Source organism: Aeromonas schubertii (assembly GCF_000820105.1).
GTDB classification, from domain to species: domain Bacteria; phylum Pseudomonadota; class Gammaproteobacteria; order Enterobacterales; family Aeromonadaceae; genus Aeromonas; species Aeromonas schubertii.
In genome coordinates this window covers 1-86,818 of the sequence record NZ_CDDB01000033.1, presented here as the reverse complement: position 1 = coordinate 86,818, position 86,818 = coordinate 1, and the positions used below count along the sequence as shown (strand labels likewise).

Sequence of the window (86,818 nt, the reverse complement as noted above, 5' to 3'; positions counted from 1 at the left end):
AACTGACTGGCATTACGCCATTGGCGAGCCTTTTCATTCCTGTCGGAATTAGTTGAGCTTCTCTTTGATACGAGCAGCTTTACCGGACAGGTTGCGCAGGTAGTACAGCTTGGCGCGGCGAACGTCACCACGACGCTTCAGCTCTACGCTGTGGATCAGCGGAGAGTGAGTCTGGAATACACGCTCAACACCTTCGCCGTTGGAGATCTTGCGAACGGTGAAAGCAGAGTGCAGACCGCGGTTACGCTTGGCAATAACAACGCCTTCGAAAGCCTGCAGACGCTCTTTACCACCTTCTTTAACGCGAACTTGAACACGCACGGTATCGCCCTGGGCGAAAGCCGGGATATCGGTACGCATTTGCTCTTGTTCAAGCTGTTGAATAATCTTGCTCATTGTCTTTTCCTACCTAGGGTTAACTGATAACTCTACTTAACGATGTCCTGCTGTTCGCGAACATACTCGGCAAGAAGTGATTCTTGCTCGTCAGTCAGAGCTAGGTTGTTAATAAGTTCCGGCCTTCTCAGCCAGGTCCGTCCGAGAGACTGCTTCAGTCGCCAGCGCCGAATCAGCGCATGATTACCACTCAGCAGCGCCTCTGGCACCGTCAGCCCATCCAACACCTCGGGCCGGGTGTAGTGGGGATGATCCAGCAGGCCATCCGTGAAGGAGTCCTGCTCGGCGCTGGCCTGATCACCCAAGACCCCGGGGACCAGACGCGATACCGCGTCGATCAGGGTCATGGCAGGCAGCTCGCCGCCACTTAGCACGTAATCACCGATGGACCACTCTTCGTCGACCTCGGTCTGGATTACCCGCTCGTCGATACCCTCGTATCGACCGGCCACCAGAATCAGCTTCCGGTTGACCGCCAGCTCGGTGACGCCAGCCTGTGTCAGCTTGCGCCCCTGCGGTGAGAGATAGATGACTTTCGCCCCGTCACCTGCCGCCTTCTTGGCCGCGTGAATCGCATCACGCAGCGGCTGAACCATCATCAACATGCCGGGCCCACCACCATAGGGTCGATCATCGACCGTGCGGTGTTTGTCGTGGGTAAAGTCCCGGGGGTTCCAGCACTCAATCTGCAGCAGGCCATTCTTGACGGCCCGACCCGTTACCCCGTGTTCGGTAATGGCTCGGAACATTTCCGGGAAGAGGCTGATTACCCCAATCCACATATGAAACCTCCGACACCGAATGTCAGGGAACTAGAAACCAGGATCCCAATCAACTTCGATTGTTTTGGCAGCGAGATCCACATTGAGGATCACCTGCCCTTCCAGAAACGGCAACAGCCGCTCCTGTTTGCCAAAGGCATCTTTTACATTCGCCTTGACGACCAGCACATCGTTGGAGCCGGTCTCCATCAACTCAGTCACCTTGCCGAGATCATACCCCTTGGTGGTGACTACGGAGCAACCGATAAGGTCGCGCCAGTAGAACTCCCCTTCGGGCAGTTCCGGCAGCAGTTCCGGATTGACGCCAATCTCGAGATTGGTCAGGGCGAGGGCTTCTTCGCGCAGGTCGATACCGTCCAGCTTGCAAATCAGACCCTTGTTGTGACGTTTCCAGCCGGAAACCCGGATTTCGCGCCACTCCCCGTTTTGCTGAATCAGCCAGGGGTTGTAATCGAAAATCGCTTCGGCAACGTCGGTGAAGGAGTTCACTTTGAGCCAACCCTTGATACCGTAAACGGTACCGAGTGTGCCCATGACTACAGGTTTTTCCACCTCGGGACTCCTTACCTTACAGACTGATTAAGCAGCCTTGCGGGCGTCTTTGATCAGCTTGGCAACGCGATCGGACACGTTGGCGCCAGTGGCAACCCAGTGGTCGATGCGAGCCAGATCCAGGTTCAGCTTTTCAGCCTGACCGGCGGCGATCGGGTTGAAGAAGCCTACGCGCTCGATGAAGCGGCCGTCACGGGCGTTACGGCTGTCGGCAACTACTACCTGATAGAACGGACGCTTTTTCGCGCCACCACGCTGTAAACGAATGGTTACCATATCGTCCTCATAAACATCAAATGAACAAGGCCCGCAAACACGCGGACCCTAGCTTAAAATAAGCCGCATAATTCTACTTGGATTCGGAACAAATGCAACCGAACCTGCCATTTTTTGCCCAATAGAAACGCAGAGGGCTCGCCGTAGCGAGCCCTCCCGGTCGGGTCAGAATCCACGACCACCGCCGAAGCCCGGCGGCATCATACCGCGCATCTGGCTCATCATCTTGCGCATACCGCCCTTGCCGGACATCTTCTTCATCATCCGCTGCATCTCGGTGAACTGCTTGAGCAGGCGGTTCACATCCTGCACCTCAACCCCGGCACCGGCCGCGATACGGCGCTTGCGTGAGCCCTTGATGATGTCGGGATGGGCGCGCTCCTTGCGCGTCATGGAGCCGATGATGGCCTCCATACGCACGGTCAGCTTGTCATCCATCTGATCCTTGACGTTATCGGGCAGGCCGGACATGCCGGGCAGCTTGTCGAGCAGCCCCATCATGCCGCCCATGTTACGCATCTGGGCCAGTTGCTCGCGGAAGTCCTCGAGATCGAACCCCTGCCCCTTCTTGACCTTCTCGGCCAGCTTGGCGGCCTTCTCCTTGTCGACGCTACGCTCCACCTCCTCGATCAGGGAGAGTACGTCACCCATGCCGAGGATACGGGAGGCGAGTCGGTCCGGGTGGAACGGCTCGAGGGCGTCGGTCTTCTCACCGACACCGATAAACTTGACCGGCTTGCCGGTGATGTGGCGCACCGACAGGGCGGCACCACCGCGGGCGTCACCGTCCGCCTTGGTGAGGATGACACCGGTCAGGGGCAGCGCCTCGTTAAATGCCTTGGCGGTGTTGGCGGCGTCCTGACCGGTCATGGCGTCAACCACGAACAGGGTCTCGATGGGCTTGATGGCGGCGTGGAGATCCTTGATCTCCTCCATCATCTCGCCATCCACATGAAGACGACCCGCGGTATCGACGATCACCACGTCATAGAACTTCTTGCGGGCGTGGTCGATGGCGCCGTTGGCGATATCGATGGGTTTCTGGGTCGCCTCGCTCGGGAAGAAGTCGACACCGATGTCGCTCGCCAGGGTCTCGAGCTGCTTGATCGCCGCCGGACGGTAGACGTCGGCACTGACCACCAGCACCTTCTTCTTGTTACGCTCTTTGAGGAATTTGGCCAGCTTGCCCACCGACGTGGTCTTACCGGCACCCTGCAGACCGGCCATCAGTATGATGGCGGGGGGCTGGGCCGCCAGGTTGAGCTGCTCGTTGGCCTCCCCCATGACGCCGACCAGTTCGGCGTGGACGATCTTGATGAAGGCCTGACCCGGGCTCAGGGACTTGGCGACCTCCTGGCCGACGGCCCGCTCCTTGACGCGCGCCACGAAGTCACGCACCACGGGCAGCGCCACGTCGGCTTCCAGCAGGGCCATGCGCACTTCACGCAGGGTCTCCTTGATGTTCTCCTCGGTGAGGCGGCCACGGCCACTGATGTTGCGCAGGGTGCGCGAGAGTCGATCTGTCAAATTCTCAAACATGACGCGTTCCGAATGTCTTGGCGTTGCAAATTGGCGGCATTATAACCCAGCATCGGCTGCGGCACGATGGCAGGCTGGGTCCGATGAGCCGGATATGGGGGCAGGATCGGAATTGCACAACTGGCGAGCAGGGCGCCGCAGAGGGTATACTGCCTATCTTGACCACAGAAGAGCTTGCTCGGCAACGACTTACCTATGATCGTCCTCTCCGTTCTGGCGCTGGCCTTTTATCTGCTGGCCATCATCGCCTCCCTGCATCTGCTGCTCTCTCCGGGAGCGCAGGGACACAGGCAACTGTTTGCCTGTGCCGGACTGGCCCTGCTCTGCCATCTTTTCTCGCTGACACAGGAGGTGCTCACCCAGTCGGGGCAGAACCTGAGCCTGCTCAATGTCGCCTCTCTGGTCAGCTTCATCATCAGTGCCTTCATGACCGGTGTGACCAAGCGCTTCAATGGCTGGCTGCTGCTTCCTGTGGTCTACGGCTTTTCGGCCCTGCTTATCGTGGCAGACACCCTGATCCCGAACCACTTCATCACCCACCTGGAGTCACACCCCCAGCTGCTGCTTCATATCGGGCTGGCCCTCATCGCCTACTCCGTGCTCTCCATCGCCAGCCTGTTTGCCCTGCAGCTGGCCTATCTCGACTATCGCCTCAAGGCGCGCAAGCTGACTCACCTGCCAGCCATGCCCCCTCTGATGACGGTCGAGAAGCGACTGTTTCGCCTCATGACGGTGGGCCTGTTCCTGCTCACCCTCTCCATCGCCTCCGGCTTCTTCTTCCTCAGCGACATGTTTGCTCAGGGCAAGGCCCACAAGGCGATCCTCTCCATCATCGCCTGGTGCGTCTATGTGTTCCTGCTATGGGGGCATCACGTCCATGGCTGGCGGGGTCGCAAGGTCGTCTGGCTGAGCCTGTTGGGCAGCCTGATCCTTACTCTCGCCTATTTTGGCAGCCGCTTCGTCAAGGAGATCCTCCTGAGCTGACGATGGCCGCACTCTATCAACCAACCAAGGGAGTCCTTTTTGGATAGCATATCGACGGGCACACTACTCATCGTTCTGGTGCTGCTCATCCTCTGTTCCGCCTTCTTCTCCAGCTCCGAGACCGGCATGATGTCACTCAACCGCTACCGGTTGCGTCATCTGGCCCAGACCAAGCATCGTGCGGCCCGTCGGGTCGAGAAACTGCTCGAACGCCCCGATCGTCTGCTCGGCCTCATCCTCATCGGTAATAACCTGGTCAATATCCTCGCCTCGGCCATCGCCACCGTGGTCTGCATTCGTTTGTTCGGAGATCTCGGGGTCGCCGTGGCCACCTTCGGCCTGACCATAGTCGTGCTCATCTTTGGCGAGGTAACACCGAAGACCCTGGCGGCCATGTTCCCCGAGCGGATCGCCTATCCGGCCTCCATCGTACTCAATGCCCTGATGGTCCCTCTCTCCCCCTTCGTCTGGATGATCAACGGCGTGACCAACCTGCTGCTGCGGATGCTGCGCCTGCAACCGGGTTCGGATCACTCCCTCAGCCCCGAAGAGCTGCGCACCATAGTCAACGAAGCGGGTAGCCTGATCCCCCAGCGCCACCAGGACATGCTGCTCAGCATCCTGGATCTCGACAAGGTGCTGGTCGAAGACATCATGGTGCCGCGCAACGATATCTATGCCATCGACATCAACGACGACTGGAAGAGCATAGTGCGCCAACTGGTGCACAGCCCCCACACCAAGGCACTGCTCTATCGGGATAACATCGACGATGTGGTGGGCTTTCTGCATGCCCGCGATGCCCTGCGACTACTGGCCAAGGAGCAGTTCAACAAGTCGAGCCTGCTGCGGGCGGTCAAGGAGATCTACTTCATCCCCGAGGGCACGCCCCTCAATGTGCAGATGGCCAAGTTCCAGCGCAACAAGGAGCGCATCGGTCTCATCGTCGACGAGTACGGGGATATCCAGGGGCTCATCACCCTGGACGATATCCTCGAGGAGATCGTCGGTGACTTCACCACCTCCATGGCGCCGACACCGAGCGACGAAATTCACCCCCAGCCCGATGGCACCTATCTGGTGGAGGGGTCGGCCAACATTCGCGAACTCAACAAGGAGATGGGCTGGCATCTGCCCACCGACGGACCGCGAACCCTCAATGGTCTTATCCTCGAATACCTGGAAGATCTGCCCCAGCCCAACATCAGCCTGCGCCTGGCCGGCTATCCCATCGAGATCGTCGAGGTGGAGCAGAACATGGTGAAGCTGGTGCGTCTGATGCCCGCCCTCTATCGCCGCGAGCGAGAGAACGAACACTGATGAAAAGCAGGGGCGGCCAACTGGCCGCCCCCTTACTCTTCGGGCTCCTCTTCCACCGTCAGGGTGGGAATGAGCTGACCGAATACCTGTTGCAGTTCACTGCGATTGGCGAGGAGATCCTCCAGGGTATAGTTGTCCATCACCCCCAGGAAGGCGTTCATCGCCTCCTTGAGCGCCCCCTTGAGCAGACAGACAGAGACGATGTGGCAAACCGGAGAGCCACAATCGATCCCGTCGAGATTCCCTTCCAGCTCACGAATTACCGCCCCCACGTTCACCTCGGCAGGCTTCACCGCCAACCAGATCCCCCCGTTCTTGCCTCGCTGGGAGCCCAGATAACCCAGCTTCACCAGCTGGTTGATCACCTTGACCATGTGGTTGCGTGAGACGTCATAGAGGGCCGAGACCTTGCCCACACTCGACAGCTCCCCCTCCGGCAGGGTGGCCAGATAGAGCAGGGCTCTCAGTCCAAAATCGGTATAGCTGGTCAGTCTCATAATGGGTGCTTGCTCTCAATGGCGATGAAAGATTGATCTGAATCAAATAAACATTTAGGATGCCACTTATGTAAGTGACATTTTATATGTTTAATTAAAGCGGAGATCACCATGCTGGATCAACAGACGATTGCCACTATCAAGAGCACCATCCCCCTTCTGGAGTCAGCCGGACCCGCTCTGACCCGCCACTTCTACCAGCGCATGTTCACCCACAATCCCGAACTCAAGGATGTCTTCAACCTGGCCCACCAGCACTCGGGGGGTCAGCCGGTGGCACTGTTCAACGCCGTCGCGGCCTATGCACGCCATATCGACAACCTGTCGGCCCTGACCGGCGCCGTCGAGCGCATCGCCCACAAACACACCGGCTTCCTGATCAAGCCGGAACAATACCACATAGTAGGTAGCCATCTCTTGGCCACGCTCAAAGAATTGGGGGGCGAAGCGGTCACCGATGAGATTCTGGCCGCCTGGGAGAAGGCCTATGGTCTGCTCGCCTCCATCTTCATCGGCCGCGAGGAGCAGATCTATGCCGAGCGGGAAGAGGCCACAGGTGGCTGGCGCGGCACCCGTCCCTTCGTCATTCGTCAGAAGCGCATCGAGTCCGATCTCATCACCAGCTTCGTGCTCGAGCCCAAAGACGGGGAAAGCGTGGTGGACTTTATTCCTGGCCAGTACCTGAGCCTGCAGCTGAGCCACCCCGACCTTGCCCATACCGAGATCCGGCAGTACTCCCTCTCCGATGCCCCCAATGGCCGCAGCTATCGCATCTGCGTCAAACGGGAAGCCGGTGGTCAGGTCTCCAACCTGCTGCACGATCGCCTCGAGGAAGGAGACGAGCTGGACGTGATCCCGCCGGCGGGGGATTTCTTCCTCAATGCGACCACCAATACGCCGATCGTCCTGCTCTCCGGTGGCGTGGGGCTCACCCCCATGCTGGCCATGCTCAACCAGCTGATCGTCACCGGTCATCAAGGGGAAGTTCGCTGGCTGCACGCCTGTGAATACGGTGGCCTGCACGCCTTTGCAGATGACATCGCCGGCAAGGCTGCCCGTCTCCCCAACCTGGAGGCGAGAACCTGGTATCGTCAGCCACGTGCCGGGGATGAGGGGAAGTTCGACTTTGCCGGCCAGCTGGATCTCGAGCAGGTCAACGAGCTGCTGCCGGCGGGAGCCCACTACTACTTCTGCGGTCCGGAAGGGTTCATGAGAGAGGTGAAACGCCAGTTGAGTGAACGCGGAGTCGAAGAGGGGCGCCTGCACTACGAGTTTTTTGGCCCCCATCAGAGCCTGTAACCAGCAAGGGGCGTGCCTGGCACGCCCCTCGTTTTAGTGCATCGCCTTGGCGCGTGTCACCACATTGTCGGGCATCTTGCTGGCAAGACGCGAGAGCAGTGAGGCCGCCTTCTGGTGCAACTGCTTGTCGCCAATCACGGCATTATGGAGCCAGCGATAGGCGCTCTCGTAGTCGAGCGGACTACCGTGACCCGCTACCAGAAATTCCACCCATTCGATCTGGGCCTTGGTAAACCCGGCCCCGGCCGCCTCACGCAGCATCACCTCGGCACGTTGCAGATCCTTTTGTACCAGGATCCCCTTCCAGTAGTAGCGCCCCAGCTGTTCCAGCGCCGGAGCCAGCCCTTGATCGGCGGCCTCTCGCAGGTAGGAGACACCCAGTTCGGCATTGCTCCCGGTGCAGACGCCCCAGGCCAGCATGTCTCCCCACAGGAATTGATAGGCGGGGATCTTCATCACGCTGGCACGGGCCTCGATATCCTGGGTCAACTGGCACTTGTCATCTTTCACCCGCTTGAGATGGGTTCCCTGCTCGATCCAGGTGAGCAACTCATCCTGGCTATAGAGCTGTACCGCCTCCATGGGCGCCTCACTCCCCGCCGGGGCACGCACCACGGGGATCGCCTCGGCCCCCCAGGCGAAGGCCGCCATACCCCACAGGGACAAACAGAGCATCTTCTTCATACCACCTCCTGCTGTTCCTGTTTATCGGCCGCCGGGCGGCACACTGAAATGCAAAAGGGGAGCCTGGGCTCCCCTTCTTCTCGCGGCCGACTTACTTGACGAAGTCGATACCGAGCTGGATGTCACCCTTGAGGGTATCCAGCATGCTGTCCATGGCCTGCTGTTCGAAGGCACTCAGGGCACCGTACTCCAGCACGGCTTCGACACCGTTCTTGCCGAGCAGCACCGGCTGGGCGAAGAAGGTGGCGTGCTCGCCGTTACCTTCCACATAGGCACACTCGATGACGTTGGCGTCGCCCTGCAGGCCCTTGATAAGGGAGAGGCCGAAGCGGCAGGCTGCCTGACCCATGGAGAGGGTGGCAGAGCCGCCACCGGCCTTGGCTTCCACCACTTCGGTACCGGCGTTCTGGATTCGCTTGGTCATGGCAGCAACCTCTTCCTCGGTGAAGGTAGCCCCTTCAACCTGGGAGAGCAGCGGCAGGATAGTGGTGCCGCTGTGACCGCCGATCACCTTGACGCGTACATTGTCCACGTTCAGCCCCTTGGCCTCGGCGACGAAGGTCTCGGCACGGATCACGTCCAGGGTGGTGACACCGAACAGACGGCGCTTGTCATAGACACCGGCCTTCTTCAGTACCTCGGCAGCGATGGCGACCGTGGTGTTGACCGGGTTGGTGATGATACCGATCAGCGCCTTCGGGCAGGTGGCCGCGCACTTCTCGATGAGGTTGCGAACGATTCCGGCGTTGATGTTGAACAGATCGGAGCGATCCATGCCCGGCTTGCGAGCCACACCGGCTGAGATCAGCACCACATCGGCACCGACCAGAGCCGGCGTCGGATCCTCACCACTGAAGCCCTTGATCTTTACATCGGTCGGGATATGGCTGAGATCCACGGCGACACCCGGGGTCACCGGGGCGATGTCATAGAGGCTCAGCTCGGAGCCGGCCGGCAGACGGTTTTTCAGCAGCAGAGCGAGGGCTTGGCCGATGCCACCTGCGGCACCCAGTACGGCAACTTTCATGATCAACTCCCTGTTTAAGCGTAGGTTTAAGGCACTATGTTCTTGTGCGCCTCACCTTACTGGATCACCCCCGAAAAAACAATCTGATAACAGGCTCAGCGTCGGGTTCTGTGAGGCACCGGGCAAGGGGAGAAGATTGTCACGGGAAAATACCTATAAGTAGATACAAGACACGGTTTTTCCCCATTTTTATGCTCATTCGACCCCTCACAGCTGAAAGCGCAAGGCCCGCCGCTCCAGGATTCTGAACATGACCGTTAACAATCCATTCATACCCAGGTAGAGGCAACCGGCCACCCCGAACACCGCCAGGGTGTCATAGGTCTGGGCGTTGAGGCGCTGGGCCAGCCCCATGATATCCATGATGGTGATGGTGCTGGCCAGTGAGCTCCCCTTGAGCACCAGGATCACCTCGTTGGAGTAGGCCGGCACCAGACGCCGCGCCGCATGGCGTACCTTCATCCAGAGGGTCTGCCCCGGGCCCATGCCCAACGCCCGACACGCCTCCACCTCGCCGGCCGGGATGGCATCGAGGGCCCCCTTGAACAGTCGGGTCGAATAGGCGGCGGTGTTGAAGCCGAGCGCCAGCATGGCACAGAACCAGGGCTGTTTGAGCCAGATCCAGAGCCAGCTCTCCTTGAGCCAGGAGAACTGCCCCGGCCCGTAATAGATGAGGAAGATCTGTACCAAGAGTGGCGTACCGGTGAAAAGCAGGAGCCAGACCTGCACCAGCTGGCGCACCAGAGGCACCCGACGCTCCAGCACCCAGGTCATCAGCAGGGCCAGGGTGACCCCCAGCAGCAGGCTGGCCGCCGTCAGGCCGAGGGTGGTGCCGAGCCCCTCGAGCAAGGTGGTGAGATAGGCGAGCATGACTAGCCTCCGTAGCGGCGGGTATAGCGGGCGGCCCGTCCCAGCAGCCCCTCGCTGCACAGGGAGATGACCAGGTAGATGGCGGCCGCGCTGGCGTACCAGGTGAAGGGCTCATAGGTGCTGGCCGAGGCGAGCTGGGCCTGACGCATCAGGTCATTGACCCCGATGAGTGACACCAGGGCCGTGTCCTTGAGCAGCACCAGCCACTGGTTGCCAAGCCCGGGCAGGGCGTGACGCCAGGCCTGGGGCAACACGATGTGCACGAAGGTATGCACACGCCCGAGGCCGAGAGCCCAGGCCGCCTGCCGCTGTCCCATGGGAACCGCATTGAGGGCGCCACGCAGGGTCTGGCTGGCGTAGCTGGCAAACAGCAGAGAGAGGGCCAGTACGCCACAGGCAAAGGGGCTGAACTCCACATACTCCCCGCTGATGAGAAACAGCACCTGGGTCGAACCGAAATAGATGAAGAGCACGACCAGAATTTCGGGCAGGCCACGAATGAGCGAGGTGACCAGGGCCACCGGCCAGGCCAGGAGGCGTCTGCCCGAGAGCTCGGCGGCACTGAACAGGATAGCCAGCAGCAAGCCGCCGAGCAGGGAGGCCAGCCCCAGACCGAGGGTCATGAGGGTGGCCTGTAACAGCAGATTCAACATGGATCAGTGAGCGAAGTACTTGTCATAGATCTTCTGGTAGGTACCGTTGGCCTTGATGGCCTTCAGACCCGCGTTCAGCTGGGCGAGCAGCTCGCCATTGCCCTTGGCGACGGCCATCCCGAAGCCGGTACCGAAGTACTTGGCGTCGGTCACCTTGTCACCCAGCATGGCGTATTCCGGGTGCTGCTTGAGCCACTCGGCCGCCACGGCGGTGTCGGCAAACACGGCATCGATACGGCCGTTGAGCATATCGAGGAAGGCGTTCTGATAGCTGGCGTAAGGCACGCTCAGCACCCCCTTGCTGTTCCAGTTATCCAGCACATAGCTCTGATGGGAGGTACCGTTTTGCACGCCCACCGTCTTCTGGGCCAGCTCTTCGGGGCTCTTGAGGCCACCCTTCCTGGTCACGAACACGGCGGTGTTCTCGTAATAGATGTCGGAGAAGTCGACCTGGGCGGCACGCTCCGGAGTCACGTCCATGGCAGCGATGGCCACGTCGTAGCGACGGAACTTGAGACTCGGGATCAGGCTGTCAAACGCCTGGTTGTGGAAGCTGCACTCCAGCTTGGCCTCGCTGCAGATGGCACGGGCCAGATCGATGTCGAAACCCTGGAACTCGTTCTTGTCGTCGATAAACTCGAACGGCGCATAGGTCGCCTCGGTGGCAAACTTGATCTCCTTGGCGACCACGGCACCGCTCATCAGACCCAGGGCAGCAAACAGCATGACTGCTTTTTTCATGACATCTTTCCTTATCAATGCATCAGAAATTGAGCGAAACGCTCGGTACGGGGGGCAGTGAAACACTCGGGCCCTCCCATCTCAATAATCTGGCCACGCTCCAGGTAGATCACCTGGCTGGCGATGCGGCGGGCAAACTCCACCTCGTGGGTCACCACCACCTGGGTGATGCCGGTGCCGGCCAGGGTACGGATGATCTCGGCCACCTCCTTGGTGATCTCGGGATCCAGGGCTGCGGTCGGCTCGTCAAAGAGCAGGATCTCGGGATCCATCATCAGGGCGCGGGCGATGGCCACCCGCTGCTGCTGGCCACCGGAGAGGCGGGCCGGCCAGGCATCCTGCTTGTCCCCCAGCCGCAGCTGGGCGAGCAGATAGCGACCCTTGTCGATGGCCTCGGCCCGGCCCATTCCCAGCACCTTGACGGGCGCCTCGATCAGGTTCTCCATCACGGTGAGGTGGGGCCACAGATGATACTGCTGAAACACCATGCCGACCTTGCGACGCAGGGCCTGGCTCTGACGGGCAAACTCGGCAGCCCCGAGGGCATACGGGAAAGAAAATTCAGCGCCCCCTATCTGCAGGGTGCCGCTGTCCGGGGTATCGAGCAGGTTCATCAGGCGCAGCAGAGAACTCTTGCCGGCACCGCTTGGGCCCAGCAATACCAGGGTCTCACCCGGTTCGGTACGAAACGAGACATGCTGCAGAATGGGGTGTTCCTGCCAGCTCTTGACCACATGGGACAACTCAATAGCCATACAGAGATAATGAATAAGTTTGCAGAAGGAAGCTCCGATTCTAGCCTTAACGTTGGCCAAAGCAAGCCAAAATTGAATCAATATGCACTACAAATCGCTCTTTCTTGCAAAAAGCGGGGGCCGAATGCAGAATAAGCGGGCTAACACCCCTGCCGCCTGGGCACCACAGGCATCCTTACGCTGAGACCAAGATGAAACATAACGACAAGCAAGAGAAGCTGGCGAAGGCTTTCAAGGCCTTGCTCAAGGAGGAACGGTTTGGCTCCCAGGCGGAAATCGTCGCCGCCCTGCAGGAAATGGGTTTCGAGAATATCAACCAGTCCAAGGTATCCCGGATGCTGAGCCGCTTCGGCGCGGTGCGCACCCGCAACGCCAAGATGGAGATGGTCTACTGCCTGCCGGTCGAACTGGGCGTGCCCACCACCTCCAGTCCCCTCAAGAACCTGGTGCTGGATATCGACCACAACGGCGCCCTGGTGGTGATCCACACCAGCCCGGGTGCGGCCCAGCTGATTGCCCGCCTGCTCGACTCTCTCGGCAAGGCGGAAGGGATCCTCGGCACCATCGCCGGTGATGACACCATCTTCATCACCCCGACCAGCGATACCGAGATCGAGGAGCTCTACATGTCGGCCCTCGAGTTGTTCGAGCAGACCCCCTGAGTCTGACCGCCCAGAGACAACAAACCCGGCCTCGGCCGGGTTTGTGCATTGTGGGGCTCACGCTCCCTGACGCGCCAGGAAGTCGCTGCTCGGGGCGAAGAAGGCGGCGCCGGTCACGGCCCGGGTGAAGCGCAGCAGGTGGTCGAAGTGGCCACCCTCTCCCTTGTACATGCTGGCCAGCATGGCATTGAAGTGGAGCGGAGTGCGACAGCAGGAGATGAAGTAGAGCCCCTGCTCGCTCATGGAGCCCCAGGGCATGCTCTGGCGCAGTATCTCCATCGACTCCCCCTTGGGGGTCTTGAGATTGACCCGCTTGATGTGGGCGGTGAGCGGCTTGTCCACCGACTCGTACTCGATGTTGTCGACCTTGGTGCGGCCTATGATGTCTTCCTGACTCTTCAGGGCCAGCTTCTCCCAATCGCTCATGGCGTGGACGAAACGCTGCACATGCAGGTAGGAGCCACCGGCGAACTCGCCGCCCTCGACCAGCGCCACCTCGGGCCTGTGATCCCCCTGCGGGTTCTCGGTACCATCCACGAAGCCGGTCAGATCCCGGCAGTCGAGGTTGCGAAAACCGCGCTGCTCCTCGGCAATCGTCACCAGACCGGCGAGCAGGGCCAGCAGTCGATGACCGGCGTGGTGCAGCACATCGACCCGGTCGGCACGCAGTTGGACGAAGAGATCGAACGGGGTGTGGGGCGCCTCGTGACCGTTGGCAGACTGGGCCATGAAACCACGCAACTGCTCGGGGCGGGCGGCAGGGTAGAGGGAGTCCCACGCCTCGGAGCCGATGGCCACCAGGCCGCTGAAGGCGGCATCGGGAAAGTCGGCCTGCACCGACTGCCACAGGGCCGGAGTCCTGGCCAGGCGGGCCGCCAGCTCGCCGGCGTCACCGCAACGGTTGAGCATCAGGTAGAGTGCGTGCAGGTTCGGTTCGGCACAGACGCCTTGTTGGGCTTGCATATCCTATCTCCCTCATCGAGTTGAGCGGACCATTATAGGCTCGTCGGGAGCCCGATCCTTGCTCGGGAACAAATCAGGGTTCAAACAATACCAGTGGATGGGGGGCCACCTCCACCCTCACCGCCCCCATCGGCAGCGGCTCGGCGCAGCTCGCCTCCAGCGTCAGATCGCCGCAGGCGATGCTCACCTTGCAGTGATGGCCGAGAAACTGCTGCCCCACCAGGGGCCAGCCTGCCACATCCGGCTGCAGATGCAGCTGGCGCGGGCGCAGCATCAGGGAGAGGCGGCGGCCGGTGGCGTGACCATGGGGCTCGCTGCCGGTCACCTCACCGAGCGGCGTCATCACCCGACGCTCGTCCAGCACCTCGGCCGGCAGGTAGTTGACCGCCCCGAGGAACTCGGCCACGAAGCGGTTCTCGGGTCTGCGATAGAGCCGCTCCGGCTCCCCCACCTGCTCGATGTGACCGCTGCGAAACAGGGCCAGCCGATCGGCGAAGGCGAATGCCTCCTCCTTGCTGTGGCTGACAAACACGGCTCCGATGCCGCGACTCTTGAGCAGGGCACGGATCTCGGCGATGAGTTTCATCCGTACCTGGGTATCGATATTGGAGAAGGGCTCGTCGAGCAGCATCAGGCGCGGCTGGCAGACCAGGGCCCGGGCGATGGCGACCCGTTGCTGCTGCCCCCCGGAGAGCTGGTGTGGATAGCGGTCGGCCAACCCCTGCAGGTTGACCAGCTCGAGTACCCTGGCCACCTCGGCAGCCTGCTCTCCCTTGGGGCGTTGGCTGATGCCAAAGGCGATGTTGCCCGCCACCGTCAGGTGGGGGAAGAGGGCATAGTCCTGAAAGATCATGCCGATCTGGCGCGCCTCTGGCGCCACCATGACCCCCTGCCCCTCCAGGGTCTCCCCCCCCAGGCGGATGGTGCCCGCCGCGAGGGGCAGCAGGCCGGCGATGGCCTTGAGCAAGGTGGTCTTGCCACAGCCGCTCGCCCCGAGCAGGCAGACGATCTCGTTCTCTCCCACGGTCAGGGAGAGATCTTCCAGCACGTTGTGGCCATTGTAGCGGCAGCTCACCCGCTCGACCGAAAGCACCGACATGGGCGACTCCTTGGATTCAGTGGCCCTGGCCGTCGAGAGAGCGGTTGACCCAGATGAGGGGCAACAGACCGACCAGGACGATGACGATGGCCCCGAGCGCGCCGCGCTCGAGCATTTCGTCGGAAACGAATTGATAGACATGGGTGGCCAGGGTCTCGAAGTTGAAGGGGCGCAGCAGCAGGGCCGCCGGCAGCTCCTTCATCGACTCGATAAACACCAGCATGGCACCGGCCAGCAGACCGCGCCGCACCAGAGGCAGGTGCACCCGACGCAACATGCCGACACTGCGCTCACCCAGGGTGCGCGCCGCCATGTCGAGGCTGGGGGCTATCTTGCCCATGCTGCTCTCTACCGAGCCGATGGCGATGGCGCAAAAACGCACCAGATAGCCGAAGACGATGGCGGTGAGGGTGCCGGTGAAGAGCAGGCCGGGGCCGCTCATACCGAGCCACTCGGCCAGATCGTTGATGGCAAAGTCGAGGGAGGTCAGGGGCACCAGCACACCGATGGCGAGCACGGTCCCCGGCAGGGCGTAGCCGAGGGCCGCCAGTCGCAGGGGGATCAGGCTCTTCACCCCGCCGTCGAGGCGGCGGGTGAAGAGCAGCAGCAGGGAGAGCGCCACCGCCAGCAGGGCCACCAGCCCCGAGATCATCAGGCTGTTGCCGGAGAAGCGCACGAACTCCGGCGTCCAGGAGGGGCCGGCGTAGTCGATGGCATAGTCGAGCAGGATGGCAAACGGCAGGGCGAAGCCCGCCAGCACCAGCCCCCAGCACCAGATAGCCGCCAGGGCGCGCCACAGCGGTGAGAGGGGATAGCAGAGGGGGGGCTCGTGACCCATTCCCTTCTGGAACACCTGACGCCGACGGCGACTGAGCCGCTCCAGGGCGATGAGTGCCGCCACCCCCACCAGCATCAGGCAGGAGAGGGCCGAGGCCGCCGAGAGGCTGCCGTAGCCGAGCCAGGTGTCATAGACCGCCGTGGTGAGGGTGTTGACCGCGAAGAAGTGCACGGTGGCGAAGTCGGCCAGGGTCTCCATCGCCACCAGGGAGGCGGCCACCATGATGGCGGGCCGGGCCAGCGGCAGGCTGAGGCGACGGAAACTCTGCCAGGGGCTGCAGCCGAGCAGCCGACTCGACTGGATCAGGCTCACCGACTGCTCGAGGAAGGAGGCCCGGGTCAGCAGATAGACATAGGGAAAGAGCACCAGCGCCAGCATCCAGGCCGCTCCGCCGAGGGAGCGGATCTCGGGCAGCCGCAGCTCGGGCCCGAACCAGGTGCGCAGGGTCGCCTGCAGGGGGCCGGAAAAGTCGAGCAGATCCGTATAGACGTAGGCGACGATGTAGGAGGGCATCGCCATGGGCAGCATCAGCGCCCACTCCAGGGCACGCCGTCCCGGCACCTGGCACATGGCCACCAGCCAGGCGGTCGGCACCCCGAACAGCAGCGAGAGTGCCACCACCAGCACCATCAGCAGCAGGGTATTGGCCACGTAGGTGCCGAGCACCGTATCGACCAGATGCGAGATCACCGCCCCGTCGGCAGACGGGGCGGAAACGAAGAGGGCCACAATGGGCAAGGCCAGCAGCAGGCCCGTGAGCCAGCTGCCGGCCATCCAACCGGAATACTTCATCGGTTTCCTGACACGGGTGGGGAAAACCCCCACACCTTACAGATCGAACTTCACTTCATCCAGCAGCGTCAGGGCATCCTTGCGCAGTTTTGCGTAGTCGCTCACCGCCAGGCTGTCTGCCTTGAAGTCACCCCAAGACTTGACCAGTGCCGAGCGCTCCACCCCGACCTTGACCGGATACTCGGTGTTGAGCTCCGCATAGAGGTGCTGGGCCTCGTCACCGGAGAGGAACTCCATCAGCTTGACGGCGGCCTCCTTGTTCTTGGCGTACTTGGTCATGGCCATGCCGCTCACGTTGACATGGGCGCCGCGGTTCTGCTGGTTCGGGAAGTTGATGTAGACGGCGTCGGCCCAGGCCTTCTGGGCCGGATCGGCCAGCATCTTGCCGAGGTAGTAGCTGTTGCCGAGCGACAGGTCGCACACCCCGTCCTTGATCGCCTTCACCTGATCCCGGTCGTTGCCCTGGGGCTTGCGGGCCAGGTTGGCCTTGACCCCTTCCAGCCACTGCTTGGCCTCGGCCTTGCCGTGGTGGGCGATCATGGAGGCGATCAGAGCCACGTTGTAGTCGTTCTTGCCGCTGCGCACGCAGATCTTGCCCTTGTATTCGGGCTTGGCCAGATCCTCATAGCTGATGGCGTCCAGCTTGCCGAGACGCTCCTTGCTGGAGTAGATGGCCCGCACCCGGGTGGTCAGGGCGAACCAGCGATCGTCAGGATCGCGCAGGGAGGCGGGGATGTTCTCCTCCAGGGTCTTGCTCTGCACCGGTTGCACCAGGTCTTTGTCCACCAGCTCGGTCAGGCGGCTGATGTCGGTGGTCAGCATCAGATCGGCCGGGGTCAGCTTGCCTTCGCGCTGCAGGCGCTCGGTCAGACCATCCTTGGCGAACACCAGGTTCACCTTGATGCCGCTCTCCTTCTCGAACTGCTCGATGATGGGCTTGATCAGCTCATCCTGGCGGTTGGAGTAGACGTTCACCTCTTGGGCGGCGAAGGCCGCGGGGGTCGCCACGGCAGCAAAAAACAGTGCCAGAAGAGTCTTTTTCATGATTTTGTTCCTGGATCGTTGGCGCAAGTAGCAATTATTCTCGTTTGTATTTTGCATACTCCTCTTCCCGATACAAGCCCATCCCCTTGCTGGAACCCTCTTTTTCAATCGACGACTCAATAAAACGATGACGGAGATCAAGAAGTTCGACCCGCCTCCTCCCAGGCATTACAATCCCTTCCATTCGAACAGAGCCGCAAGAACCCATGCTGATCCTCTCCAGCCGTTGCCACATCCCCGATCAAGAGCTGCAATTCCAGACCATGCGTGCCCAGGGGGCCGGCGGCCAACACGTCAACAAGACCGACTCCGCCGTCTGGCTGCGCTTTGACTACCGCGCCTCACCCACCCTGCCGGACCACTACAAGGAGGGGCTGGATCGCCTGCGCGACAGCCGGGTACACGACGGCTTCATCCTGATCCGAAGCGAATGCCACCGCAGCCAGGAGATGAATCGCCAGGAGGCCAGAGAACGGCTGCTGCTGCTCCTGAAGAAGGCGGCCGAGCGCCCCAAGGCACGCCATGCCACCCGCCCGACCCGCGCCTCCCAGGTACGCCGGGTCGACGCCAAGAAGCGCAAGGGGGCCATCAAGGCAGGCCGCCGCGCCCCCATGGGTGATTAAATGACCAGCTTTCAGACCCTGCTCGCCCTCGCCCAGCTGCTGGCCCTCCCCCTGCTGGTGTTGAGCCGTCACCTCCCCCTGCCGGTCGCCCTCTTCTACGTCACCATGAGCCTGCTCACCTTCCTGGTCTATGGCTGGGACAAACGGGCCGCCCGCCTCAAGCGTCAGCGCATCCCCGAGCAGACCCTGCACACCTGGAGCTGGCTGGGCGGTTGGCCCGGCGCCCTGCTGGCACGCCAGTTCTTGCGCCACAAGTCGAGCAAGAAGGAGTACAGGCTGCCCCTGTGGCTGAGCGTGGCCGGCAACCTGCTCTTCTTCGCCGCCCTGCTGTGGTGGTGCAACCCCTGAAAACAGAAGAGCGTGGCCGGTGCCACGCTCTCTCGTCTCAGAAGATCCCCTTCTGCCTCACCTTCTGCATCTTCTCGGTCGGCGGGGCCATCTCGGCCAGGCTCAGCTCCTCGGTGGTGCTGCCCCGACTGCTCTCGACCGGGGTCGAGACGGCGCGCCCGCTCAGCCTCAGTTGTTGCAGTTGCAGCGCCTGCTGCTCGGCCAGGGCGCGCAGCCGCTCCAGCTCGCCGTGCAGCCGGGCAAATTCTGCCTGTTGCGCCTCCAGCAAACTCTCAAGCCGCGCCTCCTGCGCCTCGCCGGCCACCTCCCGCTCCGTCTCCCCGCTGGCGCGGGTATGGCTCAGCAGCAGCTGGATCTGCTCCAGCTGGCGGGGGGAGAAGCTCGCCTCCGGCTGTTCGGCCTCCATCCCGGGGACCCGCGGCAGCAGCTCGCAACGGAGCAACTCGGCGGTGAGCTCGGCCAGGGTCAGGGGCTCACGTCCGATAGACTCGGCCACGTGCTGACAGAGGCGCGGGCTCAACAGGTGGAGCTGCAAGCCGGCCAGGTAGACGCTGCGATGGAAGGTCCGCATGGTCATGCTGACGTCGTCCCGCTCGCTGCCACTCTGGCGCAGGCCCAGATACCACTGCTGCAGCGCGCCGGCGGCCCGCTGATCCGCCGCACTGTGCGCCGGATTGAGGTAGAGGGAGAGGTTGAGCTTCTTGCCCGGGTTCATCACTCGACCTCGAGCAGCATGGGCTCGGCCAGATCGATGGTCACCTCCTCCGCGTGGTAGAGGCAGATCTCCCGGGAGAGGGCGCTCTGGGGATTCTCTATCATCATCACCCGCTCACCCAGGGTCGGGTACGCCTCGCGGATTGCCGCCTCGATAAGGGGGGCGCCACCGCCGACCAGATAGACCCGGTTCGGATTCTTGGCGAACTTCTTCGCCTCGAAGGCGACCTGATCCCCCAACTCCTGGATCTTGGTCTCGATGCGGCGCAGGATATCCGGGATCCGCGACTCGTCGTTGACCACGCTCTGGACGAAGGCACTGTCGTGGCGGCGCTTGATCAGCTCGTTGGCCACCAGGTAGCTGGAGTCGCTGTCGGCCGCGGCGAGGGACTTGCGAGCGGCATCGGTCACCATGGAGACGCCGATCTCGTTGTTGCCGTAGATGGCCGAAACGTCGTCAAACTCCCCCACGATGATCCCCATGTCGAGGGTGGTGCCGCCACAGTCGATCACCAGAGACTTGGTGAACTCGTTGCAGTTGGAGTCGAGCAGATGGGAGAGCACGGCCGGCAGGCTCTCTGGCATCACCTCCACATCCACTATGCTGAACAACTCGCCCTTGTTGAGGCTGATCTCGCGCATCAGGTTGTGGCGCTTGGCCTCGATCTTCGCCTCGTTACGCTGGCAGTCATCCGGGTTGTAATACTCGGTGATGGGCAGGGTCACCACCACGCTCACCGGCCCCGGAACCAGCCCGGTCTGCAACAGGGCGTGGTGTACCGCCAGCAGGTTGAGATCGTCGTACTGATACTCGATATGGGTGGTGGAGAGGGCCTTGTCGGAGGTGGCGTCATAGGTGTACTTGGTGGTGCCTATGGTGTAGTTGAACACCTTCTGGCCCCGCAGCAGGGCCGCACTCTTCCAGTCCTTGCGAAAGGAGTTGGGAGAGACCACCGTCTTGAGCACGCCCCCTTCGATCCAGCTGACTTTGACATTGGTAGAGCCATCGTCGATGGCGAACTTGATACGGGCTTGGTTCATCGGAAGAGTCTCGGCAGGTGAAATGGCGCCAGGGCGGCTTTATCGGCTACAGCGACCAGAGCGTCACTTTTCTTGAATAAAAACAGGGGGCGCAGTCTCCCGCGCCCCCTCTCGTACTCTCTCGGTGTTATTCCGCCCGAAGACGGAAGCGGACCCGCCGGCGCCGAGCCGCTGGCGGGCCGGGATCCTTACTGCAGACTCAGGGCCAGGGTCGGGTGTTCCTTGTCCTGGGCCTTGAGGGTGAAGGTGAAGCGACCGGCCTGACCCAGCTCGACGGCCAGATTACCGCCGTTCTTGCACAGGGTGACCTGCTCACCGGCCTTCAGGGTCGGGGTGTCATCGCACTTGCCGTAGTTGAGGCTGCCCCAATTGGCATCAGCGACCTTGGCCTCGGTCGTGCCCACCTTGTCGGCCGCCACCTCGGTGGCAAACTGATAGGCGTAGTTGCCGCCGAAGGCGAACTCGTTGACCGCATCCCACTGGCCCAGCAGACCACGCAGATAGACCTTGGTGTTGCCAAAGGGCGGCACGGTGGCGAGATCCACCTTCTTGCCCACCGGCAGACCGCTGCGCTCGGCGCTCTGGGGCTTGACGAAGAGGGCGGCCGACCAGGGAGAGACCTTGACCACGCTCCCTTCGACCCGGGAGTCACCGGCGATGCCGGCCACGTTGTGCCTGTCGCTGAGCACCAGGGTCGAGAGGTCGATGGGCTGACCTTCGCTATCCACGAAGTTACCAACGCTCTGCTCGCTGTTGGTGGCGTTGATCACCACCAGCACCCCGTCGGCGGAGGCATCCAGATCTGCGCCGGCCTTGCTGCCGTCGTCGATGGTCATGGCAATCAGCCCAGGCACCTGACCCGGCCCCGTGTTGCGGAAGTCGACCCGCTTGATCACCTCGTCACCACTGCCCAGACGCAGCAGGGGAGTGGAGTAGCGCAGACGCACCAGCTCCTGATAGAAGCCGTTGACCCGCACCATGTCGGCACCGCTCGGCTTGGCGTGCTTGGCCAGCACCTGCTCGATCAGGTCGTAGTTCCCCTCGTCCTTGTCCTTGCGCGGCAACCCCTTGTCGAAGTTGTTGTCGGTCAGGGTGTAGTCCACCTTGTTGTACCAGTCACCCGAGTCGTAGCTGTCCCGCTCCATGGACTTGGAGCGCAGCAGCTCGCTGCCGGCGTGGGTGAAGGGAATGCCCTGTCCCAGCAGCACAGTGGCCAGCGAGACCCCCTGCATGCGCACCAGATCCGCCCCCTCCGGCGCCTTGTAGGCGAGGATGTCGAACAGAGTCTGGTTGTCGTGCTTGGAGACATAGTTCTGGATCTCGACAGGATCCTGGGCATAACCGGCCGCCTGACCGTTGTAGTCGATCTCGTCACCGCGCTTGGGCAGGCCATCCTTGTCAGTCAACACGAAGGCCTTGAGGTTACCGGCCATGCCGAGACGGGTCAGATCCGCCAGGTGCAGGGCCTGCTCCTTGCTCACCTTGCTCATCTCGTTGGGGTAGACGAAGGCGCCGTTGCCGAAGCCCTGGCTCTCGCGCAGGCCGTTGCCACCGTCGAAGGGGCTGCCGCCACGCACCGAGTCGCGCAGGCGATCGGAGAAGGAGCCGATGCCGGTGCCGGCCAGGTGTTTCTGGGTCGCCTGCTCGAAACGCTTGTCGTCCCCCACCTCACCGAAGTTCCACCCCTCGCCGTAGAAGTACATCTCGGGGTTGACCTTCTTCACCGCCGCCAGGGCCTCCACCATCTGTGACTTGGGATGGTGGCCCATGAGGTCGAAGCGGAAGGCATCGACCTTGTACTCCTTGGCCCAGGTGACCAGAGAGTCTTCGATCAGCTTGGCAAACATGGCGTGTTCCGGCGCCGTGTTGGAGCAGCAGGTGGAGTTCTCGACCGCACCGGTTTCCGGATTGAGGCGTTGGTAATACCAGGGGACTATCTTGTCGAGCACCGACTTGGAGCCGAGCCCGGCCTCATTGGTGTGGTTATAGACCACGTCCATCACCACGTTCATGCCGATGTTCTGCTTGATGGACTGCACCATCTCGCGGAACTCCTTGATGCGGGTCGTCCCCTCGGCATTGGTAGCATAAGAGCCTTCCGGCACCGTGTAGTGGTAAGGATCATAACCCCAGTTGAAGGAGTCCACCCCGCGCACGTAGCCGTAGAGGGCCTGCACCTTGGGCGAGGCCTTGCTGTCGCTCCCCTTGAGGCTCTCCAGCACCTGGCCGACGGTCTGGCCGCCCGCACAGTAGCCGGCAAACTCCGAGCTCGTCACGTCCGGATTGACCTGGCACAGCTTGCTGAAGGGATCGTCCAGATTGGCCACCTTGGCCGGATCCTCGTTGACGGTGGCGATGTCGAACACAGGCAGCAGATGAAGGTGGCTGACCCCGGCCTCGGCCAGGGACTTGAGGTGCTGCACCGGCACCGAGTTGGCCTGGGTCAGGCCGACAAACTTGCCGCGTTTGGCGGCATCGGTAGAGGCATCGTTACCGGTCAGATCCCGTACGTGGGCCTCATAGATGGTGATGTCGGCCGGCTTGCTCTGGCTGTGGGGCGCCTTGAGGTCGTCCCAACCGGCAGGCTTGAGGGCCGGATCCTCGAGATCCACCACCTGGCTGAACTCGGAGTTCATGGAGAGGCTCAGGGAGTAGGGGTCCGTCACCTCATAGCGTTCCAGCTTGCGGCTGATCGGGTGGTAGACCTCCATGGCGAAGCGGTAGAACTTGCCCACCAGCTCGCTGCCCCCCTGATAGCTCCAGCTGCCGCTGGCCGCGTCATAGGTCATGACCTGCTCGCCCAACGCCTGATGGTTGGCGTCGTAGAGGGCCAGCTTGACCGACCTGGCCGTCGGCGCCCAGAGGCGGAAAGCCACCTTGCCATCCTTGACCTGGGCACCGTACTCCAGCCCCTTGGCGTTGCCCGCATAGAGGGCATCGAGGGCGCCGGCGCTCTGCACCAGGGTCGCCCCCTGCAGTATGCCCTCGCCATCGGTCGCCAGGGCCACCAGTTCCCCCTTGAGCAGGGGCTTGAGATCCTTGCCGGCCGGCAGGCGGAAGGCCGCCTTCTCCTTGAGGTGGGGATACTTGGCCTTCTGGGCCTCGGTCAACTCGACTGGCGTCAGGCTGATATAGGGGAAGACGAACTCGCCCTTTTCGTTGGCCTGGATCGGGCCGCTATCGGAGTAGTAGAGGCGCACCAGCCCCTTATCCTTACCCCCTTCCCAGATCAGGGTCTCACCGTCGATGAGGTGGGCACTGGCCCCGGCCACCCCGAAGGCGGCGGTGAAGGCCTCGGCACGGGTGCCGTAGATCTGATCCTTGCCGGCCACGATGGCGACGGTGCGATCCGGATGCTCCGCAAACTGTACCTTAAGGTCGTTGCTCAGCTTGCCAAGGTTGCCGTCACGGGCGATGAAGTTGATGCACCCCTCGACCTTGGCCAGGGGGATCACCCAGGCCGGACCGAAGTTGTCAGACTGGATCGGGGTCTTGGACTTGTCGTTCCAGTCGCTGTTGAGGCCGGCTGGATCGGTGGCACTGCAGGCATCGTTGTTCCACAGGTGCATGCTCCAGTCGGTGTAAGGAGCATCGGCACTGCGGGCGGCGGCACGCTGGGTATCGACCAGGGCGATCACCGCCTCGTTCTTGCCGGCGGTCACCAACTCACCGGGAGGGGTCACATTGGGCAGACGGGCCACGGGACCATCTGAGGGGGGCACCACGGGAGTCGTGGTGGAGTCATTGCCGTTACATCCGGACAATAGGGCAAGCAGTGACACTGTCGCCAGTGCCACTTTGGTCTTCTTCATATCCATATTTTTATTATTCCCGCTGTAGTTTGTCTCTGGACCTGTGTGTCCATGGCCCGATGGCTCGGGCGACGACATAGTAATCAGGTGATGCGGGGGATGAACGTGATCTCTTTGGCAGAAAATCCTTTTCTATCAGCTGGATGGTGGCTTTTATCCGAAATTTGGAGATGGCTCACAGACGCGCATGAAGCGGGAGAGTTGAACTGAAAGGGTCCCTCATCCAAGGAGTGAATATGAACAGGAGCAAGGAGCAGGCGCTGCGACTGGATGAAGAGTACAGGAGTCTGTTGCGCCTCTTTACCGACTTCTGCCAGCAGGCTGGTGCCTTGGCAGAGCAGTTCGGCTTCTTCGGCTGGCCCGACTACGAGGATGCCCCGCCCCACACCCGGGACTTCACCCTGCTGGGTGAGGAGCGCACCCTGGAACTGCACTGCCATCCGGGCCCCAACGGTGAGCTGATCGGCCACATCAAGGTGCGCGATCCCAGGGGCCAGGTGCACGCCGCCCTCAGCTACCGCCCCCAGGGGGCTCTGCTGCTGGAGACGGGCCATCTGCTGGACGACCCGTCGGATCTGCTGCTCAGGCTACTGCTGGGCGCTGTCTATCACGAAGGACAGAAGGGGTGATCTCCACCGTCACATGGACCAGCTCCTCGTGGATGGCGAGCCGCTCGCGCATCTGATCGGCACTCAGGGCCTCCTCGGTCCAGAGGGAGAGCATGCAGGCATAGCTCCCCTGCCCCACCCGCCAGACGTGGAGATCCCGAATGGTGGCCCCCTCCGGGGCCTCGGCCACCAGCTCGCGGATCTCCTCCACCACGGGAGCGTCCATCTCCGCATCCAGCAGCACCCGCCCGGTCTGACGCAGTAGTCCGATCGCCCAGACCCCCACCAGGCCGGCACCGACGATCCCCATGACGGGATCGAGCCAGCTGGCCCCCCACCAGAGGCCGCCACACAGGGCCAGGATCGCCAGCACAGAGGTGGCGGCGTCGGCCAGCACGTGCAGATAGGCCGCCCTCAGGTTGAGATCCTGGTGATGATGGTGACCCTGGTCGTGATGATGCCCATGGTGGTGATCGTGGCCATGATGATGGCCGTGGTGGTCATCCTTGAGCAACCAGGCGCAGGCCAGGTTGACCATGAGCCCCAGCACGGCGATGGCGATCGCCTGCTGGTAGTGGATCTCGCTCGGGTTGAGCAGCCGCTCGGTGGACTCCACCAGCATCAGCAGGGCGACCCCGATCAGCATCAGGGCACTGGTGAAGCCCCCCAGCACCTCTATCTTCCAGGTGCCGAAACAGAAGCGGCGATCCCGCGCGAAGTGACGGGCTGCCCGATAGGCCAGCACCGCCAGCCCGAGCGCCAGAGCGTGGGAGCTCATGTGCCAACCGTCGGCCAGCAGGGCCATGGAGTTGAACCACCAGCCGCCACCGATTTCGGCCACCATCATCACCAGGGTAAGCAGCACGGCCCAGCGGGTCTTGCGTTCGGCGAGCGGATTCCCCTCGTTGACCAGAGGGGCGTGACAGGGGAAGGGGTGGGGCGACATGGTGGCTGCTCCTGCAAAGATGAAATATACTCCCCCCCAGTATATAGAGCATTGTTCGGAGCGCCTAGATGTCCCACACGATCCACGATAAGAAGAAGCTGCTGGCACGCGTGCGCCGCATCCGCGGCCAGAGTGCCGCTCTCGAGCAGGCGCTGGAGCAAGAAACCGACTGCGGCGCCGTACTGCAGCAGATTGCCGCCATCCGCGGGGCGGTCAACGGCCTGATGCTGGAGGTGCTGGAGGGGCATCTGCGGGAACACCTGGGTGCCGAAGAGAGCACGCCGCAGCAGCGCCTGCAGGATCTGGAGAGCGTGAGCCGGGTGCTGCGCTCCTACCTGAAGTAGGGGCGCAGCACCCGCTTAGTCAAACTCCCCGTAGGGGGTGAGAGGACGGGGAGGCATGTCGAGATCCCCCTGCCAGGGCTTGAAGCTGTAGCGCAGGAAGAGGGTCCCGTGACTCGGGGCATAGTCGTCGGCCTGCTGAATATCGATACGGGCACCGATGCGCCAGTGATCGGTCAGGCGGTACTCCACCAGCCCCCCCAGGGTGTAGCCAAATCCGCTGCTGCCACCGCCGCGCTCGATGGCGTCCCGATCCGGCAGGGCTGGTGGCACCAGGCCGGAGATCGGGTAGCGTTGCGTGTCGTCACTGCGGGAGCGGGACCAGGAGAGGGAGCCATTGACCTCCCACGACCAGTCGCTGCTGCGCTGGCGATAGCTCACCGGCAGGGAGAGGGAGAAATAACGCTGGGGGCTGTAGTAACCCCCCTGCCCCAGGGTATAGCCCCCCAGATCCCGCTGGTAGTGCCACAACATGGTATTGAGACCCACGCTGGCACGCCTGTGCTCCTGATGGATGAACTTGTAGTAGCCCCCCCCCATCAGGCGGGTCCGCCAGTTGTCGGGCACATTCTCCCCGGTCAGCAGGTGCTGCTGCAGGCTGCCCCAGTAACCCACGGCCCCCCCCAGATCGTGGCTCAGATCGAGGCGAGCCCCGTTGGCCCGCACACCCCCCCACACAGTGCCGGTGCCGGGATCCATGGTGCCGGCATAGGAGAGCAGGGAGCTGGTCACGGGGCGCCGGGACAGGGTGAAGGTCCACCCCAGATCCCCGAGATCGCCCTGCACCGAGGCCCCGCCGCTCCAGTCCACCACCTCGAAGCCAAGGGGGGTCGTCCCCAGATCGAAGGCCCAGCGCCCCTTGTGCCATCCGGCGGCGACCAGGGTCCCCTGAGCCTGCTGATCCCCGGGCGTGCAGAGACGCTCGACGCAGGTACCGAACTTCTCCTGCCCCGAGAAGTGACCCGCATCCATGTCAACCCGCTCTATCCGGCCAAACAGGGTGCCTCCCGCCCATGGGGTATCGAGCTGTAGCATCTGGGTGAGGGCCCGCAGATCGGACGTTCCCCCCGTGCCACTGGAGCCCCAGTAGTCGCTGTCAAACGAGACGGTGGTTTGGCTCTGGCGATAGTGGCGATCCAGATCGGCACGCAGGCTGGCGGCAAGCCACTCCTCCCCCTCACGGGCACGGGTCGCTCGCGTCAGATCCCCCTCATTCACCCCGGCATCCGGGATAAGGCCGGCGGCGGCCATGGCCTTGCGATCCAGCTCGATGGCCTGCCCGGTCTGCCCGGTGGCAAAACGCTGGCGAGCCCCGTCGCGCCAAAACAGCGCACTGTCGCGGGAAGAGGCCTGCGCCATCGACGGGGCATAGGCGGTGAAGATGGCCTCGGCCCGGGCGCTCTCTCCCAGGGCCTGATAGAGGTTGGCAACCTCGCGCCACCTCCCCGCCTCCCCAATCGGCGGCAGGGTGTCAGGCCAGGGGGGCAACCACTCTCTCGCCGCTGCCCTGTCACCACGGTCCAGCGCCAGCTCGGCGAGGCCGATACGCGCCTCGAGACTGCCGGGCTCGACCTCGAGCAGACGCCGGTAGAAGGCATCGGCCTCGGCCCCTTCCCCTCGCTGTGCGGTCCAGCCGGCCAGCAGCAGGAGCGCCTCGGGGTCGGGCAAGAGGGGGCGCAGATGCGCCTCGGCAGCGGCCAGCTGCCCCTCCTGATGCAAGCGTCTGGCCTCGGTCAGGGTCTGCTCTCGCTGCAACCGCCGATCCAGGGCCCCCATCTCCTCGCTCCACTGGGCTTTGGGCAGGCGCGCCAGCACCCGCCGCCCCTCCTCTGGCCTCTCCTGGCCCGAGAGATAGAGAGCCAGGGCCCGATACCAGGCCGCATCCCGGGGGTAGAGAGCAAGACCACCGCGCAACATCAGCTCGCCGCGACCGGCCTCCCCCTGCTCGGCCAGCGTGCTGGCCACCCGGTAGGTGAGCCAGGGGTCCTCCGGCGTCAGGGTCAGGGCCTGCTGGCGCAGGGCCTGTGCCCCGCTCTGCTCTCCCTGCTCTGCCAGGCTATCGGCCTGCTGCTGAAGGAGTTCGCTGCGCAGCCGCTTCCCTTGGGCAGCCAATGCCGGCGACCCCTCGATCAGGGCCAGGGCTCGCTCGGGATCCCGGGCACGATAGAGTGCAAACAACTTGAGCAGGGGACGGCTATCCCCCGGGACCAGACGGCGGGCCTGACCATAGGCCTGCTCGGCTGCCGCTTCGTCCCCCAGAGCCAGGTTGGCATCCCCGAGCCCGAGCCATCCCTCCGCCTCTTTGGCGTCGAGCCGCACCGCCTGTCGATAACGCTTGGCGGCGAGCGAGGCCTCTCCCCGTTCGAGGGCCCCGTCGGCCTGCTCCAGCAGCAACCAGTAGCGGTTGGTATCGAGCAGCCCCTGCCACTTGGCCCGGTCATCGAGACCCGGCTCGCGCAGCACCCTCTCGAACTGGGCGATGGCCAGGGCCCGCTGGTTGGCGCGGGAGTACGCCTGCCCAAGGGCACCGATCAATGCCACATCGTCGGGATTGGCGGCCAGCGCCCGCTTCAGTTCGGCCAGGCTCGCCTCCCCGGCCAGGGCTCGTTGCCGGGCCCGGAAGGCGGGTGAGGCCCACCGGCTCTGTTGCTCCTCCAGCATGGCCAGGGCCGAGGTGACCTCGTCGCCGCTGCCGAAGACGGTGATGAAGCGCTCCAGGGCGGCGATACTCGACTCCCCGACCGGCATATCCCGGATCGCCCCGAGCCAGAGGCTGGCCGCACTGCCACGGGAGAAGGGGCTCTGGGCCATCTTCTCGAGCAGGGTGAAGGCCTCCCGCTGCCGACCGTCGGCCAGCAGATGGCCGGCCAGCCCGGCCTGCAAGGCCGGCTGCCCCGGATAATCCCGGTTGAGCCGCACCAGCTCGGCCATCCCCTGGCGATGGAGCGAGGGGATGCTTGCCTGCAACAGGGCATATTCCACCGCCAGCTCCAGATTGGGGGCCTGCCCCTCTACCAGCAGGGAGCGATAGAGAGAGAGTGCCTCATCGAGACGCCCGGCCCGGCTCAGCAGGCGAGCCTGCTGCAGCTGCTGCCGTTTGGCCGGCTCGTTCAGGGCCAGGTTGGCCATCCCCTGGCGATAGAGGGGGGAGTCCGGTGCCAGCTTGCCCAGCTCGCCGAGCAGGCGGCGCGCCTCATCGACCTTGCCCAGTCGCAGGGCCTGGCGGGCCCGGGCCGCCAGCAATTCGCTTCTCGCCCCCTCGATCAGCGAGAGGGAGTAGAGGGAGTTGCTCACCAGATCTTCCCGTCCGGTCGCCTCCCCCAGCCGGATCTGTCCAAGCAGCCAGCTGACCGGCTCGACCTCGGCCCGCACAGATGTGCTGCCGAGCAGTGCCCCCAGCAAGCAGAGGGCACTCAGGGCTGACATGTGCCGCTCCACGCCGGTTGCAGGGTGCCGTCCGCCGCGAAGCGATAACGCCCCTGATCCCAACCCAGCCCAAACAGGGTGAGCACGCTGCCGTAGTAAGCATCGCTCCGGCTCGACTCACGGGTCGCCCGGGCACGCAGAGCCTCGGCACCCGGGGTGCCCCGGGCCAGGGGCAGCAGGGCGGCGGCGAATCCGCTCCCGCCCCGGCTCACGACCTTGCCGCTTTGCACCTCGACTCGCTCCGGCGTGCCGGTCGAATCAATGGCCTGCAGCATGGGGGAAAAATGCGCCACCAGGGCGGCGCGGGCGGGGTCGTCTGCGGCCAGCATGCCAAGCCATAGATAGACGCGGATGGCGTCATAGCTGCCCATGCCACCCTTGCCCTCGCTGGCCTGCCAGTGACCCGCTACCCAATCGACCCAGTCAGGGGCGAAGCCCTGCGGGGCACTGCCGGTGAGGAGGGCGGGCAGGGTCTCGCGCAGCCCCTGCCAGGGCCCCTGGAAGGAGGCGAAACGGGCCAGCAACTGGGGGGGCAGATAGCTGGGGTTGAGGGTCCAGCGCTCTCCCTGATTAAAGCCGGTGGGACCAGGCAACAGCACGGGACCCAGACCCGGCAGGGTAGCCACCTCCTCCCGGGCGATGCGCCTGAGTAGCATGGTACCGATGGAGGAGTAGCTGTGGTTATTCCAGAGGCGCCCCGCCTCGATCAGGCTGTAGGCGATCCAGAGATCCGAGTCGGAGGCGCTGTTGGCGTCGAGCACCCCCAGGCTGCCATCCTCCCGCTTGCCCCAGAGCCAGGCGGGCAGGAAACCGGTCAAATCCCCCCTGGCCAATTGCAGCTCTGTCCACTCCAGCAATCGGGCGAAGGTCTCCCTGTCGTCGTTGACCAGGGCGAAGAAGAGGGCGTAACTCTGCCCCTCCGAGGTGGTGATACGGCGCGGGTCGGAGGGATCGATCACCCGCCCCTCCTCCAGATAGCTGGCCTTGAAGTGCTCCCACTCTGGCCAGTCGCAGGCGCCCCAGGCGGGCATCATGGCAAGGCCCCACAGCAGCAGGGCACTACAGATTCGTCTCATCGCACTCATCCCTTACTCTTCCTTCAGGCGGCGGCGGCTGACACCGGCCAGCAGCAGTCTCAGGCCCCAACCCAGCAGCAGCATGCAGACCAGGCTCAGACCGGCCAGGCGCAGGGGGTGATTGGCAAAGAAGTGCCACAGGCGCTCCCACCAGGGGATATAACCCACCTCGTAGCGCTCGCCCACGGTCAGGCTGCTGACGCCCGACTCCCGGATGATGGCCACAGAGCCCCCTATCTTGTTGCGCTGGGTGGGATCCTGCAGGGCCTTGTTGAGCAGCTCGACCCCGGCCTCTCCTCCCGCCAGCAGGGCCACCAGACTGCGCTGCTCGTGGCGCGGCGACTGCAGCCCCAGTATGGCGGCGATGGCGCCGTTACCGCTCATGGCGATCCTGGCCTCCGGTTGACGATCCTCGAGAGAGGCCAGCAGATCCCCCTGTGAGGGGCGACGCGGCTGGTTGACCCAGCTCTTGCCCGCCGCCAGCAGGGCATTGGGCTCGGCATCGTCACCCAGCTCCCCGGGCAGGGCACCGATGAGCAGGGTATCGAGATCTGCCTCCCTGGCCTGCTCCCAGTCATCCACCAGGCGCACCGAGAGCGCCGGATACCCGGTCTCGGCGCCGATGGCCCCCAGGATATCGAGCAGAGTAGTGATCTGCCCCGGCAGGGGTCTGGCCGGCATCAGGATCTGGCTCTCGGAGAGATCGGCCAGACGGCTGAAGGGGAAGCCGGCCCCGGCAAACACCTTGAGGTTGGGCATCTCGATGAAGTGGCGATAGCCGGTGAGATCCAGGGTCGAGCCCTCGTCGATCCGCACCCGCTGGGGGGGCGGCACTATGGTGTCGCAGCGGCCGTCCGAGTTACCCCCGATGACACGATCGGCGTATTGAAACACGAAGTTGAGCCGGTTGGGCTGGGCCACCTTAAGACCCGGCATGCGCAGGGCTCGGGCATCATCGTCTCCGGCCAGCCAGAGGGGCAGGGTCAGCATCTGCTCCCCCTTGAGCGCCTCGGGCTCGAGGGCATAGGAGCGGATGAACTGATCGTTGACCGCCAGATCCAGCCGCGAGCCATCCCGACTGAGGGGGGCCGTGTTGTGGTAGCGCAGATCCATCTTGATGCCACGGCTCGCGAGCAGATAGAGGTCCGGTGGCAGGCGCAGGGTCAACGCGAGGGGCCAGGGCTGTGCCCCGCTCGCCTGCAACTGCCCCTCATATTCGACCAGCTCGCCGAAACGGACCGGACGATCCAGCCTGAGCCAGTTGGGCGCATCGTAGGGCTGACGCGGCGCCAGGGGAGTCAGGTCGTCGACCCGCACGCTCTGGCCGCGCAGCAGCACATTGCCCTGGGCGATGGCCCGGCTGGCGGTGAGCAGATCCTCTCCGTGGCGCCCGAGCACCAGCAACAGCTTCACATAGGGGTTATCCGGCGAGCTGATCATGTCGATGGTGGGCCCATCCACCTTGGGGTAGTCGGCCAGAAAGGGGGGGCGCTGCTCGTTGGTGGCGAAGATGACCCCGTTTCGCTCGGGCAATTGGTCGATCAGCACCGGAAAGTGCTGGCCACGCCAGTCGGCCCGGGTACCAAACCAGGAGGCCAGCACCCCGGCCGCCTGCTGCTCGATGAGGGGCACGGCACCGCTGAAGACCATGGGGAGCACCAACTTGCCCTGATCCCGGGTATCGAGGAAGGGCATGGGAAAGAAGGAGAGCTCGTTGCGCACCGGCAGGGTCTGCAGGGTGAGGCTCAACTTGCTGTCCCGGTTGACGTTGAGCCAGAGGGCGCTGCTCGCCGGGTTCTCGCACACCTTCTGGTAGTGACCGATAAAGTCAAAACGGAGACGGTTGAAATCCTTGGCATAACGGGGATCGAGCGGGATCCGCGCATGACTGCGCTGCCCCAGCTGCTCCTTCATCAGGGGGGTGACCCCCATCAGCTCGTCATTCAGGTAGACCTTGACCTGGGAGAGCAGGGGGAGCAGCGAGGGAGAGGGGGTGTAATCGAGATCCAGCGTGGCACCGGTCACCACCTGATCCCGGCGTACGGTGAAATCGGCCAGCCCGTCGGGCCGCGTACCCAACAGGGAGAGGGTTCCCGGGGTTGCGGCGATCTGCTTCAGGGTCAGCTCCCGTTGCTCTACCGGTGGCGGCACCTGGGCCTGTGGACCGATGGCGTCGGCCCGGGCCGGCCCGTGCATGAGCAGCAGTAGCGGGAGGAGATAGGCTTGTCGGTTCATCATCCTTTCACTGTTTCAAGGGTCGGAGCCTGAGACCGGAAATCCGGCGAGACGCGACGGGGCAAGAAGGAAAATAGCCAGCGAACCAGTTTTTCGCTGGCGATGCAGAAGGGGGCCAGGAAGCTGCTGCGCAGCAGGCGCCAGTAGGCACTCCACCCGAGCCGGGTAATGTCGATCAGGCTGTGCAGGGGGCGATCCCGGCCGAGTCGCTCCTGCCAGAGTGACCAGGTATCGGCACGGGCAAAGGTGCACTGGATAAAGGCTATATGCTGCTCCCGGGTCATGGGGGCCAGCTCCAGCCCCAACTTTTTCCCCATCACCCGGCGCACCCGGGCGGCAAAGAGCGACTCGCGCAGGCCGTTTCGCAGCAGCAGCCACACCGCTTCACGACCGTCCAGAACAAGCTCGTGCTCCAGCTCCAGACCGACCCCACCGTTGGAATAATCCTTCAGGACGCAGGGATAGAGGTGTCCGCTCGCCAGCCGGATCGCCGCCGGCATCGCCATCTCGACCCTGGGATTGGCCCGCACCTGACGCGACTCGAAGGCCACCGCCAACGCGCCGCCCAGTATGGTCATGTTGTAGAGCACCCAGAGCATGCCAAGGAGCAGGGTCGGTATCTCGCCGGGCAGACCGGTGGCGATACGCCAGACCCCAAAGCCGAGGCCGCAGAGGTTGAGCAGCACCAGCAGCAGGTAGGGACGAGAGACCTCCAGGTCCAGGTAGACCTCGTCGGTCATCCCCCCCTTGGCGGTCACGTTGAACTTCCCCTTGTGGGGGGCGAACAGGGCGACCGTGGTGGGACGGGCGATATACCAGGCCAGAACCGTCTCGTACACCTCTCCCCAGAAGGAGTGGCGTACCTTGCCCTGCAACCGGGAGTTGGTGAGGGCACTGTGGAAGATGTGCGGCAGCATGTAGAGGGCGATGGCCCCGGCCGGTGCATAGATGATGTAGGCGTGCAGGATGAGGAACGCCAGCGGTGCCGTCAGGAAGATGAGGCGCGGGATCCCCGACATGAAGTGGAGCATGGCGTTGAAATAACAGAGCCGTTGCCCCAGGTTAAGCCCCTTGCCAAACAAGGGGTTATCCAGACGCAGTATCTGTACCATGCCGCGCGCCCAGCGGATGCGCTGGCCGATGTGGGCCGACAGACTCTCGGTGGCGAGCCCCGCCGCCTGGGGGATGCGGATATAGGCCGAGGTATAGCCGAGACGGTGCAGCCGCAGGGAGGTGTGGGCATCCTCGGTCACCGTCTCCACCGCGATGCCGCCGATCTCGTCCAGCGCCGAGCGTTTGATAACGGCACAGGATCCGCAGAAGAAGCTGGCATCCCAGGTGTCGTTGCCATCCTGAATGAGGCCGTAGAAGAGCGCCCCCTCGTTGGGCATCTTGCGAAAACGGCTCAGATTGCGCTCGAACGGGTCGGCCGAGAAGAAGTGGTGGGGCGTCTGCACCAGGGCCAGGGAGGGGTCCTTGAAGAACCACCCCACCGTCATCTGCAGGAAGGAGCGGGTCGGCAGGTGGTCGCAGTCGAAGATGGCCACCAGATCCCCGCTCGCCTGCTTGAGGGCGTGGTTGATGTTGCCCGCCTTGGCGTGCTCATGGGTGGGGCGCGCCACATAACGGATCCCCGCCTCCTCGGCGAAGTCGCGAAACGCCGGGCGATCCCCGTCGTCGAGCAGCCAGATGGTGAGCTTATCCCTGGGCCAGTCCAGCGCCAACGCCCCGTAGACGGTCCCCTTCACGATGGCGAGGTCCTCGTTATAGGTGGGGATCATCAGATCCACCGAGGGCCACAGACTCTGATCCTGTGGCAAGGGCGCGGGCGGCCGGTGCAGGGGCCAGGCGGTCTGCCAGTAGCCAAGCAGCAGCACCACCCAGGCGTAGGTCTCGGCGAAGAGCAGCAGCAAGCCACACATCAGGCTGACCGGGTCGAGCCAGTCCAGGGTCGAGGTATAGCGCCACCAGATGTAGCGGCAGGAGATGATGATAGAGAGGATCATCAGCATCAGCATGGGGTAGCGACCGGGAATGGCCCGCAACACCAGGGCCATGGTCGCCAGCGACAGCACGAACACCAGCTGGGCCAGGGCATCGAAGGGTTGGGTGATGCAGAGCAGGCTGAGCAGCCCGGCCACGGTGCAGAAAAAGCCGGCCTTCCAGCGGGCGACCCTGGGCCCCTCCACGGCGGCCGAGACCCCCTTGCGCTCGAAGCGGGCCAGATAGCGACCCAATGCGCCGGTGAATGCCTGCCAGGCCCGCTGCCACGATGACGGCCAACGCAGTGGACGGGAAATGGGGCGGCGCACCAGCAGCCAGCAGAGCTGGATCAGGGCGCGCAGGGGATCCCCCGAGCGGGGGCGACCGAGTTGGGGAAAGAGAGCCGTTCGGTGCCGGCGCAGCCACTGCCAACCGGGGCGCTCAAGGGGAAACAGGCTCCAGGCGAGCAGCCCGAGCAGGGTGAGCAGCAGGCTCCAGCTGCGCGAGGCCCCCTGCACCCGCCCATGCCGGTAACGCTGCCGGCACCAGAGCAGGGCATGGGGCCGAAACAGCAGCCTCAGCACTGTGCCCCCTCGGGGCTCAGGCACCACTGTGCCAGCGCCGTCAGCTCCCGGTTCACCAGGCTATCCGGGGCATGCTCCCCCACCGGCAGCTTGAGCGCCATCGCCTCGGCCATCGCCTCATCCCGGTGTAGCCGCATGTTGAGCAGGGGCAGCTTCGCCTGTTGCCACAGCTCCATCAGCTCCTGCTGCAGGGCCCGGCTACTGTCGAACTGGGTGACCAGCAGGCGTTCCGTCGCCTCAAACTGATGCTGAAACAGGCGCACATGGCAGTTGGCATCCCCGTGGACCAGGGTCAGTCGGCGATCCGCCGCCGCCACGCCCCCCACCGGCAAGTCGAGCAGCAACAGGTCATAGCCCGAGATGGCCGAGAGCCAGGCCGGTGAGCCCTGCTCGCCCCCCTGACCGCGGGGCAGCAGGTCCAGTCCGGGTTGCCAGGTGTGCAACGCCTGTTGCCACTGGCTGGCCGGGTCGGCGAGCGAGCACCACCCGGCGGTGTCGATGGAGAGACCAAAATGCAGCGCCAGCTGATTATTCGGGCACAGGCCCAGGGCCAGCACACGGCGCCCGGCCTGCCAGGCCGCATGGGCGATCCCGGCCACGGTCGCGCTGGTTCCCACTCCGCCACGCAGGCCATTGAGGGCAATGGTGATCACCGTCTATTCCTCATATCCAGCTCTCCCAGCAGGGGGTAGCGACGCCGCAGGGCCTCGAGCCGCTCCTCCTGCGCCACGTCGTGATAATCCAGAGAGACGCCAAAGGCCTCCTGCACGATGGCGATGTCTGTGATGTGATCCCCCTCGACCGTGACGCCGAAGGGGGAGAGGGGTCGCCCCTGCATAGAGACCTCCGTCAACGGGGATAGGGGACCCACTCCCCCTTCCCGAGCTTGATGTAGTTCTTATCCTGATACTCGATCACGGTCGCCCCCTGGTTCTCTGCAACCCAGGGGGTCTCTGGCAGCCCCTTCAGCAGGGTGCTCCAGTCGATCTTCTCCTTGTCGAACCAGTTGTCCCCCACCAGACGGGAGACCAGTTCCGAGACGGCCAGGTAGCTGCTCGGGGCGTCGACGTAATGGACCTCCTGGGGGCGTTCACGGGTCCCGATCAGGGCGACACCCACGGGCACCCGAGTGATGGCGGGGCTGGGGATGTCCCGCAGGCCCGACATCTGCATCCGATCGCCGGTCAGGGCGGCACCGTGCTCCGGCACCAGTAACACGACCACCTTGCGTCCCGACTGCTCCAGCGCCGTCAGGAAACGATCCAGTTGATCGAGCATATTTTTGAGCCTGGCCTTGTAGGGAGCCGGCTGACGGTTGGCTGCATAACGATTGCCGTCGTGCAATGCGATCAGATTGAAGAAGGTGACATTGCGCTTGGCCTGGCTCCCGGCCCGTTGATCCAGCCAGCGCTGGAACAGGGCATCGTCCCGATAGATGGGCTCACCGTCGAACGAGGTCAGGTCATGGGGCAAGCCATCCCGTTTCATGGGGGTCACCTGCAACCCGGAATACTCACTCAGCTCCTTGAGGTAGTTGCCGAAGGCGCCCGAGTGATCCATGGCCACCTGCTGCTCGAATCCGAGAGCGGCCAGGTTCTCCATCAGCAGGCACTGGCGGGGAGCGGCGCCGTAGAGATCCGAGTGAGCAGGTTGGCCACAGCTGGCTCGCAACAAACGGATCGAGGCAGGTCCGCTGTAGGAGGTGGCGGAGTTAAAGTGCTTGAAGAAGATGTCGAAGTGGCGCCCGACCGGATGTGTGGTCAGATCGCTCGCCTCCACATCGCTCCAGGCGAGGGAGCAGATGTTGATGATGAGCACGTCGAAGGGGGTGGCATCGCTCGGCAGGCTGGTCGGAAAGGTCACCCGCCGCCCCTGCTCCTCCGCATAGAAGCTGTTGAGATAGGCGCCGAGGTTCTCGCTGGTAGGGGGCGCACTCTCGTCGACCTGCAGTTTGATCCCCTGCTGCTCGGTAGATTCAACCTTGTCGGCTGACTGAGCCACCACCTTGCCGGTCGCGGGCCGGGTAGGAAGTTGAGGCGCCAGCCAGAGCCAGCCCAGAGCCAGCACAATCCAGGGGGTAAAGCGCAACCATTGGGCCAGGAAGAGGTAGGCCACTCCCATGACGAACCCAATGCCCACCATATCCCAGTTGATGAAGCGCCCCAGCAGCTCCATCAGGTAGGCAAACGAGAACGAAAAGAGCTGCCCCCCCTGACTCATGATGCTGTCGATGCCCGGCAACCAGGTGTCGTGGTAGAGCAGGACAACGCCAAGAGGCAGCGCCAGCCAGTGGCGAACCCTCCGCCAGGCCGGTCTCGACAGGGGCAGCAGCAGAAAGGCCAGAAAGACCAGGTTTGGCAGGGGGTGGTAGTTGAGATAGCCGGCCCAGAGCAGCGCCAGCTTGCCCATGAAGTAGAGGTTCCATCCCCCCAGACCTTGCCACTCCTGCCAGGGAGACCGAGGGAAGTGCGTTTGTCGAGTCATAAGGGGAGGGTTACCTCTCGCTGGCCGGCCCGAAGTGGGCAGAGACAGGTTGTGTCGTGTCTATGGATACATGAGTCATCTCATTATGCCTGTTTTTATCAATATCATCAGATTGTTATGGAGTAAGAGTGTGAGCCGGGTCTGCGATATTGGCAGACTTGTGACCGGCCCGGGATTACGCCATGATGTCAGCCCCGGCCGGAGGCCGGCGAAGTGAACAGCCACAGCAAGGACCCCCCATGTTTGAACACGTCGATGCCTACCCGGGCGATCCCATCCTGACCCTGGTCGAAACCTTCCACAAAGACCCCCGTGAGCAGAAGGTCAACCTCGGTATTGGCCTCTACTATGACGAGCAGGGGCGTATTCCTCTGCTCCCCTCGGTGCAGCAGGCGGAGGCCCGGCGTGCCGCTGCTCCGACCCCGCGCCCCTACCTGCCGATGGAGGGGGCCGCCAACTACCGGACCGCCGTCCAGCAGCTGCTGTTCGGTGCTGACCATGAGGCGGTCCAGGCCGGCCGTATCGCAACCATCCAGACCATAGGTGGCTCCGGTGCCCTGAAGATCGGTGCCGACTTCCTCAAGCGCTACTTCCCGGGCTCCGAGGTGTGGGTGAGCGATCCCACCTGGGACAACCACAAGGCCATGTTCGAGGGTGCCGGCATCAGGGTGCACGACTACCCCTACTATGATGCCGACACCGGTGGCGTGCGCTTCGATGCCATGCTGGCCTGCCTGGAGAGCCTGCCGGTGCGCAGCATAGTGTTGTTGCACCCCTGTTGCCACAACCCGACCGGGGTGGATCTCACTCGCGAGCAATGGGACAGCGTCATCGCCCTCATCGTTGAGAAGAACCTGATCCCCTTTATGGACATCGCCTATCAGGGCTTCGGTGATGGTCTGGAGGAGGACGCCTACGCCATCCGCGCCATGGCCGACGCCGGAGTCAGCTTCTTCGTCAGCAACTCGTTTTCCAAAAACCTCTCCTTCTACGGCGAGCGCTGTGGCGGCCTGTCTGTGGTCTGCCAGGATGGCGACGAGGCCGCCCGGGTGCTGGGCCAGATGAAGGCGACCGTGCGCCGCAACTACTCCAGCCCCCCCACCCACGGTGGCCAGATCACCGCGGCCGTGATGACCCAGCCCGACCTGCACGCCCTCTGGGTGGACGAGGTGACCGAGATGCGCACCCGCATCAAGGGGATGCGCGAGAAGCTCTACAGCGTGCTCAGCGCCAGGGTACCGGGACGCGATTTTGGCTACTTCATTCGCCAGCGCGGCATGTTCAGCTACACAGGGCTCACCCCCGAGCAGGTGGATCGCCTGCGCGAGGAGCACGCCGTCTATCTGGTGCGCTCCGGACGCATGTGTGTGGCGGGGCTCAACAGCGCTAATGTGGAGTACGTGGCCGACGCCATCGCCGCCGTACTGAGCTAAGCCCCCTGACCCCGCCCCGGCGGGGTCTTGCTTTCGGAGCACCCATGGATCTCATCGCCCTCTCGCGCCTCGGAGTGCGCCACCTGGTGGCCCTGCACATGCTGCTCGACACCCGCAGTGTCACCCGGGCCGCCGAGCGTCTGTGCACCAGCCCGTCGGCGGTGAGCAAGACCCTGGGGCAGTTGCGCGAGACCCTGGGAGATCAGCTGCTCTATCGCCAGGGCAACCAGCTGATCCCCACCGCCTTCGCCGAGCGCCTCGGCCCCAGCCTGCACCGGCTGCTGGTCGATCTCAACGCCCTGCTCGGGGAAGGTGAGTTCAACCCCGCCAGCTGGCGGGGCCGTCTTCGTATCGCCCTGCGCGAGAGCTCCCTGGCCTGGTTGGGCAGCCCCCTGCTGGGGCGCCTGATGGAGGAGGTGCCCGGTCTCGAGCCCGAAGTCTGGAGCAAGGAGGCCCGCGGCCTCGATGCCCTGGCCCAGGGGCGACTCGATTTCGTCATCCTGCCCCACGATCAGAGCCAGCCCCGCCACCCGGGCCTCGAGTGGGAGACCCTGTGCGAGGACCGCCTCATCTGCCTGCTACGCCCCGGCCACCCGGCTCTGGCGCAGCCCTGGGGGCTGGACACCTACCTGAGCTGGCGCCATATCGCCATCCGTGACGAGGAGCTGGCCATCCCCTTCTTCGAGCAGCAACTGGCCCAGCTCCAGGTGCAGCGCCGCATCGGTGCTACCCTGCCCGACTTTGGCAGCGCCGCCGCCCTCTGCCGCCACAGCGACCTGGTGCTCACCTGCTCCCAGGGCTGGGCCGAGGCCTGCGCCGCTCACCTGGGGCTGGTCAGTCGCCCGGTCCCCTTCGAATACGGCGCCGTCACCCACTCTCTGGTATGGTTTGGCCCGGCCGGTCAGGATCCGGCCATGGGCTGGCTGCGCCGGCGTCTGCTGCAACTGGCGAGCGAGCTGACGACCCGATAAAGCGCGAGAGGGGCTCGGGGTGACCATAGAGGTAACCCTGCAGCAGCCCCACTCCACGCTCTCGCAGGAAACGCGCCTGCTCCTCCCGCTCTACCCCCTCGGCCACCAGGGCCAGACCGAGCCGCCGGGCCAGATCGATCACGCTCTCCACTATGTGGCCAGAGAGGGATTCACTCCCCATGTGGCGCACGAAGGAGCGATCGATCTTGAGATAGTCCACCCTGAAGCGCTGCAGGTAGGCGAGGCTGGAGTAGCCGGTGCCGAAGTCATCGATGGCCAGCCTGACCCCCATGGCGCGCAACTGTGCAAGCACGCTCAGGGTGTGGGCGTCATCGATCAGCTCCTCCCCCTCGGTCAGCTCCAGGATCAGGCTGATGCGGTCCGGCTCGAAGCGGTCGAGAAGACGCCGACAGAGCTCCGGCAAGGCACTCTCCTGGAAGTGGCGGGGAGTGATATTGACCCCGAGGTGAAAACCCCGGGGCAGCTGGTGCTGGCAGTGGGCGAGCGCCTCACCGACCCGCTCCATCAGCTGTGCCGTCATGGGGACGATGAGGCCACACGCCTCGGCCTGGGGAATGAATTGATCCGGTGGAATGATCCCCTCGGCCGGGTGACACCAGCGCATCAGCACCTCGGCGCCCACGACTTGCCCGGAATGGCTCTCCACCAGGGGCTGCAGATAGGGGACAAACTCCTGGGCCCGCATGGCCCGCGCCAGCTCCCCTTGGGGCGAGCGGGGGCGCCCCAGCAACCAGTAGGTCAGCCAGGCCATGGCGCACGAGAAGGCGAGTTGCAGGAGCAGATTGAATCGCCGCTGTTTCCAGAGCGCCGACCAGAGGGGCTGCGCCGGATAGCCGGCATACAGGGTGAAGGGATAGCGCCGTGACGGCGTCTGGCGCTTGCCCCATCCGGCGAAGGCGAGTGGCGGCACATGGAAGAGGTGCACCCCGTCAAACCAGAGATCGCCCACCCGCATCCACAGCTGCAGCTCATCCCGGGCGGCCTGCCCCAGCATCTGCCGCACATACTCCCCGTCGATGGTGCTGAAGACCGATCGCTCCCCTCGCCGCTCGCGCAGCACCAGCAGGGGTCTCGACTGAAAGACCCGCTCCGCCGGGAGCAGGGAGAGGCGCGCCCCCTCCCAGAGGGGGGGATGATCCCTCACCCCAACCATGGAGGTACACCCCAGCCCCCTCTGGTTGAACCCCAAGGTGCGCACAAAGGGTACAGCAGCCACCTGGGTATGTAGCCAGCCCTGCACCTTGCGGCTACAGGGAGTAGAGGGGGCGTCGAGGAGAGAACGGTTGGTGACGTTGGCGTAGGAGAGCATGCGATCCAGCAGCCCGATGGCCTGACGGGAGCGCGCCTCCAGGGTCTGCTCTGTCTCTGCCAGATAGAGACGCAGCTGCAAACCGCTGCCCGCCAGCAGGCACAGCAGCCACACCAGCAAGGTGATGCCACCCCTGGCCCGGGGCAGGGAGAGGTCTCTGGGCAACAGTGTCAGGGCGAGGCGGTGGCAACTCATGGGGCGGCACGGTAGCACAGCCCCGAACCGGCACAACCGGTAATGACAAACTAATCACTGAACGGTGGGTTAGAGGGCAGGCAAGGCGATGGGGGAGCGACAACCCCTGTCTCGCAACCCCTGCGCCAACTGCTCCAGTTGCTCCTGCCCGGCACGGGGCCACTGCCTCGCCTCCCCACGCACTCCGTGGTGGCGAAAGCCGTTGATGCGCACCGGCACAGGCCCCAGCTCGGCCAGCAGGGCGGCCAGCTCGGCGCAGTGCTCATGGAGATCGCTCCGCCCCGGAATATGCAGCAGCCGCACCTCGGCCAGCTTGCCGGCCCGGGCCAGCAGGCGCAGGGAGTCATGTACCCGTTCACGGGAGCGGCCGGTCAGGGAGAGGTGAACCGACTCCTTCCATCCCTTGAGATCGACCATGACACCATCGCAGACGGGCAACAGTCGCCGCCAGCCCGCCTCGGCCAGGAAGCCGTTGCTGTCGACCAGGCAGGTGAGGTGAGCCAGATCCGCCGCCCCCTTGATGGCGCCAAAGAGCGCCACCAGGAAGGGGAGCCTCAGGGTCGCCTCCCCACCCGAGACGGTGATCCCGGTGAGCAGGGGCGCATAGCGGCGCACCACAGCCACCACCTGCTCGACCGACATCTCGCTGACCTTGGGGCTGGCACTGCGTGGGCAGATATCGAGGCAGGCGTCACACCGGGTGCAGAGCGCCTCATCCCAGACCACCCTCTCCCCTTGCCGACTCAGGGCTCCGCCCGGACAGACCGCCAGGCAGTCACCGCAGTGATCGCACTCCCCTATGGTGTGGGGATTGTGACAGGCGGGGCAACGAAAGTTGCACCCTTGCAGGAAGAGGACCAGGCGATTGCCCGGCCCATCCACACAGGAGAAGGTGAGCAGGCGACTAACGCTGACCCGCAAGCTGCTCATGACTCACCACCCTGGGTTGGCGCCCCAGTATGCCGGTGTTCTCGGCCGCCTCGGCCCCCAGGGCCGTGGTGTTAGTGCGCGATCCCGACTCTGCATGGCTGCCGATGTCGGAGAGCTTCACCATATAGCCGGTGACCCGCATCAGATCGTTGCCCTGTACGTTGGCGGTGAACTCCCGTAGCCCCAGGGCAAAGCCCCCCTTGCAGAGCTGCACCAGGGCCCGGGGATTGCTGCGTATGGTGGGATCCAGGGTCAGGATCTCGCTGATCCCAGAGGGGTAGTAGCCGTGGTGCGGGGCCAGGGCCAGCAGGTGGCTGGCGGGATCCGGCTCCTCCCCGTAGGGGATCCGCACTCCGGGCGTGGTACCCGTGTCAACGCTGAGCCCCCCCTGTGCGTGGAGCAGAGCCCGCCCCTGCCAGGCATGGGTAAATTCGCGCCCCTGCACGAAGCTGGCCAGGGTGGCCGAGATGCGGTGCCCCAGCCGGTTGGCCCCCTCGTCCTGACCGTAACGGCCGGGCAAGCCGCTCTTCTCGAGCAGCAGGTTGACCGCCTCGGCCATGGCGTAGATGCCGAACATGGGCACGAAGCGATCCTCGCGGATCAGCCCCTCGCTCACCAGGAAGCTTTCGAAGAAGCCCGATTCTTGATGCAGGAAGTGACTGCGAGCCTCGATAAGCCGGGACATCAGCTCGCAGTAGCGGGGCAGCTGCTCACCGATGAAGTGCTCCAGATCCCGGCTGCGCTCGGCCACCGCCTTGAGATTGAGGCGCACCAGGGTGTTGGCACCACCGGCGATGGGCAGGGCGTTGTAGCAGCTGACGATACCCACGCCGAGCCGATCGAAGGCCCCCCGATGGAGGGGATAGTTGGCGATATGGGGCTTGCCGGTGGTGGTGATGTTACCGGCGGCCTGCAGCAACAGGGAGTCCGGCGTCAGCTCGGGATCCCAGAAGAGGGTGAGGTTGGGGGCCACCTGGGCCAGCTCGCCATCGATGCGCAGCAGCAAGCGGCAGACGGGGTTGTCGTCGGGGCCGATATTGACGTGCATGAAGGCGTCGGGGAGAACCCGATCCAGATAGATCCAGAAGGCCTTCAGCTTGCGATAGAGGGTCTCCTCATCGATCCCGCCGATGAAGGGGAGCAGCAGCCGATCGAGTCGCCCCAGCCAGACCGGCATGGCGGTGACCGAGGGGACGTGATGATAGAGGATCCGCAGGGCCTCGAGTGCCTCGTCAAAGTCCTTCGGGGGGGAGAGCTCCAGCCAGCGGGAGCCCTGGGCCAGGAAGCGCTCGTAATCGGGCAGCACATAACGGGGCTTGTAGGGGGCGTGCCCCTCGAACATGTCGCAGATGACCCCCTCATCCCGGGCGATCCTGACCTGCTCGGGCAGATCCGGATAAGGGAGGGCATTCTCCGCCTCCAGCGAGAGCAGACGGGCCTTCTGGGCCGCAGAGAGATGAGGATCGCGCACGATGCGCCGGCACTGCTCGATAAAGGACATGATACGACTCCCGCAGTTGGAACCGAGGTATCCTCTCTCTTTGTATGCCTACTATGAAGGGAAAAGGTGTCAATGGCGGATTTCACAGAAGGAAATCCGCCATCCTGGATCACATCAGGGGTAGATGACGATGGGAGTACCGGGCTGCACCGCGTTCCACACCTCATCCATGTCGTGGTTGAGCAGGGCGATACAGCCATTGGTCCAGTTGGAGCGCTGCACCGCCGGGCTACCCCAGCTGTTGCGTTGGCCGTGGATCATGATCATGCCACCCGGGCTGATCCCTTTCTCCTTGGCATTGGCCAGGTCGTCCAGGTTTGGATAACTGACGTGAATCGCCTTGTAGAAACCGGAGTTGGTCTTCTTGTAGTCGAGCAGATAGCGCCCCTCGGGAGTACGCTGATCCCCCTCGCGCTGCTTGTGCCCCACCGGCGCCGGGCCGAGGGCGATCCAGTAGCGTTTGACCTCCTTGCCATCCTTCATCAGGGTCAGGCTATAGCGGGACTTGTGGACCACCACCATGTCCGCCGACAGGGAAGCCATACTCAGGGCCGGCCACAGGGCCAGCAGACACATCAATACTGCTCTCATTCCATCCCTCGGACAGCCTCTTCACGGCTGCTCTCTCAATGATCATCCAAATCGCGACGCCAGTCAGAGCGCGGCGTGCGACATCATATTTGATCGCCGCCAATACTCAATACGGGCGCGTGAACAATTCCTCAAGCGGGGGGAGTTATGCTCACAATAGAGTTATAAAACAATAAGATAACTTCAACAAGTCGGGGTGGAAGCCGGCCTTGTGAGTGGGCCATAATGACCGGTGAATGTCCCTCAAGGAGCCAGCATGCTTTCGTTGCGAACCCTGCCACTCACCCTGCTGCTGTGCGCCGCTGCCGCGCAGGGTGCCGATCCGCTCTGGCTGCGCCAGCCGGCCCTCTCCCCGGATGGCAGCCACATCCTGTTTACCTGGCAGGGGCGCCTCTTCATCGCCCCCGGCAGCGGAGGGGCGGCCACCCCCCTGACCGGCAGCGACTACCTGAGCCACTCCCCGGTCTGGTCACCGGATGGAAAGCAGATCGCCTTCGCCGCCGATCTCTACGGCAATGACGATGTCTATGTGATGGCGGCCGCCGGCGGCCCCATGACCCGCCTCACCGTCGACTCCCGTGCGGACCGCCCCCTCACCTTCAGCGCCGACGGGCGCGAGGTGGTGCTCACCTCCCAACGCCCCGGCCTGCCGGAGCAGGATTTCTATGCCCTGGATGGCGGCTTCGGCGCCCTCTATCGGGCCCCCGTCGGCGGTGGCGCCCTCACGGCGGATCTTCCCCTCCCCGCCCTGCAGGCCCGCTATCGCGGCCAGGATCTGGTCTACCAGATGCCCGGCGCCGACCAGCCATGGCGCAAGCACCAGCACTCCTTCGCCGTCTCCCGCATCTGGCTGCAGCAAGGCGGTGAGCAACGCCAACTGAGCGAGGATCGCATCGCCGCCAGCGACCCCTGGTGGAGCCCGGACGGCAAGGGGATCGTCTATCTGAGCGAGCGCAGCGGCGACTTCAACGTCTGGCGCCACGATCTCGCCAGCGGCAAGGAGCAGCAGCTCACCCACTATCGCGGCCATCCGGTGCGCCAACTGACCCAGGCCGACAACGGGGATCTCGCCTGGTCCTGGCAGGGGGAACTCTATCGCCTGCCCGCCGGCGCCACCGAGCCACAACGCCTCGCCTTTACCATGCAGGCAGGACTGCCCCCCCTGCGTCGCACCCACCTCCTCACCCAGGCGGATGAGGCCGTGGTGAGCCCACAGGGAGAAGAGGCGGTACTGGTCGCCGGGGGGGATCTCTTCGCCGTCGATCTCGGCAAGGGGAGCAGCCGCCCCCTCACCCGCACCCCCAGCGAGGAGAGCGCCCCCCTCTATCTGCCGGATCGTTCCGCCATCCTCTTTCTGAGCGAACGAAACGGAGCCGCCGCCCTCTATCGCCTCGAGAGCGCCGAGCCCGATCGCCCCCTGAGCGCCCCCGGCGCCCTCCACGAAGAGGAGCTGCTGATCCTGCCGGGACAGGCCATCAGCCGGCCCACCCTGAGCCGCGATGGCAAGCGGGTGGCCTTCGTGGTCGACGGTCAGGCAATCTGGCTGCTCGAGCTCGAGAGCGGGAAAAAGAGGGAGCTGCTCGGTCCCGAGGCCAACCCGTTCAGGCACAGCATCAGCCTCGCCTTCTCCCCCTCGGGCCAGCAGTTGGCCGTGACCCTGCAGCCGGACTCGGCCCAGCAGGAGGTGGCGGTGCTGGACCTCGCCAAGCCCGGAACCAAACCGGTCAACGTCAGCCAGAACGGCTATCTGGACGAGGAGCCGGCCTGGAGCGAGGAGGGAGGCATCCTCTATTGGCAGTCGGCCCGCTATGGCCTGCTCGACGCCGACGGCGAACCGGTCGGCCGCACCCTGCTCGGTCTCTACAGCAGCCGCGAGGCCCGTGCCGATGCCCTGGCCGAACGAGAGCCGCCCAAGCAGGGTTACCCCTTCGACAGCCAGCGCCTCGACCATAGAGAGGCCTTGCTGCACCCCCTCTCCGGCACCCTGCTGGCCAGCCAGCTCAGGGGGGGAGAGCTGCGTTACATCACCGAAGAGTATCTGGATGGTCCGGATCCGGTGATCCGTGGCTACGCCCTGGATATCGCCTCCGGGGAGCGCCACCCCCTGTTCGAGGATCAGCCGGGCCCCGCCCTGGCCAGCCTGGACCGGGAAGGAACCCACGCCATCCTGATTGGAGATGGCACCCTCACCCGCATCCCCCTCGACTCCGGGCAAGCGGAACAGATCGGCTTCACTCTGCAGCAGGAGCAGGAGTGGCAAAGCCTGATGAGCGCCAGCTTCGATCAGATTGCCCGCCTCACCCGCAGCGAGTTTTACGACCCCGCCATGAACGGGGTGAAGTGGGACGACTATGTGCGCGACTATCGCCGCTTCCTTCCCTCCATCGGTAACCCGACCGACTTCGCCACCCTGCTCGGAGAGCTGGCGGGTGAGCTCAACGTCTCCCACACCTGGGGCATTCCCCCGGCCCCGGCCGGCGGCGACGAGAGCGCCAGCCTGGGGGCCGTGTGGCGTGAACAGAAGCAGGGGTTGGAGCTCGCCGCCCTGTTGCCGGGCGGCCCTCTCGACATGGAGAGCGAGGTCGCCGTCGGCGATCGTCTGGTGGCCATCGACGGTGTCGCCATCGAGAACCTGCCGGCCCTGGATCAGGCCCTCAACCACAGGGCCGGACAGCGGCTGCAACTGACCCTGCAGCGTGGCGAGGAGCCGCTGCAGGCCGAGGTGACGGCCATGGGTCTGGAGCAGGAGATGTCGCTTATCCTGGCCCAGTGGGGCGAGCGACGCCGGGCCTATGTGGAACGCCAGAGCCAGGGCCGCATCGGCTACGTCTATGTCCCCGAGATGAATGCCGCCGTCTATGCGGATGTGGTCGCCCAGGTGTTGGGACGCGAGCGCAGCCGCCAGGCCCTGATCGTCGACGTGCGCTTCAACAAGGGAGGCTATCTGGCCAATACCCTGGTGGAGTTCCTCTCCGGCAACGGGGAGCAGCAGGGGATGGCGAGCAGCTGGCCGCGTGCCGGCAAGGGAGCCCCGGACTCGGCCACCCGTCAGTGGACCAAGCCGAGCCTGGTGCTGGCCAATGCCGCCAGTTACTCGGAGGGCTCCGCCTTCCCCCGCTACTACCAGGCCCTCAAGCTGGGTCCCGTGGTGGGTGAGCCGATACCCGGCACCGGCACCATGGTCTACAACCACAGCTCGCGCCTCATTCCCGGGCTCGAATACGGCATTCCGAGCCTGGCCCTGCGCGCACCCGACGGCACCCTCTACGAGAATCGGGAGCAGCAGCCGGACCGGCTGGTGCGCTATACCCCGGCGGATCTGCTGGCCGGGCGCGATCCCCAGCTCGACGCCGCCATCGAGGAGGCTCTGGCCCTGCTCGAGGGAGAGCCCACCCCCTAAAACGAGAAAGGGGAGCCCAGGCTCCCCTTCTACTATCCGGCGTCCGATCAGGCGGTCGCCTTCTCCCCGGCCTTGGCCTGTGCCAGCTGGAAGCGGGTCTCGGCCAGATTCAGCGCGTTGCGTGCCTGCTCCAGTCGGGTTTCCAGCGCATCCATCTTCTGGCGCTCCTGGTTCCGGTTACGCGCCAGCTGGTTAAACTCCTCCACCTCCCCATTGAACTGTGCGACCAGGACATTAAAGCCGGTGCTCCGCTCCTGAGTCAGCCGCTGTGCCTCGTTCAGACGAGGCTGCAATGCCTCGTATTGCTTGATCAGCGCGGCGCGGGTGGCACGATCCCGGGCCCGGTTGATGCGCTCGACCAGGGCGTTGGACTCGTTGACCAGGGCATTAGAGGCACGAATGGCGTCGTTCAGCTGCTGGCGCGCCTGCTGCAGGCCTGCCTGCTTGCCATTGTAGCCATCCTTGAGCTGCTGATAGCGCTGCTCCTTGGCATCGAAGGCCTCACGGGCGGATTGATAAACCTTCTGCTCGTCGGCCAACGCCTGGCGCAGGCGGGTTACCTCCGCCTCCAGGGCAACCAGATCCGGCGCACTCTCGGCGATCATGGTGGGATAGAAGGCGGCCACCTGGGGTATGGTCACCCTCAGGGCGGCGACCGCATCGGCCTCGTTGGGCTGACCGATGGGCACACCACAGGGACGCCCCTTGCAGGTGAGCGCCGGGGAGGAGAAGGTGTATTCGCTGTTGCGAACCCCAAACTTGTGGGGATAGGCCATCACGGTGGAGAAGATCCCCTGCTCACCGTGTCCCAGTGCGTGGCTGAAGGTGCCGCCCCCCTCGCCATCCTGCAGCCAGGAGTGGTTGAGGCCCATGTTGTGGCCCAGCTCGTGCACCAGCGTGATGTCGGGACAACCTTGTACGACCACATGGCTATACATGCTCTCCTTGAAGCTGGCCATCTTCCCTTCGGTACGACCGCTGGTATAAGAGCCACCGACCCATCCCAGACCACAACTCCCCTTGTAGGCAGGATCCTCCGGCCTCAGCAGGGTGACCACATCGGCCCCGTAGCGGGTTCGCAGGGCCGAGACCTCCTTGAACCCTTTATGAGTGCGGTCGGTGAGGGCATCCAGCGCCACCTCATCACTCCCCAGATCCGGATAGGTCACCTGCTGGTTGTGAACCAGGCGCAGGGTCACATCCAGGCCGCTGTTGGCATAGACCTGATTGGCCACGTTAACCAGATGCTGGGCCCGGGTGCCGGCATCTCCGTTGTAGAGCTTGGCGACCCCCGGGGTGTGCAGCACCATCAGGTCGACGGTCACCGCCGCCGCACTCCCACTGCCGAGCAGGGCCCCCACCAGGAGGGCCGTCATTGTTTTCTGCATGTGATGTTTCCTTCTTGTTGTCGTCATGAACGGGGCGGCAGCGCATCCGTGTGGCTGTCGTCCAGAGGCGGGGTCATATATATCCATCCCTGGCCGCGCAGGGTCTCCAGGGTGAAGCTGCCCTGCGGCGTACCTATGAACCCGAATGCGGTCTCTTTGCCAAAGGTGAAGTTGACGGGATAGGGCTCGCCTTCCACCTCCACCTCGCCCTGCCAGTTGCGGCGCCCACCGGCCTGCAGCGCCGTGCCGGTCACCCTGGCCTGCAGGGTGCGCCCGTCCGGCAGGCTCAGGCTGACCACGTCTCCCGGCTGAGCCTGTCCCAGGGCGTCGTCGGTCAGGGCAATGGCACGAATGAACTCGATGTCGCTACGGGCAGGGCGAGTGAGAGGGAGATCGCTGCCCGGCTCGGCCTCTTCCCAGGGGGTGTCGATATAGTGGCCACCTCCCGGGGTCAGCGTGGTCGCAACCGGGGAAGGGGCCAGGGAAGACGCGGGGATAGCCTTGGGCTCGGGGAGGGAGAGGCGCTCCTCCGAGACAAGGGGAGCCGGCAGCACTATGGGGAGTTCATCCTCCTCCTGGGGAGGCGTCACCGGGGCGGGACGGGTGTGCCACCACCAGAGGGTAACCAGGGCAAGGGTGGTGCATGAGAAAACGGCTATCTTATTGATATTCATCGTACTATCCCAAGAGAGAGCTCAAGCGAGACTCGTATTTAGAGAGCGACCGACTCTCGAGGGAAGCACAGCCCCTACCCCCATCTGGGGGTAAGAGGTCCAATCTCTTTCAGATCAATATCTTGATGAATTTATAGAGTAAGCGAGGGGCGACAGGGGATGTCTTGAATGGAGAAAAGGGAGGCAGCGCCTCCCTTTATCGACAGTTATTGATTGGCCTCGGCGAATGCCTTCATCACCTCGGCATGCTTCACCATGCCGTCGGCACGGGTGGCCAGATTCTTGACAAACTCGGCCTTCTTGGCGGGATCCTCGATGCGATCGTAACGCTGTTGCAGATGGGCCTGGATCTGCTCGGGGGTCATGTTCTGCATCCGCATCATCTTGTCGTGGCGCTTGCCGTGGTGCTGGCCACCCATCATGCCGTCCATGGGGCAGGGGGCGGTGGCCACAGAGGTCGGCTGGGTTGCTACCGCCTCACTGGCGGCCCAGGCGCCGAGGGGCAGGCCGAGGATCAGGGTGGTGGCGAGCAGGGTCTTGGTCAGGCTTTTCATAAGGCTTCTCCTTCTTGGGTCAATGAGTGCAAGGTTCGTCCTTGCCTGACGCCATTACAGCCCCGCCACTTGTCTCAAGTGTGCCAGCCCACCCCCTTTTTTGTAGCAGAGTGTGGCACCCCCCATCACTTCAACGAGAAGAGGGCCCGCAGGCCCTCTCTCCCTATCAAGGTTATTGATGCTGTGATACGAACTGCTGGATCAGCCGGGCATGCCGCGTCATCAACTCGGCCCGGTCGGCAAGGTCCTGCAAGAAGCGCTGCTGCGCCGCGGGATCCTCCAGGCTCTGATAGCGCTGCTGCAGTGCCGTCTCCATCTGCTCCGGGCTCATCTGTTGCATCCGCATCATCCGCTTCCCTCCCTGCATCCCCATGCCACCCTGCATGCCCTGGCCTTGCATGCCAAGCGGACAGTCAGGATAGAGCAGAGGCTGGGGATCGGCCGCCCAGAGGGCGCTGGAAACAGAGAGAGCCGAGACGAGCAAGATCCGTTGCAGATTCTTCATGGTGCATCTCCTTTGGGCGCCACGACGGGGCTTCCCCCGCAGGACTCTCCCGCCCGGGCCACTTTTTTGTAGCAGAGTGTGCGCCGGCGCCCCTTTGCCACACTTTGACACAAACCGGGCCCCCCTTTTCCGTATACTCGCCCCAGAACCGCAAGAGAGGCAGTCATGAAACAGGATACCCCCCATATTCTGGTGGTCGATGACCACGGCGAGATCCGCGACCTGCTCAAACGCTTCCTGGAGCAGCACGGCTTTCGTGTCACCTGCGCCCGGGATGGACGCGAGATGAAACGACAGCTGGAGGAGCGGGAGATAGACCTCATCGTACTCGATCTGATGATGCCGGGGGAGGATGGATTGACCCTCTGCCGTGAATTGCGGGTCAGATCGAGCGTCCCCGTCATCATGCTCACCGCCATGGGGGAAGAGACAGACCGCATCATCGGCCTCGAGATGGGGGCCGACGACTACCTGGCCAAACCGTTCAACCCGCGCGAGCTGCTGGCTCGCATCAAGGCGGTGATGCGCCGTACCCATGCAGAACCGGCCAGGGGGGGCAGTGAACTGCCCGATGAGATCAGCTTCGACCGCTGGCGCCTCGATCTCAACCGGCGCGAGCTGGTCGACGAGGAGGGGGTCGCCCACAGCCTCTCCACCGCCGAGTTCGACCTGCTCAAGGTCTTTATCGAGCGCCCGCAGCGAGTGCTGAGCCGGGATCAGCTGCTCGATCTGGCCCGCGGTCGCGAGGCCCAGGCCTTCGATCGGGCCATCGATACCCTGGTCAGCCGCCTGCGTCGCAAGCTCGAGCGCGACCCCAAGAACCCCGAGCTGATCAAGACCATCTGGGGCGGTGGCTACCTCTTCTCCGCCGAGGTGAGGGATGCGTAAGCTGTGGCCGGGCAGCCTGGCGGGCCAGATCATCCTGGTCGCCCTGTGTGGCCTGCTGCTGATCCAGCTGCTCTCGGTACAGATCTACCGCTCGGATCGGGAGGAGGCGCTCGGCTTCGTCAACAGCCGCAACGCCATGCAGCGTCTCTCCTCCGTGGTGCGCCTGCTCACCCTCTCTCCCCCCGAACTCTCCGGTGAGATACTCAAGGCCAGCCGCAGCGAGACCCTGTTGCTACGGATCTCTCCCGACCCCCTGTTACCCGATACCCGCAGCCCCGCCTTCGAGCAGTTGCTGCGCAGCCGTCTCGACTACCCCTCCCAGCTGCGCATCGAGATCAGCGCCGAGCTCAAGGAGGAGTCCCAGCGCAGCCGGGCCTGGCGTCACCATGCCCGCATGATGGGAGAACGTCCCGGCCGCTTGCCGATGGACATGCGCCTCTACGGCTCCATCGAACTCGGTAACGGTCGCTGGCTCCATTTCAGCTCCCTTATCGACAGCGAAGGCACCGGCTGGTCCCTGCGCACCACCCTCAACCTGCTGCTGGTCGCCACCCTGGTGATCGGCCTCATGGTCTGGCTGCTGCGCCGCGCTACCCGCCCCCTCAAGCAGCTGGCGGCCAGTGCCGAGCGGCTCGGGCGCGGTGAGGACATAGACCCCCTGCCCGAAACGGGCCCGATCGAGGTACGTGGCAGCATAGTGGCGTTTAACCGGATGCAGACCCGGCTCAACCGCTTCGTGCAGGACAGAACCCGCATGCTGGCGGCCATCTCCCACGATCTGCGCACCCCCATCACCAGTCTGCGGCTGCGCAGCGAGTTTCTGCCCGAGGGGGAGGACAAGGCGCGCATTCAGCAGACCCTGCAGCAGATGGAACAGATGCTGGCCGCCACCTTGAGCTTCGCCCGCGAGGAGGGGCTGCAGGAGCCGACCCGGGAGCTGGATCTGGTGAGCCTGATCGAGAGCGTGTGCGACGACTATGGGGACATGGGGGAGCAGGTCTTGTGCCAGGCAGGGGGCAAGCTGGTCTATCCCTGCCGTCCCGGCCCCCTGCGTCGGGTGCTGCAAAACCTCATCGGTAACGCCATCAAGTATGCGGGCAGCGCCGAGGTGACCCTGGAGCGGGAGAAGGGGCAGATCCTCATCTGCGTCAGTGACGAGGGGCCGGGCATTGACGAGCAGCAGATCGAGGAGGTGTTCAAGCCGTTTGTCCGCCTCGACGAGGCGCGCAACACCGAGAGTGGCAGCGTGGGTCTGGGGCTGGCCATCGCCCGCACCCTGATCCACCAGCACGGGGGTGAGTTGACCCTGCACAACCGCCCCCAGGGGGGGTTGGAGGCCCGCATCACCCTGCCGCTGTGACGTCTCCGATTTGCTCCCTTGCCCAGGCGATCGCCGCCGCTTCATCCTCGAAGTAGCAGAGCGCCTCGAAGGGGAGCTGGCTGAAAATCTGCTCGGCCATGTAACGCTTGAAGCCCCCTTCCAGCACCACCGCCATATAGCGACACCCTTGCTCGGCACACCAGGCAAACTGGCGCCGGAAGCGGGCGATCACCTCGGGGCCGGCGGCTTCGAACTCGGTGGCGACCTCGACGATGGCCCACCGGGTGCCGACCAGGGGCGCGACCTGTTCGAAGAAAAGGGGCTCATAGGCCCTGGCCCCCTTGAGATTGAAAGGACCGCTGGGCCGACAGATGACCAGTGCTCCCTGCCGGAGCAGGGTGAAGTGACCGTGTGGCTGCATAGACATTCGAAGATTTGATTTATTTCGCCAAGATAATGAATGCCTTAGCCAGTGTCGAGCCCTTGTTGCCAAGATGCAGCCTTGGCGTTAACCACCCGTTGTCAGTATGATGCTGCCCCAACCTTACCCTTACTGACACCTTTGGAGCCTATCGTGCGCAATAGGGACATTGCCTTCTACCAGCGCGCCTGGCGCTGGCACTTCTTCGCCGGCCTGTTCGTCGCCCCCCTGCTGATCCTGCTCTCGGTGACCGGCATCATCTATCTGTTCAAGCCCCAGCTCGACGATCTCATGTATCCGGATCTGCTCATGGTGGCCCCGGTCGAGCACCCCATGGCCGCCGACCCCATGGCCATCATGGCCCAGGCCGAGATGCCCCACGCCGCCCTCACCAAGTACCTGCCGCCAGCGGCACCGGATCGCAGCGCCCAGTTTGTGCTGCGCGACGGGGAGCAGGAGTGGACCCTCTTCGTCAACCCGGCCAACGGCGCCGTGCTGGGGGCCCTCGACAACCACAACAACCTGCAGGGAATCGTCCGTGCCCTGCACGCCGAGCTGATGCTGGGCCAGGCCGGTGACGCGGTGATCGAGCTGGCTGCCGGCTGGACCCTGGTGCTGCTCTGCTCCGGCCTCTATCTGTGGTGGCCAAGGGAGAAGGTGGGCATGCAGGGGATCCTGGTGCCGCGTCGGGAACGCCGCGGCCGCCTCTGGTGGCGCGACCTGCACGCCGTACTCGGCTTCTGGGGCGCCGCCGGCCTGCTCTTCTTCGCCTTGAGCGGCATGACCTGGACCGGCATCTGGGGTGAACGCTTCGCCGATCTGTGGAACCGCTTCCCGGCCGCCATGTGGAACGAGGTGCCGAGCTCCAACCCCCTCACTCGCAGTCTCAACCAGGCACACGCCCAGAGCGTCGCCTGGGGTGCCGAAACGCTGCCGATGCCGAGCTCTCACCACGGCGGTGGCGACCACGACATGACCCCGTCAGCCGGGCGCCTCCCGCTGCAGCGGGTGGTCGAGATCGCCCGCGAGCGCGCCGTGGCGCCGGGCTATAGCATCAACCTGCCCAAGGGGGAGCGCGGCGTCTTCACCATAGGCCTGTTTGCCGACGACCCGCGTAGCGACGCCACCCTGCACATCGATCAATACAGCGGCCGGGTGCTGGCCGACGTGCGCTGGCAGAACTATGGCCCGGTCGCCAAGGCGGTGGAGGCCTCGGTCATGCTGCACATGGGCAAGATGTATGGCTGGCCTCATCAGCTGCTGATGCTGCTGCTCTGCCTCATGGTGCTCGGCTCCTGCCTCTCGGGTCTGTGGATCTGGTGGCGCCGTCGCCCGAGCGGAGCCCTCGGCATCCCGCCCCTGCCCGCACAGCTGCCCGGCTGGCGCGGGGCCGCCCTGCTGTTGCTGGCGCTGGGACTGGCCTTCCCCCTGCTGGGGGCGTCACTGCTCGCCATCTGGCTACTCGACACCCTCTGGCTTTGGCTAGGCCGCCGGGCACAGGCGCACGCCTGACACCCACAACGAGTGAGGCCCCGGAAGGGGCCTCACTGTTTCACGGCAGGAAAGGGCTATCGCGCCAGCAGGAAGCGACCGGTGAGGGGCGCCACCTCGATGGCCTGGCTGCCACCGCCGAGCAGGATCTTCTCGCCGCTCAGCAGATCTTCCAGGCTGCCGGCGCTGCCCAGCTTGCCGGCCGGCAGGGTATAGCTCAGGGGGGCAGTGGAGAGGTTAAGCAGGTAGAGGATCTGCTCCCCGTCCGCCGACTTGATGTCACCGTAGAGACTCCCCTCGGCCACCAGCTTGGTCCGCTCACCCCGATAGAGGGCCGGATGGGCGGCCCGCAGGGCCATCAGCTTGCCGAGATAGGCCTTGAGATCGCGCTGGTCGGCATCCGGGCTGAAGGTGGCCGGCACCTTGCCGTTGCTGCGCGCGACATGATCGTCACACAACCCCTGATCGGCGCACGCACCCGACACCTTGGCGGCGAAGCCAGGCACCTCATCCCCCCACTCCTCACCGTAGTAGAGGGTGATGGGGCCGGAGCGGGCGGCGAGGAAGCTGAACGCCGCCTTGTGACGCTGCCAGTAACTCTCGGGGGAGAAGCCGCCGCGCTGCAGCAGATCCCCGAAGCGCACCAGATCGTGATTGCCCAGCATCAGGTTGGGCATGGCGTGAGGCGGGTAGTTCTCCACCCGGTTCCATCTGGCATCGAGCACGGCGGCCCCCTGCCCCCCCTTGCCCGACTCCTCCACCGCCAGGGCCTGCATCAGGCCGTAGCGCAGGGGGAAGTCGAAGGCCGACGGCAGGGCCGGCGCATCGGCCGGGCCATAGGCGGTGCGGCTGATGGCATCGGCCCCGTCCCACACCTCGCCCACCAGATAACCCAGGGTGCCCCAACTCTCCCCTCTGGCCTTGCGGGCGGCGCTGGCAGCCTCGACCGTCTTGCGGATGGCGCGCCAGCTCTCGAGATCGAGTTGATAGGCTTGATCGAGGCGCCAGCCATCGATGCCATACTGCTCGACCCAGTGGCGAGCCACCTCCTGGAAATAGGCGAGGCTCTGGGGCTGGCTGAAGTCCACCAACTGCCCCGGATAGTCGGCACCACCGCTCTTGAGAGCCGGCAGGCGGCCCTCGGGGGAGGGCTGACTCACCCCGACCCGATTCACATGGCCGAACACCCCGTCGAGGATGACGTAGAGCCCCTTGGCGTGAGCCGCGTCGATGAGCGCCTTGAGCTCGGCGTTGCTGCCGAAGTTGGGGTCGACCCTGAAGTAGTCGCAGGCGAAATAGCCGGTGGCATTGAGCCGTTCGTCTCCCCCCTGGCCGGCGCAGGAGTCAAACACCGGGGTGAGCCAGAGGGCGTTGACCCCGAGGGAGGCGATATGATCAAGATTCTGGCGGATGCCGGCCAGATCCCCCATATGACCCGAGGGACCGTAGCCCACCCCGTAACCCCGGCGGGTGTCCCCGTCGACGAAGGCCTCGACCATCACCTGATACATGCGCAGGTTGCAGGCCGCCTGACTCTGGCCATAGCAGGCCCGGGTGGCCGGCTCGGGTTTGATCTCGGGATTGGTGGGGGGCGTGGGGGAAGCGGTTCCGCTGCTGCTGCCACCGCCGCCGCAGGCGGCGAGCCAGAGCGTAGCCGCGACCAGGGTCGCGGCGCGAGTCCATCCGTGTTTCATTGTTATATTCCCGCTGTGGAGTAAAAAAGCATCGAATCGGGCCCCATCATAGCGGGGATGAGGGGGCCCTTGCCGTGACTGAAACCGTTACCGCACTACAGTGCCCCGGCACTGCGGAAGCGGTAGTTGACCCCGAGCCAGAAGGTGCGACCCGGCTCCGGAATACGCCCGCTCTGCTCATAGCCGATGTCGGCCTGGCTGGCGTGTACCGACTTGGAGAGGTGCTCGTAGTAGAAGGTGTCGAACAGGTTGTCGATCCCGCCGGAGAGCTGCCACTCGGGGGTCAACTGCCAGGCGGCGCTCCAGCCCAGAGTGGCAAACCCCGGGGTTTCCCCCTGATCCTGGCCGGCCACATTACCGGCCCCCACGTCGACCCTCTCCTGACTCGCCACGGCGCGGCCCACCAGAGTCGTGCTCCAGCGCTCCTGCGGTTGCCAGGTCAGGGCCAGCTTGCCATCCAGGGGCGGCATCTGGGCCAGGGCCCGCTGTTCGCTCCGGTTGATGCCGAAGGTGTAGGCCACCCCGCCGTCGAGACGCCACTGCTCGGCCAACTGCCAGCGCAACTCCAGCTCACCGCCCCGGGTCTGGGCATCCACGTTGCGCATGGCCGGCTTGCTGCCAGGACGGGCGGTGTAGAGCAGGTAGTCAGCGATGTCGGCGGCGAACAGGGAGAGGGTCACGTCCAGATCCCGGGTACGCCAGGCGAGGCCGGCATCCCACTGGCGGCTCTGCTCGGGTTTGAGGCGAAAGGGAGTGGTGTCGCGGCTACGCTCCCAGAAGTCGGGAGCCCGCTCGGCCTGCCCCCAGGCCAGGTAGCCGGTGAGCGGCACGCCGAAGCGGTACTCGTAGCGGGCGAAGGCGCTGTCGAGGCGATCGACCACCGCCTCACTCACCCGCTCCTGCTCATAGGCCTCTGTCTTCACCCGATCCCGGCGATACCCCGTCTTGGCACTGTGGGCTCCCCACTCCCCCCCCAGCTCAACGAAACGCCCATCCTGCTCGAAGGAGAGGGTCTGCATACGCGGCTTGCTGGCGTAATCGACCCCGCCGCGTCCCCTGTGGTGATCCCGGTTGGTGTCGAGACCCGCCGTCAGGGTCAGGGAGCCTGGCAGGGCGACGTCGTTGGCCCAGCGTCCTCCCCGGTTCTCCCGATCCGGGTTGGAGAGGCGCTTCATCCCGTCGTTGGGGCGCAGGGAGAAGTTATCCATGATGTGATCGATATAGTTGTCCCACAGGGTCAACTCGCTGCGCTGCCACCAGCCATTGATCTCGAGCTGGCGCGCCTTGAGACCGAACGACTCCCGGTCAAACATGGGGCCGTCCATCATGCGATCCGCATAGGCAGCCCGGGCGTTGCTGCGCTCGGCGGTCAGCTCGACGAGGCTCTGCTGTGTGGGCGTCCAGCCAAGCTGGGCCGTGGCATTTTCACGGCGGTAGAAGGAGCGCACTCGCTCGCCGTGGCCATCCTGGTAGTCGCCTGCGTCGGAGTGGGTGAACTGGGTTCGCAGGTAACCCGTTTCGGAACCCAGGCTGCCATCAAGCATCTGGTCGTCCCGTCCGGCGCTGCCCACCAGGGCAGCGGCATCGAACATCAGACCGGGCTCGGTGAAGAGGGGCTGATCCCGCTCGAACAGGACGGTGCCGGCCAGGGCGGCGCCGTGCTCCAGAGACTGGGGCCCCTTGAGCACCCGGATACGATCGAACGACTGGGGGAAGAGGTAGGCGGTCGGCGGATCCATGCGCCCACCGCAGCCGCCCGCCAGCATGCCACCATCCACCTGCACATTGAGGCGGGACATGCCCATGCCGCGCAACACGGGATCGCCACCCAGCCCCCCCTTGCGCACCATGCTCATCCCCGTGATGTTTTTCAGATAGCCGGCGCCATCGGCCGCCGGCATGGGAGAGCCGGGCTTTTTCGGATCCAGGGTCACCATCAGGGTATCGGCGGGACGAGAGGCGACCACCACCATGGGCTCGAGTACCTGGACCTCGGCCGCGTGAAGAGGGAGGGCCATGGTGACGGCCAGGGCCAGGGGGCTGCGCGAATAACAAGCCATACACTTTCCTTATGCTTCTGTTTTTATGATGTCGTGCCATCTGCCACCAAGATTACCCCTGGGGAAAGGTTTGCGTTCGGAGCGCAAAAAAGGGCCTCATGAGAAGACGAGAGACCCTTTGGAAACTGGTTGGCAAAATGTTGCGCAGGTTTTACGCCCTGGCAGGGAAAAATGCAATCACCCTAACCTTTCCGTAACGGTAATCTTGTTCAGGATCACAAAACCGGATCGCCAAAACGAAGTCCGGTGGCGATGAGGTGATAGACATCGTGAGCCGAGATGACGCAGCCGCATGGCCAGCTCAGACGATGGTGATCATCCAGGCTGACCCGGGCAAAACTCCGTTCGTCATCGATCCCGGCCAGCAGCGGCTGAGTGCGCCAGGGGGCCAGATCCAGCTCTCCTGTGGTGCCGTCGGAGAGCACCACAAACAGGCGCCAGGGGGCGAGATACTCCACATCGATAAAAACCGGCATCCTTGACAGCTCCCATGATGGATTTGCGCCCATTATAGGGAGTCGCCGCGGGAGCGACATCACCGGGGATTTCCCCTCTCATACCCAAAGGAGCCACCCGGCTGTAAAGGAGAAGAGACAGGCGACCTAGGAGCGGGGGAAACAGGGGAGAGAGCGGCTGAATCTGTGCTCAAACACCAGGGAGGTCTCGAGGTGCACCACCTCTTCCCGAGAGGTGAAGTGATCGAAGACGAAGTTGCGCAGGTGGTCGGTGTCGGGTACGCACAGGTGCACCAGAAAATCATCCTTGCCCCCCATGTGGAACAGGCTGATCACCTCGGGCAGGCCGATGATGGCATCGCGCAGTTCGTCGATGATCTGGCGGCTGTGACGGGCCAGACGCAGGGAGACCATGGCCTGGATATGACCACCCAGAGCCTGGTGATCCACCTCGCAGTGGGCCCCCTTGAGCACCCCCTCACCCTGCAACTTGCGCACCCGCTCCAGGCAGGTCGAGGGGGCAACGCCGACCAGGGCGGCCAGATCCTTGTTGGTCATCCCGGCGTCGCGAAACAGATGAGAGAGGATATCGAGGTCGAGTTGATCCAGGTTCTTCATTCCTTGGCTTCCTGCTGCTTGGCTACGATCCCAGAGTGCCCGTTTGCGCCGCCAAACTCAATCGCCGGGCGAGAGGGCCAGCAACAGGCACTCATCCTGCCCCATCATGACGCGTCCCTGCAGGCGCAGGCCGAGCCGCTCCAGCAGGCGGATGGAGGCGTGATTCTCCGGGGTAACCACGCCCAGCACCTGCTCGATGCCGAGACGGCGACGGCCATCTTCCAGCACGGCCCGGGCCGCTTCGAGGGCGTAGCCACGTCCGCGAAAGGCCGGCAGGAAGGCGTAACCTATGTCCACATGCTCCAGATGATCCCGTTTGACGAAGCCACAGATCCCCATGGGCACACCATCGCTGCGCCCCTCCACCATGCCGAGCCCGAAGCCGTGGCGACCATAGCTGACCCTGGGCCCCTGCTCGATATAGTGGCGCGCCTGCTCCAGCGTACGCACGCCCCGATCGCCGATGTAACGGTGAAAATCCCCGTCGTTGAGCAGCTCGAGAATAAAGGGGGCATCGCCGGCGACCAGCTCGCGCAGGCGCAGGTGTTCGGTTTCGATCAGCATGGGGGACTCCTTGGCAAAGGAACAGGGTGCCGGAGAGGAGGGGGAAAAGGCAAGGGCGGTCTCCCGCCCCTGACTCAGGCCGCCAACAGGGAGGCGAAGGCGTTATCCTGCTCCCGCGACTCCAGCAACACCCGGGCGCAGCGCTCCCAGACCAGGCCGACGCGGGCCGAGATCTCCCCCGGCCACTCGGGGGGAGGTGCCTCACTCACCTCGCTCTGGGCTGACAGCACCAGGGCCAGGTGGATGAGGGCAGCCTCCTGGGAGAACTCGGGCGCCTTGATGGGGTTGTAGTGGTACTCCACCGCCCGGCAGATGAAGTCAGGGAAGTGCCACTGGCGAGCCAGTTCGGCCCCCACCTGGGCGTAGTTGAACCCCACCACCAGCGCCTCGGCCTTGGCACGCCCCTTGGTCGGCTCCAGATCCACGATGTGATGGATGGTGTGCTCCGGCAGCCCTGCGTGCATGACCAGGCGGCCCAGATCATGGATCAGCGCACAGGTGAAGACCTCTTCCCCGTTGCGCCCCGCGGCAGCCGCCAGGCGGCGAGCCAGCTCGGCCACCTCGAACACATGGCGCCAGTAGTGGCGCAGCTCGATACCGGGTATCTCTCTCATGGCACCGGTCAGGCCACTGGCCAGCACCATGTTGCGCACCACCGCCAGCCCCAGCCGCACCACGGCCTCGTTGACGGTGGCGATCTGACGATTGCCACCAAAACGGGCCGAGTTGGCCACCCGCAGCAACTTGGCAGAGATCACCGGATCCTTGGCGATATGCTTGGCAATGGTCAGCAGGTCAGGCTCACGCTCATTGAGGGACTGGATCAGGTCTCTCACCACCTCGGGAATATTGGGCAGGTTCTGCGTCTCGTTGAGCAGAGAAGCAATGCTAGGCATCTTGAATGTCCTCACAGGAAAAAGGGGGTGCCCCTCGCCAGCAAGTATGAATTCAAATCCTCCCGCACAGCTCCGACACAAAATAAATGCACTTTTCCGCCGTGATATACTACCGCTCCATCCATGAGGAGTTCCCATGAGCGATACCCTGTTCGACGAAGCCATGTTGCGCGAGATCGTGGCCAACCAGCTCTCCGAGCGCAACCCGCCCCACACCACCGCCACCCTGCTGCGCCTGACCATGAAAGGGATGAGCCGGGATGAGGCGACCGACTACATCGTCTGTGCCCTGGCCGCCGAACTGATGGCCATGGAGGCCGACGGCGCCCCCTTTAATCTGGAGCGTTATCAGGGCTTTCTCGACACTCTGCCCGAGATGCCCTGGGCAGACGACGAGGAGTAACAAAAAGCCAGCGCATGCTGGCTTTTTGTTCCGGTTATTTCATCGCCCCTCCGGCCCCCTTCAACTCATCCTTGTTACGCTTGGCCTCCCGTTTCTCTTTCAGGGTCATCTGCGGTTTCTTCTTGGCATCTTTGCCATGGGATTTACTCATGCTGTGAGCTCCATATCAGACCGAGACAGTGTGGGAGGTGGAGTGGCCCAGCTCCCTCATCCATTGCAAGCAGCGGTGAAAATATGTTCAACACCGGTTCCAGCCTACACCCGTTTTCCGTCGGCCGCCAAGGTGAAGAGAGAGGGCTTTCACCCTGCTCTCGTTATGGATTAAGGTAATCCCATGCCCCCTCCTCCCGGGGTCTCTCAACCAAGGAGCAGAACGTGATCCGAAATAGTGAACAAGGGTATGGCCTGGCCTCTGCCACCCTGCACTGGCTGACGCTGATACTGATCATCGCCGTCTACAGCACCATGGAGTTTCGCGGTGTCTTTCCCAAAGGTTCGGTCGAGCGAGACCTGATGAAGCAGTGGCACTTCATGCTGGGTCTTGGCATCTTCTTCATCGCTCTGGGTCGTGTCCTGCTGCGGCTGCTCTGGCCTACGCCACGCATCGTCCCCACCCCGCCCGCCTGGATGGAGAAGCTGGCCCATCTCGCCCACCTGGCCCTCTATGCCCTGATCATCCTGCTCCCCCTGCTGGGGTGGCTGACCCTGAGCGCCGCCGGCAAGCCCATTCCCTTCTTCGGGGGCGAGCTCCCCCCCCTCATCGCCCCCAACCCGGGACTGCGTGGCCCGATTAAGGAGACCCATGAGCTTATTGCCAATCTGGGCTATGCCCTGATTGCCCTTCATGGGGCGGCGGCCCTCTATCACCACCACATTCTCAAGGACACGACCCTGACCAACATGCTCCCCCACAAGCGCTGAACCGTCTCGGCAGCAGGCCTTGCATGAAGGCCACATCTGTGGTCTGCTGCCTGACCGGCCCGCCGGAGCGCGGGTAAACCAACAGGGATGACATGACCGCGACCTACCAGACCCGAACCCGGATGGTGATGGAAAACCTGCGTGCCCGCATTCTCAGCGGCGAGCTCCCCGCCGGCGCCCCCCTGCGTCAGGATGCCCTGGCCCGGGAGCTCAGGGTGAGCCGCATTCCGGTGCGCGAGGCCCTGATGCAGCTCGAGGCCCAGGGGCTGGTCAAGTTCACCGCCCATCGTGGTGCTGTTGTTACCGAACTCGAGAGCAGCACAATCGATGAGCTGTTTTATTTGCGAGCCCTGCTGGAAGCCGATACCCTGTTCCACGCCGTCGACCTGATGACCGAGGCCACCTTTGCCGAGGCAGAGGCGATTTTGGCCGAGTTTGACCAGGCACTGGAGAGCGGAACCCGGGTAGAACGCTGGGCAGAGCTGAATCATCGCTTTCACGCCACCCTCTATCGCGCCGCCGGGCGACCCCAGGCTCTGGAGCTTATCGCCCAGATCAACCTCAGCTGTGACCGCTATGTCCGTTTCGAGCTGCTCTTCGCCCACGACGGGGTCGAGAAGGCCGAACGGGAACACGCCCACCTGCTGGCCCTGTGCCGACAGCGGCGCAAACATGAGGCCGTGGTGCTGCTGCAGCGCCACATCGCCGATGCGGCCAATTCGGTCAAACAGATACTGCAGTCCGGAAAATAACCACTCGCTCGTAACTCATAATGGCAACTGACATGCAAACCCCTGAGATCATCGCCAACCGGGTCGCCCAGGTCCGGGATACCCTGAGATCCCTTGAGCTGGATGCCTTCATCGTCCCCCATGACGATGAGCATCTGGGAGAGTACATCCCCGCCGACGCCGAGCGCCTCGCCTGGCTCACCGGCTTCAACGGCTCCGCCGGTGTCGCCGTGGTGCTGACCAACCGGGCGGCCCTGTTTGTCGACGGTCGCTACACGGTTCAGGCCCGCCTGCAGGCTCCGGGCGAGATCTTCGAATATCACCATCTGGTCGAGACCCCTCACGTTGCCTGGCTGGCTGACCAGCTCGAACGCGGCGCCCGGGTTGGCTTCGACCCGCGACTGCACAGCCTGAACGGCTATCGCGAGGCGAAGGCCCTGCTCGCGGATCGCGGCATCGAGCTGGTACCCGTGGCGCAGAACCCCATCGATCAGCACTGGGACGATCGCCCCGCCCCGAGCAAGACCCCGGCCATCCTCTACGGGGAGGAGCTGGCAGGGGAGTCGAGCACCGCCAAGCGTGAGCGCATCGCCGCAGACCTGCGCAAGCGCGGCCTCGATGCCGCCCTGCTGACCCAGGTCGAGTCCATCAACTGGCTGCTCAACCTGCGTGGTCGCGACGTGGAGCGCCTTCCCGTGGTGCTCGGTTTCGCTATCCTCTATGCCAACGGTACCCTGGACTTCTTCGTCGACACCGACAAGCTCGAGTGCTTCGCCTTCACCCAGCACGTGGGCAATGACGTCTCCCTCCACCCCATCGACAAGTTGGGAGAGGTGCTGAGCCGCCTTGGGGAGGATCGCCTGCGGGTGCTGGCCGATCCGGCCACCAGCAATGCCTGGAGCCAGCTCACCCTGGAGGAGGCCGGCGCGACCCTGGTAGCCGGCCAGGATCCGACCCTGCGCCTCAAGGCCTGCAAGAACGAGGTGGAGCTGGCCGGCATGCACAACGCCCACCAGCGCGACGCCGTAGCCGTGGTGCGCTTCCTGGCCTGGCTGGATCGCCTGGTGCAGAGCGGTGACTTTGATGGGGTGGACGAGGGGACCCTGGCCGACCGCCTCGAGGCCTTCCGCAAGGAGAGCGATCTTTACGTGGAGCCGAGCTTCGACACCATCTCGGCCCTGGGCCCCAATGCTGCCATGTGTCACTACCGCCATACCAATGGCGTGCCGCGCCCCTTCGGCCTGGATGGCATCTATCTGGTGGACTCGGGCGGCCAATACCTCGACGGTACCACCGATATCACCCGCACCCTCTGCGTCGGTGAGGTGACCGAGGAGCAGAAGGCCCTCTTCACCCGCGTCATGCAGGGCCATATCGCCCTCGACCAGGCTCGCTTCCCGCGCGGCACCGCCGGTATCCAGCTCGACGTGCTGGCCCGCCTTCCCCTGTGGCAGGCCGGCTTCAACTACGACCACGGTACCGGCCACGGCGTCGGCCACTTCCTGAGTGTTCACGAAGGGCCCCAGCGCATCGGCCCCAAGGGCAACCTGGAGCCCCTGCAGCCGGGCATGGTGCTCTCCAACGAGCCGGGTTACTACCGGGAGGATGGTTTCGGCATTCGCTGCGAGAACCTGGTGGTGGTCACCGAGTGTGAGGAGCCGAGCGAGGTGCCCATGCTGCGCTTCGAGCGCCTCACTCATGTTCCGTTTGATACTCGCCTTATCGACCGCTCCCTGCTGAGCCCGGACGAGTTCCGCTGGATCAACGAGTACCACGCCGAGGTGCGCCGCCGTCTCAGCCCCCTGCTGGAAGGGGACGATCTCGCCTGGCTGGAGCAGGCGACCGAGCTGCTGTAACAGGGTCAAACGACTCATCCCTCTCAATCCGGGCCCCAGTGGCCCGGATTTGTTGACTGGCTCGCCAAGGGCAGTGGTGCCCTCTTTCTTGATCCGCATCATGGAGCCAGAAGCCGGGATGACGACAATAGGCCCCCCTATGAACAAGCTGACTCACCCCCGACTGCGCCGTGAACGGCGCGCCATGCACACCAAGATTCGCCTCTTCTGCCGCCACCACCATCGCGGTGAGCAAGAGTGTGACTGCAAGCGACTGGTGAGCGTGGCGGATAACCGGCTGCGCCTGTGCCGCTTCGGTGTCGACAAGCCCACCTGCGTGCGCTGTGATCACCCCTGCTTCCCGGCGGCCGGCCACCTGAGACTGCAGCAGATGAGCCTGTGGGCCAGGCTCCCCATGCTCTGGCGCCACCCCTGGCTGGCCCTGCGCCACTGGCTGGATGGCCAGCGCCGACGCCCCGCCCTGCCAGGCAGTCGCCCCTTGCCGCGCTAGGGCAGTGACGGCATACTCCCCGCACCTGATCGGATGGAGAGCTGCCATGTCCCTGATTGCCCGCCTGCGACTGCGTCGTGCCCTCAAGCGTGTACTCCCCCTGGCCCTGCGCCTGCAACGGGACTACGGCCCGGCCGACGCCTATACCCGGGCCCAGCTGGAGAATCTGGCCAACCGGGAGAAACTGGGTACCCTGGCACGCCAGGCACTGCACGCCCTCTTTCGCCAACCGGGCAGCGAGGAGCAAGAGTTGCTTGCCCTGCGCACCAAGCTGGCCAGTCGCCTGTTCGACCCGGGCCACATCTTCACCGCCCACGACCTGCTCACCCTCTGCAAGAGCGGCGGCTGGCGTGGCGGCACCGACCGAACCGTCCAGACCCAGGGCGCCCGTTTCCACCAGTATTGAGTTTGAGGAACCGTCATGACCCCGTCACCTGTCATCCGCCTGGCCCATCACGCCGACCTGCACGCCATCTGGCAGATCGAATCCCGGGTGTTTGGGGATCCTGTCTACCCCGCCTTCTTCTTTCGCCAGGCGCTGGATCTCTGGCCGGATCTGCTGATCGTGGCCGAACGGGAGGGGGAGCTGCTGGGCTATGTGCTGGGAGGACTCGGTGAAGACGCCGAGCTGGGCTGGGTCCTCTCTCTGGCCGTCTTGCCCGAGGCCCGCAGCCAGGGTCTGGCCCAGCGTCTGCTGGAGGAGCTGGAGTGGCAGCTGCGCAAGCAGGGGATGCACAGGACCCGCCTCACCGTGGATCCGGCCAATCTGGCCAATCGCCTCTACGAACGCCTGGGCTATCAGCTGGTCGCCGTCGAGGCCGAATATTTCGGTCCCGGTGAGCCGCGCAACGTGCTGGAGAAGGCGCTCCACTTTGCCGTCAACGCCGAGGGCCAGGAGGCCCGCGCCTAACACACTTGGTTACAGATTTCCGATTTGCCTCTGTCGGTGACCGGGGTAGAGTAGAAACGTCCAAATGGTGAACAATTTTAACGAGGGTGACTCCCCATGCTGAACACGAGCAAGAAACTGGCCCTGCTGGCCATGATCACCGCCTCCCTGGCAGGCTGTGCCAATAGCGACATCTACTCCGGCGACGTCTACACCGCCGACCGCGCCAAGCAGGTGCAAACCGTCACCTATGGCACCATCCAGGCGGTACGTCCGGTCAAGATCCAGGCCGATGACAGCAGCCTGCTCGGCACCATAGGCGGCGCCGTGGTCGGCGGCCTGCTGGGCAGTACCGTCGGGGGTGGCACAGGTCGCGATATCGCCGCCGCCGGGGGTGCCATCGCCGGCGCCGCAGCCGGCAAGGCCATCAACGACAAGGTGAACCAGGTCGACGGGGTCGAGCTGGAGATCCGCAAGGACAACGGCGAAGTGATCGCCGTGGTACAGAAGGCCGATGCCAAGTTCCAGCCGGGCGCCAAGGTGCGCATGAGCCAGGGGAATGGACGGGTCAACGTCGCCGTCATCAACTGAGCACAGCGCCGGTAAAAAAGGTCCCTTTCGGGGCCTTTTTTGTTTTTTCCTGTCAGATCCTGCAAGAGATCACCGATTTGGCATCCCCCCATTGACCGGTTTGACAAATACTCAGGATACTGCCGGTGACTAAGGAGGCACTATGCTGGATCAGAGCTGGCTGGAAGCGGGATCCGACGGCGAGGATCAGGATAAGCTTTTCCTGCGCCTCAAGAGTGCCACCAGTTGCAGCGAAAACCAGCTTCAGGCCCTGCTCAAGTCCTCCCCCTGGCACCGCTGGCAACCCCAGCTGGAGGGGATAAAACAGGCGGTTGCCCGCCTCAATGCCCTGCAGGCCGCCCATGAACTCCCCGCCCCCATCGATCGCTTCTGCATCGCGGTGCGACGCGATGCCCAACTCAAGATCCAGATCGACAAAGACAAGATGACGGCCCACGTCGCCGTTGTGGCCGACTGGGGAGGGGAGCCTCTCACCCTGGATCGGTTGCAAGAGGCGATGGCCGCAGCCGGTGTCACGGTCGGCCAGAATCCCGATCTGGAGCGTCAGGCGGTGGCCATGATGCATCACGCCCAGGCAGGCAGTGAGCAAGTGCTCCCCATCGCCCGCGGGATCCCGGCCAAAAATGGCCTCGACTGCCGCTTCGAATCCCTGGTCGAGACCATGGCCGACAGGGTCCTCAAACCCCGCGAGCTCGATAATGGACGGGTCGATCTGCGCGATCTCGGCACCCTCACCACGGTCCAGGCCGGCACCCCTCTGCTGCGGCGTCATCCGGCCACCCAGGGGGAACCCGGCGTCAACGTCCAGGGACAACCCCTGCCCCCCAAGCCGGGCAAGGAGATGCCCCTCAGCGCCGGAGAAGGGAGCGAGATCAGCGCCAGCAACCCCAATCTGCTGGTCGCCCTGCGGGCCGGCATGCCGAGGCACGACAAGAACACCATGGTGGTGGACAACCTGCTCACCATCAAATCGGTGGATGCCAAACACGGCCATGTGGAGTTCAATGGCAGCCTCATCATCACCGGGGACGTGGAGCCGGGCATGAAGGTCAAGGCGAGTGGCGACATCGCCATCGGCGGCTTCGTCGAATCGGCCCAGGTCCAGGCTGGCGGCCATCTGGCCATCAAGCACGGGGCCATCGGTCACCGCACCACCGACCACAAGGCCTTCACCTGCCGCCTCAGCGCCCAGGGCAACCTGACGGTCGCCTTCGCCCAGTACGCCAGTCTGGAGTCCGATCAGGATCTGCTGATCCAGAACCAGGCCTCCCACTGCTACTGCCGTGCCGGCAAGAACCTGATCGTCGGCGATGCCAGCGGCCGCAAGGGCACCCTGCTCGGTGGCCTCGCCATCGCCAATGACAGCATTCAGGCCCCGGTGATCGGGGCGCTGGCCGCCAACCACACCCGCTTGCAGGTGCTCGGGGGCTACTTCGCCCTCCACTCACGGGAGCAGGAGCTGACCCAGGAGAAGGGGGAGATCCAGGCCATGCTCGGCAAGATGCAGACACTGCTGATCAAGCTGGTCAAGCTCCCTCAGGAGAAACGGGATCGCGCCCTGCTGCTGCGCCTGAAGGAGCAGAGGGAACACCACATGACTCACCTGAAGGAAGTCAACGCTGCCCTCGAAGAGCTACAGGACGAGTTGACGGCCGTGCTCGGCACCATCCACGTGGCCGCCACCGTACGCCTCTACCCGGGGGTGGAGGTGGAGCTGGCCGATCGCCTCTACAAGCCCCAGATCGAACACGGCCCCTGCCGCATCCAGATCCAGGAGGGGAAAGCAGTGCTGCAACCCTGGACCCCGCCAGCCAAGGCGGGCCACTGAGTCATCGCATCGTCGGCGGCTTTTGAGTAGACTCTGCCCTCTCCCGCCCTCTTCATCAGGTAGTTGACGTATGTACAAACTGATCGCCCTCGACATGGATGGAACCCTGCTCAACCATCAGAAGCAGATCTCGGCGCGCAACAAGGCCGCCATCGCCGCCGCACGCCAGCAAGGGGTGACGGTCGTACTCGCCTCCGGCCGTCCTCTGGAGGGGATGAGCGCCTATCTGGAGGAGCTGGGCATGACCGGCGAGCAGGACTATGTCATCTGCTACAACGGCACCCTGGTACAGCGCGCCGCCGATCGCGGTGTGATCCGCAGCCAGTCACTGCGCGGGAGCGATGCCAGCCGCATCGCCAGCCTGGCCGCCGAGCTCGGGGTCAACGTGCACGCCTTCTCCCCGGAGCGCGGCCTCATCACCCCCGCCATGAACCACTACACCGAGCACGAATCGCGCCTGAACGATCTCCCCGTCACCCTGCTCGACTTCGCCGGCCTCTCCCCCGAGGAGGAGATCCTCAAGGTGATGCTGATCGATCCCCCCGAGCTGCTCGGTCCCGCCATCGCCCGCCTGCCGGCTGAGCTCTATCAGGCATACACAGTGGTGCAAAGCGCCCCCTTCTTCCTCGAGATCATGAACCGCGAGAGCCACAAGGGGGCCGGGGTCGCCGCCCTGGCGGAACATCTGGGGATCGAGCGACATCAGGTGATCTGCATGGGAGATGCGGGCAACGACAGCCATATGATCGACTACGCGGGCCTTGGCATCGCCATGGGCAACGCCACCGACGAGCTCAAGGCCATGGCCGATCACATCACGGCCAGCAATGACGAAGACGGTGTCGCCCTCGCCATTGAGCGTTTCGTGCTCGGCCACTGAGCCTTTCGGTAAAAACGATTCCCGTCACGGCCCGGACAATTGCCTGCCAGAACACCCCCTGGCAGGCTATCTTTTCCCCCATCCCCCCCTAGAATGTCAGCCACTACAGGCAGATTGATTAGAAGAAGGCCCACCATGATTGACCGCTCGCTTCCCCTTACCGATCTTCACCGCCATCTGGATGGCAATATCCGTGCCCAGACCATACTGGAGCTCGGCCGCCGCCATAACATCGCCCTGCCGGCCGATGAACTGGAGGCACTGCGTCCCCACGTACAGATCGTCGAAAACGAGCCGAGCCTGGTGGCCTTCCTGAAGAAGCTGGACTGGGGCGTCGCCGTGCTGGCCGACTACGATGCCTGCCGCCGGGTCGCCTACGAGAATGCCGAGGATCTGCTGCGGGCCGGTATCGACTACGCCGAGCTGCGCTTCAGCCCCGCCTACATGGCCATGGCCCACAAGCTCGATCCGCAAGGAGTGGTGGAGGCCGTGGTGGACGGAGTTCGCGCCGGCTGCCGTGACTTCGGGGTGCAGGCCAACCTCATCGGCATCATGAGCCGTACCTTCGGCACCGAGCAGTGCCGTCGCGAGCTGGAGGCCTGCCTCGCCCACGCCAATGCTCTGGTCGCCATCGATCTGGCCGGCGACGAGCTGGGCTTCCCGGGTGAGCTCTTCACCGACCACTTCCGCCGGGTGCGCGACGCCGGCCTGCGGGTCACCGTCCACGCCGGTGAGGCCGCAGGCCCCGAGAGCATGTGGCAGGCCATCCGCGATCTCGGCGCCGAGCGTATCGGTCACGGGGTCAAGGCCATCGAGGATCCGCGCCTGATGGAGTTCCTCGCCGAGCGCCGCATCGGCATCGAGTCCTGCCTCACCTCCAACGTGCAGACCAGCACGGTCGAGAGCTTCGAGCGCCACCCGATCCGCCAGTTCCTGGCTCACGGCATCCTCGCCTGTCTCAACACCGACGATCCGGCGGTCGAGGGGATCGAGCTGCCCCACGAATATGAGGTGGCCGCACCGGCCGTCGGCCTGAGTGCCGCCGAGATCCGTCAGGTTCAGCAAAATGGTCTGACCCTGGCCTTCCTCGGCGAGGCCGAGAAACAGGCCCTGGCCGCGCGCTGCGCCGCCCGCTCCTGACCCGCACTGCCACTGATGACGGGCCCGCACTGCGGGCCCGTTTCGTTCATGGGCCATTCACCGGCACCCGCTAAGCTGCGCGCGATCGGCGGGCATGGTGTCCGCCACCCCGAGGATGCCCCATGACATCGGCCCCCCTGAACGACCCCAAGACCACCCTGGCCACCACCCTCAGCAACACAGCCCACGCCCTGCAGGGAGAGAGGGTCAGCCTGCGCCAGATGCTGGAGCTGATCGGCGAGCAGGGGATGCTGCTCTTCTGCCTGCTGCTCACCGTGCCCTTCCTGCTGCCGGTCTCCATCCCCGGGGTCAGCACCCCCTTCGGCCTGTTGATCCTGCTTATCGGCATCGGCATCGCCCTCAATCGGGTGCCCTGGCTGCCCCGTATGCTGATGGACCGCCACTTCGCCACCGACCAGCTCAAGGCGACCCTGCACAAGGGCTCCGCCCTGCTGGCCAGGCTCGATCGCGTTATCCGGCCCCGCCTGCTGATGCTCAGTGAGAGCCATACCATCAACCGGGTCAACGGCCTGCTTATCGTCGCCGCCGCCCTGCTGCTGATGCTGCCCCTCGGCGCCATTCCCTTCACCAACACCCTGCCCGCCTGGTGCATCCTGCTACTGGCCGCCGGCATGCTGCAGCGCGATGGCCTGCTGATCGCCGGGGGCTACACCCTGCTGACCGCCACCCTGGGCTGGTTCACCGCCCTCGGTATCGCCGCCCTCAAGGCGGGCCAGGGAGCGGTCAACCTGCTGGGGTGAGGCTCCTCACTCCACCAACTCCAGCCCCAGGCTCTCGAGCAGGGCCAGGGCCTCGAAGCGGGAGAAGCGGGCCCCCTTGACCTCGTTCTCCCGCACATCGATGTCATAGCCGGTGGCATCGCCAAAGTCGGCGCCTCCGAGCCTGGTCCGGCGAAACAGGGCCCGGGAGAAGTCGCTCCCCCTCATGAAGGCCCGGGTCAGATCCGCATCGCGCAGATCCGCATCGTGGAGGCCGCACTCCTCCAGCACCAGGCGCTGCAGGGTGAGTCCGAAGAAGGAGGCGTGATGCAGGAGGCAGTGGTGAAAACGAAGACCAAACTCCTTGTGATAGGGGGCCCAGGTCAACCGGGTCCAGTCTATGCCCACCAGCTTGCACTCGCTGAAGGTAACCTCCGCCAGGGTGGACCAGGGGAACGCCGCCATGCTCAGGTTGCAGCGAACAAACTCGCAGTTGACGAAGGCACAGTTCCTGAACTGTGCACCGGAGAGATCGCACCCGATGAAACGGCAATCCTCGAATTCGACCTTCTCATGTTGGCTCTCGGGCAACTCGAGCCCCTCAAAATGGAGCCCAAGACAGAAAGCCCCCTGCTCCCAGGGTGTATGCATGGCGTGATACTCCTCGATGGCGCGCCCTCTGGACGGGCGAAAGGGGAAGCGTAACACCCCGGGCAGAGCCCATGGAACAGGGGATGAGTCACTCACAGCGGGCTCCGCCGCCCCTGGCGGGCCATGGCGCAGCGTGTCGGACAGGGCGCTCGGCTTGGTGTGTGTGATGTGCCACCCGCCAAATACCGACAGTCACGTCATGAAAAAGTAAATAAGGCCAGTCAGAACTGGCCTTATTATATTAGTTGCACCGTATTTTCTGCGTGTAATATTTATATCTTGATGCGTGTATTCAAAACCCGTTTGGGTTATCGATAATATAGCGCCAGCCACCATCCTGATAGGTCATCACCTCGAGGGCCATCCCCTTCTTGCCCCCCTTAATCTCCCAGTTTGAGCGGACGAGCGCCGTGTCACCGTTAATATGAATCGAGGCACCGTGGTTGATCATCTCAACCTCGCCACTCATATAACCGGCGAGAGCCTGTGTGATCGCCGCCCTCCCCTTCGCCTGCTCACCCCTCTCGTTGAGGACCAGCACAGCATCCGGATGAAACAGGGTGGCCAATCCGTTCAGATCCTTGGCGGCGAAATAGATGGCAAATAGCGAATGCAGTTCAGCGGGTGTTTGCGGCTTTTTATATTCTGCCATGGCAGGCGACGCTATTAATATGGCCAGCACCCATAACAGGGACCATGCTTTCATTCTTCTCTTCCTCCGAAAAAATATGAGAGAAAGAGTAATGACATCTGGCCAGGTTGTAAATTAGCTACCAGAAGGTAACTAATTACCATCGGGTAACCCTCGCGGTGGTTTTTATATTAATGGGCCAGCGGCCCCTTCATCCACATTCGCATACGCAGGGACTCATAAGAGGGGCCTGGATCGTCACTGCATGCCCTCCATCGCGGACCAAAAACAGTAACGGGAGGCATCGCCTCCCGTTGTCATCGGTTCGCTCAGAGCCCGAAGCGGGGACGCAAGCGAATGCCGATCAGGCTGCCCGCCAGGGCCATCAGCATCCAGACCCAGCCGTGCAGGCTGCCCGACGCCGTGCCATCGAAGAAGCCCCCCAGGTTGCAGGCGCTGTACATGGCTCCCATCCCCATCAGCAGGCCGCCGAGAATGGCCGCCAGGCTGTTGCCGAGCCTGATCGGGGCGAAGTGACCGCCACCGCTGATGCAGCGTGCCAACATGGCCCCCAGGATCCCCAGCCAGAACATGCCGACCATGGGGTTGAGAAAGAGCGGCTGGGCCAGCTTGGGGCTGCCTTCGAACAGGCCAAACAGGGAGGCACCGCGCAGGGCCATGTCATAGACGGCCCCGGTGATGGTCCAGGCCGAGCCGTGCAGGGCTACCACGGCCGAGTTAAGCAGGGCGATAAGCACGCCACCGGTCAGCACGGTGAAGCGGCCATCGCGCCAGAAGAGATTGCCCGTCCCAAACAGGGGGGTGACCTCTCCCCTGTGTCGCCGTTCACTGCGACGGAACAGTACGAAGAGCAGGGCCACCAGCGCCAGGTTGAGCAGCATGCCACCCCAGAGGTTGCCGGTCAGATCCCTGGCCAACACCACCTGGCTGGAGAAGGTGGACTCCAGCTCGGGGCGGAACTGGTTGCTGATGAGGGTGCCGATGCCATAGCAGAGCAGCACCAGCCAGAAGCGGGGCTGTCCCTCACCACAGCAGTAGAGGGTGCCGGTGGCACAGACCCCCGCCAGCTGCATGCCGATACCAAACAGGAAGGCGCCGGCGATAAAGGGAACGCCGATGGCCATCACGTTACCCACCATGGGGTTGCCAAACAGGGCGTGGCCGAAGGAGAGGAAGGCGGTGAACAGCAGGATCTCGATGGCGATGGTGAGCAGATGCACCCGCACATAGTAGCTGTTGCGTTTGGTCAGCATCTCGCGCCAACCGAAGACGATGCCGAAGCGGCTAAAGGAGAGGGTGAAGCCGAAGCCGAATCCGATCAGGGCCATCAGGGCCCATTTCATGCCGAAGGTATTGCCAAGCCAGAGTAACGCTCCCCCCGCGATTGCCACGATGGGGAGCGACCATTTTCGATTCATACCTGTAGTTCCTTATGAGGAAAAGAGACGGGAGCGGGGATCCTATTCCCTCATTGAGTCCGACACCATCGCTTTTGACCCTGTGATCACAGGGTTGATCTTCAAATGAAAATAAATATCATTTGCAACCCTCGGTGGGATGACCCACGAGTTCAGGCCCCAGGTCGACAACAACAAGAGACGAACATCACATGCATCAGATCACTTCGCGGCGCACTCTGCTGTGCCTGGCGTTGCTGGCGGCGCTCGCGCCGGCCCGGGCCGCCGACGAGACACTCGTCATCAGGGGTCAGCGCACCCAACACCCCGAGGTGGCCACCGCCACCCGCACCGCCACCCCGGCCAAGCTGGTTCCCCAAACCATCGACAGCGTGGCAACCGCCGAGCTGACCGCCTTCGGCCAGGCGACCCTGAGCGAGGCGCTGGTCGGCATCCCGGGGGTCGATGCCAGCGGTGACACCCGCTTCGACGGCGTCACCATCCGCGGCTTTAGCGCCGGCAACGATCTCTTCCTCGACGGCTTTCGGGACGACATGCAGTACACCCGGGATCTTGGCAACATAGAGCGGGTCGAGGTACTCAAGGGGCCGGCGGCCGTGCTCTACGGCCGAGGCAGCACGGGGGGGATCGTCAACCGCATCAGCAAGAAGCCCGAGAAGGGGCAGCCGTCGAGCGTCACTGTGCGCGCCGGCAGCCACGACTACCGGCGCCTGGCGGCCGACCTTAACGCCGAGGCGAGCGAGCGGGTGCAACTGCGCCTGAACCTGGCCCAGGAAGACACCGACAGCTTCCGCGACGGGGTACACGGCACACGCACCCTGCTGGCGCCGGCCCTGAACTGGGATCTGACCGAACGGGTGAGCTGGCTGCTGCAGTATGAGCGAAACGAGCACGACCGCATGCCGGATCGGGGCATCCCCGGGGTCGCAGGTCGTCCGGCCGAGGTGTCTCACGGCGCCGTCTACAGCGACACCCGCCGCGACTATATCGACGATCTCGCCCAGGCTGCCCGCTCCCGCCTCACCTGGGATCTCGGCGATGCGTGGCAGTTGCGCCACCAGCTGAGCCTCATCAGCCTCGACAGTCAGTTCGACAACACCTATGTCACGGGCGTGAAGGGCGACCAGGTGACCCGCGCCCGTTGGCAGCAGGATCTGCAGGCCCGCAACCTCAGCTCCAACCTGGAGGCCGAAGGGCAACTGCACAGCGGTCCCCTCGCCCACCGTCTGCTGATCGGGGTTGAGCAAGGGTGGCAGCATCGCACGCCCAGGCTGTGGCAGAATGCCGCCCCCATCGCCCGCGGCAATCTCTACGACCCGGCCAATCTGCCGGTCTATGACGGTCCCATGAAGCTCTCGAGTGACGCCAGACACAGGGTGAAGAGCCAGGCCACCTATTTGCAGGATCAGATGAGCCTTGGCGACTGGCATCTGCTGGTGGGGCTGCGCCATGACCACTTCGATATCACCACAGAGCGCTTCGACAAGGGCACCCAACAGACGCTGAGGAGCGACACCCTGAGCCCGCGCCTCGGCCTGGTGTGGAACCCGGTCGAGGAGCACGCCCTCTACACCTCTTTCAGCAAGACTTTCTCCCCGGTCGGAGGCGGCCTCATCGGCATCACCCCGGGAGACAAGAACAACGATCTCAAGCCCGAGCACACCCGCCAGTATGAAACCGGGGTGAAGAGCGACTGGCTGGAGGGGCGTCTGGCCACCACCCTCTCCCTCTACCGCCTCGAGATGTACGACAAGCGCACCCGGGATCCACTGGATCCGACCAGGATTGAGCTGACCGGCCTGCAACGTACCGACGGCATCGAGCTGAGCGCCCGCGCCCGACTCACCGACCAGATCTACCTGCGCGGAGGGGTCGCCTTCCTGGATGCCGAGCTGGTCGAGGCCGAGGCCCGCTATCGGGGCAAACGCCCGAGCAACGTCTCGCGCCAAAACGGGGAGCTGTTTGTGGGTTATCAGCAGGGCAGTCTGGGCTGGTTTGGGGAGAGTGGCTTCACCGCGGTGGGGGATCGCTTCGCCGACAGCGACAACACCACTGTGCTGCCGGGCTATGCCCGGGTCGACGCCCGCGCCGGCTACCGCTGGCCCGAGTGGGAGACCCAGCTCGCCGTGGAAAACCTGCTCGACAAGACCTACTACGTGAGCGCCACCAGCGCCGCCCAGATCATGCCGGGCGCCCCGCTACAGCTCAACCTGACGGCCACCTATCGCTTCTGATCCAACAAGGGGGAGCGTCGGCTCCCCCTCGCTTCATCCCTTCGGCCAATGCGGCCATTCGGGTTATCCCCTCACCCCCATGCCTTGCGAGCCACCACCTGGGCGAGGGCGATGCGCCCCTCCTGCAGGTTGCGCCCCTGGTTGTGGGCCATCTCCCTGAAGTCGAGACCGAGCAACAGGTGAAACCCCAGGGCGGGCAGCCCCTCGCGGGCGATCTTCCCGGCCAGGGCCACAAACCAGTGGCGCGCCGCCTCGGTACTGTCAACCCAATCGCTTATCACAAACCCCGTCCCCTCGAGCAAGGCTCTGAGCTCATCGGGAGAGACCAGAAAGCTGGTCTGTGGCGTACGGGACCAGGGCACCGGGAAGTGTACCGGGCCACAGGGGCCAGCCAGCACATCGTAGATGGCCAGGGTCCCTCCGGGTTTGAGAACCCGGTGCATCTCCCGATAGAGTTGTCCCTTATCCGGGATGTTCATGGCCACATGCTCGCTCCAGACCACGTCGAAGCTCTGGTCCTCGAAGGGCAGGCGGGTGGCATCCCCTCGCAGATAGTCGACGAGGTGGGTCAGCCCGGTTCTGGCCGTAAGCAGGGTCGCCGCCCGGCAATACTCGTCGGTAAGATCGATGCCGGTCACCCGACAACCAAACTCGGCCGCCAGAGCGCGCGAGGTGCCGCCGACCCCGCTGCCCACATCGAGCACCCGTTTCGTGTCGTCGAGGCCAACCGCCTGGGCCAGCTCCAGGGTCGCCGCCCGGCCACGAATATGAAACTGATCGACCGGGGCGAGCTCGGCCGGGGTAAGCCGGTTCACATCCTTGCCCGCGTTTGCCAGGGCCGCCAGAATGACGTCGCCGAGATCCGCCCGGGTGTAGTGGGTCTCGATGGCTTGATTGACTCCCTTTTGTCCCGACATGATCCTCTCCTCCCGGCCTCTATGGGTTATAGCGCCTGAACCCTGTCGGTGACAGGGTGCCGTTCAGAGCGCCTTGGCCATAAACAGGTTGAACTCGCTGGCCTGGTAGTCGCCGAAGGGGTCACTCCACTCGAAGCCGTTGCGAAGATAGAGCCGATGAGCCGCCTCGAAGGTCGGACCCGTTCCCGTCTCGAGCAGCAGTCGGGCATAACCGCGCCGCCGCGCCTCGTGGACTATCTCGTCGAGGATCGCCTGCCCCACGCCGCGGCGCAGACAGGCGGCGCGAGTGCGCATCGACTTCACCTCTGCGGCCCATGGGTCTAGCTCTTTCAAGGCACCGCAGCCACACAGGGCACCATCGAGCCACGCCGCCCAGAAGGTGACGCCGGGCGCACGCAGGCGTTCGATCCCGAGCGCATTCACGCACTCGGGCGGCGAGTTGCTCTGCATGCCGGCCAGATGCTCACTAACCAGCGACTGCACCTCGGCCGACGCCAGATCATCGATACGAACCTCTATCATCACGACCTCCTTTGAATCCTTTCCCTGGCCGCACCTCAACCGTGCCAGCCCTGTTAACCATCCATGGCGCGAGCCCCGTCGGGGCTCGTCATCATCTGGCAACAACCGGTTTTATCTCATGACGGGGCAGACCTATCCCCCTGTTTTCTGAACAGGCTGGGGGTCATGCCGGTGATACGCTGAAACTCCCGGTTAAAATTGGATTTGGTCTGAAAACCGGCCTGCATAAAGATCCGGGTAATGCTCTCGTCCGTGGTCAGCAGTGCCTGCTTGGCATGTGCGATGCGATAGTCGTTGATGACCCTGGGGATGCTCTGGCGGTGCACCTGATTGACCGCCATCGAGATCTGTTTGGCGGGGATGCCCAGTTTTCGCGACAGTCTGGAGAGGGTCAGCTCGGGATCCAGGTAACAGGCCTGCTCCTTCATCAAGGCATCCAGCTTCATGACAATCTCACCGGCTCTCTTTGGGGTCAGCACTGATTCCCTGTCGCCCCCCTCGCCGGTCGGCAAGGGAGGCTCCTCCACCTCGGGCAGGCTGACCCCCACCATGACGACGGCCACCGCCAGCACGGGCAAGAGGATCAGGTGACCCAGGGTGACGATATAGAGCGACAACCGCCCCTGGTTCAGGGCGAAGTCGAGGGAGATGGCGCCATCGATGGCCGCCGAGAACAGAAGCATCCAGCCCGCCACATGTTCTGCCCGCCTGACCCCCTCCCACTGATGAAAAGAGATGTGTAGCAGCAGTGGCCCCCGGGCCGAGCAGCGCACCAGGGCAATGCCGTAGCAGAGATAGATCCCCGTCAATATGCCATCGAGGGGAAGCCCCCAGCAGGGAGCCGTCAGCAGGCTGACCAGCACCAGTGCGGGCCCGCAGGCATGGTGCCAGGGGAACCGGGTCGGCTCCCCGTCGGCGCGGGTGAAGAGATACCAGGCGGCGACGGGAATGAGTGAGGCAAAGAGCGGCTGAAGCTGGCCAAGCAGCGCCAGATGAAATGTCCAGCGCAGTCCCACCAGGCCCATGGTGGCGGCGCATAACAACAGGAAGAGGGCGGCCATCTTCGCCTTCTCTCCCAGTCGCACCAGCAAGAGAGCGGCCAGCAGTCCCAACAGGGAAGAGACGATAAAGGGTATTGGAATGGCCAGCATGGTTGATCCCGATTGAGCCCGTTTCAGGCGGTGCCAGCATAACGACTTTTGCGGATTCACAGAAGCGAACCGGGGAGCAGGAGCGGTTTGAGGTCGTCCTCAAACCCGTTTCAGGACGCCGGGAGCCGGCACTCGGGCCAGGATGGGGCACCTAATCACGTTGGAGGTGTTCATCCATGTTCTCTTTCTATCTGCTCGCGTGGCAACGGGCCCTGGACGTCTCCGGTCGCTCTTCAAGACCGGAATGCTGGTGGTTTATGTTGTTTCACCTGCTGGTTACCCTGACTTGCATCCTGTTGGATGTGCGTCTGGCCGCGCTTGGCTGGCTGGATCTGGGCTATGGCGTGGCCAGCACCCTTCCCCTCATCTCCCTGATCATTCGCCGGCTGCATGACACCGGGCGCTCCGGCTGGTGGGGCTGGGTCTTCTTTGCTCCTCTGGTGGGCCCTTTGGTGCTGGTCTACCTGCTGGCGATGCAGGGAACCGGCGCCATCTCCGCTGAGGAGGTGGCACCATGAGACGGCTCCTCTTGCTGCTCGTGCTCTGCGCCCCGATGGCCTCTGCACAGGACCCCCATCCGCTTCCCCAGGGCGCTCTCGGGTTGTTACAGGTGGCGAGCCTGACCCGGGGCGAGCTGATCTGGATGCAGGGGCGGGTGGGTGAAGGCATCTACACCACAGTCGACAAGGAGGGGCGCCACTGCTCTATCCGGATGCCGGTCGCCGTCGGCAAGGTGGCGCGCAGCGGTGTGGGTGTCGAGGCCAGCGACGGGCTCACCATCATCGTCATGAGTCAGGCACTCAACGATGCCTTGCTCAAGGGCGAACGCATCGCCCACGATGCCTTTCGTTTCGCCTTCGGCACGGGGGAGAGCGCCGCCGATGGCGTTATCGTCAACGGGATCGCGGCGGATGAGGGATTTGTCCTGAACGCCAGGCGCCGCTGGATCTCCTGGCTGCTGGACGATGACCCCGGGCCGGGCTGCCAATGATCGAGATTGGGGCTCCCGCTTCGTGGCGATCGGCGCTCTGGGCGCCCCAATGCCAGCCGCCCGTGGTCTCACTCATGGGCATGGGGTTTTACTTCTGGCCCCTCGCTCACTAGACTTCGCCTCCCACTCGCCGATCCGTGTAGCCCCATGACCTTTAACCAACTCGACCTCTCCCCTGCCCTGCTGGCGGCCCTGCCCGCCGATCTGCAACGCCCGACCCGGGTGCAACGGCTGGCCATTCCGGCCGTGCTGGCGGGGCGGGATCTGCTGGCGCTGGCCCGTACCGGCAGCGGCAAGACCCTGGCCTTTGGCCTGCCCTTGCTGGCGCGCCTCGACCCCGCCAACGACCGGGTGCAAGGGCTGGTGCTGGTGCCAACCCGCGAGCTGGCCGCCCAGGTGAGCGACGCGCTGCAACCATTCGCAACCGCCATGGGTCTGCGACGGGTCACCCTGTGTGGCGGGGTGGTGCAGGAGCAGCAAGAGGCCGGGCTGGCACAGGGGCCCCAACTGCTGGTGGCGACCCCGGGCCGGCTGCGGGATCTGCTGAGCCAGCAGAAACTGACTCTGGAGGCGCTGCGCCTGCTGGTGCTGGACGAGGCGGATCGCCTGCTGGAGATGGGCTTCTGGCCCGATATCCAGACCCTGCTTGGATTGCTGCCCAAAGAGCGGCAGACCCTGCTCTTCTCGGCCACCCTGCCGGGCGAGCTGGAGGCGCTGGCCACCGGTCTGCTCAAGGATCCCGAGCGGGTCGAGGCGGATCCGCGCAACAGCGTGGCCGACGACATCAAAGAGCGGCTCTATCTGGTCAACAAGAGCAGCAAGGTGCCGGCGCTCATCAGCCTGCTCAAAACCCGGGAGTGGCCGCAGGTACTGGTCTTTATCAGCGCCCGGGACGACGCCGACGGCGTGGCCCGCAAGCTCGCCAAGGCCGGCATCCCGGTGGCGGCTCTGCATGGAGAAAAGGATCAGGCGGTGCGCGAGCAGGCGCTCGGGGAGTTCAAGGAGGGTAAGGTGCGGGTGCTGGTGGCCACCGATCTGATGGCGCGCGGCATCCACGTCGAGGCGCTGCCGGTGGTGATCAATCTGGATTTGCCGGCCAACGCCCCTGTCTACGTGCACCGCATCGGCCGCACCGCCCGCGCGGGGCGCAGCGGACTCGCCATCTCCCTCACCTGCCACGGGGAGGCCGAGACGCTTGCCGCCATCCGCACCCTCACCGGGCGAGCACTGCCGCTGGAGACCCTGGCCGCCTTCCCGGTCACCGACCAACCCACCAGCGGCGCCGGCAAACGCCCGCCCCGTGACAAACAGGCCAATCGCCGCACCCAGGCAAAGCGCAGCATCAAGCAGTTCAAAGGCAGGGGGTAAGCCTCTGTTGCCAAACGGAATAAGTCACCAGGCAGGGACCTCCATCACCCTACACGGCTATCAGAGCGGTGGGTGTCCTCACCTCTAATTTCACCAGTGTCATATCACCCATTGGGCAAGAATGGATAGGCCTGTTCGAACCCCCGAAACTTATCGTTGATAAAATCCATCACCTTCCTGACCTTGAGGCTCGGGTAGTCGGTCTGTAGATACACCAACTGCAGTGGCATAGGGGCTGCCAGCCATTCAGGAAAGAGGTGGATGAGTCGTCCGGCATACACATCCTCGGCGACGTCAGGCCAACTCTTGTAGGCAATGCCGTATCCTGCCAGCGCCCAGTCTCGTATGACCGACCCATCATCAGCAATACGCCGTCCTTTTACCTCTACAGGCAGAGGAAGAGCCCCCTGGCTGAACATCCAACGCTGCCAACGTTGGCCACCGCGCTCCAGAATCAATGCCTCGTGCTGCCCCAGCTCATGGGGAGAAGAAGGCCTACCTCGCGCGGCGATATAACCCGGTGAGGCAACCGCAATACGATGTACATGGGTGAGGTGGCGGCGCATCAAGTTGGAAGCAGGCAGCTCCCCATATCGGAGCGCCAGGTGAAGATTGCGTGAGATCAGATCGTCCAGGCCATCGGTGAACACCAGGCTCAGAGAGAGTCCAGGATGGGCCTCAAGCAGCTCATCCAACCAATGCCGCAGCAGATGGCGTCCCAGATCTGAAGGCACGGAGAGACGAACCTCTCCACTGAGTTCATTACGCCCTTCGGCCAGGGAGATGGCGGCATGATCGAGTAGCGCAAGGGCTTGCCTGGCCGCATCGATAAAATGCACCCCTTCCTCTGTTGGCTGCATTCGACGGGTAGAACGAACGAACAACTGCGCCCCCAGCCGTTTCTCCAGACGCTGCAAGGCGGCACTGGCAGCCGCAGGCGTCATCTCCAGCGTACGACTGGCAGCAGAGAGACTTTGTAGCTCAAACACTCTCAGCAGGAGACGGATTTCGTTGAGTTCCAGCATCAAAAATTATTTGAAAATGAATCAAATGATACCTGCATTCTCAAACAATCGTAGATGCTAGACAATACCCAAACGAAATCCGTCATGGCGGATATATCCGAAGACGAAGGGATGACCATCAGATACCTGGAGCAAGGGTATATTTTCAGCGTGCCTTGCTTTCAATTATCAACGTGATGAATTCACAAAATATTAACCTGCCGTTCTCTGCATGAAAAAATATGCAGCAATAGATGCAATGGTCATGTCTCTCTACTGATGACCCCGCACCCTATGGAAAGGGTTGGATTATTTCGTGCAACAAAAGACAGAAAAAACATCGGTTATGACAATAGAGGTGAAACGATGAATGCTACCACCATGACTCAGAAAGAGTATGAGTTGCCAACGCCGGAAGTACTGGAGGGGGCTCAGCTTGCTGCTCCAGTCGTGCATGCCGCCAGACTCTATGCCGCCTTCTGGAACAGTGGCAACCCGGATTATGCCCGCGCCGCGTTAAATGAGCACTTCATTGACCGCACTCCACCTGCCGGACGCAAGCCAGGAGTAGAGGGGGTGGTAGAAGCCTCCAACCATTTTCGAGAAGCCGTCCCCAACCTGCACGTCCGTGTTGAGCATATTTTGGTAACCGGTGAATACGCGACAATTCGATACCGTTTCATGGGGCACTTCACCGGACGCATGGGTGAATTGCAGGGCGAAGGACAGACAATTGATTTTCAGGCCGTTGATGTATACCGGGTCAAAGACAAGCAAATTGTCGACAACTGGCATCTGGAAGATTACAACACCCTGTTCGAACAAATGGGAATGAAATAGTTTTACCCATCAGATATACCAACGCGGCAGCTCACACCTCGAGTAAACAGTGCAACACCGGGATACCCATCACGACAGCGTACAGTCATACTGCTATCGCCGCGATGGGTGTCCCAACGTCCTTACTATCACCCGGTTGTACATCCTCCCGGAATAAGCAGAGCCACGCCATGTAACCGCTCTGCGCAGGAAGCCCGAAGTGAGCGAGCCGGCTTAGCCGTAGATCCGCGGCTGGTTGATCAGCTGGTGATGTGACATCGAGCCTGCATGGCTCCAACTGGCAACGCGGCTAAAGAAGTCCACATGCTCGCTAAGATGTGCGACCGATTTATTATCGTTGGGCAATGTCAGGGTTCTTCCGATATGTGAGATGCTGCCAAAAAACTTGTGCATATTAGGAACGGGATCGCCCTTTATCTTGATATGCAATATCTCCTTGCCCAACTCTTCAAACTTGCCGGCGATGGCGTCGGGTTGTATCCCGCCTTTTGCCAGTTCGCTGGCAATATTCTGCTTCAATTTGGCACCGAGCTCAGCGGATGAGAAGTTGATCGACTTCACCGGCTCACCGGTTTTTGCTCCCAGCATCATGGCAGCGTAAGCGGATTCGCCACCCCCCTTGGAGTGACCAGACACGCTTAATGCATAACCGGCAGGCAAGTGATCCTTCACATCACTGACGAGTTTCGCCGCCTCTTTATAACTATCCGGCGTGCGCGAGAAGACATTTTTTATATTTGCCAGCCACTGTTTGGCCGTCGTGGCAAGGTTACCCAGGGTTCGGGTATTCAGGTCCCCGGCTTTTTCCCCCGAGGTGGTGCCACCGAAGACGATGCGTGCTTCTCTGGTGCTCTCATTGGTGAAGAGATAAGCCGTCAGGCCGCTCTTGGTAAGGATGCCATTGTCACCGATATTCTTCTGTCCCGGCCCGACACTCAGTGCCTGCAGCAAGTGCCCCGAGCCGGTTCCCCATCCCTTTGCGGTCGCCCCCCCAAGCTCTCCCATATCCTGGGTATAAGGGAAGTTTGCCAAGGCGGCATCGGCAATCAGAGTGGTCTTGATGGCGTCAATCGCAGGCTTGTCATCCAGTGAGACCTTGGTGGCCTTGATCTGTCTCAGATCGGGGCCGGACGCAGCCGCCGGCGTATCGAGGGGGGCTCTGGGGTTGGCAAGCGGGGCCGCGACGCTGGATGTCTGCCGCAAGCCACTGGCACTCGCTGGTGCTTCAGACGTCGCCGGTCGATTCTGAATCGCGACATGCCCGAGGGCGCTGTTAATCAACATGGTTCAACGCCCCTCCCTATCGATAATGGCCGCAAACAATCCATTGCGCGCATGATTGGAACGTTGCCAAAAATCGGCGACCGAATGAGTGCTGATGGCCTCACACGGCAGTGCCGTCGACAGCACCACGGTGAGGTTATCTTCGGCCAATGAGAATGACGCAAAACCAATAATTTCGGGATGGTTGTTGAGTAGCAGCAGATTCTTGTGCAACTCCTCATCCTGCGGCAATGCGGCGGGATGAATGGGAAACATCATTAATAATCTGGATGAGGTCAACTGAATAGAGCAATAGTGCTCTCCGTCGCTATTACTAAGATGGCACTCGCCATCCTCAAGTTGCCATTGGTCGCCCGACATATCGGATAACCATTGATTGATCAACGCTTCCTTATTCATTAAACACCCCTGATACCTTGGCTCTTGTACAGGGGGAAAACTTATAATTGAAATGCATCAAGATATATAACTATTGAGCCAGAATTTTTAGCTTTTCACCATGTCGTGCTCATACCACGGGCCTGAAAGACCGCCCTCTAAAAGGGGATAATCCCGGACGACACCGACCGCAATGCGGCAATCACAACACTGGGTATATCGGCATCCTGGGGACGCATCCTCGCGGATAGTGCAGTGCCGTCACCCACCGCCATCAGGCAGCGAGACAAGGAGTGCCACTACCTGGTGGTGACAGTTGCTGTCTGTTCGAGCCTGACTTTTTCCAGCGCATTCCATAGGGCCTGGGCATTGTCGGGATGACCACTGACGAAAGACCTGGAGAGGGCCAGATACCACTTGCTGGACATCAGCGGTAGGGGAAGGGTCGTCAGGCTGTCATTGAGCCCATATTTGCGGATCAGATGCTCACCGATATGGCGGTCGATCACATTGATCTAACCCACCCTCGATGGACACTTGGTTAAGTGAGTAAAATCACTGACAGAGGTACATCATGACCAAAGCAACGATCGAACAGAAAACACCCAGAACCCGTTACTCTCAGCAATACAAGGAAGAAGCCTTGGCTCTGGCCGAGCGCGTAGGAATGAGCAAGGCCGCCATCCAATTAGGCCTCAAAGAAGCCCAGCTCTACGCTTGGCGCACCAAGGCCAAGCAACTCATGGATACGGGGGAGCGCGAGCAGCAACTCGCCGATGAAAATGTCCGACTCAAGCGCCAACTGGCTGAGCAAGCAGAAGAGTTGGCCCTGGTAAAAAAAGCCGCCGCGTACTTTGCCAAACACCTGAAGTGAAGTACGCCTTTATAGCCGAGCATATCAGGCAGTTCAAGGTGACCACCATGACCCGCATCCTGGGTGTGGCCCGCAGCGGTTTTTATGCCTGGCGGACCAGACAGGGCATAGTCTCTGCTCGAGCCCAGATGCGACATCAACTGGACGTTCAGGTAGCCGAGACCTTTGCCGCCGCCAAGGGGCGTTGTGGAGCTATCCGTATCACCAAAATC

Annotated in this window: 84 protein-coding genes; 32 read left to right on the top strand and 52 right to left on the bottom strand. The window is 63.7% G+C overall.

Annotation, left to right across the window (positions count from 1 at the left end; translation table 11 throughout):
- Positions 1-48 precede the first annotated feature (48 nt).
- The 5 genes from rplS to ffh all read right to left on the bottom strand — a co-directional run bounded on the left by rplS (position 49) and on the right by ffh (position 3,545).
- Entirely contained in the window at positions 49-396 is a 348-nt protein-coding gene (gene rplS, locus BN1133_RS06710; protein ID WP_005345623.1) for a 50S ribosomal protein L19, read from the bottom strand.
- Positions 397-428: 32 nt separating this feature from the next.
- Entirely contained in the window at positions 429-1,178 is a 750-nt protein-coding gene (gene trmD, locus BN1133_RS06705) for a tRNA (guanosine(37)-N1)-methyltransferase TrmD (RefSeq protein WP_050665763.1), read from the bottom strand.
- Positions 1,179-1,208: 30 nt separating this feature from the next.
- Positions 1,209-1,730, bottom strand: coding sequence for a ribosome maturation factor RimM (rimM, locus tag BN1133_RS06700; protein WP_082177934.1), 522 nt, complete (start codon positions 1,728-1,730; stop codon positions 1,209-1,211).
- 27 nt (positions 1,731-1,757) lie between these two features.
- The gene (gene rpsP / locus BN1133_RS06695; RefSeq protein WP_050665761.1) at positions 1,758-2,006 is read right to left on the bottom strand and encodes a 30S ribosomal protein S16; all 249 of its coding nucleotides are present in this window, start codon (positions 2,004-2,006) and stop codon (positions 1,758-1,760) included.
- Between the two features lie 165 nt (positions 2,007-2,171).
- Complete coding sequence (gene ffh, locus BN1133_RS06690) at positions 2,172-3,545, bottom strand: signal recognition particle protein (protein ID WP_050665760.1); 1,374 nt, start codon at positions 3,543-3,545, stop codon at positions 2,172-2,174.
- Between the two features lie 195 nt (positions 3,546-3,740).
- On the opposite strand from ffh, the gene BN1133_RS06685 reads away from it, so the two are divergent.
- Together BN1133_RS06685 and BN1133_RS06680 are read left to right on the top strand one after the other, a co-directional pair.
- Positions 3,741-4,529 carry a cytochrome C assembly family protein gene (locus tag BN1133_RS06685; RefSeq protein ID WP_050665759.1) on the top strand — a complete coding sequence of 263 codons (789 nt, stop codon included), beginning with the start codon at positions 3,741-3,743 and terminating at the stop codon, positions 4,527-4,529.
- A 39-nt stretch (positions 4,530-4,568) separates the two neighbouring features.
- The gene (locus BN1133_RS06680; RefSeq protein WP_050665758.1) at positions 4,569-5,849 is read left to right on the top strand and encodes an HlyC/CorC family transporter; all 1,281 of its coding nucleotides are present in this window, start codon (positions 4,569-4,571) and stop codon (positions 5,847-5,849) included.
- Between the two features lie 32 nt (positions 5,850-5,881).
- Here BN1133_RS06680 and BN1133_RS06675 read toward each other — a convergent pair whose 3' ends face one another.
- Positions 5,882-6,346: an Rrf2 family transcriptional regulator gene (locus BN1133_RS06675; RefSeq protein ID WP_050665757.1), complete on the bottom strand. Its 465-nt coding sequence runs from the start codon at positions 6,344-6,346 to the stop codon at positions 5,882-5,884.
- Positions 6,347-6,457: 111 nt separating this feature from the next.
- On the opposite strand from BN1133_RS06675, the gene hmpA reads away from it, so the two are divergent.
- Positions 6,458-7,645, top strand: a complete 1,188-nt coding sequence (hmpA, locus tag BN1133_RS06670; RefSeq protein WP_050665756.1) for an NO-inducible flavohemoprotein — start codon at positions 6,458-6,460, stop codon at positions 7,643-7,645.
- A gap of 33 nt (positions 7,646-7,678) precedes the next feature.
- Here the strand turns inward: hmpA and BN1133_RS06665 are convergent, their stop codons facing one another.
- From BN1133_RS06665 to BN1133_RS06640, 6 genes are all read right to left on the bottom strand, one after another.
- On the bottom strand, positions 7,679-8,329 hold the full coding sequence (locus BN1133_RS06665; protein ID WP_136612727.1) for a tetratricopeptide repeat protein: 651 nt from the start codon (positions 8,327-8,329) through the stop codon (positions 7,679-7,681).
- Between the two features lie 91 nt (positions 8,330-8,420).
- Positions 8,421-9,356, bottom strand: a complete 936-nt coding sequence (gene mdh / locus BN1133_RS06660; RefSeq protein WP_050665755.1) for a malate dehydrogenase — start codon at positions 9,354-9,356, stop codon at positions 8,421-8,423.
- 207 nt (positions 9,357-9,563) lie between these two features.
- A complete protein-coding gene (artM, locus tag BN1133_RS06655) occupies positions 9,564-10,226 on the bottom strand; it encodes an arginine ABC transporter permease ArtM (RefSeq protein ID WP_050665754.1) in 663 nt (220 codons plus the stop codon).
- Between the two features lie 2 nt (positions 10,227-10,228).
- Positions 10,229-10,879: an arginine ABC transporter permease ArtQ gene (gene artQ / locus BN1133_RS06650; protein ID WP_050665753.1), complete on the bottom strand. Its 651-nt coding sequence runs from the start codon at positions 10,877-10,879 to the stop codon at positions 10,229-10,231.
- A gap of 3 nt (positions 10,880-10,882) precedes the next feature.
- A complete protein-coding gene (locus BN1133_RS06645) occupies positions 10,883-11,620 on the bottom strand; it encodes a lysine/arginine/ornithine ABC transporter substrate-binding protein (protein ID WP_050665752.1) in 738 nt (245 codons plus the stop codon).
- Positions 11,621-11,634: 14 nt separating this feature from the next.
- Positions 11,635-12,375, bottom strand: coding sequence for an ATP-binding cassette domain-containing protein (locus tag BN1133_RS06640; protein WP_050665751.1), 741 nt, complete (start codon positions 12,373-12,375; stop codon positions 11,635-11,637).
- Between the two features lie 191 nt (positions 12,376-12,566).
- Between BN1133_RS06640 and argR the strand changes: the two genes are divergently transcribed.
- Positions 12,567-13,037: a transcriptional regulator ArgR gene (gene argR, locus BN1133_RS06635; protein ID WP_005345571.1), complete on the top strand. Its 471-nt coding sequence runs from the start codon at positions 12,567-12,569 to the stop codon at positions 13,035-13,037.
- A 57-nt stretch (positions 13,038-13,094) separates the two neighbouring features.
- On the opposite strand, the gene BN1133_RS06630 is transcribed toward argR, so the two are convergent.
- The 4 genes from BN1133_RS06630 to BN1133_RS06615 form a co-directional block, all read right to left on the bottom strand.
- Positions 13,095-14,000: a Dyp-type peroxidase gene (locus BN1133_RS06630; RefSeq protein WP_050665750.1), complete on the bottom strand. Its 906-nt coding sequence runs from the start codon at positions 13,998-14,000 to the stop codon at positions 13,095-13,097.
- A 73-nt stretch (positions 14,001-14,073) separates the two neighbouring features.
- Complete coding sequence (locus tag BN1133_RS06625; protein WP_050665749.1) at positions 14,074-15,099, bottom strand: ABC transporter ATP-binding protein; 1,026 nt, start codon at positions 15,097-15,099, stop codon at positions 14,074-14,076.
- A gap of 16 nt (positions 15,100-15,115) precedes the next feature.
- The gene (locus BN1133_RS06620) at positions 15,116-16,729 is read right to left on the bottom strand and encodes an ABC transporter permease (protein WP_050665748.1); all 1,614 of its coding nucleotides are present in this window, start codon (positions 16,727-16,729) and stop codon (positions 15,116-15,118) included.
- A 36-nt stretch (positions 16,730-16,765) separates the two neighbouring features.
- Complete coding sequence (locus BN1133_RS06615; protein WP_050665747.1) at positions 16,766-17,773, bottom strand: Fe(3+) ABC transporter substrate-binding protein; 1,008 nt, start codon at positions 17,771-17,773, stop codon at positions 16,766-16,768.
- Positions 17,774-17,979: 206 nt separating this feature from the next.
- Here BN1133_RS06615 and arfB point away from each other — a divergent pair, with 206 nt between their 5' ends.
- The gene (gene arfB, locus BN1133_RS06610) at positions 17,980-18,396 is read left to right on the top strand and encodes an alternative ribosome rescue aminoacyl-tRNA hydrolase ArfB (RefSeq protein WP_050665746.1); all 417 of its coding nucleotides are present in this window, start codon (positions 17,980-17,982) and stop codon (positions 18,394-18,396) included.
- On the top strand, positions 18,397-18,744 hold the full coding sequence (locus BN1133_RS06605; protein WP_197273652.1) for a DUF1294 domain-containing protein: 348 nt from the start codon (positions 18,397-18,399) through the stop codon (positions 18,742-18,744).
- Positions 18,745-18,781: 37 nt separating this feature from the next.
- Here BN1133_RS06605 and BN1133_RS06600 read toward each other — a convergent pair whose 3' ends face one another.
- The 3 genes from BN1133_RS06600 to pulA form a co-directional block, all read right to left on the bottom strand.
- The gene (locus BN1133_RS06600; RefSeq protein ID WP_050665745.1) at positions 18,782-19,459 is read right to left on the bottom strand and encodes a hypothetical protein; all 678 of its coding nucleotides are present in this window, start codon (positions 19,457-19,459) and stop codon (positions 18,782-18,784) included.
- Positions 19,459-20,499, bottom strand: coding sequence for a plasmid segregation protein ParM domain-containing protein (parM, locus tag BN1133_RS06595; protein WP_050665744.1), 1,041 nt, complete (start codon positions 20,497-20,499; stop codon positions 19,459-19,461). Before parM ends, BN1133_RS06600 begins: the two co-directional genes overlap by 1 nt.
- A 188-nt stretch (positions 20,500-20,687) precedes the next feature.
- The gene (gene pulA, locus BN1133_RS06590; RefSeq protein ID WP_231686245.1) at positions 20,688-24,317 is read right to left on the bottom strand and encodes a pullulanase-type alpha-1,6-glucosidase; all 3,630 of its coding nucleotides are present in this window, start codon (positions 24,315-24,317) and stop codon (positions 20,688-20,690) included.
- Between the two features lie 230 nt (positions 24,318-24,547).
- Between pulA and BN1133_RS06585 the strand changes: the two genes are divergently transcribed.
- Entirely contained in the window at positions 24,548-24,940 is a 393-nt protein-coding gene (locus tag BN1133_RS06585) for a protein-tyrosine phosphatase family protein (protein WP_050665743.1), read from the top strand.
- Here the strand turns inward: BN1133_RS06585 and dmeF are convergent.
- On the bottom strand, positions 24,894-25,865 hold the full coding sequence (gene dmeF / locus BN1133_RS06580) for a CDF family Co(II)/Ni(II) efflux transporter DmeF (RefSeq protein ID WP_050665742.1): 972 nt from the start codon (positions 25,863-25,865) through the stop codon (positions 24,894-24,896). The two genes, BN1133_RS06585 and dmeF, sit on opposite strands and share 47 nt — an antisense overlap.
- A gap of 68 nt (positions 25,866-25,933) precedes the next feature.
- Between dmeF and BN1133_RS06575 the strand changes: the two genes are divergently transcribed.
- On the top strand, positions 25,934-26,209 hold the full coding sequence (locus BN1133_RS06575; RefSeq protein WP_005345535.1) for a metal/formaldehyde-sensitive transcriptional repressor: 276 nt from the start codon (positions 25,934-25,936) through the stop codon (positions 26,207-26,209).
- 15 nt (positions 26,210-26,224) lie between these two features.
- Here the strand turns inward: BN1133_RS06575 and bcsC are convergent, their stop codons facing one another.
- The 7 genes from bcsC to bcsG are packed head-to-tail and all read right to left on the bottom strand — an operon-like array spanning position 26,225 to position 37,994.
- Complete coding sequence (bcsC, locus tag BN1133_RS06570; RefSeq protein WP_050665741.1) at positions 26,225-29,632, bottom strand: cellulose synthase complex outer membrane protein BcsC; 3,408 nt, start codon at positions 29,630-29,632, stop codon at positions 26,225-26,227.
- Positions 29,620-30,708, bottom strand: a complete 1,089-nt coding sequence (gene bcsZ / locus BN1133_RS06565) for a cellulose synthase complex periplasmic endoglucanase BcsZ (protein WP_082177936.1) — start codon at positions 30,706-30,708, stop codon at positions 29,620-29,622. Before bcsZ ends, bcsC begins: the two co-directional genes overlap by 13 nt.
- A gap of 12 nt (positions 30,709-30,720) precedes the next feature.
- Positions 30,721-32,943 (bottom strand): cellulose biosynthesis cyclic di-GMP-binding regulatory protein BcsB, encoded by a 2,223-nt coding sequence (gene bcsB / locus BN1133_RS06560; RefSeq protein ID WP_050665739.1) that lies wholly within the window; start codon positions 32,941-32,943, stop codon positions 30,721-30,723.
- Positions 32,943-35,510 carry a UDP-forming cellulose synthase catalytic subunit gene (gene bcsA, locus BN1133_RS06555; RefSeq protein ID WP_050665738.1) on the bottom strand — a complete coding sequence of 856 codons (2,568 nt, stop codon included), beginning with the start codon at positions 35,508-35,510 and terminating at the stop codon, positions 32,943-32,945. The genes bcsB and bcsA overlap by 1 nt, the downstream gene beginning before the upstream one ends.
- A complete protein-coding gene (locus tag BN1133_RS06550; RefSeq protein WP_050665737.1) occupies positions 35,504-36,163 on the bottom strand; it encodes a cellulose synthase operon protein YhjQ/BcsQ in 660 nt (219 codons plus the stop codon). Before BN1133_RS06550 ends, bcsA begins: the two co-directional genes overlap by 7 nt.
- The gene (gene bcsR, locus BN1133_RS06545; RefSeq protein ID WP_082177933.1) at positions 36,160-36,348 is read right to left on the bottom strand and encodes a cellulose biosynthesis protein BcsR; all 189 of its coding nucleotides are present in this window, start codon (positions 36,346-36,348) and stop codon (positions 36,160-36,162) included. Before bcsR ends, BN1133_RS06550 begins: the two co-directional genes overlap by 4 nt.
- Before the next feature lie 11 nt (positions 36,349-36,359).
- Positions 36,360-37,994: a cellulose biosynthesis protein BcsG gene (gene bcsG / locus BN1133_RS06540; protein ID WP_050665735.1), complete on the bottom strand. Its 1,635-nt coding sequence runs from the start codon at positions 37,992-37,994 to the stop codon at positions 36,360-36,362.
- A 239-nt stretch (positions 37,995-38,233) separates the two neighbouring features.
- Here bcsG and BN1133_RS06535 point away from each other — a divergent pair, with 239 nt between their 5' ends.
- A complete protein-coding gene (locus BN1133_RS06535; RefSeq protein WP_050665734.1) occupies positions 38,234-39,427 on the top strand; it encodes an amino acid aminotransferase in 1,194 nt (397 codons plus the stop codon).
- 44 nt (positions 39,428-39,471) lie between these two features.
- Positions 39,472-40,398 (top strand): LysR family transcriptional regulator, encoded by a 927-nt coding sequence (locus BN1133_RS06530; RefSeq protein WP_050665733.1) that lies wholly within the window; start codon positions 39,472-39,474, stop codon positions 40,396-40,398.
- Here the strand turns inward: BN1133_RS06530 and BN1133_RS06525 are convergent.
- The 4 genes from BN1133_RS06525 to BN1133_RS06510 form a co-directional block, all read right to left on the bottom strand.
- On the bottom strand, positions 40,295-41,923 hold the full coding sequence (locus BN1133_RS06525; protein ID WP_050665732.1) for an EAL domain-containing protein: 1,629 nt from the start codon (positions 41,921-41,923) through the stop codon (positions 40,295-40,297). The genes BN1133_RS06530 and BN1133_RS06525 overlap by 104 nt on opposite strands.
- Positions 41,924-41,992: 69 nt before the next feature.
- Positions 41,993-42,853 (bottom strand): YjjW family glycine radical enzyme activase, encoded by an 861-nt coding sequence (locus BN1133_RS06520; RefSeq protein WP_050665731.1) that lies wholly within the window; start codon positions 42,851-42,853, stop codon positions 41,993-41,995.
- On the bottom strand, positions 42,828-44,354 hold the full coding sequence (locus BN1133_RS06515) for a YjjI family glycine radical enzyme (RefSeq protein WP_050665730.1): 1,527 nt from the start codon (positions 44,352-44,354) through the stop codon (positions 42,828-42,830). Before BN1133_RS06515 ends, BN1133_RS06520 begins: the two co-directional genes overlap by 26 nt.
- Before the next feature lie 114 nt (positions 44,355-44,468).
- On the bottom strand, positions 44,469-44,945 hold the full coding sequence (locus BN1133_RS06510) for a L,D-transpeptidase family protein (protein ID WP_050665729.1): 477 nt from the start codon (positions 44,943-44,945) through the stop codon (positions 44,469-44,471).
- Between the two features lie 256 nt (positions 44,946-45,201).
- Here BN1133_RS06510 and BN1133_RS06505 point away from each other — a divergent pair, with 256 nt between their 5' ends.
- Positions 45,202-48,345, top strand: a complete 3,144-nt coding sequence (locus BN1133_RS06505) for a S41 family peptidase (protein ID WP_082177932.1) — start codon at positions 45,202-45,204, stop codon at positions 48,343-48,345.
- Between the two features lie 47 nt (positions 48,346-48,392).
- Here the strand turns inward: BN1133_RS06505 and BN1133_RS06500 are convergent, their stop codons facing one another.
- The 4 genes from BN1133_RS06500 to BN1133_RS06485 all read right to left on the bottom strand — a co-directional run bounded on the left by BN1133_RS06500 (position 48,393) and on the right by BN1133_RS06485 (position 51,466).
- Positions 48,393-49,733 (bottom strand): reprolysin-like metallopeptidase, encoded by a 1,341-nt coding sequence (locus BN1133_RS06500; protein ID WP_050665728.1) that lies wholly within the window; start codon positions 49,731-49,733, stop codon positions 48,393-48,395.
- Between the two features lie 23 nt (positions 49,734-49,756).
- Positions 49,757-50,407 (bottom strand): hypothetical protein, encoded by a 651-nt coding sequence (locus tag BN1133_RS06495; RefSeq protein WP_050665727.1) that lies wholly within the window; start codon positions 50,405-50,407, stop codon positions 49,757-49,759.
- A 206-nt stretch (positions 50,408-50,613) separates the two neighbouring features.
- Positions 50,614-50,961, bottom strand: coding sequence for a hypothetical protein (locus BN1133_RS06490; protein ID WP_050665726.1), 348 nt, complete (start codon positions 50,959-50,961; stop codon positions 50,614-50,616).
- Between the two features lie 172 nt (positions 50,962-51,133).
- Positions 51,134-51,466: a hypothetical protein gene (locus BN1133_RS06485; RefSeq protein WP_050665725.1), complete on the bottom strand. Its 333-nt coding sequence runs from the start codon at positions 51,464-51,466 to the stop codon at positions 51,134-51,136.
- 165 nt (positions 51,467-51,631) lie between these two features.
- On the opposite strand from BN1133_RS06485, the gene BN1133_RS06480 reads away from it, so the two are divergent.
- Together BN1133_RS06480 and BN1133_RS06475 are read left to right on the top strand one after the other, a co-directional pair.
- Entirely contained in the window at positions 51,632-52,354 is a 723-nt protein-coding gene (locus BN1133_RS06480; RefSeq protein ID WP_050665724.1) for a response regulator, read from the top strand.
- The gene (locus BN1133_RS06475; RefSeq protein WP_050665723.1) at positions 52,347-53,714 is read left to right on the top strand and encodes an ATP-binding protein; all 1,368 of its coding nucleotides are present in this window, start codon (positions 52,347-52,349) and stop codon (positions 53,712-53,714) included. The genes BN1133_RS06480 and BN1133_RS06475 overlap by 8 nt, the downstream gene beginning before the upstream one ends.
- Here BN1133_RS06475 and BN1133_RS06470 read toward each other — a convergent pair.
- On the bottom strand, positions 53,698-54,102 hold the full coding sequence (locus BN1133_RS06470) for a hypothetical protein (protein WP_050665722.1): 405 nt from the start codon (positions 54,100-54,102) through the stop codon (positions 53,698-53,700). The genes BN1133_RS06475 and BN1133_RS06470 overlap by 17 nt on opposite strands.
- Positions 54,103-54,249: 147 nt before the next feature.
- Between BN1133_RS06470 and BN1133_RS06465 the strand changes: the two genes are divergently transcribed.
- Positions 54,250-55,608, top strand: coding sequence for a PepSY-associated TM helix domain-containing protein (locus BN1133_RS06465; protein WP_050665721.1), 1,359 nt, complete (start codon positions 54,250-54,252; stop codon positions 55,606-55,608).
- A gap of 56 nt (positions 55,609-55,664) precedes the next feature.
- Here the strand turns inward: BN1133_RS06465 and BN1133_RS06460 are convergent, their stop codons facing one another.
- From BN1133_RS06460 to BN1133_RS06435, 6 genes are all read right to left on the bottom strand, one after another.
- Positions 55,665-57,281 (bottom strand): alpha-amylase family glycosyl hydrolase, encoded by a 1,617-nt coding sequence (locus tag BN1133_RS06460; protein WP_050665720.1) that lies wholly within the window; start codon positions 57,279-57,281, stop codon positions 55,665-55,667.
- A gap of 95 nt (positions 57,282-57,376) precedes the next feature.
- Entirely contained in the window at positions 57,377-59,341 is a 1,965-nt protein-coding gene (locus BN1133_RS06455) for a TonB-dependent copper receptor (RefSeq protein WP_050665719.1), read from the bottom strand.
- Between the two features lie 215 nt (positions 59,342-59,556).
- Positions 59,557-59,817, bottom strand: a complete 261-nt coding sequence (locus BN1133_RS06450) for a DUF2442 domain-containing protein (protein ID WP_050665718.1) — start codon at positions 59,815-59,817, stop codon at positions 59,557-59,559.
- A 126-nt stretch (positions 59,818-59,943) separates the two neighbouring features.
- Entirely contained in the window at positions 59,944-60,414 is a 471-nt protein-coding gene (locus tag BN1133_RS06445; protein WP_050665717.1) for an Lrp/AsnC family transcriptional regulator, read from the bottom strand.
- 57 nt (positions 60,415-60,471) lie between these two features.
- Complete coding sequence (locus tag BN1133_RS06440; RefSeq protein ID WP_050665767.1) at positions 60,472-60,975, bottom strand: GNAT family N-acetyltransferase; 504 nt, start codon at positions 60,973-60,975, stop codon at positions 60,472-60,474.
- Positions 60,976-61,052: 77 nt separating this feature from the next.
- Positions 61,053-61,874: an HDOD domain-containing protein gene (locus BN1133_RS06435; RefSeq protein WP_050665716.1), complete on the bottom strand. Its 822-nt coding sequence runs from the start codon at positions 61,872-61,874 to the stop codon at positions 61,053-61,055.
- A gap of 136 nt (positions 61,875-62,010) precedes the next feature.
- Between BN1133_RS06435 and BN1133_RS06430 the strand changes: the two genes are divergently transcribed.
- The 12 genes from BN1133_RS06430 to BN1133_RS06375 all read left to right on the top strand — a co-directional run bounded on the left by BN1133_RS06430 (position 62,011) and on the right by BN1133_RS06375 (position 72,364).
- Positions 62,011-62,277, top strand: coding sequence for a hypothetical protein (locus BN1133_RS06430; protein WP_050665715.1), 267 nt, complete (start codon positions 62,011-62,013; stop codon positions 62,275-62,277).
- 375 nt (positions 62,278-62,652) lie between these two features.
- The gene (locus tag BN1133_RS06425) at positions 62,653-63,198 is read left to right on the top strand and encodes a cytochrome b (protein ID WP_050665714.1); all 546 of its coding nucleotides are present in this window, start codon (positions 62,653-62,655) and stop codon (positions 63,196-63,198) included.
- 92 nt (positions 63,199-63,290) lie between these two features.
- Positions 63,291-63,950 carry a GntR family transcriptional regulator gene (locus BN1133_RS06420; RefSeq protein ID WP_050665713.1) on the top strand — a complete coding sequence of 220 codons (660 nt, stop codon included), beginning with the start codon at positions 63,291-63,293 and terminating at the stop codon, positions 63,948-63,950.
- 32 nt (positions 63,951-63,982) lie between these two features.
- The gene (locus BN1133_RS06415) at positions 63,983-65,785 is read left to right on the top strand and encodes an aminopeptidase P family protein (RefSeq protein ID WP_050665712.1); all 1,803 of its coding nucleotides are present in this window, start codon (positions 63,983-63,985) and stop codon (positions 65,783-65,785) included.
- Between the two features lie 139 nt (positions 65,786-65,924).
- Entirely contained in the window at positions 65,925-66,275 is a 351-nt protein-coding gene (locus tag BN1133_RS06410) for a nitrous oxide-stimulated promoter family protein (RefSeq protein WP_050665711.1), read from the top strand.
- A gap of 46 nt (positions 66,276-66,321) precedes the next feature.
- A complete protein-coding gene (locus tag BN1133_RS06405; RefSeq protein WP_050665710.1) occupies positions 66,322-66,681 on the top strand; it encodes a DUF6559 family protein in 360 nt (119 codons plus the stop codon).
- 15 nt (positions 66,682-66,696) lie between these two features.
- Entirely contained in the window at positions 66,697-67,185 is a 489-nt protein-coding gene (locus BN1133_RS06400) for a GNAT family N-acetyltransferase (RefSeq protein WP_050665709.1), read from the top strand.
- Positions 67,186-67,281: 96 nt separating this feature from the next.
- Entirely contained in the window at positions 67,282-67,755 is a 474-nt protein-coding gene (locus tag BN1133_RS06395; protein ID WP_050665708.1) for an outer membrane lipoprotein, read from the top strand.
- Positions 67,756-67,897: 142 nt separating this feature from the next.
- A complete protein-coding gene (locus tag BN1133_RS06390; RefSeq protein WP_082177929.1) occupies positions 67,898-69,583 on the top strand; it encodes a DUF342 domain-containing protein in 1,686 nt (561 codons plus the stop codon).
- A gap of 70 nt (positions 69,584-69,653) precedes the next feature.
- The gene (yidA, locus tag BN1133_RS06385) at positions 69,654-70,463 is read left to right on the top strand and encodes a sugar-phosphatase (protein ID WP_050665707.1); all 810 of its coding nucleotides are present in this window, start codon (positions 69,654-69,656) and stop codon (positions 70,461-70,463) included.
- Between the two features lie 135 nt (positions 70,464-70,598).
- Positions 70,599-71,603, top strand: a complete 1,005-nt coding sequence (add, locus tag BN1133_RS06380) for an adenosine deaminase (protein WP_050665706.1) — start codon at positions 70,599-70,601, stop codon at positions 71,601-71,603.
- A 122-nt stretch (positions 71,604-71,725) separates the two neighbouring features.
- Positions 71,726-72,364, top strand: a complete 639-nt coding sequence (locus BN1133_RS06375) for an exopolysaccharide biosynthesis protein (RefSeq protein WP_050665705.1) — start codon at positions 71,726-71,728, stop codon at positions 72,362-72,364.
- 6 nt (positions 72,365-72,370) lie between these two features.
- On the opposite strand, the gene BN1133_RS06370 is transcribed toward BN1133_RS06375, so the two are convergent.
- The 3 genes from BN1133_RS06370 to BN1133_RS06360 form a co-directional block, all read right to left on the bottom strand.
- Complete coding sequence (locus tag BN1133_RS06370; protein WP_050665704.1) at positions 72,371-72,973, bottom strand: pentapeptide repeat-containing protein; 603 nt, start codon at positions 72,971-72,973, stop codon at positions 72,371-72,373.
- A 292-nt stretch (positions 72,974-73,265) separates the two neighbouring features.
- Positions 73,266-73,679, bottom strand: coding sequence for a YybH family protein (locus BN1133_RS06365; RefSeq protein ID WP_050665703.1), 414 nt, complete (start codon positions 73,677-73,679; stop codon positions 73,266-73,268).
- Positions 73,680-73,933: 254 nt separating this feature from the next.
- Positions 73,934-75,043: a YeeE/YedE family protein gene (locus BN1133_RS06360; RefSeq protein WP_231686244.1), complete on the bottom strand. Its 1,110-nt coding sequence runs from the start codon at positions 75,041-75,043 to the stop codon at positions 73,934-73,936.
- A gap of 191 nt (positions 75,044-75,234) precedes the next feature.
- Here BN1133_RS06360 and BN1133_RS06355 point away from each other — a divergent pair, with 191 nt between their 5' ends.
- Positions 75,235-77,277: a TonB-dependent receptor gene (locus BN1133_RS06355; RefSeq protein WP_050665702.1), complete on the top strand. Its 2,043-nt coding sequence runs from the start codon at positions 75,235-75,237 to the stop codon at positions 77,275-77,277.
- A 71-nt stretch (positions 77,278-77,348) separates the two neighbouring features.
- Here BN1133_RS06355 and BN1133_RS06350 read toward each other — a convergent pair whose 3' ends face one another.
- The 3 genes from BN1133_RS06350 to BN1133_RS06340 form a co-directional block, all read right to left on the bottom strand.
- Positions 77,349-78,194, bottom strand: coding sequence for a class I SAM-dependent methyltransferase (locus BN1133_RS06350; protein ID WP_050665701.1), 846 nt, complete (start codon positions 78,192-78,194; stop codon positions 77,349-77,351).
- Between the two features lie 63 nt (positions 78,195-78,257).
- Positions 78,258-78,716 (bottom strand): GNAT family N-acetyltransferase, encoded by a 459-nt coding sequence (locus BN1133_RS06345; RefSeq protein ID WP_082177928.1) that lies wholly within the window; start codon positions 78,714-78,716, stop codon positions 78,258-78,260.
- Positions 78,717-78,832: 116 nt separating this feature from the next.
- Positions 78,833-79,867, bottom strand: a complete 1,035-nt coding sequence (locus BN1133_RS06340; RefSeq protein ID WP_050665700.1) for a helix-turn-helix domain-containing protein — start codon at positions 79,865-79,867, stop codon at positions 78,833-78,835.
- 176 nt (positions 79,868-80,043) lie between these two features.
- Here BN1133_RS06340 and BN1133_RS06335 point away from each other — a divergent pair, with 176 nt between their 5' ends.
- The 3 genes from BN1133_RS06335 (at position 80,044) to BN1133_RS06325 (ending at position 82,226) form a co-directional block, all read left to right on the top strand.
- Positions 80,044-80,385: a DUF805 domain-containing protein gene (locus BN1133_RS06335; RefSeq protein ID WP_050665699.1), complete on the top strand. Its 342-nt coding sequence runs from the start codon at positions 80,044-80,046 to the stop codon at positions 80,383-80,385.
- Positions 80,382-80,858: a hypothetical protein gene (locus BN1133_RS06330; RefSeq protein ID WP_050665698.1), complete on the top strand. Its 477-nt coding sequence runs from the start codon at positions 80,382-80,384 to the stop codon at positions 80,856-80,858. Before BN1133_RS06335 ends, BN1133_RS06330 begins: the two co-directional genes overlap by 4 nt.
- A gap of 147 nt (positions 80,859-81,005) precedes the next feature.
- The gene (locus BN1133_RS06325; RefSeq protein WP_050665697.1) at positions 81,006-82,226 is read left to right on the top strand and encodes a DEAD/DEAH box helicase; all 1,221 of its coding nucleotides are present in this window, start codon (positions 81,006-81,008) and stop codon (positions 82,224-82,226) included.
- Between the two features lie 104 nt (positions 82,227-82,330).
- Here the strand turns inward: BN1133_RS06325 and BN1133_RS06320 are convergent, their stop codons facing one another.
- Complete coding sequence (locus BN1133_RS06320) at positions 82,331-83,251, bottom strand: LysR family transcriptional regulator (RefSeq protein ID WP_050665696.1); 921 nt, start codon at positions 83,249-83,251, stop codon at positions 82,331-82,333.
- A gap of 345 nt (positions 83,252-83,596) precedes the next feature.
- Here BN1133_RS06320 and BN1133_RS06315 point away from each other — a divergent pair, with 345 nt between their 5' ends.
- Positions 83,597-84,070, top strand: coding sequence for an ester cyclase (locus tag BN1133_RS06315; protein WP_050665695.1), 474 nt, complete (start codon positions 83,597-83,599; stop codon positions 84,068-84,070).
- 213 nt (positions 84,071-84,283) lie between these two features.
- Here BN1133_RS06315 and BN1133_RS06310 read toward each other — a convergent pair whose 3' ends face one another.
- The 3 genes from BN1133_RS06310 to BN1133_RS20015 all read right to left on the bottom strand — a co-directional run bounded on the left by BN1133_RS06310 (position 84,284) and on the right by BN1133_RS20015 (position 86,241).
- Positions 84,284-85,354 carry a Tle-like phospholipase domain-containing protein gene (locus tag BN1133_RS06310; RefSeq protein WP_050665694.1) on the bottom strand — a complete coding sequence of 357 codons (1,071 nt, stop codon included), beginning with the start codon at positions 85,352-85,354 and terminating at the stop codon, positions 84,284-84,286.
- 3 nt (positions 85,355-85,357) lie between these two features.
- Complete coding sequence (locus BN1133_RS06305) at positions 85,358-85,753, bottom strand: hypothetical protein (protein WP_050665693.1); 396 nt, start codon at positions 85,751-85,753, stop codon at positions 85,358-85,360.
- 278 nt (positions 85,754-86,031) lie between these two features.
- On the bottom strand, positions 86,032-86,241 hold the full coding sequence (locus BN1133_RS20015; RefSeq protein ID WP_153006698.1) for a hypothetical protein: 210 nt from the start codon (positions 86,239-86,241) through the stop codon (positions 86,032-86,034).
- A 65-nt stretch (positions 86,242-86,306) separates the two neighbouring features.
- Here BN1133_RS20015 and BN1133_RS20560 point away from each other — a divergent pair, with 65 nt between their 5' ends.
- The gene (locus tag BN1133_RS20560) at positions 86,307-86,606 is read left to right on the top strand and encodes a transposase (protein ID WP_050665692.1); all 300 of its coding nucleotides are present in this window, start codon (positions 86,307-86,309) and stop codon (positions 86,604-86,606) included.
- Positions 86,607-86,818: the final 212 nt, after the last annotated feature.

Coding starts and splice junctions, on each gene's coding strand:
- bcsR (WP_082177933.1), bottom strand. CDS start 36,348: ATGCAGGGGCGACCCCTCTCCCCCTTCGGCGTCACGGTCGAGGGGGAT.
- BN1133_RS06355 (WP_050665702.1), top strand. CDS start 75,235: ATGCATCAGATCACTTCGCGGCGCACTCTGCTGTGCCTGGCGTTGCTG.
- BN1133_RS06510 (WP_050665729.1), bottom strand. CDS start 44,945: ATGAGAGCAGTATTGATGTGTCTGCTGGCCCTGTGGCCGGCCCTGAGT.
- BN1133_RS06495 (WP_050665727.1), bottom strand. CDS start 50,407: ATGAATATCAATAAGATAGCCGTTTTCTCATGCACCACCCTTGCCCTG.
- BN1133_RS06455 (WP_050665719.1), bottom strand. CDS start 59,341: ATGGCTTGTTATTCGCGCAGCCCCCTGGCCCTGGCCGTCACCATGGCC.
- artQ (WP_050665753.1), bottom strand. CDS start 10,879: ATGTTGAATCTGCTGTTACAGGCCACCCTCATGACCCTCGGTCTGGGG.
- BN1133_RS06520 (WP_050665731.1), bottom strand. CDS start 42,853: ATGAGCAGCTTGCGGGTCAGCGTTAGTCGCCTGCTCACCTTCTCCTGT.
- add (WP_050665706.1), top strand. CDS start 70,599: ATGATTGACCGCTCGCTTCCCCTTACCGATCTTCACCGCCATCTGGAT.
- BN1133_RS06335 (WP_050665699.1), top strand. CDS start 80,044: ATGTTCTCTTTCTATCTGCTCGCGTGGCAACGGGCCCTGGACGTCTCC.
- ffh (WP_050665760.1), bottom strand. CDS start 3,545: ATGTTTGAGAATTTGACAGATCGACTCTCGCGCACCCTGCGCAACATC.
- BN1133_RS06310 (WP_050665694.1), bottom strand. CDS start 85,354: ATGTTGATTAACAGCGCCCTCGGGCATGTCGCGATTCAGAATCGACCG.
- BN1133_RS06600 (WP_050665745.1), bottom strand. CDS start 19,459: ATGAACCCGGGCAAGAAGCTCAACCTCTCCCTCTACCTCAATCCGGCG.
- BN1133_RS06605 (WP_197273652.1), top strand. CDS start 18,397: ATGACCAGCTTTCAGACCCTGCTCGCCCTCGCCCAGCTGCTGGCCCTC.
- bcsC (WP_050665741.1), bottom strand. CDS start 29,632: ATGTCAGCCCTGAGTGCCCTCTGCTTGCTGGGGGCACTGCTCGGCAGC.
- BN1133_RS20560 (WP_050665692.1), top strand. CDS start 86,307: ATGACCAAAGCAACGATCGAACAGAAAACACCCAGAACCCGTTACTCT.
- yidA (WP_050665707.1), top strand. CDS start 69,654: ATGTACAAACTGATCGCCCTCGACATGGATGGAACCCTGCTCAACCAT.
- BN1133_RS06620 (WP_050665748.1), bottom strand. CDS start 16,729: ATGAAGTATTCCGGTTGGATGGCCGGCAGCTGGCTCACGGGCCTGCTG.
- BN1133_RS06615 (WP_050665747.1), bottom strand. CDS start 17,773: ATGAAAAAGACTCTTCTGGCACTGTTTTTTGCTGCCGTGGCGACCCCC.
- BN1133_RS06435 (WP_050665716.1), bottom strand. CDS start 61,874: ATGCCTAGCATTGCTTCTCTGCTCAACGAGACGCAGAACCTGCCCAAT.
- BN1133_RS06410 (WP_050665711.1), top strand. CDS start 65,925: ATGAACAAGCTGACTCACCCCCGACTGCGCCGTGAACGGCGCGCCATG.
- parM (WP_050665744.1), bottom strand. CDS start 20,499: ATGAACCAAGCCCGTATCAAGTTCGCCATCGACGATGGCTCTACCAAT.
- mdh (WP_050665755.1), bottom strand. CDS start 9,356: ATGAAAGTTGCCGTACTGGGTGCCGCAGGTGGCATCGGCCAAGCCCTC.
- bcsB (WP_050665739.1), bottom strand. CDS start 32,943: ATGAACCGACAAGCCTATCTCCTCCCGCTACTGCTGCTCATGCACGGG.
- BN1133_RS06640 (WP_050665751.1), bottom strand. CDS start 12,375: ATGGCTATTGAGTTGTCCCATGTGGTCAAGAGCTGGCAGGAACACCCC.
- BN1133_RS06320 (WP_050665696.1), bottom strand. CDS start 83,251: ATGCTGGAACTCAACGAAATCCGTCTCCTGCTGAGAGTGTTTGAGCTA.
- BN1133_RS06530 (WP_050665733.1), top strand. CDS start 39,472: ATGGATCTCATCGCCCTCTCGCGCCTCGGAGTGCGCCACCTGGTGGCC.
- BN1133_RS06500 (WP_050665728.1), bottom strand. CDS start 49,733: ATGCAGAAAACAATGACGGCCCTCCTGGTGGGGGCCCTGCTCGGCAGT.
- BN1133_RS06365 (WP_050665703.1), bottom strand. CDS start 73,679: ATGAAAGCATGGTCCCTGTTATGGGTGCTGGCCATATTAATAGCGTCG.
- bcsZ (WP_082177936.1), bottom strand. CDS start 30,708: ATGAGACGAATCTGTAGTGCCCTGCTGCTGTGGGGCCTTGCCATGATG.
- BN1133_RS06515 (WP_050665730.1), bottom strand. CDS start 44,354: ATGTCCTTTATCGAGCAGTGCCGGCGCATCGTGCGCGATCCTCATCTC.
- BN1133_RS06325 (WP_050665697.1), top strand. CDS start 81,006: ATGACCTTTAACCAACTCGACCTCTCCCCTGCCCTGCTGGCGGCCCTG.
- BN1133_RS06675 (WP_050665757.1), bottom strand. CDS start 6,346: ATGAGACTGACCAGCTATACCGATTTTGGACTGAGAGCCCTGCTCTAT.
- BN1133_RS06390 (WP_082177929.1), top strand. CDS start 67,898: ATGCTGGATCAGAGCTGGCTGGAAGCGGGATCCGACGGCGAGGATCAG.
- BN1133_RS06585 (WP_050665743.1), top strand. CDS start 24,548: ATGAACAGGAGCAAGGAGCAGGCGCTGCGACTGGATGAAGAGTACAGG.
- bcsG (WP_050665735.1), bottom strand. CDS start 37,994: ATGACTCGACAAACGCACTTCCCTCGGTCTCCCTGGCAGGAGTGGCAA.
- BN1133_RS06395 (WP_050665708.1), top strand. CDS start 67,282: ATGCTGAACACGAGCAAGAAACTGGCCCTGCTGGCCATGATCACCGCC.
- BN1133_RS06315 (WP_050665695.1), top strand. CDS start 83,597: ATGAATGCTACCACCATGACTCAGAAAGAGTATGAGTTGCCAACGCCG.
- BN1133_RS06480 (WP_050665724.1), top strand. CDS start 51,632: ATGAAACAGGATACCCCCCATATTCTGGTGGTCGATGACCACGGCGAG.
- BN1133_RS06305 (WP_050665693.1), bottom strand. CDS start 85,753: ATGAATAAGGAAGCGTTGATCAATCAATGGTTATCCGATATGTCGGGC.
- BN1133_RS06535 (WP_050665734.1), top strand. CDS start 38,234: ATGTTTGAACACGTCGATGCCTACCCGGGCGATCCCATCCTGACCCTG.
- BN1133_RS06575 (WP_005345535.1), top strand. CDS start 25,934: ATGTCCCACACGATCCACGATAAGAAGAAGCTGCTGGCACGCGTGCGC.
- BN1133_RS06405 (WP_050665710.1), top strand. CDS start 66,322: ATGTCCCTGATTGCCCGCCTGCGACTGCGTCGTGCCCTCAAGCGTGTA.
- BN1133_RS06665 (WP_136612727.1), bottom strand. CDS start 8,329: ATGAAGAAGATGCTCTGTTTGTCCCTGTGGGGTATGGCGGCCTTCGCC.
- BN1133_RS06450 (WP_050665718.1), bottom strand. CDS start 59,817: ATGCCGGTTTTTATCGATGTGGAGTATCTCGCCCCCTGGCGCCTGTTT.
- BN1133_RS06330 (WP_050665698.1), top strand. CDS start 80,382: ATGAGACGGCTCCTCTTGCTGCTCGTGCTCTGCGCCCCGATGGCCTCT.
- BN1133_RS06470 (WP_050665722.1), bottom strand. CDS start 54,102: ATGTCTATGCAGCCACACGGTCACTTCACCCTGCTCCGGCAGGGAGCA.
- BN1133_RS06415 (WP_050665712.1), top strand. CDS start 63,983: ATGCAAACCCCTGAGATCATCGCCAACCGGGTCGCCCAGGTCCGGGAT.
- argR (WP_005345571.1), top strand. CDS start 12,567: ATGAAACATAACGACAAGCAAGAGAAGCTGGCGAAGGCTTTCAAGGCC.
- BN1133_RS06525 (WP_050665732.1), bottom strand. CDS start 41,923: ATGAGTTGCCACCGCCTCGCCCTGACACTGTTGCCCAGAGACCTCTCC.
- BN1133_RS06685 (WP_050665759.1), top strand. CDS start 3,741: ATGATCGTCCTCTCCGTTCTGGCGCTGGCCTTTTATCTGCTGGCCATC.
- BN1133_RS06645 (WP_050665752.1), bottom strand. CDS start 11,620: ATGAAAAAAGCAGTCATGCTGTTTGCTGCCCTGGGTCTGATGAGCGGT.
- BN1133_RS06370 (WP_050665704.1), bottom strand. CDS start 72,973: ATGCATACACCCTGGGAGCAGGGGGCTTTCTGTCTTGGGCTCCATTTT.
- rplS (WP_005345623.1), bottom strand. CDS start 396: ATGAGCAAGATTATTCAACAGCTTGAACAAGAGCAAATGCGTACCGAT.
- dmeF (WP_050665742.1), bottom strand. CDS start 25,865: ATGTCGCCCCACCCCTTCCCCTGTCACGCCCCTCTGGTCAACGAGGGG.
- hmpA (WP_050665756.1), top strand. CDS start 6,458: ATGCTGGATCAACAGACGATTGCCACTATCAAGAGCACCATCCCCCTT.
- BN1133_RS06625 (WP_050665749.1), bottom strand. CDS start 15,099: ATGTCGGTGCTTTCGGTCGAGCGGGTGAGCTGCCGCTACAATGGCCAC.
- BN1133_RS06360 (WP_231686244.1), bottom strand. CDS start 75,043: ATGAATCGAAAATGGTCGCTCCCCATCGTGGCAATCGCGGGGGGAGCG.
- BN1133_RS06400 (WP_050665709.1), top strand. CDS start 66,697: ATGACCCCGTCACCTGTCATCCGCCTGGCCCATCACGCCGACCTGCAC.
- BN1133_RS06420 (WP_050665713.1), top strand. CDS start 63,291: ATGACCGCGACCTACCAGACCCGAACCCGGATGGTGATGGAAAACCTG.
- BN1133_RS06490 (WP_050665726.1), bottom strand. CDS start 50,961: ATGAAAAGCCTGACCAAGACCCTGCTCGCCACCACCCTGATCCTCGGC.
- BN1133_RS06445 (WP_050665717.1), bottom strand. CDS start 60,414: ATGAAGAACCTGGATCAACTCGACCTCGATATCCTCTCTCATCTGTTT.
- BN1133_RS06350 (WP_050665701.1), bottom strand. CDS start 78,194: ATGTCGGGACAAAAGGGAGTCAATCAAGCCATCGAGACCCACTACACC.
- rpsP (WP_050665761.1), bottom strand. CDS start 2,006: ATGGTAACCATTCGTTTACAGCGTGGTGGCGCGAAAAAGCGTCCGTTC.
- pulA (WP_231686245.1), bottom strand. CDS start 24,317: ATGGATATGAAGAAGACCAAAGTGGCACTGGCGACAGTGTCACTGCTT.
- arfB (WP_050665746.1), top strand. CDS start 17,980: ATGCTGATCCTCTCCAGCCGTTGCCACATCCCCGATCAAGAGCTGCAA.
- BN1133_RS06340 (WP_050665700.1), bottom strand. CDS start 79,867: ATGCTGGCCATTCCAATACCCTTTATCGTCTCTTCCCTGTTGGGACTG.
- BN1133_RS06505 (WP_082177932.1), top strand. CDS start 45,202: ATGCTTTCGTTGCGAACCCTGCCACTCACCCTGCTGCTGTGCGCCGCT.
- BN1133_RS06375 (WP_050665705.1), top strand. CDS start 71,726: ATGACATCGGCCCCCCTGAACGACCCCAAGACCACCCTGGCCACCACC.
- BN1133_RS06345 (WP_082177928.1), bottom strand. CDS start 78,716: ATGATAGAGGTTCGTATCGATGATCTGGCGTCGGCCGAGGTGCAGTCG.
- BN1133_RS06485 (WP_050665725.1), bottom strand. CDS start 51,466: ATGAAGAATCTGCAACGGATCTTGCTCGTCTCGGCTCTCTCTGTTTCC.
- BN1133_RS06630 (WP_050665750.1), bottom strand. CDS start 14,000: ATGCAAGCCCAACAAGGCGTCTGTGCCGAACCGAACCTGCACGCACTC.
- artM (WP_050665754.1), bottom strand. CDS start 10,226: ATGCTCGCCTATCTCACCACCTTGCTCGAGGGGCTCGGCACCACCCTC.
- trmD (WP_050665763.1), bottom strand. CDS start 1,178: ATGTGGATTGGGGTAATCAGCCTCTTCCCGGAAATGTTCCGAGCCATT.
- BN1133_RS06430 (WP_050665715.1), top strand. CDS start 62,011: ATGAGCGATACCCTGTTCGACGAAGCCATGTTGCGCGAGATCGTGGCC.
- BN1133_RS06460 (WP_050665720.1), bottom strand. CDS start 57,281: ATGAAACACGGATGGACTCGCGCCGCGACCCTGGTCGCGGCTACGCTC.
- BN1133_RS06475 (WP_050665723.1), top strand. CDS start 52,347: ATGCGTAAGCTGTGGCCGGGCAGCCTGGCGGGCCAGATCATCCTGGTC.